Below are 112,490 nucleotides of genomic sequence, written 5' to 3'. Positions count from 1 at the left end.
CCAATTTTCCAAAACTACATAAGATATGCTTGGTGTAACAAATGGCTCCTTTGATTGGCAGGGGGTTACAAATTTGATCAATAATCCGTAAACAAAAAATTATTTTTTCACGAAGTTGTTACAGGTCTGTCCACGGGCAAGACGGCTGTTCTTACGTCGGTTTTTTGCCTTGTTTTTTTGCTGAAACTAAAATCCAGGCGCCCCAGGAAAATCCCCGACCAACCCACCTGATTCACAAGTGTTTCGTGGCCGGAGGCGTGCCGCACTACTTCCGGCTGGTCCAGGAACGTATGGGTGTGGCCGCCCAGGATCAGGTCGATGCCTTCCACCTGCCGGGCCAGTGTTACGTCGTCGATCTTGCCATCGTCATATTTGTAACCCAGGTGGGAAAGGCACACCACCAGGTTACACCCCTGGTTCTGGCGCAGTTCCTGTACCATTTCGCGGGCCGTGGCCAGCGGGTCCAGGTATACTGTTTCGCCGTAGTTGTTCTGGCTCACCAGCCCTGCCAACTCGATGCCCAGCCCAAACACGCCTATTTTTATACTTTGCTTCTCGAACACCTTGTAGGGCGCGAACCGGTTTTTGAGGATGGTTTTGCTGAAGTCGTAGTTGGCGCTCAGGAACGGGAACCGGGCGTGCGGCAGCATTTTCTCCAGCCCCTTCAGGCCGTTGTCGAAGTCGTGGTTACCCAGCGTGGCCGCGTCGTACTTCAGCTGGCTCATCAGTTTGTACTCCAGCTCTCCGCCAAAGAAGTTAAAGTAGGGCGTGCCCTGCCAAATATCGCCGCTGTCGAAGAGCAGTACGTTGGGCTCCTCTTTGCGGATCTGCTCTATCAACGTAGCGCGGCGGGCCATACCGCCCATGCCGCCATACTTTCTGCCGTCGTCCGGGAAGGGGTCGATGCGCGAGTGCTGGTCATTGGTGTGCAGGATGGTGAAGTTTATACGTTGCGCCGCCTCGGCCTGGAAGGGAATGCCCAGCAGACTGACACCAGCCGCCCCTACTGCTGTGGTTTTAAGAAAGTCTCTTCTTCTCATCTTCTAAAGTATACTTTAAGGGAGGATGGTGACACGCTTGCCTGTTTCGGCTGTCACCGGTTTTCCGGTCGCTGTGAGTTGGCGTATCTGCTGCAGGATGGCCTCGCGCAGCAGCAGGCCCAACTTTTCGGTTTGCACCGCCTCTTTCAGCATGTTCAGGTTATCGCCGCCGCCGGCCAGGTAATCAGAGGTCACCAAGGTATAAGTCCGGTTCGGGTCTAAGGGCTTCTCGTTGATTTTGATGTCCGTGGCCTTACCGTTTTGCACGGTATAGGTCGCGTTGCCGATGGGGGCATTTTTGCGTTCAGCGGCGTAGTCGAACAGCTGTTTCACCGTCTCCCCTCTCAGCGTCAGCACCACCAGCTCATTCTCGAAGGGCATCAGTTCAAACACATGGCCCGTGGTGATCTTTCCCTCCGGCAGCGGCACGCGCAGGCCACCGTTGGTTGTCAGGGACAGGTCGATGGGCTTTTTGTACAGCGGGGCCGCCTGCTCCAGCTGCAGGTCCACCACAAAGTTGCCCAGCGGCGACTCATACTCTCCTTTACTTAAAGCTACGGGCGCCGTGCCCACTACTTCAGACATCTTATTGACAACCTCTTCGCGATAAGGGGCAATCTGCGCCTCCATTTGCGGGTCCGGAGCAATGTTTTGGTCTACAGGCACATCGGTTTCGGCCAGCGAGGGCGAGGCTACCCAAGCGCGCTGGCAGCCGGCCACACTCAACGAGAGGGCCAACACAGCCAGGATTTTGGAAAAGTGGTTGTTCATTCGCTTAGTCAGTATCCGGCCCCAAAGGTACCAGCCTCCCAAACATGAACCAAGCGGCATAGGTTCGTGCCACATGGCTACCGCAAAAGCAGCAGGGCAAAAATTTTGTAAATATTCCAATATTATACTTACACATGTCGTTTATACTATGTACATTGTCCCTAAACCACCTAAACCTCTCTCCTATGAAAACCAAATTGTTACTCAGCTGCTTAGCATTCCTCCTGCTGCCCATGTTTGCGCAGGCTATTCATGTAATGAGTGGCCACATTAGCTACACTGTGGACGAACAGAATCCGCTAAAGTATAACTTCACACTCAAGCTTTATACTTCGGCCTGGTCCCAGGCGCATGACGTAACTGTGAACATGCACATGGGAGACGGCAACATAGTTGAAGTACCCTGGGCAAGCTACGTTCATTATAGCAGAAACTATCACACGCCTACTTTTCACTGGAGTTATACTTTTGGGCAGGAAGGGGATTACACGGTTGCCTGGATAGGTCCCGGTCGCAGCAGTCACATCGTAAACCTCCCGGAGCAATCAGACACCACCAGAACTTACATTTATACGGAAGTAAGGGCCAGAGCCCTCATGAGCAATAGACACTCTGTTAACCTTGCCGGAATGCCCGTTTTTGAGGCTTATGTGGGAGAGGCCATGACACAGAATTTCTTGGCATACGATGCAGATGGAGATAAGCTATTTTACACCTTGGTTGCCCCAAAAACTGCAACCTCAACAGGAGAGGTGGTCGCTGTTCCCGGCTACCAACACCCGGAAGGGCTGACCATTAACGAATATGGGGAACTCCGATGGGATAATCCTACTATACAAGGGCGGTATGAGACCTCCGTGCATATTACTGAGCAGCGAAATGGCATTGTAGTGGGTTCCACCGTAGTAGACATCACGCTACACGTGGGTGACCGGAGAGGGCAGCCGCAACTGACACTGCTAAATAAAGATCGACTAGAAGTCAGAGAAGACGGCTCCATTCAAACTTGGCCAAACCAGCCCCTAAAGTTTGAATATTACCTGCAAAGAAGTGCGGAGACAGAACAGCCCCTGTTTGCCAGATACTTTAGCGAAATAGATACGCTAAACCTTACGGAGGCGACCCTCACTGTGCGGGATACAGTGAATGGATTTGCGCTGACGCTCGCCTTTACCCCCACCCCCGCCATGGAACGTGCTTCCCCATACCTTATCGGCGTCCGGGGCCGTGGCACAGATTATCTAAACAGAGAACTTTGGCCCGATACCTACTGGGGTACTTACATAGAGGATGATTGGGATTTCGTCTACCTATACGTTGGCGAGCAGCAGCCCACCGCATCAGACGATGCGCTCAAAAAAGCCGGGTTTATACTTTACCCAAACCCTATAGCCGATCAGTTTATGGTAGAGGCCCCCGATATGCCGGGCATGTTTGTGCACCTGTACAACGCCACCGGTAAAAGGGCAGGCACCCTCAAACTGAAGCCAGGCAAGAACCATTTTGCTAAGCCCGCCTCGCTTTCCAGGGGTTTATACTTTTATACTATCTACAGCCGCTACAGGCCTGTGGGCAGCGGGAAACTGGTGGTGCGGTAGGGAGATCATCACCCACGCCTCGGACCTGGTGCAGCTGGTAAGCTACTACAACTCGCTCAAGTAAGTATAAACCCCGCAATGGCAGCTGTAACGGCTGCCATTGCTGCTTCTGCAAAGTATTAACTCCTGCCCGTTTCAGCTTCCCGGTTACTTTACGCCCCTATCTCCCGTACAACCTACCATGCTTCGGAAATGGAAAGAGCTTGTGCGCAAACTGAAAGAGGACATTTATACCCTATACCTCGCCTCCAAGGACCCGCGCATGCCCTTTGCCGCCAAGGTGATGGTGCTGATTACCGTGGCCTATGCCTTCAGCCCCATCGACCTGATTCCGGACTTTATCCCGCTGCTGGGCTACCTCGACGACCTGCTGCTGTTGCCGTTGGGCATCTGGCTCTCCATAAAGCTGATTCCGCCGCCGCTGCTGCACTATTACCGGCAAAAGGCCCGCGAGCGGATGCACGAGCGCCAGCCCAATTATGTCATGGCTGGCGTTATAGTTATACTTTGGCTGCTGCTCGGTTACTGGGCGTACCAGGCCTACCGGCAGCGGCTGGATTAAAGTATAGGGTTTTGCTGATATAGCACCCTGGCGGCCATACTTCGTAAAGTATAAAACTCTATCTTTACACCAAATTAGAATAAAAGCATGATGACTGACGAGCAGCAAAACCAACAGCGCCTGTTTGCCGAGTTCACCCCGGGCACAGCGGCTGATTGGGAGCAGAAAGCACGCAAGGACCTGCGCGACACGCCCCTGGAAAGCCTGACTTGGCACACCTACGAGGGCATCGATATAAAGCCATACTATACCCGGGAAGATATTGCCAACCTGCCTTTCACCAAACAGAAGCCCGGGGATTTCCCGTTTTTGCGCGGCAATAAAACCGGCGACAACAGCTGGCTGAATGTGCAGCAGGTGGAGGCGCATGGCAACGGCAGACATGCCATCGATAACGCCGCCGATGCGCTGCAGCGAGGCGCCGACGGGATTTACTTTGTGGTGCACCAGCAGGAGCTGTTCGACGTAGAGCACCTGGTTCGCAAAATAGACCTGGGCAAGTATAGCATCAGCTACGAGGTGAAGGAGCAACCGGATTGTTTCCTGCAACGGCTGTATACGGAGTTGGAGCGATGCAACGTGTCGCACCGCAACCTGAAAGGCTTTATCAACTTCGACCCTATCTCGGTCCAAAGCGACATAAATCACGAAGAGAGCAGGGACATTATAAAGATACTGGAGCTAACCAAGGATAGTCCGGACTTTTACGGCGTTACCGTCAATGGCACCAGCTTTAGCAGCATCGGGGCTTCCATAACCCAGGAGATTGCTTATGCATTAAGTGCCGCTGTGGCTTACCTCGACAGGCTAACGACGGCTGGTGAGCCGCTGGAGTCTGTGCTGCGCAACACCCAATTCGTGATGGCCTCGGGCACCAATTACTTTTTCGAAATAGCCAAGCTGCGTGCCCTGCGCCTGCTGTGGGCTGCCGTGGTAGAGGCCTACCAGGCAGCGCCGGCACTCGCCGCCAAGCTACGCATCCACAGCGTTACCTCCAGCTGGTACCAAACCACCCTGGACCCGCACGTGAACATGCTGCGCACCACCACCGAGGCCATGTCTGCCGTAATCGCCGGCTGTGACTCGCTTACCGTATCGCCTTTCGACAGCACATTTAAAGCTTCGGATGCGTTCTCGGAGCGCATTGCCCGCAATGTATCCATCATACTTAAGGAAGAGGCCTACCTGGACAAGGCCATAGACCCGGCCGCCGGATCATACTACCTGGAGTCGCTGACGAACGCGCTGGCGCAAAAGGCCTGGGACCTGTTTAAAGAGGTGGAAAGTATGGGTGGCTTTGAGGATGCTTACAAACAGGGATTTATACTTGGCTCCATCACCGATGTGAGCCGCCGCAAGTTCCGCAACATAGCCACCGGCCGCGATGTGCTGGTGGGCACCAACAAGTATCCGAACCCAAAAGAGAAAGTCTCCTTCGACCCGGAAGAGCTGATACAGAGTGCTGATTTCGACACCACCCGCGCCGCTTACCCTACCGAGGTCATGCGCATGGCCACTGAGCTGCATTTGCGCAAGCTAAACCGCCGCCCGAAGGCTATTGTAGCTCTAATCGGCAGTTCGGAGCAGCGCCAGGTAAACGCCTCTTTTGCACAGGAGTTCTTCACCTGCGCCGGTTTCGACACGAAGGTAGAGCAGTATGCTTCCGTTTCCGAGGCCTCGGACCGGTTGCTGCATGCCGCCGCCGACGTAGTGGCTGTTTCCACCTCAGAGGCTGCTTATGCCCGCGAGTTTAACCCGAAGCTGCGCCACCACGACGGCAAGCCGCTCGTGCTGCTGGCCGACGATCCCAAGCACCTGAAAGAGGAAATGATCGCCCATGGCTACGACGAGTTCCTGTTCGAGGACTGCGACGTAAGCAACATCATGCGGATTGTCCATCGGAAACTGCACGGGAATGACTAAGTGAGTTTTGACTGAGTGACAGAGTGAATCACTATGCGCACACGCTTACACCTGTACTCCGTTATAAATGTAAAAACTAAATGTAAAGAGGCGAATGAACTGGTGGGAATTGACTTTCTCTAGCACTCATTCGCTCCATCGAACCTAAACTATGCCCACGGCCACTATACATACTTCCTTTACCATGCCCAAAGGCGATGCCGTACGAGAAGTAAAGCAGGCGTTGGAAGGCCAGATTTCCGCGTGGAACAAAGGTGACCTAGAAACGGCCATGGCCTTTTACTGGAACTCGCCGCAGATGCTCTGGATCAGCAAAAACGGCACCGAAAAGGGTTACCAGGAAGTATACGAGATGTTTCTGCAAGACTTCCAGGACCGTCGCCAGATGGGCGTTTATACTTTCGAGCCGCTGCACATCGAGCAAGTATCCAACGAGGCCGTATACTTTGTTTTCCGCTGGAAGATTGAATTGGACGGCAAGCGGCTGATGGGCGGCGTATCATCGCAAGTATGGAAAAACATCGGCGGGCGCTGGGTTGTTACTTCAGAACACGCGAGTTAAAATAAATGAGTGAATGAGTGCTTGAGTGAATGAGCAAATTTTAAATCGCATTCACACATTCGCTCAATCACTCAAACAAAATTAAAAGAATGCAACTGAGTGACCTTACGTTCAGAACAGAACTGAAACCCGGTGACCTTGGCTACATCACGTACCGCCACGGTGCCATTTACAAAAACGAGTGCAACTATGGGCTGGAGTTTGAGAGCTACGTGGCCTACGGCCTCTACGAGTTCTACAGCCAGTACGACCCCGACAAAGACCGGATATGGCTGGCAGAGCACGAAGGCAAAATTGTAGGAACCATCTGTCTCACGCACCGGCCCGGAAACGCAGCCCAGCTGCGGTTCTTCTTACTGGAACCGGAGTACCGCGGTATCGGATTAGGCAAAAAGCTGATGGAACTGTACATGGCCTTCTACAGAGAGAAAGGTTATACTTCGTCCTACCTCTGGACCACCCATGAGCAGGAGCCGGCCATCGCCCTCTACGAGCGCTACGGGTTCAGGCTGACGGAGGAGAAGCCTTCCGAGGCTTTTGGTAAACCTTTGATAGAACAGCGCTTCGACTTGGTTACAGAACCCGGATTATCCGTAAGCTAAATATTATGACTGAATTTTGATGAGCGAATGAATTGATAATAGATTCACTCATTCACTCCATCACTCATTCAAAACGAAACACATGAAGCCTGATTTTTCGAAGATAGCTATAAGCAAAATAGCCGCCGCGGAGCACGGTCCGAAAGACCCGCAGCAGCCGAAGCCCTGGAAAACGCCGGAGCAGATAAAGGTGAAGAGCTTTTATACTGCAGAGGATGCCGCGCACTTTGAGCACACCGATTTTGCTGCTGGTCTGCCCCCTTACCTGCGCGGGCCCTACAGCACCATGTATGTGCAAAAACCCTGGACCATTCGCCAGTATGCCGGTTTCTCTACTGCCGAGGAATCCAACGCCTTCTACCGCCGCAACCTGGCCGGCGGGCAAAAAGGCCTTTCGGTAGCCTTTGACCTGGCCACGCACCGTGGCTACGACTCCGACCACCCCCGCGTAGTGGGTGATGTGGGCAAAGCCGGTGTAGCGATCGATTCGGTGGAGGACATGAAGATCCTCTTCGACCAGATCCCGCTCAGCGAGATGTCGGTTTCGATGACCATGAACGGGGCCGTGCTGCCCATCATGGCCTTTTACATTGTGGCCGCAGAAGAGCAAGGCGTGAAGCCGGAGCAACTGAGTGGCACCATCCAGAATGATATCCTGAAGGAGTTCATGGTGCGCAATACCTACATCTACCCGCCGGAGCCAAGTATGAAGATCATCGCCGACATCTTTGCCTATACTTCCCAGAAGATGCCACGCTTTAACTCCATTTCTATTTCGGGTTATCACATGCAGGAGGCCGGCGCTACTGCCGACCTGGAGCTGGCTTATACCTTGGCTGACGGCTTGGAGTACGTGCGCACCGGCTTGAAAGCAGGGATGGATATCGATGATTTCGCACCGCGTCTGTCTTTCTTCTGGGCCATTGGCATGAACCACTTCATGGAGATCGCCAAGATGCGCGCCGCGCGTATGCTTTGGGCAAAGCTGATTAAACAGTTTAACCCGAAGAACCCAAAATCGCTGGCGTTGCGCACCCACTGCCAGACTTCGGGCTGGAGCCTGACCGAGCAGGACCCGTTCAACAATGTAACGCGTACCTGCGTGGAGGCACTCGCTGCTGCACTGGGCGGCACACAAAGTTTACACACCAACGCCCTGGACGAAGCCATTGCCCTGCCTACCGACTTCTCGGCCCGCATTGCCCGTAATACGCAGATCTACCTGCAGCAGGAAACTAACATCAGCAAAGTGGTAGACCCCTGGGGCGGCTCCTACTATGTAGAGGCATTGACGCACGAACTGGCACATCGCGCCTGGGCATTGATTGAAGAAGTGGAAGAACTGGGCGGCATGGCCAAAGCTATTGAGACTGGTCTTCCAAAAATGCGCATCGAGGAAGCTGCTGCCCGCAAGCAGGCCCGCATCGACGCCGGCAAAGATATTATTGTGGGGGTGAACAAGTATAAACCAGAGCACGAGCAGGAAATCGAGATCCTCGACATCGACAACACCGCTGTACGAGAGTCGCAGTTGCGCCGCCTGGCTCATGTAAAAGAAACACGTAACGGAGCGGCTGTAGCAAAGGCATTAGAGGCCTTAACCGCAGCAGCACAATCCGGGCAGGAGAACCTTTTGGACCTGGCAGTTGAAGCCGCCAGACACCGCGCTACCTTAGGCGAAATTTCCGATGCCCTGGAGAAAGTATACGGCAGACATAAAGCAGTCATCAGAGCCATATCAGGAGTGTATTCAGCAGAAATAACCGACGACGAAAACTTCCAGCGCGCCAAAGCCCTGGCCGATCAGTTTGAGGGACTCGAAGGCCGCCGGCCACGCATCATGGTCGCCAAAATGGGCCAGGATGGCCACGACCGCGGCTCCAAAGTAATCGCCACTTCCTTCGCCGACCTCGGCTTCGACGTGGACATTGGGCCACTTTTCCAGACGCCTGCCGAAGTAGCCATGCAGGCCGCCGAAAACGACGTGCACGTAGTGGGCGTATCTTCGCTGGCAGCCGGCCACAAAACGCTGGTGCCGCAACTTATCGAAGAGCTCCGCCAGCTCGGCCGCGAAGATATTTTAGTCATCGTGGGCGGCGTGATTCCGGCCCAGGACTACGACTTCCTGTTTAAAGCCGGTGCTTCGGGTGTGTTCGGTCCGGGAACGATCATCTCCGTCGCAGCGCAGCACATTCTGGAGAAGCTAATGGAGCAAGTGAAGAGTTAGAGAGTTTGGGAGTTAAAAGTATAAATCCGCAGTTGATTTGGTTCAACTGCGGATTTAATATTTACGCTGCCGCCTATCATGAGCCGGCTGACCAAACATTTCTTAAACTTATTCTCAGCCTTCATTTTACATAAACTAAAAAGGCTCTCCTTGAAAATCAGGAGAGCCTTTTTAGTTTTTATTTAACGGCAAACTGAGCTACTATTTCTTAGCTCCCTATTTACATTCATAAGAATAAGTAGTCACATCTGGGTCATCAGAGCCCTCATATACTTTAGTGATTTTAACCGGGTACCCTTCGCTGTTGTACTCATAGGTAAAGGTACTCACGGAACCTCCGTTATCTTCCATAACTCCGTCGCCATCACTATCAATGAAATAAGACGCTGCTCTCTTGCCCGGATTATTCTTACTTAGCACTTCCTCATCAATCGTCAAAAGGCCTTTCACCACTGAATACGGATTAAGCTTGTCATCATAACCTGTGTAAACTGCGCTGCTCACTAAAACTCCGTCGTTGTAGCGATCTATCTTTTCAATATTGCCATTGCTGTCGTAAGTAATCTTGGAGGTGATATTTCTGCCTCCAAAGTAGTTATCTTCTGTGCTTGGGTAGGTAACAGTTATTTCTACTGCTCGTTTCTCAGCATCATACTTATAAGTTCTGGTAGTCAAAAGGTCTCCTTCGGCACTTCCTTCTATGTACTCGTAGTTTTTAGCAGAAATCTGTAGCCCGTTCTCATATTCATAAGTGGTATACTCATTCATTTTCCCATCTGTGTAGCTCTCCTGTCTTATTAATTGATGTTTACCATCATAAATATAAGTAGTAGTGTAAGTATTGGAGGTACCGTCACCATTACTCAAGGTCAGGCTTACCCCGCTGATGTTTCCTTGCTCATTGTATTTAAGCGTAACCGGTTCTTCTCCATCAAAAGCAAGGCTTGTCATTTTGCAGGCAATCTCCGTCTCTTCTACCGTAGGCTTCACCTCTTCCTTATCGTCCTTACATGATGTGAATGAAAGGGCAAAAACAGCGAGCATCATGAGTACACCAGTTGTAAATCTTTGTTTCATACGTTTGTTTTCAGATTAATTAATTTGATTGAAAATTTGTGCAAATATAGTAGATCACCTATAAAAACAAAGTACAACCATTTTAAATAATTCCACTACAATCTATTCAAAATATGCTATTATTCTCCTAAAACATTACTTCAACTAGAGCAAAAAAGGTGATAGAAATAGTTAGTAGATTAGGCAAGTAGACAAGGCCAGTATCTCCTACATCAGGTTTGTAAGCTGTCAGAATGATAAAAACAAACAATCCCCCCTCCCACTGGTTTATACCTGCAGAATGACGTACTTCACCCCATGAAATTAAAGCACATCCTCATTGCCCTCTCTGTTGTCCTTGTTGGCTGGTTCATTTATGATACCATGTCCTTACCCAGTGTAGATGACTTGGAAGGGAATTTTAAAGAAGTGGCCATGTACCGCAACGAGAATAACACCGGCCCTGTGGTCAGGATCTATGCGGTTACAGTGGACGACACGCTTTGGGAGCAGATGCAGACCTACGGAGACTACATGCCGCACACCAAGTATGGCAACACCAAAGTATACTTCTTCCTGAAAGATAGGCCAGTACCTACCGAGGTGTACCCTGGCGACACGAACTTTGAAGCACGATACCAAGAATTTGCTGTAGCCAGGTATGAAAAAGATGCCATGAGCCAGGTTTCGTTTGTGCGTTACCCGTTCGAGTAGTATACTTGCCGCCTTGCTTCTGTATTACGTATGAGTAATGAATCACTCATATATAAACAAAGCAGGATATGAAGTATACTTTTAGCACCTTAACTTTTAGCCTTCTGTTACTACTACCGTTTACCTTCGTTATACAGCCGCTGCGGGCACAGGAGTTGTACCGGCCGGAGCAGGACCTAGGCGAGCTGTTTGAGCAGGTACAGCTGCAGCATGTGTTCCCGGACTCCAAAACCTTTCCGGATGCCGTGCCGCTGGCGCCGCCTAAGCAGATCTTAGAGACCTATCAGCAACAGAAAAACCAGCAAGGCTTTAGCCTGGAGGCTTTTGTGAAGTCATATTTCCAGATGCCCACTCCACCGGACACCGGCTTCATTACCGACACCAGCCTTTCGGTAACACAGCATATCGAGCGCCTCTGGCCTGTACTTACCCGCGAGCCCGGTGCCGACGGCGGCTCCCTTATTCCGCTGCCGAAGAAGTACATTGTGCCGGGAGGGCGTTTCCGGGAGATCTATTACTGGGATAGCTTCTTTACCATGCTCGGCCTGCAGGCCAGCGGCGAAACGGAGCTCATCCAAAGTATGGTCGATAATTTCACGCACCTCATCAACACGGTTGGCCACATACCAAACGGAAACCGCACCTACTACCTCAGCCGCTCACAGCCGCCATTCTATGCGCTCATGCTGCGGGTGCTGACGCAGCAGAAAGGCCGTGAGGTGCTCAAAACCTATGCCCCTGCTCTGAGCAAGGAGTATGATTTCTGGATGGATGGCGCAGAGCAGCTGTCAACCGCTAACCCTTCGCACCGCCGCGTAGTGCGCATGCCGGATGGCAGTATCCTGAACCGCTACTGGGACGATGAACCGGAGCCGCGCCCCGAGTCATACCGCGAGGATGTGGAGCTGGCGCAGGAGTCGGGCAGAAGCCCGGAAGAAATATACCGCAACATTCGCGCAGCCGCCGAATCGGGCTGGGACTTTAGCAGCCGCTGGTTTGCCGATGCCCAGAACCTGAACACCATCCATACGACCGAGATCATCCCCGTAGACCTGAACGCACTGCTCTACCACGTGGAACTGACACTACAGGAGATGGCCGTGCTAAATGGCGACAGAGCCGAAGCCAGGGAATTTGAGCGCCGCGCCAAAGCACGCCGCGACGCCGTGCTAAAGTATAACTGGAGTGATGAGGCTGATTTCTTCTACGACTATGATTTCGTAAAAGGTGCCACCACCGATATTCCTTCGCTGGCCGCTGTATTCCCGCTGTACTTTTGCATGGCTAAAAAGAAGCAGGCAGCTGCGGTGGCGCAAAAACTGGAGGCAGACTTCCTGCACGCTGGTGGCCTGGTCTCTACCTTGCACCGCACCGGCCAGCAGTGGGACGCCCCAAACGGATGGGCCCCGCTGCAGTGGATGAGTATACAGGCGCTCCGCAACTATAAACACGACAGGCTGGCCGATACTGTAGCGCAACGTTGGGCAGAGCTGAACGTGACGGTATTCCGCAACACCGGCAAGCTTATGGAGAAGTATAACGTAACCGACATCAGCCTCCAGGCCGGCGGCGGCGAATACCCGAACCAAGACGGCTTCGGCTGGACGAACGGTGTACTGCTCAAGCTCTTCTCGCTGCACCCGCAACTGCTGGAGGCAGATCTAAAGGAGTTGGAACTGCAGCACTAAGACTATCATTAAACCTATGCTTGAGGAGGCGCAATAGTTTGCGCCTCTTTTCTTTTCACAAGTGTGCCTTATCACCAGATTTGATTGCCGAAAATCAAAAACATGGTTTAGGACGTACAATCTCAAAGAACTAAAGCTAGGAAACAATGTTGATCAAAAGTATAAAATACACTGCCGCGGTACTCTTCTCAGCTTCTTTGCTGCTTATCTCCTGCGGCGGCGAGCACGGCGGAAACACAGAAATGCCGCCCGAGTCTACAACCGGGGAAACACAGGAAACCGGGGCTCCGATTGATGGCGATAAACCCGGCACAGGCGCCGACTCAGCCACCATAAACGATGTGCTGGCCGGAGAGGAAGACACCGCCACAACAACGCAGTAATGAAATCTGAAGAAAAGGAAAAGCAGGGTAATACCTGCTTTTTTCGTTTATGGCAGGGGCTATGTTTTTGCTCCGACGAATTTCACTTGGCACTCCTTTTGTACTTTACACTGCCATAAAACGTTTACCTTTTGATATGATCAGACTCAGACAACTGGCAGCGGCCGCCATACTTACCCTCAGCAGCTTTGCCGCACTGGCGCAGGGCGAGCGCAACAACTGGTACTTCGGCAAAGGGGCCGGTATCATCTTTAAAGGCGATTCCGCCACTGCCACTAACAGCAGGCTTTTTACCGAAGAAGGCAGTGCCACAATCTCCGACGCGGCGGGCAACCTGCTCTTCTACACCAACGGCATCACCGTCTGGAACCGGGAGCATCGCGTGATGCCCAACGGCAACGGTCTGATGGGCGGCAAGTCCTCCACGCAGTCGGCCCTTATACTCCCCAAGCCCGGCAGCGAGAGCATCTACTATATCTTTACCACCGATATCCAGGCGCAATCCGATGGTCTGCGCTATACGGTGGTGGATATGACGAAGCAGGAAGGCAAGGGCGATATCACCTCGCGCAACAACTTCCTCATCGCCCCGGCCACCGAGAAACTGACAGCAGTGCGCCACAGCAACAACCGCGATTGGTGGGTAATAGCGCACCGCTGGAACAGCAACGGCTACATGGCCTTTCTGGTGAACAAGGATGGCGTGGAGACGAGGCCAATACTAAGTCTGGTGGGCACGGTACATGGCGGTGCTAACCGTAAGGCGATCGGCTACCTGAACGCCTCGCCGGATGGCACCAAACTGGCCTCTGCCCTGTGGGATGCCGACAGCAACTTTGAGATCCTGCACTTCGACCGTAGCACCGGTAAAGTATCCGATCCTATCCTGCTGAAGGGGTTTGAGGAAGCCTATGGTGTGGTCTTCTCGCCGGACGGCAGCAAACTGTATGGCACAGCAAATGGTGTGGGCGGTGGCAAGGCGCAGATCGTGCAGTTCGATCTGAAAGCGGGAGGAGCAGACGCCATAGCCAAGTCAGCGGTAGTGGTGGGCACCTCTAAAAGCCCGCGCATTGGGGCGCTGCAGGTGGGGCCGGACGGCAAGATCTACGTGGCCCGCCAGGACAACTCCTACCTCGGCGTGATCCAAAACCCGAATGCCAAAGGCGAGGCGGCCAACTATGTGGACGAGGGCTTTCACCTGGGCAAGCAGAAAAGCGACCTCGGACTGCCTAACTTTGCGCAGGGCTTAGGTAAGTAAAGTATAAATTTCAGCAAAAGGGCCGGCTTCTTTTCTCAGAAGCCGGCCCTTTTACTGAAAACCGGTTATTGCACTTCGGGACATTGCTCCCGCAGCACTTGGGTTGCTACAGCGGCCCTACTTTAAAGCGGAGAAAAGCGAAAGCAAGTGAGGCTCCCGGGTTTTCGTTGGATAGAGGGGCAGTGATATCGCGGGTGCTCAGGCCGAATTCGTAAACCGGCGTCACAAAGGTCACTCCGATAGGTAGGTTAACTTTCTCGCCCGCACCGGTCGACACGCCCGAACTTAGGCGCAGGAACCGCGTCGGCATCACATCTACTCCAAGTCCCACAAAATCCTGCGTCAGGTTGCCGGCTGCGTCATTCAGGGCATGCACGTAATCTACGCCAAGCTCCACATTACTGGCTACTTTCATGCCCGCTCCGAGCCGGAGGCGCGTGGGCAGCTTTGTTGTCAGTTCGTCCTGCGGAGTAAACTCCATAGCCGTATTCACAACCTGCTCTGCCATGTCGATCACGTGGTCAAACGTATAGCTGTCGCTGCTCTTAATGTCAGACAGCGCAAATCCTCTGTCCTCTCCCACAAACAGGTTCTCAGTCCAGCGCACCGAACCCATGTCCGTGACAGAGACGGCCACCTTCACATCTTTCGCTATGACTGCAGAAAGTCCAAAATCAAAACCATGCCCCTGTCCTACAGGTGTTAGCGCTTTCCCTGCTTCGGTGAGGGCTGATAGCGGATTCTCTATGTAGGATTCATTTCCTCTGGCCAGTGTAGGCGTAACCGAACCATGTGCTTTCACCTGCCCGTTTTGCACCTGAAATTCGCCCAGCGCCAGCCCACGAACGTAGCGGTATCCTACACCACCCGAAATGCTAACCCCTGGCAGGTTGATGAGCTGGCGACCGAAAGCAATGTTCCACTCCTGCAGCCACGACACCTTCAGCTTTGTTCCTTCGAAGACGTCGGAAACATACACCAGTTCATTCCCTGCCTCTTTCACGATAGGAGCATCCTGTCCTAAAAACAGAAGTTCGGAGAAGTTCTTGTTAAAACCGGCGTGCCCTAACATGCGCTGCCGGTTACTAATGGCAAAGCCTCCGAGCTTTGGCAGATTCACCGCAATGGCAAACGTACTCAGGTCTGCGCCCACATGCAGCACGTCATCCGAGGCGAACGCCTTGGCATAGTTTCTCCTTTTCGCTATGCCTAGCTCTCCTTCTGTAGCGGAACTGCTTCTGAAATCACGGATGATATCAGGCGTAAAGGCCCTTGAACTGACGCCTAACCCTCCTTCCAGAAAGGTAAAGGATAAAGTATGGCTACTGCGGCCGAGGTTGGCAGGATTGATTCCGATAGCCTGGTAATCATTGACAAAGGTGCTGGCAACACCTCCACGCCCTGTGGCTTCAGTACTGCTGTGCTCTGATTGTGCCAATACAGCAGTATGCATAGCCGTGCAGACAAGAGCCAGCAGCCAGGGTTTCCTCGTAAAAGGCAATCTCATTAAATTGGAAATATACAAATTCGGGATGATAAGAACTATACTTGCATGCCCAACTTAAAGTATAGCCTTTAGGTTCATGATCAGGTATAATTTTTTCCATGCCAACCACACCACAGAGCTACACGATGCATAGAAAGTATAGTTATTCATGCTTTTAGAGCCGTTGCGTCACTTTAACTGGCGGGGCAACCTTTAAATCTTAATTTTGTAAAAGAGTATGATTTGCGAACACCAAACCCCATCCCCTTGGCCAAACGATTTAGCTCCCAGAAATATGTTGAAGGCATTTTAGCTGGTGACCGCGTGATGCTGAGCCGCGCCATCACGCTGGTGGAAAGCCGCCTTGCCTCTGACCTGGAACTGGCACAAGAGGTCATCAGCCAGGTGCTGCCGCATGCCGGCAACTCCATTCGTATTGGCATAACCGGCGTGCCGGGCGTGGGAAAAAGCACGTTCATCGAGGCCTTCGGCAATTACCTGATCAAGGAGCAGGGAAAAAAGCTGGCCGTGCTGGCTATCGACCCCACCAGCCAGCGCTCCGGCGGCAGCATCCTCGGTGATAAAACCCGCATGGACTCCCTCTCCATCAATCCACAAGCCTTTATCCGCCCTTCGCCGGCAGGCAAGTCGCTGGGAGGCGTGAGCCGCAGCACCCGCGAGAGCATTCTGCTTTGCGAGGCGGCAGGCTTCGACGCTATTTTTGTGGAGACCGTGGGCGTAGGCCAATCCGAAACGGCGGTACATGCCATGGTAGACTTTTTCCTGCTGCTGATGCTGGCCGGCGCCGGCGACGAGCTACAGGGTATCAAACGCGGCATCATGGAGATGGCCGATGCCATTGCCATCACCAAGGCCGATGGGGAGAACGTTAGCAAAGCCAAAGGTGCCCGCGCCGAGTACCAGAGCGCTTTGCACCTCTACCCGGTGGCTGCCTCCGGCTGGATGCCCAAAGTGAGCACCTGTTCGGCCTTACAGAATACCGGTCTCGACACCATCTGGAAAACCATTGTCGAGTACCTGGCACTTACCAAGGGCAATGGCTTCTTCGAGAAAAAACGTCACGACCAGAACCTGCAGTGGATGTATGAGGCCATACGCCAGGGGCTGGAAGACAATTTTTATGCACATGGGCAGGTAAAGCAGCTGTTGCCAGGTATAGCCGAAGAGGTGAAGGCTGGCAGGAAATCGGCCTTCGCCGCGGCGGCCGAGCTGTTGCGGTTGGTATAGACAGCTCCTTGGTGCCTACAAAGCATAACCACTGAGGCAGGAATTTTGCAGTACAAGGTTCAACCACTCCCTCCCTCTCCCGAAGCAAGTTCGGGATCCGAGACTTGACTAAGGAGGGAAATTTTCACCTCCCTCCCACCCTCTCCTAAAAACAGGAAAGGGAGCTTACTTGCTCATATTAAAGTATGAGTTTTATAGCCGCCGGTATCGTGCGGACAGGTCGCGACCTGTCCCTACAAGTATAAACCCACCCCTGGCGTCCGCTCTTTCGGATTTGCAATTTGATTTAACACTTTGCCAGCTGTAGAACTGCGGCGAAAAACTAAAAGTCGGATTGCAAATCTTCATATTAAGTGCTTCGGGATTATAAATCCCGAAGAGCAACTAGTGATTCTCCAATTTAATTCTTAGACAAAGGGTTGTCTGTATTTACTTTCTGGTATTGTTTTGCCAGCTTTTCTCTGGCGGTGTTGACGGTAAAGCTCCAATGGATTTTAGATGCTTTTCTGTTACGCTTCTCACACCATATCAGCACCTCTTCTTCCAGTTCCTCCATGCTGCCAATCCTCCTGTTTAGGCACTCCCTGGCCAGCACCGAGAACTCTATCTCAGCCATGTTGAGCCAGCTTCCATGCTTTGGCGTGAAATGGAAGCAGAACTTGCGGGCCAGCTCCCTGGCGTCGGCAGCGGGCAGATTCTCGTAGAATGAGCCGTAGCTGTGGGTGTTAAGATTGTCCTGCACTAGTGCTACCTGCTCCACGTGCGCGTAATGCTCCTTTGCCAGCCACTCCATAAACTGGGCATAATCCTGCTTGGTGCGCCCCCCCTTACCTGCACGTACCGCTGCCCCGTGTCTATGTCATAGGCCAGCAGGATAACAGCCGTGCCCTTGCGCGCATACTCATAGTCCTGCCTGGCTTGCCTTCCTTCAGGGGCAACGGCTCCACCACGTCGTTCAGTAGCTGGCAGGGCCGCTCATCAAAGCATACCCTGGCCTTGCCTTCGCTGGGCTCCTGCCCGTAGAGCTCCAGCACATCCTCCATGTTGGCCAGGTACTAGCCATCTACCTGGCCGATGCACCACTGCTTCCTGAGCCAGGGCTTAAGCCTGCTTTTTTTAAAACCAGCCGCACCGTCTCATCATTGAGCTCGTAGCCCAGCTTCACCACCCTCTCGTTTATGAGCGAGACTGTCCAGCGGGAGTGGCCCCCTGGCACCTGACTGCAGGCGATGCGGGTGACAGCCGCCTCCACTTCGGGGGTTACTTTGCGCGGCTGGCCAGGCCGGGGCTTCTCCTCTACGGCATGAAGCCTGGTGGCCAGGTAACGGTCGTGGATATTGTACACCGTTGCCAGACTCACGCCTACCGCTTGGGCGATGTCTACATGCTTGTGCCCCTCGTGCAGCCTGAGCAGTATCTGCGCCCGTTTCACCTTGCGCACAGCGTGCTTGCCCTTGCTTACCAGACGCTTGAGCTCTGCCTCCTCTGCCGAACTTAACGCAATCTTTTCTTTTAGCTTGCCCATCTTGCCTCGTTCATGGTTTTAAGTAGAAGGCAAGAAATTCTGTTTTAGTTCTATGATATAATTTGGAGGAGCACTAGGAATTCTGTAGCACCGGGTCCAACCACCCCTGCCCCTCCTTAGCCAAGGAGGGGAGCTCTGTTCAAGCTCCGTCAGCGGTAGCTATCGAATCCGATCCCAGTCCTTGGGGTGAGCGCCTTCTATTGTTGCGGTGCTGAGCTTGCTCAGCAGCCCGGAGCGGCAGCGAGGAGCAGCTTCAATAGACAGCGCGATGCCAAAGGACGAGGCCTCCCGGCCATGAGGGAGCCAAAGTATACTATGAAACGAGCAGGTTGTAAAGCCGTGGATGAGCAGCAGCTAGTAAGTAAAGCTAGTTCCAAATTGTAGGAAGCAGCGGCTAATCAAGGCACAAGGGACACTTGCGCCAAGGAGGCTATAGGAGCAGCAAGTATAAAATCCTGCTAAAACAAAAGCAGCCGATCCATCACTGAACCGACTGCTCTTTATCAATAAGTAAGTCTTTTACCTGGCCTCCTCTAAAGTAACCTTGGCCCATTTGCAGATGCCGCCGAGCGGGGGATTAAACTTGTACACATTTACCTTCACGGACTGCACAAACGGGAACCGCTCATACACTTTATCGATGATGCGGTGGCCCAAGTGCTCCAGTAGGCGGGCTGGAGTCTTCATCTCCTCCAGCACCAGCGCATACAGCACCTCATAATTCACTGTTTCTCCCAGGTTATCGGATTCGGCGGCGCGGCGCAGGTCGGTGTTAATGATCAGGTCGATGCCATACTTGTTGCCGATCTTCTGCTCCTCGTCGTAAAACCCATGGAAGGCAAAGAACTCCATGCCCTCCAGCGCGATCTGCCCCATCCGCTGCTTAGCCTATCTCGTCGAAGAAAGAGCCTCCTGATGCCGGCTTAACGGCAGCGCCATTGGTAACAAAGGAGTTACGCGACGGCTCCGTCATCGGTGGCTGGATCTCCGGCTTGTCTGGCTGCACCGGCTGAATCTCCGGTACCGGCTGCTCAATGTCCGGGGCAGGCACACGGCCCGGGTAGTCTGGGGCTGGCTGCGGTATCTCCGGCGAAGGCACGTCAGGCACTGGAGTCGTTGGGTTTGGCACCTCCGGATGCGGCTGCGTTACGTCTGGCGCCGGGTCACCGATGGTGTCGTGGGTAGCGGCGGCGCTAGCCACAACTACGGGTGCATTAGAGGCCGTTGATTGCGGCAACTGGTATGTGGTGTTATCTGATGTCTTATCCATATCTTTCAGGTTTTTGAGCAACTCCGAAGGGCTAACCTCGGTATTGGCTGCTTTTGAAAGAATACTGTGTGTGCCGGCTTTAGGTTTTGCCTTGGCCTTCTCGGCGTTTTCCAGCGTCTCGCTAGCCAGGTGGCGCAGGTCACGCACCAGGTGGTCGAGGTAGCCTTCCATCTGGCGGCACTCCTGGTCGAGCGATTTCACGTGCTGCTGCATCTCGGCGATCACCCGCTCCGACTGGCGCTGGGCCTCCTCCAGCATCTGGCGGGCCTCGTTGCGGGCGCGGTTCATCATCTCGTCGGCCTTCAGGTCCGACTCGCGGGCCTGCAGCTCAGCCGATTTTTTGGCCTGCTCCAGTATGCTGTTCCCGGTGTCTTCGGCGGTTTTTAATGTCTTGTAGAGCGATGACTCCACCTCGCGCAGCTTCTGTGTTTCGCGATGCGCCGCGTCCAGCTTCATGCGCAGGTCCTTGTTCTCATCCTGCAGCTTTTCCCACTGCTGCGAGAGCGTCAGCAAAAATGCATTTACCTCATCCTTATCCAGTCCTCTAAATGCCTTTTCAAACGTCTTTTGCCTGATCTCTAACGGTGTAATCTTCATAACTCAAAAATTTATATCCCAAACCGAAATGGTGCGGTCATCGCTACACGAAACTAACTGATTCTGGTGAGCCGACCAAAATAATTTATTTACCGAGGTGCCGTGGCTCGCATGACGCACTTTATCAATCACTTTCAGCAACTTAAAGGTTTGCGCGTCCCACAGTTTTATGGATTTATCCATGCTGCAGGTGGCAAAATACTCGCCGCCCGGGCTGTAGGTAATGTGGTTGATGGTGTACATGTGCGCGATCAGGTATCCCCGCTCGGTATAATGCTGCTCTACTTCCCACACCCGCAGGTGCGCATCGCGGCCACCGCTCAAAAGCAGCTTGCCGTCGGGCGAGTAGGCCACTGTAAACACGGAGTTGGTATGCGCGGTCAGCTCATACTTCAGTTCCATATTTTCAGCGTCGAAAATACGGATCTTATGGTCGCTATAGCCCACGGCCAGCTCATGGCTATACTTGTTGTAGGCCAGGCTGCGCGCGCTTTTGTCGGCTTTCCGGATGATGGTCTGCAGCTCGAACGTCTCCGCATCCAGCACCGCCACGCCCCCGCTGCCCATACTTGCAAATATTTTGCCCGCCTCCGAAGTATGAAGTATATCGAAAATGGGCACCTTGGGCAGCGGCACCGACTTCAGTATTTGCTTGCTCTCTAGGTCGATCACCTGCACACCCTCCCGGTTCTGCCCGATGAGCAGCAGGTGGCGCTCCGGCAGGTAGCACAGCGCGTACACAGATGCGTTTACCCGCGCCACCAGGTCTCCGGTGTCGGGCGCCTGCATGTTCCAGGCCACCACCATGCCATCGCCGGCGGCCGAGAAGAACAGATGCTCCTCCGCTGCCTGCACCAATGTATACACACTGTCGCGGTGCCCGGTCAGGGTTGCCACCTTCTCAACTTGTACTTTGCTTGCCATGCCGCCTATCCTCTCGGGTGTTCTGTAATTTTAGCCTAAATTTACAACAAATACAGCTAAACAGCCGTGCCATACTTTAAAAACGCTGTAATCATACTTTATTGCTTATGCCGCTGCTATACATCAAACAACTGGACGGGCACACGAGACTGGGCCTCTGGGAGCTGACCGAGCCGGTGGAGGAACTGCGGGCCGCGCTGCCCGCTTATGTGGCTGTGGAGGAGGGCCTGGAGCAGGTGCACCCCAAGCGGCAGCGGGAGTGGCTGGCCAGCCGGGTGCTGGTGTACAGGTTGCTGCAGGAGTTTACCACACGCCCCATCCAGCTGCTGCGCAACCAGTACGGCAAGCCATACTTCCCCGACTCCCGCTTCCATGTATCTATTTCGCACTCGCCGCAGCTTGCCGCCGTTATACTTTCTGATGAGCACGAGGTTGGCATAGATATTGAACTGGTATCACCGAAGGCGCTGCGCGTGCAGGATAAGTTTTTGACCGATAATGAGAAGAGCCAAACGCTGGCAAGTGAGCAAAATACCTGCCTGTACTGGAGCGCCAAGGAAACGTTATACAAACTCTACAGTCGTAAGCAACTGATATTTAAGGAGAACCTGGCCATAGCGCCTACCGGGAGCCCAAATATGCTGCAAGGCCATGTGAATACTGAAAATTTTTCTAAATTGTACCGTATTAGCTTTGAGGTGGTGCAAAACCACATCCTCACCTACTGCATAGACAAGCAACCCGTTCCCACAGACTAAACACAGATAGACATGAAACAGTTATTCCCTTTACTCACATCCCTGCTGCTTTCGGTAGGCGTTTTTGCCCAATCCGGGGGATACAAAGTGGGTGATAAAGTGGCTGACTTCACGCTACAGGGCACCGACAACCAAAGCGTAACGCTAAGCGAAATGGCCGATGCCAAGACCGTAGTGCTGGTGTTCACCAACAACCAATGCCCGTATGCCAAGCTCTACGAAAGCCGCCTGGTAACGCTGGCCAGCAACTATGGTTCGAAGGGCGTGCAGTTTGTGTTCATCAACCCCGGCGCCGGCGATGCGGGCGAAACCCTGCAGGAGATGGCCAGCAGAAACTATAGCCCATACCTGGCAGACGAAGGGCAGAAGGTGAGCCGCCAGTTCGGTGCCACTAAAACTCCGGAGGTGTTCGTGCTGCACAACACGGACGGCGAGTTTACACTCAAGTATAAAGGGGCAATTGATGATAACCCACAGATGGAAAGCGGGGTGAAGAACTTCTACCTCCGCAGCGTGATTGACGAAATTCTGGCTAACCGCCCTGTTTCCGCCGGCGATAAGCGCGCCACGGGCTGTTTGATCAAGAAATACTAAACTTACTTTAGTAGTATAAGATATAAAGGCAGCGGCCGCTCTTATAGTAAGAGCGGCCGCTGCCTTTATACATTAAGATCAGATCCCGGCACCTTCATCCATCATAGCGTCCAGCAGTTTATTCACCTCGGTGGCTTTCTCCGGATCGTCCATCTTCTCGAACGAGAAGGCCAGGTTGCGGAGCGCGCGCTTCACGATGTCGATGTTGGCACAGGGCTCGTAGAAGATATCCACAGGGTTCAGGCTCAGCTGCAGAATGTAGTTATCGATGTCGGCTTTGCTGAGGATGAGGCCCTTGTTGTACACGTTGATGTAGAACTGCAGATCCCCTAGCTTATAGGTAAGTATAAACAGGTTGGGCAGGTTTACGCCGTATACCGGCATGTTCAGGCGTTGCGCCAGCGTCATGTAGATTACGCAGAGCGTAAGCGGGTTGCCCCGCTTGGTCTCCAGCACCAGGTGTAGCATAGAGTTGGCCGGCGAGTGAAAGTTCTTGGTATTGGCCGAAAAGCGCTTCTCCCGGAACAGCACGTTATTGAGCGACTTCACCTGGTCGTAGGGGTGCATCTCGTCCTTCATGTGCGTCCAGGCATCAAAGTACAGCTGGTCTATGGCTTTGTTGATGGCGGCGAAATCTACGTCCGGATACAAGTAGGAGTTCACCAGAAACATGCCCTCCAGCAGGTTCTCAGCCCCCTTGTTCTTCCAGTCCAGCAGGCGCTTGGTCAGCCCGTCGAACTGCAGGTTGTGTATCAGGTCTTCAATCTTCTTTTGCAGGTCTGTGCTCAGAGTTTCTTCCCACTCCTCCTCCAGAAACGGAATGATACCTTCGCCTAAATAAGCAATCTGCTTCTCCACATACGACGCCACCTCAAAATCGCTATCGTCCAGCAGCGAGATCAGCGCCTTAATTTCTCCTTTTGTCACTTCTCCTCCGTAATAAAAACTAAAATTACAGGAGCCCCCTTAAAGGGGCTGCCCGCAAAGTATAAATTTATAACACGTCTTCCGTTAGTTTTGATTCACCGCCGCGGTATAATCTCAGGTTTGGATCACGCCCACGTTGTAGGGCTTTTCGATAGGCGCATGGTTAGCCGCCTCGATGCCCATCGAGATGACCTTGCGCGTCTCCAGCGGGTCGATGATGCCGTCTATCCACAGGCGGGCAGCGGAATAGTAGGGTGAGAGCTCCTCGTTATACTTGTTGGTGATGCGCTCCAGCAGCTCCTTCTCCGCCTCCGGGCTTACCTCCTCCCCCTTCGCCTTCTTAGACGAGACCTCTATCTGCAGCAGCGTGTTGGCCGCTGCGGCACCACTCATCACGGCTAGCTGCGCCGTTGGCCAGGAGTAGATCAGGCGCGGGTCATAGGCCTTGCCGCACATGGCGTAGTTGCCGGCCCCGTAGCTGTTGCCAATCAGGATCGTAAACTTCGGCACCACCGAGTTGGCCATGGCGCTCACCATTTTGGCTCCGTCTTTGATAATGCCGCCGTGCTCCGACTTGCTGCCTACCATAAAACCAGACACGTCCTGCAGAAACACCAGCGGTATCTTCTTTTGGTTGCAGTTCATGATAAAGCGCGCGGCCTTGTCAGCAGAGTCGGAGTAGATAACGCCGCCCATCTGCATCTCGCCTTTCTTGCTCTTCACGATCTTGCGCTGGTTGGCCACAATGCCCACGGCCCAGCCGTCTATGCGGGCCAATCCACAGATCAGCGTCTGCCCGTAAAGCTCTTTGTAGGGCTCAAACTCCGAGTTATCCACCAGGCGCAGGATGATGTCCATCATGTCGTAAGGCTTCACGCGGTCGGATGGCAGCAGCCCGTAGATCTCTTTCTCATCCAGCCTTGGCGCGGCAGGCGCCACGCGGCTGAAGCCGGCCACCGGCTTGTCGCCCATCTTGTCAAAAATGTTGCGGATATGGTCCAGCGCCTCCTGGTCGTCTTTGCACTTGTAGTCGGTAACGCCTGATATCTCCGAGTGCGTGGTCGCGCCACCCAGCGTTTCGTTGTCTATACTTTCGCCGATAGCGGACTTCACTAAGTATGATCCGGCCAGGAAAACCGACCCGGTGCCCTCCACAATCAGGGCCTCGTCGCTCATGATAGGCAGGTAAGCGCCTCCTGCCACACAGCTGCCCATAATGGCGGCAATCTGCACGATGCCCATTGAGCTCATCACGGCGTTATTGCGGAAAATGCGGCCAAAGTGCTCCTTATCCGGGAAGATCTCATCCTGCATCGGCAGAAACACGCCGGCGCTATCCACCAGGTAAACGATGGGCAGTTTGTTCTCAATGGAGATTTCCTGGGCGCGCAGGTTCTTCTTGGCCGTAATCGGGAACCAGGCCCCCGCTTTTACGGTGGCATCGTTGGCCACCACCACGCACTGGCGGCCCTTAATGTAGCCAATGCCGGTAACCACGCCGCCGCTCGGGCAGCCACCCACCTCCTCATACATGCCGTCTCCGGCAAAAGCCCCGATCTCCAGGAACTCGCTGCCTTCATCCAGCAGGTAGTCTATACGCTCGCGGGCCGTCATTTTGCCTTTTTGGTGCTCCTTCTCGATGCGCTTCTCACCACCGCCCAGGTGTACTTTCTTCAGTCTACTATTCAGCTGGAAGACCAGCTGCTTCAGTGCGTCCTCGTTTTTGTTGAATTCGATATCCATCCAGGGTTAGGTTGATTAGTTTTCAGGAAAGTATAAAATGCGAAAATCCGCCCATAAAAGCGGATTCTACAAATATACAATTTTCACATGTAGCTTGCTTATTTATTGCCGGGTGTGTCCGCCTTCACATTATCCCCTTTAGGCACAGGCACATAAACCGTATCGGGCACGGTCCTGAACTCCTCCGGGTATTGATCCTGCAGCTCCTTCACCTCCTCCAGGGTGATCACACGGCCGGTCTCGTCTACTTTATACTTGTCTTTGCGGCCAAACACAGAGAAGCTGACGTAGCGTTTCGGATAGGCCTGTATATCGCGCAGCAGCAGGTTCAGTGCCTGCGTGGAGCGGTTCATGTTCTCATACAGCTGCTCGTCGTACATCAGCTTGCCCAAGGAGCCCTCGGTCGAGTTTAGCTGGGCTGCCGCAGCCTGCATCTCCTTTACTGCCTCATTGGCGTTGTTCACCAGTTGGTTAATCTCCACTTGCTTCAGGGTGTCGGTAATCTCAGCTATGTTCAGCGCCAGGCGGTCTATGTGGCGCTGCGTCGACTTCATGGAGTTGGTCAGATCGTTTATGTTGCCGGTGATCTGGTTGATGTTCTGTTGGTTGGCGCGCAGCAGATCGTTTACAGCTTTTGTGGAGGCTGCCGTATTGGCCAGGATATCCTGGATGTTGCCTTTTGCCTCCGCATCGAGCAGGCGGTTTATCCGTGCCAGCGTGGTATCCACCTTATCGATGATCGGTACTGTCTTGGTTGAGATCATCTCCGTGATGCTGCTTTGCGTGAATGGGATAAGCGTTTCGCCGCCCTCATACAGCGTGGAGCTGTTGCCTAAGTATAAGGTAATGGCTTTGCTTCCCAGGATGTCGGAGCTGCCGATGGCGGCAATGGTGGAATCTCCTACCTGCAACTCCTTCATCACCTCCAGTTCCACCCGGATTTTGTTATCCTGATCGGTCAGGAGCTTCATGTCGCGCACCGTTCCTACCGGTATACCATTCAGAAATATAGGATTAGAAGGCGTAAGTCCGTCTACGTTATTGTAAACAACATAGTACCGGCGATAGTCAGAGAACACGTCTGACCCTTTCAGGTACATGAACCCGAAGTATAGGATAACCAGTGCCGCAATTCCCAGCAGCGCAACTTTAAGTTCCTTTGATATTTTCACGTAGGGGTGTGCTTAGTTCATCGCCTCCATCTCTTGCTTATACTCCCGGAAGGCACGATATATACCTGATGCAATATACGATTGCCCGGTCTTATCGTTAAGAAATTTTTCTTCTGTAGGGTTGGTCAGGAAGCCGCACTCGATCAGCACGCTCGGCATATATGATTTCCAGAGGACCAGAAAGCCTGCCTGCTTCACACCGCGGCTTTTGCGGCCGGCACGGGTGCTGAACTCGCGTTCCACTTTTTCGGCGAAGCGAAGGCTGTTATCCATGTAGGCGCTCTGGTGCAGGGCAAACAAAATATGACTTTGCGGGGAGTTCGGGTCGAAGCCATTGTAATTGGCCTCATAGTTCTCCTCGTGCAGGATTACGGAGTTCTCACGCTTGGCGACCTCCAGGTTCCCGTTGGAAGTATGAAGCCCCATGGTATAGGTCTCGGTGCCGTAAGCAGTGGGCGGGCCCGCGTTCAGGTGGATGGATATGAAGAGGTCAGCGTTATTCTTGTTGGCTATGCCGGCGCGGTCTATCAGTTCCACAAACTTATCCTCAGTGCGGGTGTAAACAACTTTCACCCCAGGCACGTTCTTCTCTATCAGGGCACCTACCTGCTTGGCAATATCGAGCGCGACAATGGCCTCATGCGAGAATTTACCGTTGCACCCTACGTCTTTGCCGCCATGGCCGGCATCAATCACAACTGTGCGAACTTTGTACTCTTTCTTAAATTCAAGGGTGTTAGAGGAGCACAGCAAAAAAACAAAAGCCAGAATTGATACAGTAACAATATTTTTCACAACGCTCGTTAGTTAAAAGCTAAAACAATAACTTTGTACAAATTAAGTAAACTTTTAGGGAACTCTGAAGAAGTTGCGCCACTACATTTTTATTTTTTTACTACTGCTACAGTTCAGCTTGCTCCCCTCCCCGCCGGCCTTTGCCCAGGAGGTGACCGCCCCTGCTGTAGTACCACAAGACACCCCCACGATAGCTTCGCCAGATACGGCTCTCGTGGCCGGGCTGGACTCCCTGAACCTGGCCGCCCCGAAGGGTGATATCGCCACCACCATCAAATACTCTGCCAGAGACTCCATGCAGTTTGAGGTAGACAACAAGGTGGTGCACCTCTACGGCGAGGCCAAGATAAACTACGGCGACATGAACCTGGAGGCCGCCTACATCCAGATCAACTACGAAACCAACACCCTTACCGCTACCACCCTCCCCGACTCGACAGGCAAAGAAACCGGCACCCCGGTTTTTACGCAGGGCGCTGAGACTTACGCAGCCAAGCGCATTGCCTACAACTACAAAACCCGCAGGGGCCGCATATCTGAGGTAGTAACGCAGCAAGGCGAGGGATACATACACTCGGAGGTGGTTAAACGTAACGAAAACAACGAGTTTTTCGGCCTGCACAACAAGTATACCACCTGTAACCTGGAGCACCCCCACTTCTACATCAGTGCAGACAAGATAAAGGCCATCCCCAACGATAAGGTAATGGCCGGCCCCTTTAACCTCGTGATCGGCGACATACCCACGCCGCTGGGCTTCCTGTTCGGCCTCTTCCCTACGCCGAAGGCCAAGCGCGCCTCCGGCGTGATTGTGCCCAGCTACGGCGAGAACGCCCGGGGCTTCTACCTCAATAATGGCGGCTACTACTTTGCCTGGAACGAATACATGGGCACCAGGCTCACGGGTGATATCTACTCTTTGGGAGGATGGAACGCTGAGGCCAGCACCGATTATGTGAAACGCTACGCCTACCGCGGCAACTTCCGCTTCACGTATGATAACTTTAAGAATGACGAGGCGGACATCGAGCGATCCAGAACGACAGACAACCCTCTGAGCCAGCTGCCTTCATCCAGGCAGACCTTCTGGATCAACTGGAGCCACAGCCCCGTTACCAAGCCGGGCCGCGGCTCTTTCAGCGCCAGCGTGAATGCCGGTAGTGCCTTGCACCAGCGCATTAATTATAACAGCTCCGCGCAGTACCTGTCGCCAACTTTTAACTCGAATATTTCTTACCAGAAAACCATCCCCAACTCCCCTTTCAGTTATACTGTAAAGGCAAGCCAGGGGCAGAGCACCCAAACGGGGACGATGAACTTCGTGCTCCCGGACCTTAACTTCAGCATGTCGCAGGTATCCGTGTCCGAGCTGTTTTCTGATGCTCCCGCCACAAACAAGTGGTACGAGAAGTTCACGCTTTCTTACAACGTGCGGGCATCCAACACGATCTCGAACCTGCAGCCCGCCCGCACCCGCTCCGACTTTCCGCTGCTGGAGTCGGCCCCTGCCGATACGATTGACGTCGACTTTAACAACCTGCAGCGCCTGTGGGAGAGTGGGCAGAAACAGGCCGTGCACGCGTTCGGCATCGGCCTGGGCAACTACAAGATTGCCCGCTTCTTTAACTTCAGCCCCAGCGTGAACTACAGCGAAACCTGGCTCGATGAGAAGTATACGTTCAACTTCAACCCGGACTCGCAGCGCGTGGACATCGACACCACCAACTTTGGCCGCGTGTACCAGTACAGCGCCGGCGCTAACCTGAGCACTACTGTTTACGGCACGGTAAACTTTAAGCCCGGCGGCAAAGTGGAGGCTATCCGCCACCTGGTCAGACCTAGCATCAGCTACAACTTTCGTCCTGACTTTGCCGATGAGCGCTTCGGCTTTTACCAGCGCACCCTGGTCGGTGTGGACCCTAACTTAAACCAGGCCCAATACCGCGACCTGGGCCGTTTCAGGAGCGGCTTACCAGCCACCGGCCTCAGTTCCGCCCTTAACTTCAGCATCGATAACAGTATAGAAATGAAGGTGAGGGCCAAGAGTGACACAGCGGAGGTGAAGACGGAGAAAGTAAGTATAATCGATAACCTGCGCCTTTCCTCCGGCTACGACTTTGCCCGCGACTCGCTGAAGCTGGCAGATATCAGAATGTCCCTGAACACGAAGCTTTTCCGGTTCATCAACATGAACTTCAACGCGACACTGGACCCGTACCAGAAGAACGACAGCACAGGCCGGGACATTGACAGGTACTACTTTGATCTATCCAGAGGACGGTTGGGAAGAATCACGAATGCGGGCCTGAACCTGACAGCCAGCCTGAACCCGGAGGCCATACGCTCGGAGGCGCCGACGCCGGACAACCTGCCGTCGCTGGAGCGGGAGCCGTTCGACCCCTTGCTGCCGGAGTACGTGGACTTTAAGATTCCGTGGACGCTGAACCTGAACTATACCATGAGCTATAACCGCTCTTTCGGGCTGACAGGCCGTACGAACCTGACACAGACCGTGGGTATAGACGGTTCCCTGAACGTGACGGAGAAGTGGAAAGTAACCTACAACGCCACCTACGACATCTCGAACCAGAACATCTCCTACGCCAACGTGCAGATTTACCGCGACCTGCACTGCTGGGACATGAGCATCGGCTGGGTGCCATTCGGCCTCCAGCGCGGCTATAACCTAACAATAAACGCCCGCTCTGCCCTGCTGCAGGACCTGAAGCTGACCAAACGCAGCAGAACCGGATACAACTACTAAAACCAGGACGGCCACCAACAAAAGGTGGCTGTTTTTGTTTCTAGATTTTATAGCTTTACAATCTAAATCCACCAAGAGCCATGTCTGTACACAAAAACGATATAAAGAAAGTTACCACGCACCAGTTACAGAACATGAAGGAGCGTGGCGAGAAGATCTCCATGCTTACCGCCTACGATTACTCCATGGCCACTATCCTAGACGCCGCCGGGGTAGACGTGCTGTTGGTAGGCGACTCTGCCTCTAACGTAATGGCGGGCCACGAGACCACGCTGCCCATTACGCTGGACCAGATGATCTACCATGCCTCTTCCGTTATAAGAGGGGTGAGCAGGGCTTTTGTGGTGGTGGATCTGCCTTTCGGGTCATACCAGGGAAATTCTTCGGAGGCGCTGCGTTCCACGATCCGCATCATGAAGGAGTCCGGGGCGCATGGCATAAAGCTGGAGGGTGGCGCCGAGATAAAGGAATCTATTACGCGTATCCTTAGCGCGGGCGTGCCGGTGATGGGCCACCTGGGCCTTACGCCGCAGTCTATTTATAAGTTCGGCACCTATACTGTGCGCGCCAAAGAGGAGGCAGAGGCGCAGAAACTGATTGACGATGCGCTGCTGCTGCAGGAGCTAGGTTGTTTCTCTATCGTTCTGGAGAAGATCCCCTCAGAGTTGGCCAAGCGTGTAGCAGAGACGCTACAGATTCCGATCATCGGCATAGGCGCTGGCCCGCACGTGGATGGGCAGGTGCTGGTGGTGCACGACATGCTGGGCATCAATAAAGAGTTTAAGCCGCGCTTCCTGCGCCGCTATGCTGACCTGCACAGCATCATGACGGATGCGGTTCAGAACTATGTAAAGGATGTAAAGAGCAAGGACTTCCCGAGCGAGAAGGAAGCGTACTAAAGTTTAGGAGTTAAAGAGTTAGAAAGTTATGCTTTGACACATTTTTGAAGTATAGCCTTCCAGCTTTCTAACATATTTCCCTATCCGTATCTACACTTTATACTTATTCCTTCTTACTACTCCCTGACTTATACTTATGAGTATAGAAGTACTTTTTGAGGATAACCATGTGCTGGCGGTAAACAAGCCTGCGGGCCTGCTGGTGCATGGCGACGAGACAGGCGACGTAACGCTGGCCGACCTGGCGAAAGAGTACATCAGGGAGAAGTATAACAAGCCGGGTAATGTCTTTATAGGCGTGGTGCACCGCCTCGACAGGCCCGTGAGTGGTGTAGTGCTACTGGCCAAAACCTCCAAGGCCCTGGCGCGTCTGAACGAGCTCTTCCGCAGCAAGAAAACCACTAAAACCTATTGGGCTGTGGTCCAAAACCGCCCGCAGCAGGAGCAGGGCACCCTGGTGCACTGGCTCGTGAAAGACAGCTCCCGCAACATAACCAAAGCTTACGCCAAAGAGAACACCGCCGGCTCCCGCTCCGAGCTTAACTACAAACTACTGAGCACGCAACAGGGCAAGTTTCTGCTGGAGGTAAACCCCATCACCGGCAGACCACACCAGATACGGGTGCAGTTGTCTTCCATGCGCTGCCCTATACTAGGCGATCTAAAGTATGGCGCTTCCCAACCGCTTCCAGACAAAAGTATCGCCCTGCACGCCCGCCGGCTGCAGTTTACGCACCCCACGCTAAAGACACAGGTTACAGTAAGTGCCCCGCCCCCTGCCGCGCCCGTGTGGGCCCCGTTCAAGTAACCAAGGTTGCACTTAACGGAGCTATTTTGCCCCCGGATACGTTACCTGCTTATGACCAATCCGCAAACGGAAACATCAGAAACCGGGTTTAGGGAGCGAGAGTCCCTGGCAACCGTCTCAAGGCTACTACAGGCAGCCTTCATACTTAGTATCATCACTATTATCTACAACCTGGCTGAAGGGCTGGTATCAGTATACTTTGGCTTGGAGGATGACACCCTCTCCCTGTTAGGCTTCGGTTTGGACAGCTTTGTAGAGGTAATCTCAGGCGTGGGTATTGCGCACATGGTGTGGCGCATGCGGCAGCGCCCCTTGCAGCAACGCGACAGATTTGAGAGGCAGGCGCTGAAGATTACCGGAACCAGCTTTTTCCTGCTGGCAGCAAGCCTGATAGTCGGCAGCGCTTTAAAAGCCATACAGGGGGCGCAACCGGAAACTACGGTAGTAGGCATCATCGTTTCCCTCATTTCCATCTTTACCATGTTCTTTCTGATGCGGTATAAACTAGACGTTGGCAACAAACTGAACTCTGCCCCGATTATCGCGGACGCACATTGCACCAGGGCCTGCCTGCAGCTGTCGGTTATACTTCTGCTGGCCAGCGGCCTGTATGAGCTTTTCCATATCGGCTATGTTGACCTGATCGGCTCGGCGGGCATCGCGTATTTTGCCTACAAAGAGGGGAAAGAGGCCTGGGAGAAAGCCAAGACTTCAGACCTGAACAGCTCCTGCGACGATGGCTGTTGCTCCTAAGAGGCATACAGAAAAGATGATCTTCATCAGTTTCTGAACTTTTACCCCACCATTACTATTTTACTTTTAATTTCGTGTTGTAGCTTTGCGTATAGCAAGGCGTGTTTTTAAAGCGCGTTTACTGCCGCAGGAGAAGAATCAAATCACTTTATACCCGATACATTAATGGCCATACTTATCTTTTTTGTGGTGCACTGGTACCTGTCGCTTTTTGTGCAGACCTTTTACCTGCACCGCTACGCAGCACATAAAATGTTTACCATGAACCCGTTCTGGGAGAAAGCATTTTACCTGCTCACTTACATCGCGCAGGGCTCCTCGTTCCTGTCGCCGCGCGCTTACGCTATCCTGCACCGCATGCACCACGCCTTCTCCGATACGGAGCGCGACCCACACTCGCCGCACTTCTCCAACAACGCCTTCACGATGATGTGGAAGACTAAGGAGATTTACAACAACGTGCTCAACAACCGCGTGGAGCCGGAGCGCCGCTTCGAAGGCAACTACCCGGTGTGGCCGCTGCTGGAAAGAATCGGAGACTCTTACTTCTCCCGCATTGGCTGGGGTGTAGGTTATGTGCTGTTCTACATCGCCTTTGCCACGCAGTGGTGGATGTTCCTGTTGCTGCCGCTACACTTTTTGATGGGCCCGGTGCACGGCGCCATCGTGAACTGGAGCGGCCACAAGTATGGCTATCAGAACTTCGACAACAACGACAAATCCAGAAACTCACTTTTCTTTGACTTCCTGACGGGCGGCGAGTTGTTCCAAAACAACCACCACAAGCTGCCTAACCGCGTGAACTTCGGTGTGAAATGGTGGGAGGTGGACCCTACCTGGCCGGTGATCTGGACGCTCGACAAGCTAAGCATTATCAAGCTGAAGCCTGTGAAAGTAAAGGCTGCCAAGCCTCCAAGAGTAAAAGCCAACGCTTAATCATACTTGAAAGCCCTCCCACTGCGGAGGGCTTTTTTATGCTTGCTACTCCTCCTAGTAGAGGAATCGTCTGCAGAAGATTAACATCCCCCTATCCCCTTCAAAGGGGGACTTGGCTGAGGCTTCGTCAGCAGCGGCTATCGAACTGATCCCAGTCCTTGGGTTGAGCGCCTTCTATTGTTGCGGTGCTGAGCTTGCTCAGCAGCCCGGAGCGCCAGCGAGGAGCAGCTTCAATAGACAGCGCGATGCCCTTATCGAGGGCCCCTACCCCAGGACGAGCCCTCCCGGGCTGGAGGGAGCCAAAGCCAGAAATGAAACGAGCAGGTTGTAAGACTGCAGGATCAGCAGTGGTAGGTAAGTATAGTTTGTGTCCAGTTGCGGTAAGCAGCGGCTATGAAAGTATAGACCGGAAGGATAAATTCCGGCCAGTCGCTTTACAACCACACCAGTACAGAAGCGCACAAAGCAGCAAACCCCTGCTAAAAATGGCCAAAACAAGACTGCCTGTAAATCGCTATCTAGGCTTTATACTTATCACTGAGGCACAAGTCATTAATAAATAACAGAGGGCTATAGATAATCAGAAATTATTTCCCTAATTTTGCGGTTCTAAAAACTGGCGGACGGGTTCCGCCGACTGAAAAAACACATTTTAAAATGGCAGTAAAAATCAGACTGGCCCGCAGAGGCCGCAAGAAAGCCGCTATCTACGATATCGTAGTAGCAGACGCTCGAGCACCACGTGATGGTAAATTTATCGAGAAACTGGGTACTTACAACCCGAACACTGTTCCAGCCTTCATCGACTTCAACGAAGACAAGGCGTTCCAGTGGGTAATGAACGGTGCACAGCCAACTGACACCGTAAAAGCTATGCTTTCTTACAGAGGCATCCTGTTCAAGAAACACCTGCAGATCGGTGTTGCGAAAGGCGCCATCTCTCAGGAAACTGCTGATGCTCGTTTTAACGAGTGGAAAGAAACGAAAGAGGCTAAGATCGAGGAGAAACGCCAGAAGGTAGGTTCTGAGAAAGAAGCCAAGCGTGCAGCCGCTCTGGAGGCTGAGCGTAAAGTGAAAGAGGCTCGTGCAGAGGCTATCCGTCAGCGTGAGGCTGAGAAAGCTGCTGCGAACGCTCCTGCTGCAGAAGAGGCTACTGAAGCCCCTGCGGAAGGCGGTGAAGGCGAGTCTACTGAAGAGCAAGCATAATTTGGTGTGCCATGCATGTTGATGAATGCTTCCTATTAGGCTATATCGTCAAGACCCATGGCACCAAGGGGCAGGTGGTCGCGTTTTTTGACGTAGACTACCCCGAAGATTATGAAGATCTGGAATCAGTTTTCCTGGAGCAAAAGGGAAGACTGATTCCTTTTTTTATAACGACCATGGAGCCGGTGCAGAAAGGACGCTTCATTATCAAGTTCGAGGATGTGAACACCATCGAACAGGCCGAGGCGCTGCGCAACACCTCGCTTTACCTGCCGCTTGGAGAGTTACCTGAGTTGGAGGAAGGCCAGTTCTACTTCCACGACGTGATCGGTTATCAGGTGGTAGACGAGCAGCATGGGGCACTGGGTACTGTGAAGGAGTTCTACGACCTGCCGCAGCAGCAGCTGATGGTTATGGAGTACCTGGACCAGGAGATGCTGGTACCGGTGATGGATGAGATCTTCCTGCGTGCCGACCACGAAGCAAAGCAACTGCACGTGAGCCTGCCGGAAGGCCTGCTGGAAGTATACACGCAGCCATCCGGACCCGACGAAGCTGATGACTTTGACGCAGAGGACACTGAGGAGGAGAAAAAATAATGCGCTTCGACATCATCACGTGCCAGCCCGACCTGCTGGAAAGCCCCTTCAGCCATTCTATCCTGAAGCGGGCGCAGCAAAAAGGCCTGGTGGAGATCCACATCCACGACCTGCGCCAGTATGCCGTAAACAAGCATGGCCAGATTGATGACTATGCCTTTGGGGGCGGTGCCGGGATGGTGATGATGATCGAGCCGATTGACAAGTGCATCTCGGAACTGCAGGCCGCGCGAACGTATGATGCCATCATCTACATGACGCCGGACGGACAGACGCTGAACCAGGGCATTGTCAACCAGTTTTCGCTGCTGGAGAACGTGATCATACTTTGCGGCCACTACAAGGGTGTGGATGAGCGCGTACGGCAGCATTTCGTGACGCACGAGATCAGCATCGGGGACTATGTACTCTCCGGAGGGGAACTGGGTGCAGCCGTACTGGCAGACGCCATTATCCGCATCATTCCGGGTGTGCTGAACGACGAGACCTCGGCACTGACAGACTCTTTCCAGGATGGTTTGCTGGCCCCACCCGTGTATACCCGGCCCGCCGAGTACAAAGGCCTCACAGTGCCGGACATCCTGATGTCGGGCGACACACCAAGGATCGAGCAGTGGCGCTTTGAGCAAGCCGTGGAGCGCACCAAACAGCGCCGTCCCGACCTGCTAAGCGAGTAAGCAGAACCGGTGAAGGCCGGTCGGAAAAGAAACGAGGAGGGTCATAGGCAAAATTTTGCTGAGGTGGCCGCTAGAAACTATATTTTTTTTCTGCAAATGTTCTTATGTAATAAATATTTACATATCTTTGCAGTCCGAAATTTGAAGAAGATACTTTAAGAGAACATAGCCATCATGAGCGAACTAATTAAATTCATTGAGCAGGAATCTACTGACAAGCGCGCCTCTTTCCCAACTTTCCAGGCGGGTGATACTATAAACATTCACGTGAAAATCCGTGAGGGTAACAAAGAGCGTATTCAGCAGTTCCAGGGTGTTGTGATTCAGCGTAAGAACGTGAACACAAACGGAGAAACGTTCACTGTAAGAAAAGTATCTAACCAGATCGGCTTAGAGCGTATCTTCCCACTTCTTTCACCTTCCATCGAAAAAATCGAGCTGGTAAGAAGAGGTAAAGTAAGAAGAGCAAGACTGTACTACCTGAGAGGGCTTCAGGGCAAGGCGGCTCGTATCAAGGAAAGAAGATAAGAATACCTGTTTTCATAAGTTTTCCATAGTTTTTGCAAAAAGGAGCCGACGACCTCGGCTCCTTTTTTTGTGCCTATACTTCTACTTGGGCAGCCAGCCATACTTTACCCTGCCGCCGACGCTTCTTATATTTGCAGTGTAACCTCAAGCTTTTCCGCACCATGAAACGCCATACTTTATACTTGCTACCCTTGCTGCTGTTCCTGGCCTCCTGCAAAACCGACTACGCCGAGCTGCCCACCTACTCGGCAAACAAGCAACTGCAGGCTGTGGTGGAGACGCCCGCAGGAAATACCCGCAGGCTGGTGTATGACAGGGAGCAGCGGGAGTTTGTGCCGGACCTGAACGCGGGCCATGAGCGTGAGGTAGATTTCCTCCCCTACCCGGGCAACCTGGGCTTTATACCTTCCACGGAGATAGACAAAGATGGCAGAGGGCTGGAGGTATTGGTGCTGGCGGAGCGGCGGGAGCCGGGCACGGAGATGGAGGTGATTCCGGTAGGCCTGATACAGCTCGAAAACTACGGGGAGCTGCGCCACATCATTGTAGCCGTACCGTCGCGGCCAAGCGAGCGCAGGGTCGACGCCACCAGCTACGAGAGCCTGAGCAAGAATTACCCGGGCGCCAAGGCCATCCTTCAGATCTGGTTCTCGAACTACAACAAATCATCGAACACCAAGTTTGTAGGCTGGCGCGATGAGAAATTCGCCGAAAAGGAGATACAGCGCTGGATGAAGCTGTAGGTAGGTTTCTGCCCTGATTGTAGAGACGCGCCGTACTTTGCATCTCCTGCGGGTTATACTTATACTTCTGCTTTATACCTTGTCGGGCTGAATTCGAAAGTATGAAATTGATTTTAGAAGACATACCTCTTAAGCTATTTCTAAAGCTGTTTCAACCAGAAGACAAGGTTGAAGTGAAAGAGTTGGGTGACAGCTGGCACCCGAGCAGCGGTTTTGTGAATGAATCAATCTTAAGGGAGGTAAGAAAAATAAACCAAATCATTAACTATGAATATGACTTTAGGGGCTTGGTCTATTTCGAAGCATTAATTTCAGGAATAGAAGTAGTATATCAGGATGAACAGTATACATTGAAAGGCTCAAGGCAACAGCTTGAGAAGGTTATTAGCAGCATAAAAGCTTTAAATGGCAGCAGCGACTTTCCACAGTATAACTACAAGTTCATAACCCCTTAACTAAACATAGTTCATCAAGATTCATAGCTTATGCTACGGCTTTACCTTGCCCATACGATGCACAAGCCATAAAAAAGAGACGCAAGGTGTTGCGTCTCTACAAGTATAAATCCTTCCTTAGCTTAGGCGATTCGAATAATTACGGAATAGTAGCGATGTATACTAACTCCACCATATCGCCCTTAATATCAACCTCCCCCTCTTCAATCTCTATGCTAACTGTTAGCACTAATTCGTCTGCTGTCAGCTTAGAAACCTTAAACTTCACCTACTCGCCGAATTGCTCCATTACAATGGCATTGTCACTGATTTTATAAGAGGCGCTGCGCATTCTGCGCTTCTTGTGGGTATTGTAGCGAAAGGTGCTCTTATCTCTAAAATCTAATGTCGTAAATGGCTCTACGCTGTAAATGCCGCTTCCATCCGCGAACATGTGCGGGAGCCTGTTGAAGGTCTTATACTTCCATACTTTGTGCAGGGTAATCTCCTCTTCGTTTTCCATAACAATGGTTTCAGGTGCATCACTGATTGCTGATTGCCAGGGATTTTCCGGATGAGAAAATGAAGCAAGGAATAGCATTGTTAGGATTAGAAGAGAATGAGGCATCGCACAAACTTTTTAAGTTATCGCTTTTAGGAAAGTCAAAAAAGTATAACCCTACTACTTACCCACCTGCAGCAGCTTGGCCCGGACGGCATCTACGGCTTTCTCCATGTCCTGCACGCGCAGGCGGCTCAGCTCCTGCTTCTGCTGGTTCACCTGCACCTCCTGCTCCAGTTGCTTTAGCTCCTCGGCGTTGCGCACCAACTCGGCCTCCAGCTCCTTACGGCGCTGCTTGTTGCGCTCTATACTTAACTGTATGCTGTTGGCCTCCTTCACCACACGGTCCTGCTCTGCCTTGGTGGCCTTCAACACGTCCTCTGCGGCATTTATCTGCCGGAACACATCCTCGCGGTACAGTTTTTGGGCGAAGGCCCGCATGAATTTCTCTGCGGCGGCATATTCCTTGGGGGTGGCAGTCTTGTTCAGGTAATCAGTCCCCAGGTCCAGCGTCCACCACACGTTGCTGCCCATGGCATCGCTGCTTACCACCGAGTAAAGGCGCATGGGCTCCTTTGAGATAACCTCCAGCTTGGCTGCGTCTACTGTTATCACGCCCTTTGACACCTTTACCCGACCGGCCTCCTCGCCCAGGTAATCCTTCCAGGATCGCTCCACGGTTTTAGGGTCCAGCTGCACCGAGAGCTGCTGTCCGCGCCTTGCCACGCCCAGCACCTCCTGCTCCACCTCTTTTACCTGCACCGACTGCGCCTGGCAAACGCCGGCCACCAACATAAAAATGGCAAGTATACATCCTCTCATACGGCTCCTGTTTTTGTACTCCGATAGGTTTGATTGATACACGAAGTTAAAGAATAGGCGGCAGATGGGCGAAGGCAAAACGAATTAATTTAGAACCCTTTTGGTTTGGGATTAGGGCAAGCAACGCTAACTTTGCAAACTTATGGCACTCGCAGTCAGAAGTGATCGGGGATGGAGCCAAACTTTACCGACCAATAGCTGTTTAAAGCACTATGAGAGTAACCGTTTGCCGGAAGGAACACTTCAACGCCGCGCACAGGCTGCACAACCCCGCCTGGACGGAGGAGCAGAACAGCGCGGTTTTCGGACTGTGCAACAACCCCCACTACCATGGGCACAACTATGAGCTGATCGTGAAGCTGACGGGCCCTGTAGACCCCGAGACCGGGTATGTGTACGACATGAAGAAGCTGAGCGACCTGGTAAAGGAGGAGGTGATTAGCAAGTTTGACCACCGGAACCTGAACCTGGATACTGCCGAGTTCCGGGAGCTGAACCCAACCGCCGAGAACATAGCGGTAGTGATCTGGAACAAACTACGTGGCAAGATCAGCCCCGATTACGAATTAGCAGTACAACTGTATGAAACTGAAAGAAACTTTGTGGAATATAATGGATAACCACGACCTGGAGAACGAAGAGGCGATGGACGACCACGTGATGAGCTCTTTGGAGACGCCCATGCGCGCTGACGCGTTTGACCTTTCCGACGACGAGAAAATCACCATCATTGAGGGGCACTTCCGCGAGATCATGCACACGCTGGGCCTGGACCTGAAGGACGACAGCCTAAAGGGCACGCCGCACCGTGTGGCCAAGATGTACGTGAAGGAGATCTTCAGCGGCCTGCACCCGGACAATAAGCCGCACGCGCGCCGCTTCGAGAACAAGTATAAGTATAACAAAATGCTGGTGGAGCGCGACATTACGGTGTACTCCTCCTGCGAGCACCACTTTGTCCCGATTATTGGAAAGGCACACGTGGCCTATATCCCGAACGAGCACGTAATCGGGCTTTCTAAACTCAACCGCATTGTGCACTACTATGCCCGCCGCCCGCAGGTGCAGGAGCGCATGACCATGCAGATAGCCAACGAGTTGAAGCAGGCGCTGCAGACAGAGAACGTGGCCGTGCTGATAGAGGCCGACCACCTGTGCGTGATGAGCCGCGGTGTGAACGATGTGAGCAGCAGCACCATTACGGCGGAATACTCAGGCTTGTTTGAGCAGGAGCAATACCGCACGGAGTTTCTGGGCCACATCCGCACCAAACGTTAACCCCTGCCCCTGCTGGCACGCCTTCCAGCGCCGACTTCTTACATTCCAAAGTAATATAAGAAAACTTAAATATACCTAAGTTGCGTATAGGTGAACTTACTGTGCCAACAAACACAAGCTTATGCCAGGAAAAATACTCATAACAGGAGGCTCGGGATTAGTAGGGATGCGTTTATCGGAGCTGCTGATAGACCAGGGCTACGAGGTGGCGCACCTTAGCCGCGACCCCGACAAGGTATCTACCTACAAAACTTTTAAATGGGATGTAAAGGCAGGCCATATTGATGAGAGCGCCCTCACCTATGCCGACTACATCGTGAACCTGGCTGGCGCCAGCATCGCCGCTGAAAAGTGGACCGATGAGCGCAAGAAAGAGCTGCTGCACAGCCGCGTGGACAGTTTAAACCTGCTCCACAAGTGCCTGAGCCAGTCGGAGCACCACGTCAAAGGCTTCATTTCTGTGTCGGGTAAGGATATCTACGGCGACTCCGGGGACCAGTTAGTGTCTGAGGAGAGCACCTACGGCGATGATTTCCTGGCGGAAGTATGCAAGGCCTGGGAGGCAGCAGCCTGGCAGATGCGCGACCTGGGTCTGCGCACGGTTATCCTGCGGCTGGGCATCGTGCTGAGCATAAAGGGAGGCGCCCTGCCCCTGATGGCCCGGCCCGTGAAGATGATGGCGGGCGCTCCGCTTGGATCCGGCAAGCAGTACATGTCCTGGATTCATATTGATGACCTGTGCCGCCTGTTTATCCGCGCCATTGAGGACACGCAGTTTGAGGGGGTGTACAATGCCGTAGCGCCGCACCCGGTTACCAACAAAGAATTTACAAAAGAGCTGGCAGAGGCCATGAATAAGCCCCTGGTGCTGCCCAAGGTGCCTGCCTTTGCTATTAACCTGATGATGGGCGAGATGAGCGAGGTGGTGCTGGCCAGCCAGCGCGTAAGCGCCAACAAGGTGCTGCAGACCGGCTTCACGTTTGAGTATAACTACCTGGAGGATGCCTTGGATTCGTTTTATGAGGAAGAGGAAGACTAAAGAAACCATTCCATCAAAGAAGAAGGGCCGGCTATACTTTAGCCGGCCCTTCTTCTTTGATGCTTTGCAGGTGCTTTTAGTGCCATTGCTGACGGCAACACCCGCAGTTTATACTTTACAGAATATCCCCCACATTCAGCAGTTCCAGTATAGAGTCCATCTGCGTGGAGTCTGGCATGGTTTGCTTCGGCAGCACGGTGGTGCAGTTATACTTCTTGCTGATCTTTACGGTAGGCTTCGGGAAGCGGCCCATGGTATAGCCCAGGTCCTTGTCCTGGTAAATACGCTCCATGTATAGCCCAAACACCGGCAGCGCTGTTTTAGAGCCCTCGCCCAGCTGTGAGGTACGGAAGTGGATGCTGCGGTCCTCGCCGCCAACCCACACGCCCGTCACCAGGTCTTTGGTTACGCCCATAAACCAACCGTCAGAGTGGTTGGAGCTGGTACCGGTTTTGCCACCTATCTCATTGCCCTTCCAGAGGTCGTACTCCCACAGTGCCTGCGAGGTGCCGCCCGGCTCCTCCATGCCTCCCTTCAGCATGTGCATCATCAGGAAAGCGGTCTCCTCACTCAGCACTTTCTCCTGCTTGGGCGTGAACTGGTGCAGCAGGTTGCCGTTCTGGTCCTCGATGCGGGTGATGAACATCGGCTCGGTATGGAACCCGTAGTTGGGAAAAGTACTGTAGGCGCCTACCATCTCGAAGACAGACACGTCGCTTGGACCAAGGCCTATCGAGGGCACCGCCTGCAGCGGGCTCTTGATGCCCAGCTTGTGGGCGTACTTTACCACCGTTTCCCATCCTATCTTCTCAGTCAGCTGGGCCGTTACAGAGTTCACCGATTTGCCCATCCCCCGGCGAAGCGTCATCGGGGCGCCCGTATACTCCCAGTCGGCATTATTCGGCGACCAGCTTTTCTTCTCGCCCTTTTCCACGTAGTTGATGGTGACGCGCTGGTCCACGATCTTGTCGCAGGGCGAGTAACCGTTGTCTATAGCGGCCACATAAACGAACGGCTTGAAGGTGGAGCCCGGCTGGCGGCGCGCCTGTTTCACGTGGTCGTACTTAAAATACTTGTAGTTGATGCCCCCCACCCAGGCCTTGATGTGCCCTGAAAAGGGATCCATGGTCATCATGCCGCCATGCAGGAAGTGCTTGTAGTAAGCCAGCGAATCCAGCGGGCTCATCGTCACGGTCTTCTCCAGCGAGTCGTTGTCCCAGGTAAAGACCTTCATCTCGCGCGGGCGGTTCAGTTCCTTGTTTATCGCCTGTATATCGTCGCCGTACTTCTTTTGCAGGCGCTTATAATAGGCGGTGCGCTTGATGGTTGTCTCGATAAAGCCTGGTATCTCGCGGTTCTTCTCATCCACCCACGGGTTCTTGCCTTTCCAGTGGTTATCGAAGCGGCGCTGCAGCTTACGCATCTGCTCCTCCATGGCTGCCTCGGCGTGGGCCTGCATCCTGGAGTCGATGGTCGTGTATACTTTCAGCCCGTCGCGGTAGAGGTCGTAACCGTTGTCCTTGCACCACTCCTGCAGGTAATCGGCCACGGCTCCCCTGAAATAGGTCGCAGGGCCGTCGTAATGGTTCTCCACGTTGTAATCCAGCACCAGCGGCTCCTGGCTCAGCGAGTCTGCTTCGGTCTTATCCAGGTAGCCGTACTTTACCATCTGCCCCAGCACCACGTTGCGGCGGCGGGTGGCGTTTTCGGGGTTAAAGCGGGGGCTGTAGTAGGTCGGGGCCTTCAGCAGCCCCACCAGCACGGCGGCTTCTTCCATCTTCAGCTTCTCCGGTGAGGTGTTGAAGAAAGTCTTGGCCGCTACCTTTATACCAAAGGAGTTGGAGCCAAAGTCCACCGTGTTCAGGTACATCGTCAGGATCTCCTCTTTGGTGTAGCGTTGCTCCAGCTTAATGGCCGTAAGCCACTCCTTGGTTTTGGAGATCACGATGCTGAGTCCGGGAACGTGGCCCAGCACGCCTTTGGAGTCGTCGGTGCGGGTTTTGTAGAGGTTCTTGGCCAACTGCTGGGTAATAGTGCTCGCCCCGCGCGCCTCCCCCTGAAAGGTGCCGTACAACGCCGATACGATCGCCTCCGGGTCGATGCCGGCATGCTCATAAAAGCGGATATCCTCGGTGGCAAGCAGCGCCTGCACCAGTTGCGGCGACAGCTCTTTGTAGGTTACGGGGCTGCGGTTCTCCCGGAAGTACTTGCCGATCAGCTTGCCGTCGGAAGTATACAGCTCGGAGGCTTGGTCGGAGCGCGGGTTCTCCAGCCTGTCCAGGCTCGGGGATGCGCCAAACAGATACAGCACGTTGTGCTCCACGCTCAGCAGGTAGCCCACCACCACAGCAATCCCCAGGAAAAATATTTTCCAGGTAAAGCTTATTACCTTATGGGCTATGGATGATGATGTTTTAGGCTCTTGTACTTTCTCTTGCTCCTTCGGCATCTTTAGCAAATAGCGGCTGTTCCGGTTAAATTCCCAATCGCACTTAATACAAAACGATCACAAAGATACTTTTTGTACACAACTTCCAAGAAGTACACCCTGTATTACTTCGCAAATATTGTTAGAACAAGTATACTTTGACGTGTGCTGGCTATATTTGTTCCACAAGTCGCACCTAAGATCTTCACAAAAATGCAAGATACACTTCAACAGGCCTTTAACCAGACCATCGGGCTCCCACTCAACAAGACCACCCGCACCGAGAAAGTCGTATACTTCCACTTTGGCCACACCCACTACACCACGCCGCAGGGCCTGGTGCTGGATGTGGGTGAGATGACCCTTGCCGTTAACTGCCCCTGGGAGCTGCAACTGACTGACGGCGGCCTGATAAAGCAAAGCGAGATGTACATCCGCAAGCGCGAGGCGGGACTGCCAACCCCGGTTTGGGACTGGAAAAAGCCCGGCTCCAGCATGCTGGACCAGCGCCTGATGGAACTGGTGAACGACAACCCGAACCTGGTGGTGGAGCGCGCGGAGCAACAGGACAACGGGGGCCTGCTGTTATACTTCAGTGACGGCTCTACCCTCTCCGTGTTGCCGGAGCCGGAAAAACCTGCCGCAGAGTACTGGCAGTTCTTCAGCAACACCGGCGACGGGCTGCGGGTGGGCGCCGGCGAGCAGGGCCTGCTGTAATATTTTATACCTTGGCGCAAGTATAGCCCGGCTGCTTTTATACTTGCGCCTGTGTCATAACTTTCACAGATTAGGCTGTTCCTTAGGCAACAGGGTGCCTTCAGGTATAGTAGACAGTCCTCTTGAGGGGACTATAGGGGTGTTTACACCTGCAGATTCACCCGTTTTTGCGCAGACAAGCAGCCCCCTCCGTAGTTTTACCCCCCTGTGGTCCCCTCAAGGGGACAGTCTCTGCATGCTTCTATTACCTTACAGTCTTTGTTACCCTTTCCTGAAAAGTTATAGGATAGTATAAGACATCATACTTGCGCCCATACTTTTAGGCGCATGGAAAACCTTTGATGCTGCTCAGGAGTAACTCAGCAAAAAACAGCCCTTGAACATCCGCCTCCAACTTTTCGAGCTCGAAGACCAGCGCTGGTTCCCGCACGTTATCCGGCAGGGCATGCTCGACTTCCTGCGCTTTATGATTACGCGGCTGAATGCCTACGAAGCCGCGCTGCCGCTGCTGCAGGAACTGCTGGAGCGCACCCACCAGCGCCACATCACAGACCTTTGCTCCGGGGCAGGGGGCGGTATAGCCGCCATCCGGGAGCAGCTGAGCCAACGCATGGGCAACACCGTCCGCGTCACGCTCTCCGACCTTTACCCTAACCTCGACGCGTACCGATACCTGCAGGAGAGCGCAGACGGCGCCATCAGTTTTATACCTGAGCCCGTAGATGCCACGGCTGTGCCCCAAAGTATAAAAGGTGTGCGCACCATCTTCTCCTCCTTCCACCATTTTCCGCCGCACCTGGCCAAAGCTATCCTTCAGGACGCCGCCGACAAGCGCGCCGCCATCGGCATTTTTGAGGGGGCCAGGAAAAGCTGGCTGGAGCTGCTGCTACTGTGGTTGTTCTTCCCGTTGGTTATACTTCTGGTAACGCCCTTCATCCGGCCGTTCCGGCTCAGCAGGCTCTTTTTCACGTATATCCTACCACTTATACCATTGGGGATTATCTGGGACGGAACAGTGTCGCTGCTACGCATCTATACGCCGGAGCAGCTGCAGCGCATGGCATCAGAAGTACAAACAACAAACTATACCTGGCGCTCCGGCCGCACCGGTGCCGGCCCGGGAAAAGACGTGATATACCTGATCGGGTATCCGGAGGAATTTTGAATGAGTGACTACTGGAGTGTGCACTGCGGACAACAAACAACGATAAACGAACCTCGCAATTGAACAGCAAGTATAGCACTGCCCTGACGCTGATGCGCATCCCGTTTTCGGTATACCTGATGCCGATCTTCTGGTTTGCGCTGAGCACGCTGCCCCATGTGGAGGTATGGCGGGCGGTGGCGGTGTTCCTGGTGCTGCACGTGCTGGTATACCCCGCCAGCAACGGCTATAACTCTTACTACGACCGCGACGAGGGAAGTATAGGCGGCCTAAAAAGACCTCCCAAACCCAACCGGCAACTCATGCACCTGGTCCTGCTCTTTGATGTGCTGGCCATACTTTTCAGTTTGCTGCTCTCACCGCTGTTCGCCAGTTTGGTGGCGCTGTACCTGCTCATCTCCAAAGCCTATAGTTACGAGGGCATCCGCCTGAAGAAGTACCCGATCCTGAGCACAGTTGTAGTCACGTTTTTTCAAGGGGCGTTTACGTACGGGATGGTGCAGATAGGCACAGGGCTGCAGCTACAGCAAGTGCTGCAGCCGCCAAATGTTTGGTTTGCGCTGGTAAGCACGCTCTTCCTATGCGGCTCCTACCCCCTTACCCAGATCTACCAGCACGAGGAGGACAGCCGCCGCGGCGACCGCACCCTCAGCCTGCTGTTGGGTATCAACGGAACCTATCTGTTTGCCGCTGTCAGTTTGCTGGCGGGTACGGCGCTGCTGCTATGGTTATACTTCAGCACGGGGCAGGTAGGCAACATTTTCATCTTCCTGCTCTGCACCGCGCCTGTTTTATACTTTTTTGGCGGATGGGTATTGCGCGCGCAGCACGACCGCAGCGAGGTTAACTTTGAGAATACCATGCAGATGAACAAGCTCTCTTCTTTGTGCCTTAGTGGAGCTTTTGTGTTGATGTTACTAGCCCGGACATGGCCGACTTAAACCTGGTTCCGTAGTAGCGAATAACTACAAAGCACAACGCCCATGAAGTTCTTAGACGCCGTAGTGGCGGGCATAGCCGGCACCGCCGCCATGACTGCCTTTCTGTACCTGCTCTCGTTTGCCACGCACCGCGTGATGAAGGTGGTGCGCATCCTGGGCACTATGTTGCTGAACCGCACCCACCCCGATGGCAGCCTTTCAGAGCTCACCGGCACGAAAGTAGCGGGCACAATTGCACACTATGCCGCGGGAATTTTCTTTGCCGTGACTTACCTGGCGCTCTGGAATTCGGGCGTAGGTGTGCCCACAGCCTCCTGGGGACTGTTATTCGGGTTGGCGCACGGGCTGGTTGCGATGGTAATATGGTATTTCTTTTTCATGATGCACCCGCGCCCGCCGCTCATCACGCTCCGCAGCTACCTCACCTCCCTCATTTTTGCGCACATCCTCTTCGGTTTTGTCGCCACTTATACTTTTTACCTGCTGGCAAGGCCGGATTATAGTTTTTGGTGGTAGGCAGGGAGGAAGAATTATCTATTCTCTTTATCTAGTCTAAAGACCTCGCAGCGTGCGCAGCTCCTGCGAGTGTCTGGCGATAGTACCGGGGCTCCCCCCCTGCCCCTCCCCCAAAACAAGTCCGGGATCTGAGACTTGTCTAAGGGAGCCTGAAATTGCTTTAGCTAAAGTATAAGTTTCATAGTTGCTGTTCTCGCACGGACAGGTCGCGACCTGTCCCTACAGGTATAAACCCACCCCTAGCCCCTCCCGAGAGGGGAATTTAACCTCACCCCAGCCCTCTCCTAAGAACAGGAGAGGGAGTTCTGGTAACGATTACACCCCTGTAGTCCCCTCAAGGGGACAGTTGCAGAAGGCAGCGGCTATCGAATATGATCCCAGTCTTTGGGTTGAGCGCCTTGTGAGATCCGGTGCTCAACTTGTTGAGCAGCCGTAGCGCAGCGGAGGCAGGAGGGAACACAGCGCGATGCGGGAAGACGAGCCCTCCCGGGCTAGAGGGAGCCAAAGCCAGAAATGAAACAGTAGGCTTGTAAGTCTAGAGGATGAACGGACGCTAGAAAGTATAGCTTGTGTCAAAAACAGGAAGCAGCGGCTAGGAAAGTATAAGCTGGCAAGTATAAAGTATAGCAGTAAGTATAAAGTATGGCTTTTGAAGCCAGTCGAGTCACAGACCCGACGCCATGGTAGGATACAAGTCTTAAGACTTGCACCATAAATTAAGTAAAGGCACAAGCGGACGCTTGCGCCAGAAATAGCATACTGAAGTATGACCAAAACAAAACAGCCTGCCAAACACGAAGTCTGGCAGGCTGTCAGTGTATGTTAAGCTAACTCCTCTCTTTATCCGTTCATCGAGATCAGGAACTCTTCGTTGCTCTTGGTGCCCTTCATTCTTTCTTTCAGGAACTCCATGGCTTCGATCGAATTCATGTCGGACATGAACTTGCGCAGGATCCAGATACGGTTCAGTTCGTCGCGGTCCATGAGCAGGTCCTCGCGGCGCGTACCGGAAGCCGGAACGTCGATGGCCGGGTACACTCTGCGGTTGGCCAGTTTGCGGTCCAGCTGCAGTTCCATGTTACCGGTACCCTTGAATTCCTCAAAGATTACCTCATCCATCTTAGAACCTGTATCGATCAGGGCTGTGGCGATAATGGTAAGCGAGCCGCCGTTCTCTACGTTACGGGCAGCGCCGAAGAAGCGCTTCGGCTTGTGCAGTGCGTTGGCATCCACACCACCTGATAAGATCTTACCGGAAGAAGGAACCACCGTGTTATAGGCACGTGCCAGACGCGTGATGGAGTCCAGCAGGATCACCACGTCGTGGCCGCACTCTACCATGCGCTTGGCCTTGTCGAGAACAATGCTCGATACTTTGACGTGGCGCTCGGCCTGCTCGTCAAAGGTAGAGGCAATCACCTCTGCCTTTACGCTGCGGGCCATGTCAGTTACCTCCTCAGGGCGCTCGTCGATCAGCAGGATCATCAGGTATACTTCCGGGTGGTTTTCCGAAATAGCGTTGGCAATTTCCTTCAACAGCACGGTTTTACCTGTTTTCGGCTGTGCCACGATCATACCACGCTGGCCTTTACCGATAGGGGCAAACAAGTCCAGGATACGGGTGGATAGCTGGCTTGGGCGGGTTGTCAGTTTCAGGCGCTCCTCCGGGAAGAGTGGCGTCAGGTGCTGGAACGGGATACGGTCGCGGATCTCCTCGGTGGTACGTCCGTTCACGGTCTCCACTTTCAGCAGGGCGAAGTACTTCTCCCCTTCTTTCGGCGGACGGATCTGACCTTTCACGGTGTCACCCGTTTTGAGACCAAATAATTTGATCTGCGAAGGAGAAACGTAAATATCATCCGGGGAGGCCAGGTAGTTGTAGTGGGTAGAGCGCAGGAAGCCGTAGCCATCCTGCATCAGTTCCAGCACACCCTCGTTCAGGATGATACCATCAAACTCTTTAAAGTTATTGGTGTTGGCGGCATTCTGCTGACTGCTACGGCGCGTGTTATCGCTACGGTCGCTGCTGCGGTTGTCGCCACGGTTATCCCTGTTGTCGTTACCACGATTATCATTGCCGCGGTTATCGTTTCCACGATTATCGTTGCGGCTCTCTCTTTCTCCCCTGTTATCGTTGCCGCGGTTATCACGCGCCTCAGACCGGTTCTCACGGGTTTCGGTGCGGTTTTCACGCGCCTCCGTGCGGGTGTCGCGGGCGTCGGTGCGGTTCTCATCTCTGTTATTGTCGCGGCGAACGCGCTCGCGCTGCCCCTGGGCGCCGTGGTCTTTGGCAGGAGCCTCGGCTGGCACAGCAACCGGGGTTCTCTCTTCGCTTCTGGCAGCGGCTTGCATGCGGGGACGTTTTTCAGGCCTGGCAGGAGCCTCTTCCACTTCTACAGCAACTGCAACATCAGCAGACTCTTCACTACCAGCAGATTCGGCTTGTTTTACAGGATTGTATTTTTTTGAGATGGTTTCTGAAGGGGAAACGGCTTGCTGATCGAGTATCTTGTAAATGAGGTCTTGTTTGCTGAGCTTCTTAAAGTTCTTAACACCTAAGTGCTCAGCAATCTCTTTGAGCTCTGAAAGAAGCCTATCTTTCAATTCTTCAATTTTATACATAAATAATGGTATGGTAGTTAACTTAACTTGCCAGGTATCGCGGTGAGCGAACAAAGCGAGAGATTTTCGTTTATTTCAGGAAAAAGAATAGGTTGCGAAAGAGTCAGAGAGGCACGGGAACTATGGCCTTCTTCAAATGTACCGCAATGTTATTGCAATGCCTCTTAATTAACAAATATTACCGGTTGTTTTAGATAAAAAGTTTCAATTTTTGTTTAAAAGATTTCGTAAAAGCCGCTAAATAGTTAAAAAGCTCTATTTTTGTGTTTATACATTATACTTAATTATGCTACAGCTAACAGTTTTAAGAGAGCAGACCGAGCACGTAATTGCAGGCCTGAACAAGAAAAACTACAAAAACGCGGACCAGGAAGTTGCCGCTTTGCTGGAGCTCGACCAGCAGCGACGTCAGATCCAGAACGAGCACGATACACTTCAGAGCCGCGCCAACTCCCTCTCAAAGGAGATTGGCCTGCTGATGAAGAACGGGGAACGCGAAAAGGCCGAGGCCGCCAAAGCCGAAACCTCCGGACTGAAGCTGCAGACAAAATCCTTAGCTGAGCAACTCTCCTCTATAGAGGAGGAAATCCAGAAAGCCCTGTACAAGCTGCCGAACCTGCCGCACGAGAGCGTGCCGTTTGGCAAAAGTGCCGAAGACAACGAGGTAGTGCTGGAGCATGGCCAGATACCTAAGTTGCACGAAGGCGCGCAGCCGCACTGGGAACTAATTCAGAAGTACGATATCATTGACTTTGAGTTGGGTAATAAAGTTTCCGGGGCTGGTTTTCCGTTCTACAAGAAGCAGGGAGCACGCTTGCAGCGCGCGCTTATCAACTTTTTCCTGGATGAGGCCATGAAGGCCGGTTACATGGAGGTGCAGCCACCGATTGTGGTAAACGAGGCGTCTGGCTACGGCACAGGCCAGTTGCCCGACAAGGACGGCCAGATGTATCATGCCACGGCAGACAACCTGTACCTGATCCCTACAGCGGAGGTTCCTATTACGAACATGTACCGCGATGAAATTGTTCCGGTAGAGCAACTGCCCATCAAAAACACGGGCCATACACCATGCTTCCGCCGCGAGGCCGGCTCGTGGGGAGCCGATGTGCGTGGCCTGAACCGTTTGCACCAGTTCGACAAGGTGGAGATTGTGCAGGTAACGTTGCCAGAGAAATCGTATGAGGCGCTGGAGGAGATGAGCAGCTACATACAGGGACTGTTGCAGAAACTGGAGCTGCCTTACCGCGTGCTGCGCCTGTGCGGCGGCGACATGGGCTTCACTTCTGCCCTCACCTACGACATGGAAGTATACTCTGCCGCCCAGGGCCGCTGGCTGGAGGTAAGTTCCGCCTCAAACTTTGAGACTTACCAGGCCAACCGCCTGAAGCTGCGCTACAAAACGGAATCGGGCAAAACACAGCTGCTGCACACCTTAAACGGTAGCGCTCTGGCCCTGCCACGCATTGTAGCCGCCATACTGGAGAATAACCAGACACCGGATGGCATTAATATGCCAAAGGTGTTGCACTCCTACTTAGGGTTTGAGAAGATTTCTTAAGATTTGGAAATGAGAAGGTTTGGAGATATGAAGATGCTCCGAATCAAATAAAGCAAAAGCCGCTGGATGTATACTTCAGCGGCTTTTGCTTTAAGAAGCATTTTCAAATCTCCTACTCTTCCCCTCCGAACTGCTCCAGGTAAGCCTGGTACTGATTTTTGAGTTTATACTTCTTGATCAGGATTTTGGGCTCGTCGAAGTTCTCGGCCTTGAGCTCTTTGGTTTGCAGCAACTGCACCAGCGCCTGCTGCTCATCCTCAGTACCGTCTATACTTTCATAGTCATGCAGAAAGGCGGGAGTTAGCAGCAGCTTGTTCTTCTGTATCGCCACGTAGCCCACCGACATCAGTTTCTCCAGCCCCTGCTCCACTTCTTTCTGTGAGAGCACGGTACCGTCCAGGGCGTCGGCCATGAGCAGAACTTCAGGCAGCGGCGCACCACTTTCTTCACCGGATGCCAGAAGCAGCGCCTCCAGCAATTGCACATCCGTTCCCTGCCAGGTTAAGTTATATTTAGGCATAGTCTTATTTTCTCTTTAACTGATTTTCAGATCCTCAAACGATATATCCCGCATGCATTTAAAATGGCCTTTGGGGCACTTGCTGTAGCCGATTTTGGAGCAAGGGCGACAACTGAGGCCGTGCACTTCCAGCACTTTATACCTGGTCCGGAAGGGGTACATGCCAAACTCCGGAATGGTATTGCCCCACACACTGATAATCTCTTTCCGGAAAGCTGCCGCAATGTGCATCAGGCCTGTATCGTGGCTTACCACTTTCTCCGCTTGCCTCACCAACGAGGCCGAGCCGTTCAGGTTATACTTGCCGCAGGCGTTGAAGATCGTTGTCCGTTGCTTGTTGTTCGTTGATCGATTGTGGAAGTGCGCAGCGATTTCTTCGCCGGTGGCGGCATCCTCCTTACCTCCCAAAAGTATAACCGGCTGCTGCAGGCGGTCGCACAGCTCTATGATACGCTCCGTGGGCAGGCGCTTGGTGTAGTGCTGCGCCCCAATGGCAAAGGCTACGTAGCCGTTCTGAAATCCTTCCGGCAAGGTATGGACATCCACCTCATCCGGGGCAGGTATAAAGTAGTCCAGGCCACCGCCGTCGTCTTTCACACCCAGCGCAGCGGCAGCATCTAAATAGCGTTGCACAATGTGCACGTCAGGTAGGCGGTTTAGTTTGAAGTTCACCATCAGCCACTTCTCGTAGTTAAGCTTGTTGAAGCTGCGGTTTGGCTTGCCTAGTCTTGTTTTGATAATGCGCGTGCGCAGATTGTTGTGCAAATCTACCACATAGTCGAAGTTCTCGGCTTTCAGCTCCTGCACCAGGTCGCCCAACTTCTCGCCCAGCACATGCACTTTGTCCACGTACGGGTTGTTAGCAAGTATACTTTGGAAGGCTTTTTTGGTGACATAATGCACCTCCGCCCCCGGCACCTGCTGCTTGATGCAGCGGATAACAGGCGTGGTGAGCACGATATCGCCAATGGAGGAAAAACGTAGTATGAGGATTTTTGGCATGTTATACTTTAAGCAAACGCTGCCGCAAGTTTTCAACTTGTGGCTATACTTGAGGTAAGCTTTCAGCTTACGGGTTTTATAGACTACAGCAATTCTTTCGCAGGCTGAAAGCTTGAAGTAGGTTGACCTTTACCTACTTTATCTTCTCCTTCCGCTCCCTGAAATGCTTTTCCACTTCCTCCAATGGCTTGGCGTTGAAGGTCATCTCTTTCGTCAGGCCACCTTTCCGGCCAACCAGCACGCCATACTTCATGTCGTCGTAGCCGCTGGTGTGGTGGGCGTCGGGATTTATACTTAGCATCACGCCGCGTTCCAGCGCATACTGCACGTAGCGCCAGTCTAGATCTAAGCGCCACGGGTTGGAGTTTATCTCGATGATCACGTTGTTGGCCGCGCAGGCGTCGATCACCATTTTGTGGTTGATCGGGTAGCCTTCACGGCGCAGCAGCAGGCGGCCGGTGGGGTGGCCCAGCATGGTGGTATAAGGGTTTTCGATGGCTGTGATCAAACGCGCCGTAGCCCGTTGCTCATCCATGTTCAGGGTGCTGTGGATGCTGGCCACGATAAAGTCAAACGTCTTGAGGATGTCCGCGTCGTAGTCCAGCGAGCCGTCGCCCAGGATATCCGACTCAATACCTTTGAAGATCCTGAACGGGGCCAGTTTCTTGTTCAGCTCGTCGATCTCCTTTTGCTGGCGCAGCACATCGCCCTCGCGCAGGCCACCGGCGTAAGCGGCTGTCTTGCTGTGGTCCGAAATGCCCAGGTACTCGTAGCCCATGTCGCGGCAGTAGGTGGCCATCTGCTCCAGGGTATGGGCGCCATCGGAGTAAGTGCTGTGGTTGTGCAGGATGCCCTTGAGGTCGGAGAGCTCCAGCAGCTGGGGCAGCTTGTTTTGCAGCGCCAGTTCCAGCTCGTTCGTGCCTTCGCGCAATTCCGGCGCTACGTAAGCCATACCTGCCGATTTATAAATATCCGCTTCCGAGGCATAGCCCTGCTCGCGCACCACTGTCAGCAGGTTGGTGCTGCCCGTAAACAGCTGCGCCAGGTGCTCCACGCTCGAAGAAGTCAGCAGCAGTTCATTGGCAAAACGCTCTTCCGGCACCAGCTTCACCTCCACCGGCATGCCGCTTTCGGCCAGTGCACCGCGCCAGGCAAAGGGGCCGGAGTTTTTCTGGTCTTCCTGCAGCTCCGTTATACCTTGCAGTGCCTCATGTGCCTGCGCCGGGGCATCAGTGGCAAGTATAAACTGCAGCACGGTGATGATCTCCATGCGGCGGCGCATTTCTCCTGCCAGCTCTACCTGCGCCTCCGGCACGGCATTTTTTATACTTTGCAATAGCTGCTCGGCCACTAGCTCGGCCTCGGCGTACAATAATTTGCCCCGATTCTGCTGGGTAAAGAGCAGCGCCTGCTTGATGTTCTCCTGCGTTTTAGCGCCGAAGCCTTTTAGCTTGCTCACCTTGTCCAGTTCGCAGGCCTCCAGCAGCTCCTCCACCGTTTCGGCACCCAGCTCTTTCCAGAGGTTACGCACTTTCTTCGGGCCGATGCCTTTGATGCGCAGCATCTCCACCACGCCCGGCGGCGTTACCTGCAGCATCTGGTCGAGCTCGGCAAAGGTGCCTTTCTCGTTTATCTCCACAATCTTGGCCGCGATGCCCTTGCCAACGCCCTGTATACTTTCTAGCTGCGCCTGCGCCAGCGTTTCCAGCGGTTCCTCCACCAGTTCCAGCGCCCCCACCGCGTTGGTGTAGGAGCGAATCTTGAACGGATTCTCGTCGTGGAGCTCCATGAGCTCGGCTGCCAGCTTAAACTGTTTTATGATCTTCTTGTTTTCCAAAGCCTGCGTCTTGTCGGTGTGTTACAAAGATAGGAAAAGCGCCCGAACCTTGGTCCTTTCCGACGCCCGCCTTGCCCGCTGCATACTTTCTTTCGTAATAATCATCAGCCCTTGCCGTTAGCAACCAAGGGGCAGAATAGTTGTATGTTTATACTTACATATACCGCCATAATTCCCTACCTTAGCATATAAACCTGATTTATACTTATGAGATATACGTCTGTGCTTTGCCTGCTTTGCCTGCTATTTATGGCGGTAACGTGCAAGAAAAACGATAAAGTGGCTGCGCAGCTGGCCGGGAAAGTATGGCTGCACTCTTTTGAGGAAGACGAAGAGGGGCTATGGGTGTACCGGCCCAACACCTATGACTTTCCGCCGTCGCGGGGCCGCACCGGTTTCAGCATAGAGCCGGGAGGGGTATTCAAACGCTTCGAGATAGCCCCTACCGATGGCCTGCAGGAAGAGGAGGGCGAGTGGGAGCAGCTGCAGAAAGACCTGGTACAGGTACGCATGGCCGAGGGAAGCACCCCGCCCACCGAATACCGCATCCAGATCGTTTCTTTGAGCAATGACTTATTAAAAGTGAAGCGCATAGAATAAATCCTGAACGTTAACTATACTTTATAAGTATAAATTATACTTGCATAAATATAACTCCTTCGTTAACCCGCAAGTATACTCTTAGCCATAGAAAGGAGACTAAAGAAATCCCTGCCCTTATTTCTGCTCGCAGCTTTTGTTGCCCTGGTGATTCTGGCAACTTCATATTTTAAAAGAACACCATAACAAAAAAGCCCATGCTCAACTACGAGAAGCTATCCAAATCGACCCGAACCAGGACGGCCATGCTGCTGTTGCTGCTGTTCATGGTGCTCGCGGTAGCCGATCTTTTCATCAGTTTTTTCGGGGGGGTGGTGCTGGGCCTGCTGCTGGTGCAGTTCGAGATGGAGGTGCAGCGATTTTTCAGGCGCTCAGCAGGCTACAGCTCAAAAATTGCCGGGCTCCTAAAAACTTACTCCGACCTGAGCCCGGAACGTAAATTTCAGCTGAAGGCCGGCTTACAGGTCCTTGTTTTTATACTTATACTTGCCGACATGCTGGACGCTTTCTGGGGAGGCATGATCAGCGGAGTGCTGCTGGCGCTGCTCGCCGATGACCTTATCCGCTACCAGCGCCGGAAGCAAAAGGTCACGATCAAGAAGAATTAACTCCACCCATACGTCATACTTCTAGCCAAAGATGAAATCGTTTGAGAAACTGTCTAACAACACCAGAGGGCTGATCAGAGCTTTTCTGCTGCTGCTTTCCGTTAACACTCGGTTTATAAAGATGCAAGGCGGCTCTCTAACTCCCAAACTTTCTAACTCTCTAACTTTCTAACTCTTTTCACCCTTACACCAATGCAACACTGGTTAGTAAAATCAGAACCTGAAACCTATTCCTGGGCAAAGTTTGTGCAAGAGGGGCGCACCATGTGGGACGGCGTTCGCAATTACCAGGCCCGTAACAACATGCAGCAAATGCAACCCGGTGATCTCGTGCTGTTCTACCACAGCGTTTCCGAGAAGGCCATCGTGGGCATTGCCAAAGTGGATAAAGCCGCTTACCCGGACCCAACTGCCAAAGACGACAAAGGCAAGTGGGTGGTGGTAGACCTGGTACCCTTCCGCGACTTTAAGGACCCCGTTACTCTGGAGCAGATCAAAAAAGACGAGCGCCTGCAGGACATCGCGTTGCTGCGCCAGTCGCGCCTCTCGGTTATGCCGCTAAAGGCCGAGGAGTTCGACGTGCTGCTGGCACTGGGCAACTAAGCCGCAAAAACCAAGGCATAGAACAACGAATAGCAGCTATTTACAGTAAAATGAAATAGCTGCTATTTTTATACTTTTCCCTCACCGGATAGTATTAACCCCTTGTACGCTATGCCACACATCCGCCACCTGCTCGCCCTGCTGTTCTCGTTTATACTTGTGCCCCTGCTGGCGCAGGAGCTGCCCACACAGCCCGTGCGGCTGGAGCTGCCGCTCAAGGCCGAGGACGTGGACGTGGAGGTGATCGCCCTACCCGACAGCAGCCTGCTGGTGTACCACAAAACCAGCAACCTTTGGGAAACCGAGGCCTCCTTCCACTTCACCAAGTATAACAGCCAGCTGCAGGAGGTATGGACCGATACCGCCGCCCTCGCCCCCGACAACGACTACATCCGCTCTTATACGGTTGGCCCGCATACGTACCTGGTATATGGTGGGGATAACCTGCGCGATTATAACTTTGTGCGCCTGAGCCATAACACCGGTGATATCTGGCATAAAAAGTTTGAGATTGAGCAACTGGATCAGATCTATGAGTACAGGGTGCTTCAGGACAACTTCTTTCTCATCGGGCGCAACCGCAAAGACGGCAAGTCACTCCTGCTGCACCTGAACCCTAAAACCGCCGAGATAACGCCCTTGCCTTCTCTTTATGGCGATGAGTCTTCGTTCACGGACATGCTGGCCGACCACGGGCAAAACCAGCTGGATGTGGTGATCTCGGAGTCGAACGGGCGCATCTCAAGACTGCAGGTAAAGAGCTTTGACGCCAATGGGAAGCTGCTCAAGAGCTACTTCATACTTCAGAAGGAGGATAAGAGCCTGCTGAACGCCGAGGTGACCCCCGGCGACACGACCCGAAAACTGCTCATCGGCACCTACGGCACCCGCGACCTGCGCTACTCCCAGGGCTTCTTTGCCACCCTGATGGCTTCACAGGTGGTGGAGGGCAACTTTTACAGCATCCTCGAGCTTAACAATTTCCTCAAGTACATGAAGCCCCGCCGCGAGGAGCGCGCCCGCCGCCGCCAGGAACAGCGCCTGAGGTCCGGCCGTGGCTCAGGCCTGAACTACCGCCTGCTCCTCCACGACCTCATCGAAACCCCCTACGGCTACATACTGGCAGCAGAGGCATACTACCCACAGCACGGCAGCGAGCGCAACAGTATCCTAAGTATGACTCCGAGCAGCCTCAGGCCTTACAAGTTAGAGGATGGGTTTAAACGCAGCCACGCCGTAGCCCTGGGCTTCGATAAAAAAGGCCAGCTGCTCTGGGACAACGCCATGCCTTTAACAGGTATCACCACCTATTTCCTGCGGCACGTGGTGGAGGTGCAGCAGCTGGCCGACGGGCGCGTGGTGATGGCTTACCCCGAAGACACCAGGATCGTGTACCAGCTGATGGACGACAACCGCTACAACGAGGAAAAGACAGAACTGGAGCTGCTGCCCTTTGATGAAAACGAGAAGATACAGTTGGTCGAGTACCCCGGCCTGATCCGCTGGTACGGCAATAGCATGGCGGCCTTCGGATTCCAGCACATCAAAACGAAGGGAAAGGGCACCCGGCAGGCATTCTCCATCAATAAGATCACGTTTTAACTTTCTAACGCCCTAACGCTTTAACTCCCCAACTCTCTAACTTTTTTTACTCTTTAACTCTCTACCTTTCCAACTCCCCCAATCCTTTCTATATTTGCATTCAATTATCCCGGCTATGCAGAAAAGACTCATCGTAAACCACCAACTGCTCGATATCATGGTGATGCGCCTGTGCCACCAGCTCATTGAGAACCATGGCGACTTTTCTGATTCTGTGATCCTGGGCCTGCAGCCGCGCGGCAAGTATGTGGCGCAGCGCATCCAGAGCACCCTAAGCAGTATACTTGGCAAGCAAGTTCCTATCGGCCTTCTGGACACCACCTTTCACCGCGACGACTTCCGCCGACGCGACACGCCCATCACGGCCAACGCCACCAAGATTGATTTTTTGGTGGAGGGCAAAAACGTGATTTTGGTGGATGACGTGCTCTACACCGGCCGCTCGGTGCGCGCCGCTCTGGACGCGATGATTGCCTACGGCCGCCCGGCCAGCGTGGAGCTGCTGGTGCTTATAGATCGCCTCTACACGCGCCACCTGCCCATTCAGCCAACGTACGTGGGCCGCAAGGTGAACTCGCTGCTGAGCCAGCGGGTGCTGGTGGAGTGGAAGGGGCAGCAGGCCGAAGAAGACGCCATCTGGCTAATTACCAAAACCGACGAATAAACACTTACTCATACATGCAAGAGCTCAGCGTCCGGCACCTGTTAGGTATCAAAGACATCACCCCACAAGACATCCAGCTCATTTTTGAGACTGCCGATAATTTTAAGGATGTACTGAACAGGCCCATTAAGAAAGTGCCCTCGCTGCGCGACATCACCATCGCCAACGTATTTTTCGAGAACTCCACGCGCACGCGTCTCTCTTTTGAGCTGGCCGAAAAGCGCCTCTCTGCCGACGTGATCAACTTCAGCAGCAGCGGCAGCTCCGTAAAGAAAGGCGAAACCCTGCTCGATACGGTGAACAACATCCTGGCCATGAAGGTGGACATGATCGTGATGCGCCACTCCAGCCCCGGGGCACCGCACTTTTTGAGCAAGCACATCCCGGCCAACATCGTGAACGCCGGCGACGGCACCCACGAGCACCCCACCCAGGCTTTGCTGGATTCTTTCTCCATCCGGGAGCGCTTAGGCGAGGTGGCCGGCAAGAAGGTGGTGATCATCGGCGACATCCTGCACTCGCGGGTAGCGCTCTCCAACATTTTTGCGCTGCAGATGCAGGGCGCCGAGGTGATGGTATGCGGCCCGATCACGCTGCTGCCAAAGTATATCCAACAGCTGGGCGTGAAGGTGGAGACCAACGTGCGCAAGGCGCTGGAGTGGTGCGACGTGGCCAACGTGCTGCGCATACAGCTGGAGCGCCAGCAGATGAAGTACTTCCCCTCGCTGCGCGAGTATACTTTATACTACGGTATCGACAAAAAGCTGCTCGACAGCCTCAACAAGGAGATCGTGCTGATGCACCCGGGCCCGATAAACCGCGGCGTAGAACTCAGCTCCGATGCCGCCGACTCGCACCACTCCATCATACTTAACCAGGTGGAGAACGGCGTGGCCGTACGCATGGCCGTGCTGTACTTGCTTGCTCAGAAAGGGTAATGTGAAGTATAGACATGCTTAAAGTATAAACCCCGCTCTCACATAAGGGCGGGGTTTATACTTTAACTCTATAACTGTTTCAGAAGTATAAGCCTTCCCCCGCTGGCGCGAGTTTGCAACTCGTGTCCTACTATGATGTTGGCTTTTCGACCCGACTGGCTTGAAAAGCCATACTTGCTTCGGCTATACTTTTATACTTGTCTGAATCAGGATTTTGAGGATGAAGGGTTGAGCAGGATTTTAACTTTGGCTATACTTTATACTTCCCGCTGTTCCGGACATCCTTGTCCGGAACCAAAGCTTATGCGGATTTCCAAATCCGCATAAGCCATACTTTTATACTTGCTGCTATACTTTATACTTTGCTGGCGCAAGCGTCCGCTTATGCCTTCAATGTGCCGCTGCTTCCTTCCACTAGACACAAGCTATACTTTCTAGCTACCGCTGATCCTCTAGTTCCCACAAACCCATAGTTTCATTTCATACTTTGGCTCTTTCAAGCCCGAGAGGGCTCGTCCTCGGGCATCGCGCTGGGAGCTTTTCCTGCCCTCGTACCTTGGGCTGCCTCACTATCGTTCGGCACCGGAAAAACTCGCATAGGCGCTTAACCCAAGGACTGGGTATCATTTCTATAGCCGCTGCTATTTGTCATCTCAACCTTTGGGTGGGGATCTCTTTAGAATTAACGCAAAAAGCGCCGCAGGCTTTCGTCTGCGGCGCTTTTTGCGTTATTTATCAGTTGTCTTACTCCAGGTCTAATTGCATGTCTGGCGTGTTCATCTCGAAGCCTACCCTTCTGTTTCTGGCACGCTCTTTCTCCGTTCTGCGCTTAGACAGACGCTCGTTCACTTTAACGAGTGGCTGTGTTTCGCCGTAGCCTTTGGTTACCAGTCGGTCCGGATTCTGTACACCTTGCTGGATCAGATACTCCTTCACAGCCTCGGCTCTGCGCTCAGACAGCGCCTGGTTATACTCCTCAGAACCGATATGGTCCGCATGGCCTTTGATCAGCAGCACATGGTCTGGGTATTTCTGCAGGGCCATGGTGATGCTATCGAGCAGCTGCTTGTAGCTATCCTGCACTCTGGCTCTGTCGAACTCGAAGCGTACTTTCTCTTCGATCAGTTTCTTAGTAGCCTCATCCAGCTCAGGGCAGCCTTTGGTTTCAGCAGTACCTGCTGAGTTAGGGCAAGCGTCCTCGTTATCCGGAACACCGTCACCGTCAGAATCTACCGGGCAGCCATCTGGGCCAACCTGTACGCCGGCAGGAGTGTCAGGGCACTTATCCTGTGCGTCGGCAACGCCGTCGTTGTCAGAGTCTGGGCAACCGTTTGTAGCGGCAGTACCGGCCTCATCAGGGCACTGGTCGTTTTTGTCTGCAATGCCGTCACCGTCGCGGTCAGGGCAACCATTCAGGTTAGCCACGCCAGCCTCACTTGGGCACTCATCCTGGTAATCCGGTACACCGTCACCGTCTGTGTCAATAGGGCAACCGTTCTTGTCTACCTGCACACCAGTTGGGGTGTCAGGGCAGTCGTCGCGTCTGTCTGGCACGCCGTCGCCGTCAGTGTCTTTGGCCTTACCAAGGTTAAAGCCAAGGCCTACGTTGTGCATCAGGAACTGATCGTTATCGCCCACATCATAGCCGTCGATCTTATCCTGGCCGATGATCATGTAGTTTGTCTCCACAAAGGCACTAACGGCATCAGAGAAACGGAAACGGATACCCGCACCGGCTCTGCCAGCCATGGTGAAGAACTTATCGTCGTTATGAACGGCAGGACCGCCAGCCGGAGCAGTGGCATCGGTCTTAGCCCAGGCGCCACCACCCGCAACCTGCAGGTATGGACCAATAAAGGCATCTTCTTTCAGGATGGTACCATACATTTTAAGGCGCAGGCCCAGCATCGCGGTACCCATCTGTGCATCAAACTTACCACCATTATACAAGCCTTCACCAGCCTCCTCGGTGCTGCCGTACGTCAGGTGCAGACCTGCATCAAAAGACGGGCTCAGGTAACGGTTCAGCGATAGGCCTCCGCCCCATTCTAGGTCGCTAAAGCCATCATCGCCTGTGATATCGCCTTTATACTGTAAGGCGCTTCCGTATATTTGCAGGTTTGTCTTTTGATCAGAGCTTTGCGCAAATACATCCGGCCCTGCTATAAGCAGGAACACGAGTGCGAAAGCAAGTTTCTTAAATCTTGATAAATGTGTTTGCATGATTCTACAAAGTATATGTTGATATGACAATACGTGCATGTTTCGAAACGAGTTTATTTTGTGCAGAAAAATTTCTGCCCACCGCCCCTAGTTGAGGCAGCCGTCTGACATGCTTTTTCAGGAAAAGTAAATGTTCGCCCATAGGCTCTCATTTATCCGGGTTGAACATAACCCACTGTACACCACCATCTAAATTGCACAGGTTTCTGGCATCGTGGACTGGACAGTACGCATTTCTATACTTCAAACTGAAACCAACCCGCAAGGTTGTACAGTTGATTTTTTTTTGACTCAAGGGCCAAAAATATAGAGTAAGTACAGCAAAAAAGGCCGTCAGCTTCCACTTTTCTCCCTTAAGCTATCCGTACGTCTTAGTCTTGAGCCCCACCCCGCATCAGCCGCTCGATATCCTCTGCCTCCAAGGGTATATGCTGCATGAGGTCTTTTGGCCCGTTGTGCGTAACCAGGATATCGTTCTCCAGGCGTATGCCTATTCCCTCCTCCCGGATGTAGATGCCGGGCTCGCAGGTAAACACCATACCCTCCTGAAAGGGGCGAAACTTATTGGCCACATCGTGCACGTCCAGCCCCAGGTGGTGCGAGGTGCCGTGCATGAAGTACTTCTTATACAGTGGCCTCTCCGGGTCCTGGTTGCGCACGTCGCTCTCGTTCAGCAGCCCGAGCTTAATCAGCTCGTTCTCCATCACGGTGCCTACAAACTTGTGGTATTGGTCCAGGGTGTTGCCGGGCACCAGCATGTGCATGGCGGTTTTCATCACCGTCAGCACCGCCTCGTATACCTCGCGCTGCCTTTTGGTGAACCTGCCGTTTACCGGCACGGTGCGCGTCAGGTCGGCGGCATAGTTGGCGTACTCCGCCCCGAAGTCCATCAGCACCAGGTCGCCGTCATTGCACTCGCGGCTGTTGTCGGTGTAGTGCAGGATGCAGGCGTTCTCGCCGGAGGCAATTATTGGCTCGTAGGCTGGCCCTCTGGAGCGGTTGCGCAGGAACTCGTGGTATATCTCCGCCTCGATCTCATATTCCATCACACCCGGCTTAATAAAGCCCAGCAGCCTGCGGAAAGCTTTGTCGGTAATGTTGCAGGCCTGCTGTATCAACTCCACCTCCCGTACTGACTTTATAGCCCGAAGCTGATGCATAATGGGGGCGCTGCGTTCATACTTGTGCAGCGGGAACTGCTCCTTTACTTTTTTGATGAAGCGGGCGTCGCGGGTCTCTACTTCCACCACGGCGCGCAGGTGCTCGTTGGTGTTCAGATACAGGTGTTCGGCCTCGTAGATAAGCGTGTGCAGCACCTGCTCGAACTGGTGCGTCCAGTAAACGGTCGGGATACCCGATGTCTCCCGCGCCTGCTCCTTGGTCAGCTTATATCCTTCCCAGGTGAGGATATGGTCGTTGGTTTCGCGGATGAACAGGATCTCCTGCATGCGCTCGTCCTTGCTATCGGGGAAGAGCAAAAGTATACTTTCCTCCTGGTCCACGCCTGAGAGGTAAAACAGGTCGCTGTTCTGCCGGAAGGGCATGGTGCCGTCGGCGTTGGTGGGCATTACATCGTTGGAGTGAAATATGGCGATGGACGAAGGCTTGAGCTGCTTGACGAAGTTGTGGCGGTGATTGATAAACAGCTCCTGCCCGATTGGCTCGTATTTCATGTAGTTTTATTTTGTAGGGTTTAGCGGGTGCTTTATACATCTAATATAGTATAAAACTGCAGGTGGGGCAAGTATAGTGTGTGGCGGGGGTGAGTTTTGAATGAGCGAATGAGGGGGCTCTGATACTGAGAGTCCTGGCTACTTAAACGCAAAGCATTGTATTATTCCCACTCCCAAACCCTCTAACTCCTAAACTCTCTAACTCTCAACACCTCCAGCAGCTGCTCATTCCGGATCTCGCGGGCGCACTTAAAATGGCCTTGCGGGCAGGCCTTGTAGCCGTGCAGGCCGCAGGGGCGGCAGTAGAGTGGCTCTTCCCGCTCCACCACCTCGGCAAAATCGGCCAGCGGCCCAAAGCCGAAGCGCGGCACCGTGGAGCAGTAGATGGCGCAGGTAGGCGCGTTCAGGGCGGAGGCCAGGTGCATCGGGCCGGAATCGTTCACGTAGTTCAGCACCGCGTCGCGCATCAGGGCCGCCGACTGCAGCAGGTTCAGCTGTCCGCAGAGGTTCTCCACACGCTGGTTTATACTTTGGCCGATGATCTCCTCGCAGTGCTGCTTGTCGGCAGGCGAACCGAGCAGGTATACTTTATACTTTGGGTCGAGGCTGTTGATGAGCTGCACCCACTGCTCCTGCGGGTACTGCTTCGTAAACCACACCGAGGTGGGGGCCATGCAGATGAACGGCTCCTGCTTCAGCTGCTCTACCTTGGCAAAATCAACCTGGCTCGGGTACAGCTTCGGCTTGGCCGGGATGGCGTTGGTTATACTTTGGATGAGCATGTTATTGCGCTCCACCTCATGCGTACCCGACCGCACATCGTGCACGTAGCGGCGGGTGAACAGGCGCGAGAACGGGTTCTTCTCAAATCCCACCGTTTCCCTGGCACCAGATAAAGCGGTCAGCAAGCCGGTGGCGCCGAAGCGCTGCACGTTTACGACCAGATCATACTTCTCGGCACGGATATGCGAGAGCAGTCGCATCAGGCTTTTATACTTGCCTTCCTGCTTGTTCCAGACCAGCACCTGGCGCAGCAGCGGGTGATCCTTCAGCAGTCCCTCGTTGCCTTTACGCAGCAGGAAATCAAGTTGCGCCTCCGGGTAAAACGTATGCAGCTTCTCCACCAGCGCCGTGGCCAGCACCACGTCTCCCAGGAAAGCCGTTTGTATGATGAGTATTTTATTCATGCTACCGACAAAACTACACCAAACCGGCCTTACTTAAAAATGCAATACCCTGCCGCCGCTTTTAACTCAATAATCTGAATATTTCACTAAATCTATCGTTGCCTGCTTGTGAATGCACCGTGCATTCTTTAAGTTGGCAGACTTTGCTGTGCAGAATATAATTTTATGAACACACCCTTTACCGCGCTTTCCCTCCTTAAAAGTATAAAACAGTTCACAGTATTGCTGGCCCTGCCCCTGCTGCTGGCCGGTTGCGGCACCTCTGCCTACATGCCCAATGTGCCTAACGTGCCGATGTTTACCCAAAAGGGCGAACTGAGCGCCGGGGGCCACGTTACCCCGAAAGGCAACATCACGTTTAATACCGCCTATGCCGTGTCAGATCACTTTGCCGTGCTGCTGAACGGATCCATGCTGAGCACCGAGCGCCGCAAACGCGACATGCGCCACAACCTGCTGGAGGCAGCCGGTGGTTACTTTACCACGTTCGGCCCTGAGAACAACCGCATCCTGGAGATCTATGGCGGCATTGGGGGCGGCAGTTCCGAGCGCACCGAGAAAGAGGAAGACAAGGAAACCGGCGAAATGACCTACGAGCGCCACGACGCCAACTTCAGCAAATACTTTGTGCAGGTAAACTTTACCTCCAAGCGCAAAAAATCGCTGCGGCTGCTCAACCGGGAGTTCCCGCTGAACTACGGCACCGCCCTGCGCGCCAGCTACCTCAACATGCACGAGTATTCCTTAAACAACGTGCCGGGCCAGGAGGAGGACAATATTTTCCTGGAGCCGATCTTTTACACGCGCCTCACGCTTAACCCATCGGTGCAGCTGCAGTACACCAGCGGCACCACCATTGGCCTGAAAAACCGCGATACGCTTACAGCGGCTTATTCGGTATTTGCCGTGGGTTTTGTGATTAATGTGGGTGGGCTGGAGAAGAAGCGGTAAAGTTGGCTGCTGCTATACTTTATACTTCCCAGTCTCTTCTGGCGCAGGTCTTCAGACCTGTGTCCTACGATGGTGTTGAGGCTGTAATCCGAGTGGCTTGAAAAGCCATACTTCTTCTTGGGCTATACTTTTTATCTAAGCTATACTTTATACCCTTCGCTGCCGCGGGTTTGCAACCCATGCTTTCCTATTCGTTGGGTTTGCAACCCAACTGGCTCATAGAGCCATACTTCATACTTGGGCTATACTTCCATAGCTTCCGCTTCCTTCAGCTTGACACAAGCTATCCCTACTAGCTTCTGTTCATCCTCCAGACTTACAAGCCTACAGTTGCATTTATACTTTGGCTCCCTCCAGCCCGGGAGGCTCGTCCTTTGGCATCGCGCTGGTAGCTTTTCCTTTGCTCCTGACGTCGCAATGCCTCACTTCGTTCAGCACCGGAAAAACTCGCATAGGCGCTCAACCCAAGGACTGGGAATCGTTCGATAGCCTCCGCCAACAGAGCTTGAACCAAGTCCCCCTTCGAAGGGGGTAGGGGGATGATAATCGTATACTGAACAAGGAATAGGAACAGGTTCGATAGCTCCCGCCCTTACTGTCATCTCGACCTTTGGGAGAGATCTCTTTAGAATTACCGACAGATCTCCCTCCCCTGTTCTTAGGGGAGGGTTGGGGTGGGGTGAAAGCTCCACGCCTTTGCTAAGGAGGGGGCAGGGGTGGTTGGACCCGGCGTTGCAGAAACGCGGACAAGGATGTCCGCAGCAGGAGAAGTTCCGGACAAAGAAGTCCGGAACAGCAGAACTACTCCCTCTCCTGCCCTCAGGCCATAATGCTATTCGACAGGTATAGCTGGGCCTGTCCCTGCAGCATCCGCCATACTTTCCCCGTCTGCAATACATCCGCTATTCCCCCGGAAAATCCGGTACTTTTTCCGTACCTTTGCAGGCTAATTTTAGAACGGAATGCCTGATTATCATATTCATACTTTAGAGAACGGAATACGGGTTGTACACAAGCAGGTGCTGCACACCAAGATAGCCCACAGCGGCTTCGTGATGGACATCGGCAGCCGCGATGAGCTGCCGCAGGAGCAGGGCCTGGCCCACTTCTGGGAGCACATGGCCTTTAAAGGCACCCAAAAACGCAAGTCCTTCCACATCCTCAACCGCCTGGAGACAGTGGGCGGCGAGCTGAACGCTTACACCACCAAGGAGAAGATATGCTTCTACAGCTCCGTGCTGGACAAGCACTTCGAGAAGTCGTTTGAGCTGCTTACAGACATTACCTTCCACTCCATTTTTCCGGAGAAGGAGATTGAGAAGGAGCGCGGGGTGATCCTGGAGGAGATGTCGATGTATCTGGATACGCCGGAGGAGGCTATCGTGGATGAGTTTGACGCTGTGGTATTCGACGGGCATCCGCTGGGCAACAACATCCTGGGTACCAAAGAGAGTGTGTCGAGCTTCCAGAAAAAAGACTTCAGAGGCTTTATCGAACGCAACCTGAGCACCGATGCGCTGGTGTTTTGTTCGGTGAGCAACCTGCCTTTCGAGAAGGTGGTGAGGTTGGCCGAGAAGTACCTCAGCGGCATCCCAAGTATAAAAAAGCATCGAGCGCGGGGGCCTTTTACCAGCTATACCCCCAAGGCCGTCACCATCGAGAAACCGATCTCGCAGGCGCACTGCGTGATCGGCTGCCCTGCCTACGCCCTGGACGACGACCGCCGCATCCCGTTCTTTATGCTGAACAACCTGCTGGGCGGTCCGGGCATGAACTCGCGCCTGAACCTGGCCGTGCGCGAAAAGCACGGGTTGGTGTACACCATCGACTCCAACTACGCCACTTACGTCGATACCGGACTGTTGAGCATTTACTTTGGCACGGAGAAAAAGCAGCTGAAGCGCACCACCTCGCTGGTGATGAAGGAACTGAAGAAGCTTCGTGAAAAGCAACTGGGCTCGCTGCAGCTGCACACCGCCAAGGAGCAGCTGATGGGGCAGCTGGCCATGGCCGAGGAAAGTAACATGGGCCTGATGATGATGCTCGGCAAAAGTATACTGGACCAGGACAAGGCAGAGTCGCTCAACGAGATCTTCGACAAGATCAAAAGCATAGAAGCTAAGGATCTGCTGGACATCGCCAACGATGTGCTGCGTGAGGAGAATCTGAGCATTCTGAATTACGTGCCTAATTAATTGCTGATTGCTTATTGTTGATTGTTTGGGGTTCACCTGATATCATGCAGCCACTCCAAAACAGAAGCAGTATACAAAAGCAATTAACAATCATCAATTAACAATCAGACTATGGAATTTATAGACGAAGACCTGCTGCGCTACTCCGAAGAGCATACTTCGCCGGAGAGCGAGCTACTGCACAAGATAAACCGCCAGACGCACCTGAGCGTAATGCGGCCGCGCATGCTGTCGGGGCACCTGCAGGGGCGTTTGCTGGCTATGTACTCCAAAATGATACGGCCGAAGCAGATTCTGGAAATCGGCACCTACACCGGCTACTCGGCGCTGTGCATGGCAGAGGGCCTGCAGCCGGGCGGCACCCTGCACACCGTAGATATTAACGAGGAACTTGAGGAGCGTGTGCGTGGCTATTTCGCAGAATCGGGCTACGGCGAAAGTATAAAGTTCTACATTGGCAATGCGCTGGAGATCGTGCCCACCATTGAGGACGCATTCGACCTGGTGTTTATCGATGCCGACAAGATCAACTACGGCCGCTATTATGATATGGTGATAGACAAAGTGCGCCCCGGCGGCTACATTATTGCCGACAACGTGCTCTGGAGCGGCAAAGTGTTGGAGAAATACCGCAAAAAGCTGGACGAGGACACCAAGGCTGTGATGGACTTTAACCAGCACGTGCACCAGGACGAGCGGGTGGAGAGCATCCTGCTGCCCGTGCGCGACGGCCTGATGATTGCCCGAAAAAAATAAAATGATGAGGGGAGGCGCTGTTAGGGCCTCCCTTTTTTCTTCCCTCCTACCCTAACCTGCTATACTTCTGCAGCTTAAGCACCTGCCCTTTCTGCCGAAGAAAAATTCCTGCTTTTCTCCCCGAAAAAATAATGCAGGAACTTAGTGGGGCGTTTTAGAATACGAAGCTTTTTCCGTTAATTTTGCATTAGCTATATTCTATTCTGAACACATTAACATATAGACATTTATCTATAGTTAACTCAACAGGAAGTAGAGCCTCCGTATCATCACAGTTAATCAAACTTAAGCGTCTCTCGTCATGAGAAAATCCTTTGCCACGTTTCTTGCACTCCTGCTTTTGCCCCTGCTGGCACAGGCGCAAGGGGTAACCGTACCCCACAACATCTATTTTGCCGATATCCACCTGAAGCTCAACAACAGGGCGCAGGCCGAGATCCAGAAAAAGGTAGATGCCCTGCAGCGCAGCCAGCTATACTTCCAGATGAAGGTGGACCTGGCAGATGCCTATTTCCCCATTATTGAGCGTGTGTTTAAGGAAGAAGGCGTTCCGGACGATTACAAGTACCTGGCCCTGCAGGAAAGCGGCCTGATTGGCGATGCCGTGTCTACCTCCAACGCGGTGGGTTACTGGCAGTTTAAGCGCGAAGCCGCCCTGGACTTTAACCTGCGCATGGACCGCCATGTGGATGAGCGCCGCCATATTGTGGAGGCCAGCCGTGGCGCTGCCAAGTACTTTAAGCGCAGCAACAACTACTACAACAACTGGCTCAACTCGCTGCTCTCGTACTACCTGGGCTACACCGGCGCCAAAGCCTTTACCAAGCCATCCGACAACGGCGCCAGGCAAATGGACATTACCGAGAAGACAAATGATTACATCATAACCTTTTTAGCGCATAAGGTGGCCTATGATGCTTTTGTAGGCAAGGCCAACCCACCGGCCGTGTCGCTGCGCGAGCTGCGCGCCAACCCGGGCCAGAGCCTCTCAGAGATCGCCGTGGCCACCAAGACCGATTACAGCGAGCTGGAGAGGTATAACAAGTGGCTGCTGGGCAATTCCATCCCATCGGATAAGGATTACTACGTGATGATTCCGGTGCGCAACGGCAGCGACATGAACGTGGTGGCATCAACGAAGGAAACAACACCAACCCTGCCGCGCCAGGGCAACTCCGGCAAGGCCTCTGCCGCCATCGTGAAGCGCAATAACCTGAACGCGCTCGTGGCCCGCGAGAAAGACACGAAAGACAAACTGGCGCTGCAGGCAGGCATTTCTACCCGCAAGTTTCTGAAGTATAACGACATGCACAGCTTCGATAAAATTGAGGCTGGCACTGCGTATTATATCGAGCCGAAGCGCACTTCTGCCGACGCGGAGTTCCACGTGGTGCAGCCGGGTGAGACGATGCAGCTGATTTCGCAGCACTACGGCATGCGCCTGAGCTACCTGCTGTACAAGAACCGCATGAAGCGTAATGAGGTGCCGGTGCCGGGCCGTGTGCTGTGGCTGCAGAAACGCCGCCCCGCCCACACCCCAGTGGAAGTACGTGACCCGAACAGGCAGAAAACCGCATCAGCTCCCAAAGAGACCTATGAGCCGGTGGCCAGCACAGCCGAGCCTAAAAAAGAGAATTTCTTTACCCGTTTGCTAGACAAACTGAAAGGCAACCCACAGCCAGAGGAAGCTGAACAAGAAGCAGTAGTGGCAACCGCTCCTGTTGCCGAGGAAGCAGCGCCTGAAGAGGAAGCCTTTGAGGAAACAGTTTTAGTGGAAAAGGCACCTGCAGCAGCGGCTTCATCCCCTAAAACCCCGGCCACAGAAAAGCCTACGCTGTACCCGGGCGCAGCTAAAACCGAGGCAGCTAAAGCTAAAGAGGTTCCAGCTGAGGAAGAGGAACTGTTTTCTGAGCAGGAGCCGGAACTGGAGCCAGCCCCAGACATGGAGGTAGATCCGTTTGTGACAGAAGTGGCTAAGGAAGAGAAAGCTCCGGCGCCAGCAGCGACAGCTGCACCGGTAAAAAAGCCGGTCGCCGCTGCAAAGGAGCCTGCCCCGGCACAGCAACCAACATCTAACACCACCACGCACATCGTGAAACCGGGTGAAACGCTTTGGGGCATCTCCAGAATGTACGCCGTAAGTATTGATGACCTGGTAGCCTGGAACAACCTGGGCGACGCGCCGCTGAAACCGGGTCAGGAGCTACTTATAGTAGAGCCGCTGCAGCAACCGGCAGCCTCCCCGTTTACAGAGGATGCAGCAGAAACACCGGCCACCCTGCTCCCCACCAGCAGCGCCTACCACACGGTAGCAACCGGCGAAACGCTGTACCAGATTTCCCGAAAGTATAACGTGTCGGTAGACCAGCTGCGCCAGTGGAACACCCTGCAGGGCAGCAGCCTGAGCCTTGGCCAGGAACTGCGCGTAAAAGCTCCCGCTGCACCAGCTGCTGCGCCTGCAGCGACAGGCAACACCCCAACCGGCATTATTTACCACACCGTAGCTGCCGGCGAAAGCATGTACCAGATCTCCCGAAAGTATGATGTAACCATCAAGGATATCATGGAGTGGAACAACAAGCCGGACTTCGCGGTAAGCGCAGGCGAAAAGCTGGAGATCCGAAAGAAGTAGTTTTAGTTACTGGTTGTTAGTTATTAGGTGTTAGATATTAGCCGTTAGAAGGCTGGCACGAAGGGAGCAGCAACTACATTCCGGAGAGCATCTCATGAAAGTATAAAAGCTGGCCGCAAAGCCAGCTTTTATACTTTAGTCCAACAACTAATAACCAATAACCAACCTACCGTTCTTCCGGCGGCGCAGTCAGGTTAGAGGCGGTTTGCAGGCCGGTGGCGATCTCGGGCACGATGCCGAGGCGCTCATAAATAGGCTGCACCATTTTGCGCAGGCGCGGCCTTTGTACTGCAAAAGGAATGATACTGATCACACACAAAAAGCCACATCCCGCTAACGTATATCCTACGCCAACCATCTCCGCCACCGACCCTGCCAGCATACTCCCGATCGGGGCCATCCCCATAAAAGCGGTGGAATAAAGGCTCATCACGCGGCCTCGTTTGTCATCCTCCACCAAGGTCTGCAGCAGCGTGTTGCAGGAGGCCATCGTCACGATCATGCCAAAGCCGGAGAACAGCATGAGCACTAGTGAGAGCAGCAGCACTTTGGAGAAGGAGAAAGCGATCAGGGCCAACCCGAAAAGCGACATGGTAAACAAGAGGACCTTTCCCAAACCCACCACCGACTTCCGTTGCGCCAGGAACAAGGCCCCGCTCAGCGCCCCAAGGCCGGAAGCCCCCATTAGGTAGCCCAGCGTGTTGGCGCCGCCATGCAGGATGTCCCGGGCAAAAACGGGCAGCAGCACCGTAAATGGCATCCCGAACAGGCTCAGCAGCGCCACGATCATGATCAGCGAGCGGATAGGCGCAAACCCGAAGGCATACTGGAAACCATGCTGGAGCGACGCCCATACTTTGTGCTGCTGCGGCACCCGCTCAAAAGGTTTCAGGCGCATGAGCAGCAAGGACCCCAGCACTGCAATGTAACTGACGGCGTTGATCAGGATACACATCCCCTCGCCCACCGCTGCGATAAGCAGTCCGGCAATCGTTGGGCCTACCAGCCGGGCCATGTTGAACAAGGAGGAGTTCAGGGCGATGGCGTTGCTCAGGTCCTCGCGGCGATCCACCATCTGTACCACAAAGGCCTGCCGGGTCGATATATCAAAGCCGTTTATGATGCCCAGAAAGGCACTTAGCGCCAGTATATGCCAGATCTCAATGGTGTTGGTAAGCACCAGCGCCGCCAGCGTGGAGGCCTGCACCATGGAGAGCGTTTGCGTTACCAGCAGCACCTTGTGGCGGTTAAACTTATCGGCGAGCACGCCGGCAAAAGGACCAAGTATAAACGAGGGGATCTGGCTGGAGAAGGTAACGGCGCCGAGCAGGAAAACAGAGTCAGTAAGGCGATACACGAGCCAGCTAAGCGCGATCTGCTGCATCCAGGTACCGATAAGCGAAATCCCCTGCCCCACAAAAAAGAGCCTGTAGTTGCGATAGTGCAAGGCCCTGAACATCCCCCCTAACTTACCCGAACTTGCTGCTACTTCCATTTCTGATACTATTGCTACCTTCGTTCATGTACAAACTTTAGCTTACGGACCATGCCCCATCCAGAGTTTTAGAAATGCTGTAAGTATAACCCACGAAGCAAAACCAGGGCGTGCCTTGTTTAAGAGCTGTTAGCACCCAGGCCTGCCAATCCCTAAAACTAAAATTTGTATATTTAAGCCAAATTAACCACTAAACAAGTACATGACTGATATATTAAACAGAGTATATTTTCAGAATACAGTTCAAGATTATCTTATTGCCCTTGCCATTATCCTGCTGGGCTCCCTCCTGATTGCTATATTCAGGCGCTCCGTACTGCTCCGCATCCGGAAATGGGCTGAGAGGTCTACCTCCCATTTAGACGATTATATTGTACAAAGCCTCGCGAAGTTCGGTGTCCCGGTTTTGCACTTTTTCGTCCTATACATAGGTATAACCTCCCTCAATCTGACACCACGCCTGGCTGGTATCGTCACCATTGCCACCACAGTGGCGGTTACTTTCATGGTGATCCGGTTTATCACCTCTACCCTGATGCAGTTGGTCCGCACCTACTTCAGGCGCAAGCACCCGGACCGCAGCAGTGCCAATGAGATAGGTGCCATCAGCCTGATCCTTAATATTGTAGTTTGGTTCATTGGCATCGGCTTTCTGTTCGACAACATGGGCTACGACCTCACGGCTATTATTGCAGGTTTAGGTATAGGCGGCATTGCCGTGGCGCTGGCGGCTCAGAACATATTGGGCGACCTTTTCAACTACTTCGTCATCTTTCTGGACAGACCTTTCGAGGTAGGTGATTTTATTGCATTAGGCGATAAAAGTGGCACCATTGAGCATATCGGCGTGAAAACAACCCGAATCAAAAGCCTTACCGGAGAGCAGCTAATCGTCTCGAACAGCGACCTGACCAGTTCCCGCATCCACAATTACAAACGTATGGAGCGCCGCCGCATACAGTTTGGTATTGGAGTAACCTACGAAACACCTGCCGATAAGCTGGAGGCTATACCTTCAACTATCAAGGAGATTATAACAAACGAGAAACTAGCCGAATTTGACAGGGCACACTTTGCCTCCTACGGCGACTCGTCGCTTGATTTTGTGATCGTTTACTACGTGCTCACATCCGATTTTAATCAGTACATGGACACTCAGCAAAGTATAAACATGCAGCTGTTCAGAGAGTTTGAAAAACAGGGAATCGAGTTCGCCTATCCTACCCAAAAGTTATATGTGGTGAACGAGAAGCCAGAAGAGGTAAAGGAGCCTCAGCGTATGTTCTAGGCTAATATTTTAAGAGCCAGACAAAGCCAAAATAACACGACGCGGCGGGATTATTCCTGCCGCGTTTTTGTTTTAACCCGAGGCGGGATTTCGTTTGGGCAGCCGACCGATTTTCTGTAATTTTAACATCCCGAAAATGACCGTCAAGTATAGATTCTTTCTGATACAGAAGTCATTCTTAATTCATCATTCGTAATTCCTAATTCTTTATAAATGCCCGTTTTTTCGCATTTACATACCCATACGCAGTACTCGCTGCTCGACGGCCAGGCCAGCATCGGCGCGCTCATGAAAAAGGCGCAGGCCGATGGCATGCCCGCCGTTGCCATGACCGACCACGGAAACATGTTCGCCGCCTTCAACTTCGTGAACGAGGCCAACAAGTATAACGTGAAGCCGATCGTGGGCTGCGAGTTTTACCTGGTAAAAGACCGCCACCAGAAAACCTTTAGCAAAGAGGTAAAAGACGTGCGCCACCACCAGCTGCTGCTCGCCAAAGACCAGGAAGGCTACCAGAACCTGGCCAAGCTCTGCTCCATGTCCTATATCGAGGGTATCTACAGCAAGTGGCCACGTATCGATAAGGAGCTGCTTTTAAAGTATAGCAAAGGGCTGATTGCCACCAGCTGCTGTATTGGCGCTGAGGTACCGCAGGCCATCCTTTGGAAAACAGAAGAGGAAGCCGAGGAGATTTTTAAATGGTGGCTCGATGTGTTTGGCGAGGATTATTACATCGAGATCCAGCGCCACGGTTTGATGAACATTGACGGCACCGGAAAAAGCCAGGAAGACATCAACCAGGTACTGCTGAAATGGGCCAAAAAGTATAACGTAAAAGTTATCTGCACCAACGACTCGCACTATGTGGACCAGGAAGACTGGAACGCGCACGACATCCTGCTGTGCGTGAACACGGGTGAGGATCAGAGCACGCCGGTGGGTGACTTTCATACAAAATACTACCGCTTCCTGTCGGATGACCAGAAGGTGATCTACGATACGGTGGAGAACGTGCGCCAGAAGTATGGCCATCAGCCGGGCGTGCGCCAGATGCTGAACCGCATCGACGAGGCCGGACCAAAAACACGCTTTGGCTTCCCCAACGACCAGTTCTACTTCAAGACGCAGGCCGAAATGAACGAGCTGTTCAAGGACGTGCCGGAAGCCGTGGATAACACCAACGATATTGTAGACAAGATCACGCCGCCCAAACTCAAGCGCGACATCCTGCTGCCCAACTTCCCGATTCCGCCGGAGCATGCCGGTCCTGACGCGTACCTGCGCCACCTCACATACGAGGGGGCCAGAAAGCGCTACACCGACATCACCCCAGAAATTGAGGAACGCCTCGACTATGAACTCCGCATCGTAGAGACGATGGGTTTTGCCGGTTACTTTTTGATCGTGCAGGACTTCATCAACCGGGGCCGCGACATGGGCGTGTTTGTGGGACCGGGCCGTGGTTCGGCAGCCGGTTCTGCAGTAGCGTACTGCATCGGTATCACCAACATCGATCCGATCAAGTATAACCTGCTCTTCGAGCGCTTCCTGAACCCGGAGCGTGTGTCGATGCCCGATATTGATATTGACTTCGACGACGTGAACCGCCAGCGTGTAATCGACTACGTGGTGGACAAGTATGGCAAAACGCAGGTAGCCCAGATCATCACCTTTGGTACCATGGCGGCCAAATCGTCCATCAAAGACGTCGCGCGTTCTACCTCGCTGCCGCTTGCCGAAGCCAACGAGCTGGCCAAAATGGTACCGGACACCCCGGGTACCACTTTGGCCAAGGCTTTTATGGAGAACCTGGATCTGGCCGCCATCCGCGAAGGAGACGACCACCGCGCAGCCGTGCTGAAACTGGCCGAAAAGCTGGAAGGCTCGGTGCGCAACACCGGTATCCACGCGGCGGGTGTGATCATCGCCCCGGACGATATTACCAACTACATCCCGGTTTCTACTTCCAAAGATTCTGACCTGCTCGTAACGCAGTTTGACGGAAAGGTGATCGAGAGTGCAGGCATGTTGAAGATGGACTTTCTGGGCCTGAAAACCCTGACCATCATCAAAGATGCGCTGGAGCTCATCAAGAAGAACCACGGCGTGGAGATTGACATCGATACCATTCCGATTGACGACGAGAAGACGTACCAGCTTTACCAGCGCGGCGACACGATTGGTACGTTCCAGTTCGAGTCGGAAGGCATGCGCATGTACCTCAAAGACCTGCAGCCGACCAACATTGAAGATTTGATTGCCATGAACGCCCTTTACCGTCCGGGCCCGATGCAGTTCATTCCGAACTTCATTAACCGCAAGCATGGGCGCGAAGAGGTAGAGTATCCGCACGAGCTGCTGGAGCCGATCCTGAACTACTCCTACGGGATCATGGTATACCAGGAGCAGATCATGCAAACGGCCCAGATCCTAGCCGGTTACTCACTGGGTGGTGCCGACTTGCTGCGCCGCGCCATGGGTAAGAAGGACATGAAGAAGATGGCCGAGGAGCGTGAGAAATTCATCGCCGGAGCTGCCGAAATTCATAAGATCCCGGCCAAGAAAGCCTCTGAGGTATTCGACGTGATGGAGAAGTTCGCCCAGTACGGCTTTAACCGCTCCCACTCGGCTGCCTACTCCGTGGTAGCTTACCAGACAGGCTACCTGAAGGCCCACTACCCGGCCGAGTACATGGCCGCCGTGCTGACCAACAACATGAACGACATCAAAAAGGTGACGTTCTTTATTGAGGAAGCCCGCAAGCAAGGGGTCGCCGTATTGGGCCCGGATGTGAACGAATCGTTGCTCAAGTTCAACGTGAACGAGCAGGGCCAGATCCGTTTTGGTTTAGGTGCGATAAAAGGCACTGGTGAAGCTGCCGTAGATGCTATCATCTCGGAGCGTGAAAAAGGCCTGTACCAGGATATCTTCGACTTTGCCAAGCGCATCAACCTGCGTGCGGTAAATAAAAAGACGTTTGAAAGTATGGCTTTGGCCGGCTGCTTCGACTCCTGGGAGCTCTACCACCGCGCCCAACTGATCGAGATACCGGAAGGCGAAAGCATGAGCGTGCTGGAGAAGGCGGTGCGTTATGGCAACAGTTACCAGGCAGAGCAACAAGCGGCGCAGCAGTCGCTGTTTGGCGGAAGTGCCGCCGTAGCCGCTCCGCTTCCTAAAATTCCGGAAGTGCCGGTTTGGACGCAGGCCGAGATGCTTCGCCGCGAGAAAGAGGTAGTTGGTTTCTACATGTCGGGCCACCCGCTCGATCAGTTTAAACTGGAGATCGACTCATACTGCACCTGCCCGCTGGACAGGATTGAAGAGTATAAAAACCGCGACGTGAACGTAGCCGGCATGGTAACCGACGTGGTCATCCGCACAGCCAAGAACGGCAATCCCTTTGCCCTGTTTACTATTGAGGACTATGATACTTCCATGCAGATGGCGCTGTTCGGGGAGGATTACGTAAAATTCTCGCCTTACCTGAAGATGGGTTTATACTTGTTTATCCGGGGCAAAGTACAGCTGCGCTATAAAACCGAGGACCAGTGGGAACTGAAACCGCAGAACATTCAATTGTTGGGCGATGTGATGGACAAGATGGCACAAGGCGTGCAGCTCAACATTAACCTGCAACACTTCACGCCGAACCTGGCCGAGGCACTGGAAAACTCCATCGTAGCCAGCCCGGGCCAAAAGCGCCTGGAGATTACCTTGCACGTGCCGGAGGAGAAACTGGCGCTGCCAACTTACTCCCGCAAGTATAGAATCGACCCGAAGCTGTTTTTGACTTCGATAAAGGACTTGGGGCTGGGAGAGTGTAAACTGATTTAATTTGAAGGTTCAGGAATGAGGGGATTAGAAGATAGATTTGCTCACCTACTGAAAATATAAAAGAGGTGCACTACTTTGGGTGGTGCACCTCTTTTTGTTTCATGCTTTTGCTCTTTCGGACTTCCCAGTCCGAAAGCCGGCTGATGGGGATTTCCTAATCCCCATTTTTCTTGTTTACGCGGATTAGGAAATCCGCTTCAGCCCCCGTTTCGGATTAAGAAATCCGAAACAGCAAATGGAAATATTAGGTACAGCAACTTCATGGGACTCAAAAACAGAATGGCACCCGGTGGTTTATACTTTCTAACGATGACGGTAGTCGATTGGGTGGATGTTTTTACGAGGCCTGTTTACAAGCACATCATGGTGGATGCCCTGAGATTCTGCCAGGAGAAGAAAGGGTTGAAACTATACGCCTGGGTATTGATGAGCAATCACTTGCACCTGATTGCCGCTGCAGAGGAAGACAGAAGCTTATCAGACATTCTCCGCGATTTTAAACAGTTTACCAGCCGCAAAATTGTAGCCACGATACAGGAAGAACCAGAAAGCCGCAGGCAGTGGATGCTCCACCGCTTTGAGTTCAATGCGCACCTGAGCACCAAAGTACGGCATTATAAAGTATGGCAGGACGGCAATGAAGCAAAGGAGCTTTTAAGCAACTCCATCATAGATCAAAAGCTGGAGTATATTCATCTGAACCCGGTGCGGGCGGAATGGGTGGACGAGCCCGAGCATTACAGGTATAGCTCCGCTGCAAATTATGCTGATTTACCGGGTTTACTGGAAGTTGAGTGGCTGGACTGAAAACGTTATAGATTCTACTTAATGTTGTGTCGCCATCTCTCCCCCTCCTTTTTCCCACACCTCTTGTTCCTGAAACTTTTCTTAACAACATTTGTTTATACAAACATCAAGGTATCCCGGAGCAATTTGCGCCGTAAGTATAACAAACGCCGGCTTTAGGTGTTCTACTATCCCAGGTACGACAGCTTGTCAGGCGACCGAAGTTTGGTGCCGTATTTGCCAAACCTGTAATTGTTATTATATTTAACCATTGAAATAAACACAACAAAACGATAAAATTATGGCTAACAAGGCGATAGAAATCACAGACGCAAATTTTGATGAGATCATCAATTCAGATAAACCAGTGCTGGTAGACTTTTGGGCAGAGTGGTGCGGACCGTGCCGCATGGTAGGCCCGATCGTGGAAGAGCTGGCTGGCGAGTACGAAGGCAAGGCCGTTATCGGCAAAGTAGACGTAGACGCTAACCCTCAGACTTCTGCCAAGTTCGGCATCCGCAGCATCCCTACGCTGCTGGTGTTCAAGAACGGTGAGGTGGTAGACAAGCAGGTAGGCGCTGTGCCGAAAAATGTGCTGTCCCAGAAACTAGATGCTCAGATGGCGTAAGCTGTTTTCAGATAGACGTATAAAAACGGCCTCTCCTAAACCGGAGAGGCCGTTTTGTTTTTTGTTGTTACTTAACCGATACCTCCAGCCGCACCATCAGGTTCTGGTTAAACTCCTCTTCGCTGCCCTTGCCCTTTTCTACTGACCTCGCCTGGTCAACCTCAATCCAAACCGGATCATCCGTCAGGAAGCGGTACACATAAAACGGGCAGCTGTCGCACTCGTTTGTCATGCCCACGTAGGGGCCGCTATCATCCCTGGTGGCATGGGGCCAGCTTACAGCGGCAAAAACGCCCTCCTCCGGCAGCACAAGGTTGTATGTTGAGATGTCGATCCAATGCCAGTAGGTATTATTCCTGGGCCTGAAGGATACTGGATGCGGCAGCAGCGGCTTGCCCGGTAAGCCTGTGGAGTCCACGGCATACAGGTACACGTGCAGGCTATTTGGCTTACGGAACAGGTCGGGGAAAGAGCGCTTATGATAAATATAGACACCAATCCTATCTATAAACCCCTCCTGACCACTGGCCGGAATATGGTAAGCCGTCTGGTAATAGGGATAGTTCTTGCTTCCGCCGTGGCCGTAGTCAGCTTTTTTCATTTTGGTGCCCAGCACCGCCTTGCGCAGGTCGGGCCTTACCACCACCTCCTTCAGCCTCACATCCTGGGCGTAGCCGCCTACGCTTAGCAGCAGTAACAACAGTAACAGCCAGGTTGCCCTATATCTCATATGCCCGCATGGATTTACTTCGCACAAAGGAAGGGGATTATCCCCAAGCCTACTATCTTTAGTAACAGCTCAAAAGGGTTACTGTTTACTCCTCACCCTCATTTTTAAGTATAACGCTGATATTTCCGCTCCGCTCCAGGTAAGCGTGCTTAATGCGTTCTACGCCTCCGTGGCTGCCCGAACTCCGGACAGCTTCTTTCAGGTCGTTTTTCGTTATACTGTTCTCCTCCATTGTCTCTTTTTGTAACTCCCCATCCTTTACCAGCGTCTTAGAGGCACCTTTTATAAAGTCACTCACGTCGTAGCTGGTATGAAAAGCGAAAGAAGCCAACAGCTTGTGCAGCATAACCAGCACAAAGGCAGCAGCTAAGGTGGGCCAAAAAGGGGAATTGCCGGTTATGGCCCGGCTTAAAATGGAGCCAAAGATGATACCCAGCACAATATCGAAAGCTGAGCTTTTCCCGAAGATGCGATGGTTCCCGAGCCGGATAATCAGCAGGGCGGCAAAGAAAACCCAAACCGCCCTCGCAGACATCTGCCACCAGGTCAATGTGTCCTCATCAAGGCCGAAAATCAGATCAAAATACTCTTCCATACCCCTGCAAACGCACAGTTCCAGCAGAGGGTTCTACGGCCTTAGCTGGCGTCTTCGCAGCTGCTGAGGCTTTTATCCAAAGTATAAATCACCTCAAAGTTTTTCTCCACCTCCTGTATCTGGTGCTGCAGGCGTGCATTGTATTCCTGCACTTTGTCCAGCCGCTCCTCGGTCAACTCCCTTTTATTCAGGGCGTCGAGCATCTTGATGGATTTGCCCAACTCACCGTTCTTCTCGTGCATGCGGCTGACGTACTGGTCCAGGGTATCGTTGGTGGAGGCGGTGGCCATCTGCAAATTGCTCTCAATGCACAGCTGGCGCTTCAGGTATTTAAACACCGTTGCCTCTGCGCTCCGGTTAAGCTCCTCCTTCTTTTTCAGGGCCTGCTTCAGCTTAAAGCTGTCGTAGCGCTTGTTGTAGTCGGTAATGGCTTCACGCACTTTCTCACGGCAGCTCTGGCACTTGGTGGCGCCCGCCTTCTCTAACAGGGTGTTGCGCTGCGGCATGGTTTGGTCATTGGCCTCGGTGCTGCCCAGGTTTTGCACCTCCTTCATAAACACCTCGTTGTACTGTAGCTCCTCCAGCTTCTGGGTAAGGCGCACAATGGCCTCGCCCTCTACCGACGCTGTCAGAAACTCCTTCTTGGGCAGCTCGATGGCGTACAGCCTGGTTAAGGCAGCCTCGCGCTTCTCCGGCGTATTCCATGATTTAGGATCGTTTTCCAGCTCACGCAGCGTGTTCACCAGCAGCTTACCGTTCTTCAGGTTGTGGTCGCCCTCCAGGTATAGGTCAGCATTCACAAGTATGGATTCATACTCGGAGCGAAAGATGTTCTGGTAAGTGCTGTTCTTGGCAAACTCCTTCTCACGGGCGTCAAAGATCCCCTTCAGGCGCTTGTACTCCTGCACGATGCCGAACAGGTTTTTGGCGTTGATGTCGGCGCTGTTGTTGCGGTAGTTCAGGCGATAGGTGTTCAAGTTGTGCTTCATATCGGCAAACGAGCGCAGGAACTCCACGAACAGCTTCTCCTGGCGGAACGTTTCATCGTTTATCAGCTGCTGGTCGTAGGCGGCCTGTATCTTTAGCTTGCGCTTCTCTATCAGGTCCAGCGTTACCTCATCGCCGGTCAGCACGTCCATTTTATAGAGCGATTTATAGTTGGCCACGACCATAAACGGATAGTCTTTGTAGCCCGTCATCTCCTCCAGTTGGCGGCGGTCCAGCTTGTTGGGGTTCTTCTGCAGGTAGTCGGTTAGCTTCACGGTTTTAATGTCCACCTTCTTCACATCGCTTGGCACAAACACGTAAATGCGCACCGAGTGCAGGCGCGTGTCAAAATCCTGTCCCTCGTAGAGGCGGATGGTGGAGCTGAACTTATACTCTTTGCGGCTGGCCCTGGAGTTAAGCAGGTTCCCGAACTCCCCCACCAGCGAGAGCACCGCGGTGCTGGGCGAGGTAAGCTTGGAAATGGCCATCAGCTGGTTAGCCACCAGGTTAAATACCTGATCGCTTTGGCCGTTGGTAATGGCCTTGGCGTTGATGACGGCATCGATGTTGTTGGTGGCTGAGCCCAAGGGCATCTTATCGATGATGCGCACCACCTCCTGATGGTCGCTCACCTGGGTTTTGTAGTCGTTTTTATCCTGGTCGATGGCGAAATTGTAGAGCGGGTACACAATGTCGTCGTTGCCGAACACCTTCATGTTTTTCAGTTGCGCCGTGATCATGAGGTACTCCAGCACGTTGCCATACTTCTTCTTGGGCTTACGGGAGCCTGTCTCCAGCTCATTCAGCACACGCGTAAACTTGTTGCCGTTGTAGAGATAAATATCAGTGGAGAGGTACTGCCATTCATCCGAAAACTGAAAATCATCGTTGTAACTATAGCCCAAGCGGGTTTCAATGTTGCGTTGCGCAAAAACGGCCTGCTGGCACACCAGTAAAATAACTAAAGCTGAAATTATTCTTCTCATAAATTACGTTGCTGTGTCGTTAGGACTGTAGCTTTTACTGCACCAGCCCGGCTGAGACCACTAAACGCTAAAGGTTGAACTTAAGTGCATTAAAGATGCTAATAATAATGCTATAATCATAAAATAATATGAAATCGAAGATGAAGGCATACGTGCTGCTGGGTTTTATACTTTGCGTTGGAATTGCCTCCCCGCAAATTGCCTCGGCACAGTCTGACACCGCAGCCACGACAGAAAATAGCACCCTTAAACTGACCGAAGCCCAGAAAGTGGAGCACCTGATACAGCGGATTGCCAAGATGGAAGGGGCAACCTTTATCCGCAACGGCAGCGAGCATACCTGCCGCCAGGCTGCCGAGCACCTGGAGTCGAAGTGGGAAAAACACCGGGATAGTATAAAAACAGCCAAAGGCTTCGTAGAGGAGCTTGCCTCCCGCTCCGGCCTCACCGGACAGGATTATCTGATACGCTTTGCCGACGGCACCACCAAGACAACTAACGAGGTGCTGCTGGCAGAACTTAACCAGCTGGAGCAGTAGTAGTTACAGAACGCAACCTTCCTCTTATGCGTAAGGCAGAAGTATATAGCCACCACCGCCATGCTACAGCTACTCGAACAATCTAAGGACGACCTGGTCGCTTTCCGGATCTCCGGCAACGTGAACCGCAGCGACTATAACGTAATGCTGCCCCTGCTGCAGGAGCGTATCAACCAGCACGGCAAGATCAGGGTGTATGCCGAGGTGCAGGACGTGGCGGATTATACGCTGCGGGCGCTGTGGGAAGATATCAAATTCGACATCAAGCACGCCTCAGACTTCAGCAAGGTGGCTTTGGTGGGGGATAAGAAATGGATTGACTGGCTGACCATCATGGCCAAGCCTTTTACCAGTGCCGATGTAAAGTATTTTGACCACTCGCAGCGCCAGCTTGCCTGGGAGTGGATTAATGTGTGAGATAGAAAGTAGGATATAGCAAAAGGCCGGCAAGTATACTTTCCGGCCTTTTGTGTTTTTAGCAGTCAGCAACGACCTGAGGGTTATTGCTACTGTTATACTTATTAGGTCTGTCATAGTTCCTTAGCCGTTGCTTTCCGCAACTTCATACAAGCTATCCTTTCTAGCGACTGTTCATCCTCCAGACTTGCATAGCTATCGTTTCACCTCCTGCTTTGGTGCTCTCAGGCCCGAGAGGGCTCGTCCTCGGGCATCGCGCAGTGTACATTTCCTTTGCTTGACCTGCGGTCTCCGCAATTTCGCTGAAGCGAAACCGTAAATCTACAAGGCGCTCAACCCAAGGACTGGGTTCAGTTCGATAGCCACTGCTATTTGTCATCTCGACCTTTGGGAGAGATCTCTTTAGAATCCCCGCTAGATCTCTCGCCCTGCTCGAGATGACAACAAAGTATAGCAACAAGTACTGAATTCCCCTCTCGGGAGGGGCTGGGGGTGGGTTATACTTGTAGGGACAGGTCGCGACCTGTCCGCGCAATACCTTCAACAATGAAACTTGTACATCAGCCAAAGCAATTACAGGCTCCCATCTTTGGATAAGTCTCAGATCCCGGACTCGTGTCGGGAGAGGGGCAGGGGTGGTTGGAACCAGGAGTGGTTGATACAGTACCACTAAAAACTAAAAGGCCAGCGGAATTATCCGCTGGCCTTTGCTGCTAAACGTTATACTTTACTTAATCCTTGTAAATCGCTACCTCTGCCTTGCCGTTTTTAATGTAGCCACGGTACATGCCCGCAGAGTTGAAGGGCATGGCAATGTTGCCTTTCTTATCCAGCGCGATCACGCCGCCTTCGCCGCCGCGCTCCACCAGCTTCTTCATCACCACCTCATCGGCAGCTTTCTTTACAGAGTAACCTTTGTACTCCATCAGGGCAGCAATATCGTGGGCTACTACCGAGCGGATAAAGTACTCGCCGTGCCCGGTAGCTGACACAGCGCAGGTGTTGTTATCAGCATAGGTACCGGCTCCGATGATCGGGGCGTCCCCTACGCGCCCGTAGCGCTTGTTGGTCATCCCGCCGGTAGAAGTACCCGCTGCCAGGTTGCCGTAAGCATCTAGGGCCACAGCGCCAACTGTGCCAAACTTGTTGCCTTCGGTAAAGATGTTCTCGTTGCTGCTGGTGCCGCCGTCGTGGTCGAGCTGCGTTTTCTCCTTGTCCTTTATCTTCTGCAGCTGGTTGTAGCGCGTCTCGGTATGGAAGTAGGAAGGGTCCACCAGCTCAATGCCCTGCAGTTTGGCAAACTGCTCTGCGCCGCTGCCAATCATCATTACGTGCTCTGATTTCTCCATGACCGCACGAGCGGCCGTGATCGGGTTCTTAATGGTCGTTACGCTGGCCACAGAGCCCGCCATCAGCGTTTTGCCATCCATTACGGCGGCATCCATCTCGTTTTTGCCCTCGTTGGTGAATACGGCACCCTTGCCGGCGTTAAACAGCGGCGAGTTTTCCATGACGTGGATGGTAGCCTCCACGGCATCCATACTGGTGCCGCCTTTTTTCAGCACCTCATACCCTACTTGCAGTGCCTCGTTCAGCTTCTCGCGGTAGGCTTTCTCCTTCTCCGGGGTCATGTTCTGGCGGGTGATGGTGCCGGCGCCGCCGTGTATCACCAGGGTAATCTTACTATAGTCAGGCTTGCTTTGGGCCAGGCTCACGAAGCCGGCCAGCAGAAAGAGGCACAGAAAGTATAAACTCTTTTTCATGGTTAGGTTAAGATGAAGTATGGATTACGCGTTGATAAATATAGTGCATTTTGGCGTATCAGGCACAAAATTCTCATCTTGCAGGCTTACACACCCATTTATACTGATGGTTCTACTCCTGCTTCGGCACTGGCAAGCGTTTTTGCTCCTTTTTGTGCTCCCGTTTCTGCTGCAGCACGGCCTGCTTTGGCTGCTCGATGCCCTGCCTGTCCGCACGGGCCGCATTAGTGCCATGCTGCTGGATGCATTACCGGCTGCGGTGTACGTGCTGTGGCTTTGGCTGGTGGGGTGCTGGCTTTACCGTCGGCTGCCGCAACGTATAAAAATCACGCCGCTATACTTTCATCTGGGCAACCTGTACATCCTGCTTTACACGCTATTGTTTGTGTATACTTTGGCCGTGGTGCGCGATAATGTGGCCATGAGCACAGTGCCTTTTGGCATGCTCGCGCTACTGGTACCCCTGCACTTGCTTGCCACCTTCTGCTATCTGTATGCGGTATACTTTGCGGCCCGGTCGCTGGTTAGCGCGGAGCAGCAACGGGTGGTGCAGATGGGAGAATACGGGGGAGCTTTTTTCCTTTTTCTGCTACTGCCTGTGGGCATCTGGTTCCTGCAGCCCCGCCTGCGCAGGCTGTATCTTGCAGATTCTTAGCTGGATAGAAAATAGATTGGAAAAAATATAGCTATCATACAATATTATAAAGAATCTTGCGTTTTGAAGCAGAAACAAAGGGTAAATTATTGGTTTTAATAGAGTTTTCTTAGCTTGTAGACTTATCTTTTACCATATTTGCAAAGTATTCTCAAACATTATCCAAACAAACAACTATCACCCATGAAATCCAATTTCTTCAAAGCATCTCTTGCCCTGGTGATGTGCTCTACCATGATGGCATCTTGTGTGTCTTCTAAAAAGTACGAAGACCTGCAGGCAAGCAAGGAAGCCCAGGAGCGCGAGCTACAGGCATCAAAAGCTAAAGTTGACGAGCTGTCTAACTCTCTCAAAGAGCGTGAGCAGAAGCTAGCTGATCTGGAGCGCGCCATGAACGAGCAGAACAAGATCCTCGACAACCTGAGAAACGAAGTAAACACTGCCCTGAAAGGCTTTAACGAGAGCGACCTGAGCGTATCTGTTAAAGATGGCAAAGTATACGTTTCGATGTCGGACAAGCTGTTGTTTGCAACTGGTAGCACGAAAGTAAACTCTGGTGGCAAGAAGGCGATCGACCAGTTGGTAGACGTGCTGAAGAAGAACCAGCAAGTTGGTGTGATGGTAGAAGGCCATACGGATGACGTTTCTGTAATGAGCGGCATGCGCTACCTGACTGATAACTGGGACCTGAGTGTGCTGCGTGCCACTGAGATCACGCGTCTGATGACTGAGAAAGGCCTGTCTCCAGACAGAGTAACGCCAGCCGGACGTTCTTACTACATGCCAGTAGACGCAGGCCGTACTGCTGAGGCAAAAGCGAAGAACCGTCGTACGGAGATCATCCTGACGCCAGACTTCTCTGAGATCTATAAAATCCTGGGTATCAAAGCCTAGTTTTATACTTTAAGTTGATATAAAAGCGCCGGTAACCTCTGTGGTTACCGGCGCTTTTTTTGTGCTGGCGAAGTATGAATGGGGGCTAAAGTATGATTGTAAAGTACTGGAGATGCAAAGTATAAAATCAGCGTTTCTATGCCCACTTCAACAAACAAACTATACCTTAGCTCTCTTAGCTTCGCCGATGGCCCGGAACAGTTCTCCTGCACTTTGGGAGCCGATAAGCAGCGGGCTTCGGTTGTAGAAGTATAGCTTCACGCCCTCGTTACCCGACATGTTGTAGGCCTTGCCTTTAAAGCCCCACCGGATGCCCCAGCCGCCGTAGTCGCCGATGGGGTTATAGGTTACCCGCTCGTAATCGCGCACCAGGTGCAACGGAATTTTTACGGGCTTGATGTGAAAAGGCCAGAAGCGTACCAGTACCTCCCCCGGCTGCACCTCCGTGGTAAGCGACATACGACTGAAAAAGTATGGCAGCCCCAGCCCCACCAGCACAAAAAGTATACTTAGCTGCACATCAGACACCGGCCTGTTGCCATACTTCCCGCCCAGCAGCACCTGGTACACAAAGCCCACCCAGAAAATAGCCGCCACGCCCAGCACCACCACCCACAGCCAAAACTGCCTGAACCGCTGTCGCTCCCGGTAAAGTATGATCTGTTCTTCTGCCATTTTTAGACTAAAGATCTTTGGACAAAAGACAATGGACTTCTATGTATGATATGTATATACGCGTAGCACCAAGACAAACAGATACATCAAAAAAGAAGGCCACTTGCTGGCTTCTCGAGCTGCCCACTTTCAAGACAATCCTTTGTCCTTTGTCTTAACGTCTTTTGTCAGTAAAGCTACCCAATCGCCTGCTCCAAGTCCGCGATCAGGTCTTCGGCGTCCTCCACGCCCACACTCAGGCGCATCAGCGTATCGCTCAGGCCAGCCTTCATACGGTCTTCGCGCGGAATGCTGGCGTGTGTCATGGTAGCCGGGTGGCCGCACAGCGACTCCACGCCGCCCAAAGACTCGGCCAGGGCAAACAACCTCAGGTTCTCCAGCACGCGCATCGCATCGTTCACATTATCGCCCTTCAGCTCAAACGACACCATGCCGCCAAAGTCGCGCATCTGCTGCTGGGCCACCTCGTGGTTCGGGTGTTCGGCAAAGCCGGGCCAGTATACTTTGCTTACCTTCGGATGGCCTTTCAGGTACTCGGCCACCTGACGGCCGTTCTGGCAGTGGCGCTCCATGCGCAGGTGCAGCGTCTTGAGGCCACGCAGCACCAGGAAGCAGTCCTGTGGGCCCGGCGTGGCGCCGCAGGAGTTCTGGATAAAGGCCAGGCGCTCTCGCAGCTCATCATCGTTTACCACAATCGCCCCCATCACTACGTCCGAGTGGCCGCCCATGTACTTGGTCAGCGAGTGCATCACAATGTCGGCCCCCATATCGAGCGGGGTTTGCAGGTAGGGTGTAGCGAAGGTGTTATCAGCCACCAGCAGCAGGTTATGCTTCTTGCACAGCTCACCGTAGGCTTTTACGTCGATGATGTTGAGCAGCGGGTTGGTAGGTGTCTCCACCCAGATCATTTTGGTGTTCCCGTTGATCAGCTTTTCCACATTCTCCACGTTTTGCATGTTAGTGAAGTGGAACTTAAGGCCGTAGTTCTGGAAGATCTTGGTGAAGATGCGGTAGCTGCCGCCGTATAGGTCGTTGGTCGAGACCACCTCATCGCCAGGCTTCAACAGTTTCATGATGGCATCCGTCGCCGCCATACCCGAGGAGAAGGCTAGGCCGTGCGTGCCGTTCTCCAGGGCCGCCAGCGCGTTCTGCAGCTGGGTGCGGGTGGGGTTGTGCGTGCGGGAGTATTCGTAGCCCTTGTGGTCGCCTGGTGAGCGCTGCACATAAGTGGATGTCTGGTAAATCGGCGTCATGATGGCGCCCGTAGATGGGTCTGGCTCTACGCCAGCATGTATAGCTTTTGTTCCGAACTTCATAGTTTATACTTTATCCTAATGAGTAATTATTTTCTCCTCCCACAGGTACCCAAAGTATGCGGGAGCGGTATCTGCAAGTTAGAAAACTACGCGCGAAGTATAAAGGCACGCCAAAGGCAAGCGATTTATACTTTCAAAGCCGCCAAAATCTTTTGTCCTTTGTCTTTCGTCTACATTCAGACAAAACAAAGTATACTTGCCTCATGAAGTCACTCCCCCTGCTGCGCACCTTTATACGCGAAAATGCCTCTACGTTTGTTTCCATGCTGCTGCTGGTAGTGGTGCCGGTGGTGGTAAGCTCTACTGTGGCGGTGGTGCTGTATAACTACGAGGACCTGCTGCAGGGGCTGTCGGTGTGGGAGATGCTACTATACTTTGCCGCCATCTCCATAACGATGGCGCTAGCGCTTACGCCTACCACCTTTATCGCCCTGATCAGTGGCTTTTATATAGGCTGGAGCGGCTTTGCGGGCATTGTGGTATCGTATGGCATCGCAGCGCTTATCGGCTACAGCATTGCCCAGCTGGTGGACCACGGTAAGATGATGAGTTTTTTGAACCGCTTCGACAAGGCACGTGCCCTGATGCAGGAGCTGCGCAGCGAGAGCTGGAGCCTTATTTTCCTGACGCGCATTTCGCCGGTGCTGCCCTTCGCCCTGATGAACTTTGTGCTCTCGCTGCTGCAGATAGACAAGCGCAAGTTCTTCCTGGCAAGTATAGTGGGGATGCTGCCGCGCACCCTCTTTTTCTTTTGGGTAGGTACCCAAGCCCGCGACGTAGTGCAGGCGCTGCAGAACCCCGACAGCGGCCGCGGCGGCCAGATACTGATGGTGGCCTTAATTGTGATTTCTATCGGAGGGCTTTACTTCCTGTTCGACAGGGCCTTAAAGCGCGCCCTGCGGAAAGCAGCCGCTAAAAGTGAATAATTTTTTGACACGGCTCTTGCGTATAAAGAAAAAACGCTGTTACTTTGCATCACAATAACGGAATGGTCTCGTAGCTCAACTGGATAGAGCATCTGACTACGAATCAGAAGGTTAGGGGTTCGACTCCCTTCGTGACCACTTGAAAATCAGCCACTTACGAGTAAAATCGGCAAGTGGCTTTTTTTATGTACATACAATTTGCATACATTTTGCCTCTCTAGCTCTCAGACCCTCGTTAGCTCGAATTTCATATCTTACTCGTAAAGATCGACATTTGAAGCCACTGTGACTGCGTACTTGATCCTATCATCCTTCTTGTGCGCCACGATCCCCCTTCACCTCCTTACCGTTCGCAAGATTGGCCTTCATCCACACCATGTGACGAATCAGTGCCTCCACTTGCTGTGAATGTAATTCTTGTTCTCTGCATAAGTAGCTTTCTACTCAAGGCATCAATCGCTTCGGCCACCACATCTGCCATACTGTAGGCCTTTCAGTCCGAAGGTCTGATTGCCTTTATCTTCATATCAAGATACATGCTATTTAAGGGAAGTAAAAGGAAAACAAATTCATTAAAATTTAGGTATATAGTAGGCTAGTTATACTTGCTTAATTAACGGCAGTATACCACATCACTTTTACATTGTCTATTCCCTACCTTGGTTTATAACAAGGGTGAGCAATCCTGGTAATTAAAAAGCAACAAAGGAATGAAGCAATGAAAGAAAGAATTGGTTTAACAGATTTCTTAACTTTAGTGGAGGAGGAGGCATTTGATAAATTTGAAATCCTCGATTATATTGAAGAAGTCACAAACAACCATCAGCCTCACAGGCTTAAAGCACTTCTAGACGAGGTAGATATTCACATCTGTATCCGCAGAGATGAACTAGAATTCGAGTACCGAGACAAAATCAATGCAGCGTTACACCAATGCAGTCTGCAGGGAAAGGAGCCTCCATACCAAGTCCTGTCCCTTCCTGGTAATGAACCGAAAGAGATAGTTCATAAGGACAGGCTTTTAAATGGAGCTATCTCAATGAAACTTTACCCATTGTATGAGCTAAAACGAGATATTATCTCCATATCGAAAGCTTCCATGTTCAAAGCGACTCTTGAGCAGGGTCAAACGCTACAGGAACTACGACCGCAACAAAAACTATCGCAGCCAGACCTAGCATCCGCCTCAAATAGAGAGTTCGGTTTTTACTACCACCTAACAGAGGATGGGAAAAAGGTGTACCCCATCGTGAAAGAGCTATACTCAACAGTAAAACAAAAAAAAGAGTATGCTATCATGCTTGTTGTGTTGAATGAGCTAGGGTATTTAATGAATAAGCATTTTACCAATAAGGAGCAGCTAACTAATGCACTAAAAACTACCTTTGGGAAGATTATCGGTAGCAGACAGAACCTTTTTACTTATGTAGAAAGATATAGTGACGCACCTGGACCGGCTGAACTTGAAGAACTTAAACGCCACAAACAAAGACTACTCGATGCTATAAACAAGGCATCTCAACAATCATTTGCAAATAATACGTAAGTAAATCGCAAATACCACAGAAAGACTCCTTTATACATTTGCTCTGGAACAAATGATAGAGGCGTATGATGGAAAATCCTTTTGCTATTATTGAGAAGCGCATAGACCGCATCGAGTCTATCCTGCTGGACATTCAGGAACGACTGGACAAAACCGATAGTACCCAGTCAACTGGAGATTTCTTAACAGTAGATGAGGCTGCCGCATACCTCAACGTATCAAAGTCAGCCATCTATGAAAAAACCAGCTCCAGATCAATACCTCACCTTAAAAAAGGCAAGCGGCTATACTTCGTCAAACAGGAGCTGGCGGATTGGCTCAAAGCTTCACGCCAGAGGACCATTGCTGAAATAGAGGCTGAACCAGCATCCATTATGGTTGTCAGCAAAAGCAGAAGGGCATCATGAGCTTAACGGGTCATGTACAGCTGAGTATTCCACCGAGAGGCTGTACTTAGCCCATCACTCAACCTGTACAAATTAACTCTGGCAGTTGAACGACACAAAACGATCATCCTGCACATTACAACAACTTCAATTAGGATCGATTAATAGAACAACTTTGAGAGGCGGAGGGAATTTGACTAACCCAAATAAGGTTTCATTTAACCTAATGGACTGCAATTCTTCGCACGCTTCTCAACTAATTATTTGAACTTAAGAGAAGGAGGCTAGAATGGAGAAGTCTAAAATTTTTCAGTACGGTAGCAGTTCCATCACCTTTAGGCTAGATGGTGAGTTAATGGTGAATGCCACAGAAATGGCAAAGCCATTCCCCAAGAAAAGAGTGCATGACTTCATTAGGAGCAAACAAACTGCTGCCTACATAAATGAGCTTCAAAGCGAAACGGGAATTCCCGTTTTGGTTGTAAACCGTGGCAGTTCTAACTCTGGCACATGGATGCATAAATTGCTAGCACTTAAATTTGCAGCTTGGTTATCACCCAAATTCGAAGTTTGGGTTTATAAAAGGATAGAGGAAATTATCATAAATAATTTTCACTCGACTAGCAGGAACCTATCCAACTTATCTCCTGCCCTTACTAAGAAGGGGCCAATTTATAATGTAACTACGATTGGCAAAATGCTTTTCCCTAGCCTGAGCGGAGAAAAGCTAAATCAGTTTCTAAAAGAACAAGGAATTCAATATAGAACCGATCAAGGTGTGTGGCAGCTGACGGAGAAATATCAAGACATGGGATTTGCTGAGCTAGCCCCAGTAATTAGACCTGATAGGGATGGGGAAGAAAGAGTTGTCAACTTCCACCTTAAATGGACAGAGGAAGGATATAAGTTTATCATGGACTTGTACACTAAAGCAAACACTGAGGCCACGCTCAGACGCCTATCCACTCCTGAGCGAGAGGCAGGAGCATATACTATGGTGGCATAGTAACTCTCTTAAAAGTTAGATCCTATGAGGCTTTCTGTATAAAAGCAGAAAGCCTTTTCTTTTAACTTAGCAATAGCATCGGAATACTATGTAATCTGGCAGTGAGGAACAGGAGCAAAAGACACAGCCACGGTGTCAGCTTTTCCTGTGGGCTCATGTAAGCGCCAAGGACCAACATTATGAGGATAGGTATAAGGCCCGAATTTAGCTGTAGCAACATGATGCTGCTGCGCCTTATGCACACCGCCTCCACAACAAACCGCTTGTCTAGCAGACTCATGCCTATGGAAGTGTACACCCCACGCACCCGCAAAAAAATCATTCCCCGCACTAACCTTCCGCACCCTTTTTTTCCTATACTGTACCGAAAGGCAAGAGGAGTTTGTTGGATTCTCTCAGCTTTAGGCTAAACATCCAACATGTTCATGTGTATCTGTCCATAGTCTCTGTTCCGCATGAACATTAACCCGTGGCTAGAAGTGCTCAGAGCCACAGCCGAGAACAAAGCGAAAGCGGCGAGCAAGGTGCGCAACAACCGATAGACGGCGCAACGATTCGCAAACCTTGGGATTTTTGGTTGTTTGTCCCTGGGTGCGTGTGGAAACCTCAGAAATGTTTCCCCGACAGTTCCCCATCCCTAAGGGAGAACTGTGTGTGTATTCCTAGAAATGTCCCCCTGTTATAGGGACGAAAAGGTACGTTGAAAGACGTGTTGTGACTATAGAGGTGAGTTTTAAGTGACGGGACTTAGGTAAGGTATATTTGATAGTATTGTGGATTTTGTAGCGTACGTGTGTTGAGGTTTATTGGAGCTAAGTGATGTGGTATTGACGGTTGAGTACTGGCTTGTGCTATAGGGATAAGAGCGAGAATAGACAACGCGAGATGGAGCGATTAGAAACATGACGTGGAGTTGCGGGTAGATGTGGTGCAGTATGTAGGCTAATGACTTGAGAAGGAAGAAGCGAGAGCGTGTAACGAGAGAACATTAAAACTTTGTTATAACCTTTAATCTTGACGGAAATGAGAGCATTTTATTCGGTGAGAGAGTTTAGAGCAGAACTAAAGAGCAGGGGAATCAACGTGACGGAGAAAGCGATCCGCCACTATATTGAAAGGGGCACGTTGAAGGCGCAGAAGGACGTACTCAGGCCGAGCCGTTGGCTCATCCCGTCCTCCGAGTTGGACAGGGTGGCCCCTTCGGCACAGCAGGCTGCTTGAGCTGACCCTGAAACCTTAAAAGCGGGCAGGTATCATATGTGCTCTTAAGGGCTTGAGCGGGTACCCCGGTCATTATTTTCTCAAGGGAGGGGGCACAGTTTAGGCTGCTTACTGTACCAAGCGGATAGGACATCGACAGACAGTCCTGCATTCAGGCGCGCCTCAATTCTGTCGGTGGTCAGCTTCACGCTCACCTGTCCATATAGGGCTGCCAATTGACGATGAGCACTTTCTCGTCCTCCAGCAGCAGGTAGCCATAGACGTGTAGGTGTTGCCGCCCTTGGTGCGGTAGAGGTGCGTGAAGTGGCGGAAGTCGAAGCTGGAAGTTTCCAGTGCCTTTCGCATCACAGTTGTCTTACCCTACGGGCTTGCCTGCTGGAGGATGACCTGTTCTTTCTCAGGGCAGCGTTGATAGAGCGCATTAACTGCTCGCCCTCATCTTTGCTGTGGTTGCCGGCCGCCGCCCGACACTGTTCGGAGCAGAACTCCTACCTGCTCCGCGACCAGGCCGAGCCGAGCAGTGGGCGCAGATATGGCGCGAGGTGGAGAATCGTTCAATCATCATGGGGGCAGCAGCATAAGAAAGGAGGGAGACATGAAAGCGAAATACAAGGACGAGGTCATTCAAAAGTACGTCAAGCTCATCGGGGACATCCAGGACGCCACGGACTGCATGAGCGGCGCAACCTCCCAGCAACTGAAGGCCATCTGCGAGAAGCACGGCGTGTCCAGGCTCTCCTTCCAGCACATCGTCGACCACAACCTGGACGTGCGGGAGGTCGGCAAAAAGAAGGTGTATGTCTGGAGCGCGTTCAACCGCAACCTAACCTACCGGAACATCGCCGAGCGCAGCATCGACGCGCAGCGCACCGCCACCAGGAAGAGCAGAGCCGCCAAGAAGCAGGCCCTCCAGCTCTTGGAGGCATCCAAGCAGCCCGTGACCGTGCCGATGGTCGTGTCCCAGCCTGAGCCGGTGAGCCTGCCCAGCTACAGCGAGATGATCGAGAGCCTGCGGGGCAGGGTTGCCGAGAAGCGGGCCGAGCAGCAGCAGGAGCTCGAGTCCTGCGCGCACTACGAGGCGATCATGCGCCAGACCAGGGCAAGGGCGGAGGCCGCCGGCCAGGAGATCGAGCGCCTGGAGGACATCATCGGCAAGCTAGAGGAGATAGCCGCCATCCAGGGGAAGGAGGAGTACAGGCTGGCTGCCTGACGGGGGCACCTTGGAGAACAAAGGAAAAGGGCCGGGGAATGGATCCCCGGCCCTTTCTTGTTTATCCCTAAAGACCACTACATCATCTTGCAGGGCAACACATGAAGCTAACATTATAACAGACAGTTGAGTTTTTACTTAGGTAAGACGATGTAGGTGTCTCCCAAGTTAAAAGGAGCGGTCTTATTTTTCACTGCATCCACATCTATGCACAGGTTATGGTGGAGGTGGCGGAAGACATAGCAGTTTACGCTCAGTTCCTGAAAGTACAGGCACAGCTCGTCAAGCTTTCCTAAACAATCCTCTTCCACACCTACTTCGGTGTAGGTGCTATCTATAAATGACTCAATGGCAGCTAATTGCGGAAAAGCAGCCTTATGGATGGCTGCAGTGGCTAACAGCTTAGCGATAATGGTATCGTACCGTTGTCTGGTGCCCCTCATTTCTGACAGTTGTTCTACTATGTGTGTCATGCGAATAGCATTACATCGACTCGAAGCCCACACAAATACAAGCTATGGTACAGGCTGTCTCAAAATTATTCAGTTAATGCGCCTCACCTGCCGTGATGGTAAAATTAACTATAGGTAAAGCGCATGTCCTAAAGGGACAAAAACCTTTAGGCAATCGTTCACATACCGGCAAAGATTTAGTGAGGTACACGCTCCTGCCTGTAAGATGATGTGAAAGCTGTACAAACCAGAAGACTAAGTTGTGCCTATTTGTGCGGCAGGCAGGCGGATCTGCGCGGCTTGGCGTCGGTGATGCTGCAGGTGCCTTTGAGAAAGCTCTCGAGCACCACCTCCACCTTGTACGTCTGGCTGGTGAAGGTCAGCTCCAGGCCCTGGTAACCGAGGCCGATCTCAAAGTCATGCGGCCCCTCCATGACCTCCAGGGCCAGCTCCATCACCTCGGGGTAGTAAAATTCGGCGTCCTCGCCGTTGCGGTAAAAGGGGGAGTGCAGGTACATGCCGCAAAGGTAAGAAAGAACAGCGACAGGGCTGCCAAAGCGGGAATTCCCGTTTCGGGCCCTGGTCAGCTGGAAAGGTGCGGCAACACCTCCCTGGCACGCTCCAGGTCCCCCTCGCCCATGGCCAGCACGGACTCCAGCACCGCGATCAGGTGCGTGTAGGTGGAGCGCCCCTGCTCATGCTCCGGGCTCTGGTCCTGGTAGCTGGCCAGCTTCCGCCGGAAATCCTCCAGCATCTCCCGCGCCTCCTCCAGGCCCCGCTCCATCCTCGGCAGGTCCAGCGGCCCTGCCGGATCCCCTGTGGCGGGGAAATCGTCTTCGTCTCTTGCAATCCACATCATGACCGAAATATAAGAAAGTCCCCTGGGAAAGCAAGCCCGCCCGGCATACGCCTAAAAGCTAAAACGGGGGCCGTAGCCCAGCCCTCTCCCGCCATGCCAGACGCAAAAAGGAGCGTTTACTTAAGCTTCCTACTACCTGCTTATTTTATCCTTTGTATCAGCAAGATAGTTGCATTGGATTCGCAAAGAGGGGAAAGAGACGAGCTAGAAGTCAGAACTGTGGGCAACACTCTTCTGTGGATTCAAACTTGTTTAATAATCATTAGCCGCGTTATAACGCGAATATATCCGTTTATAAGCGGGTAAAGTGAATCTATTCGGATAGACAAATTGCACTGCAAAGTCAGAAAATGCCTTTCTGACGCAGCTATTTCTAGCTGGCTGTCCCCCTTTTTACAAAGCTTTATAGCCTATACTTGGTTGAAGATGTAAGACTTTGGCTCTTTTACGCTGTGAATTGATGAATTAATGAGCCTAATTCCTCTAAAATTTAAGTAGGAGGTGCTCGACCTCTACATAAAAGTGTTTATATTGTATCAGCAAAATATTACAGCGGCAACACGAAAAACTGCCTAAGCAGCTTTAAAAACTTAAAAAAGAGCATGCTAGACCGCTTCCGTACATAGTGCAGATAAACGTATAGACTTCCGTATATCCAGTAGTTATATGCAACCTTAAATATAAAAATGAAAAAAACAGTTTTTGAAATTCCTAAAATGGATTGCCCCTCCGAAGAGAATCTAATCAGAATGAAGCTTGATGGAATTTTGGAAATAAAGAATCTGGAATTTGACCTCTCCAACCGGAAATTAACTGTTTACCACACGGACAAATTAGAACAAATTGAAAACTCTATACTAGAATTGAACCTAGGCGGGAAACGGCTTCAAACCGAGCAGTCGGACAAGTCGGAATTTGAAGAGCAAGCAAACCAGCGGAAGTTGCTGTGGATTGTTCTGGCAATAAACTTCGCCTTTTTCATTGTTGAGATAATTTTTGGGTTAATATCCAAGTCAATGGGATTAGTGGCGGACAGTCTGGACATGTTGGCCGACTCATTGGTATATGGGATTAGCCTGTTTGCCGTTGGCGGTACGTTGGCAAGAAAAAAGAAAACCGCGAAGACAGCCGGATACTTCCAGCTAACATTGGCAGTCATCGGATTTATGGAAGTAGTCAGAAGGTTCATAGGTGCTGAAAAATTGCCCGACTTCTCAACCATGATTATAGTCTCAATTCTGGCTCTTACCGCAAATGTGATTTGCCTGTACTTGCTCCAGAAGTCAAAAAGCAAAGAAGCCCACATGCAGGCAAGCATGATATTCACTTCAAATGACGTCATTATAAATGCCGGAGTAATCTTGGCCGGACTTTTGGTAATGTGGCTCGGTTCAGGTTTGCCCGACCTGGTTATTGGAGCAATTGTTTTTGTCATTGTGATTCAAGGCGCAATGAGAATCTTAAAACTTGGAAAATAAAAAAGGCTGCATATAACATTGCATAAAAATCATGCTTCGGCCGACGGCCTAGCACGTTGTTTACACGAGACCGTTGTAGCACATTTATAATTAATGAAAAGAAGGGGATTAAGAAGGTACTTTAGGAACTTAAAAAATCAGACACTACCAGAGTTTATAGACTTTAGCGGTTCAGAGCAGTCTTGGTTTGACTTCTTTCACCTGCACATTGACAATATTGGCTTAGGCAATAGGTCGTGGAAGGCACGAAAGCAGCACTTGGATGCACTTTTTGATTTGGCAGGAATGGTAGAAACCAAACTGCAGCACTATCCTAAGGATTACCAATACTGGATTGAAATAGATGAAAAGGATAGTGTGGAAGATGCTATCTACATTCATACTCAAAATCCGAACGGAAGTACTTTCCCATTTAGACTCAATTTTGACAATGAAGCAGAAGTAAGAAATCCAGTCCTTCTTGAGTACCTAAAGATAAAAGAATACCAGATTGAGAAAAAGAAGCTTATTGACGCTGATGGTAAGATAGGTATAACCTACTTCCTCTATAAAGGTGGAATCGGAACACAGATAAAATAAAACATGCTACAACACGGCACAGGCTCCATACTCGGCTACGCCTCGTTCGTAGCCTGTCCTAAACGTTGGCGGTAAATTCAGATTATAAAACAAAGGAGAAGTTATAACTCTAACGTGATCATAGAAGGGTGGACTAAAAGTTCAAATGATTTATGACTGATGCTACACTTTATATTTTGATTGGTAGCTTAATTATTGCAATAGGCTCTTTGATAGTGTATTCAAGTCTAAAGACTGTGGTAACTAAAAGAGAAAATCCTTTTAGTAGAAGTGCAAAGTATCAGTTCACAATTTTAGGTATTGGTCTTATTGTGATTGGCTTAGTAACAATTGGAGCAAATATTTAAGAAAATCTATCCGCCAACAAGGTGCAGCTTTAACCCTTGCTACGCTTCGGGCTTCGGCTGCACGAGTACCGTTAGGCGGTATCCAAATTATAAATGAAAACAATATTCTTCATCTTTCTGCTCATTCTCTCTGCTGGCTATGCCCATGGTCAGGAGATAATCCACTTGAATATTGACAGCATAGCAGAAGCTCAATCCAAACACTTAATAACTGAGAAAAAAGCTGAACAGGTGCTAATTTATGAGAGCGGCTGCCTTGGCTGTGAATTTCTCCGAGAAGTTGACTGTAATTGTGAAGACAGCGGTAGTGACATTTACCTTATTTGGGCGGAAGGGGGAAAATATTTTACAAAGAGAATAGGTTGCTGTATTGAAGATGTAGTGAAGGAGTTTAGCAATCCTACATTATTCAAAGAGATACTCAGCAACAAGAGTAAAATCTTTGGCTCACAATTTAAAACCGAATATGAAGAAATTCATCATGGTTTCGAGAAGTTGACACTTGTCTCTGCCGATAGGAAGCAGGAAATATATATAGAAGATTTTCTTTTTGCTAAAGACAATAAGTACAGAGAGCACAACCTGAAACAGCCAGCCAAAGTCTACACTGATAAGCTAAGTAAGGAATTTAAAAAGAAGTGAAAAAGGAAGTCGCCTAACAAAGTGCAGCGCTTAGGCTCAGCAACGCTTCGCCCATCAGCTGCACAAGACGTTATACCAACACAACTAAACTGGCATCTGAGCCTGCTTTTAGCTAACAAGTAAAACGCCAATCGAGTGGATGGCTGACAGCCAATTGACTGCCAGTGCACCCCTCACACCACAGTACATACGGGTCGCGTATACGGCGGTTGGTTAAGGATAGCACGGCCGCTCTTTGTACCAACCATGCCCTCGCCCTAGTTTGGGATAATGCTGGCAAACTCTGACGTTTGAACCTCCTTATCGGATTTCGGGCGACTTAAGGTTCGGCCCTTCATCACCATGTGAGACCTCCGCAGCGCTTACGGCTCGTTTCCAGGTGAGTACTATGGCCTCTACTGACTTCTCCCCAAGTGCGCGACCGGAGGAGGCCTCCCTGGAATGAGCACCTTCTGCAAAAAGCTAAAACGGGGCCGGGGCCGGGAACGGAAAATTGCCTTCGTAAAAACCCTAAAAACGGATCCGAAAGGACAGGGGGGGGTACCGGAGCCGCCCCTCTCACGCCATGCCAGCCGCAAAAGGGCCAAAAAGGGGCGTTTGGAGCGGTCGCCAGCTTGCGCGATGGAAGCATCGTCCAGCACCCGGAAATGCGATCAGCGGGCCGGGAAAGGGCCGGAAAGGTCGAAATGGGGCGGGTTTTATACGTGGCCATACCGCCAGGACAGGGTGGCCCCCTGTTTTTTTTTTGCGCATGGGGGGGTACTTACAGCTAAGTAGTTCCTCCAAACCAGGTTCTACTGTAGTTTCCTGAAACGTGCCCTTGACCAATCGTGCTTACATAAAGAACCTTAAGGATTTGTCGTATAAAGGGTAATTTAGGATATTTAGCTATGGAAATAAAACTCATCCGCAACGAAGAAGATTACAAGGACGCACTTAGGCAAATCAAAGCACTGTGGAACGCTGTGCCTGGCACACCTGACTGGGACAGGCTGGAGATCCTTTCCATGCTCGTCAGCAGGTACGAGGAAGAGCATTATCCCATCGATGAACCTGACCCGATTGAGTACATCAGAGTCCGCATGGAGGAGCTAGGGCTCCGTCACGAGGACTTGGTGCCCTATATAGGCAGCAAGGAAAGCGTCACGGAGGTGCTTGATGGAAAACGCCCACTGTCTCTGGAGATAATCCGCAACTTGCACCGTGGGCTGGGTTTTTCCTTGGAGACGCTTATTGCCGAGCCTTCTGGACTAGGCTTTAAGACTGAACCACAGCCCCAACCTCTAAAGCTAGATGACCCTATCGCAATAAAAGGAATCGAGGTATTCGAGGATGAGGACGATTTTCAGAAGTGGCTCAACACCAGGAACACAGCCTTGGGGAATGTGAAACCTGTTGACTGGCTGGACACCCCGGAAAGAAGAAAGCAGGTGTTAAACGTGCTGGTGTGCCTCGAGCACGGGATGTACTCCTGACAGCCCCTACCTTCCAGTACTAATGGTTGCCTTCACTGGAAGGAAAGAGTTCCTTTAGCATGCCAGCGCCTTCTTTACCCGCTGCACGGTGCTCACCCCCACCCCGCAGAGTTTGGCCGTCTCCCGGATGGACTGCCCCGCCCTAAGATAGCGGACTACCTTCGGGTGCGACCTGACAATATCCTTGGTACTTCCCTGCGGCCTGCCCAGCACTTTGCCTTTGCGCCTAGCCTCCTCCAGCCCCGACTTCACCCGCTCGATCAACGTGATGCGCTCCATGCGTCCGATGTCTGCCAGGATGGTGAGCAGGAACTGGGCCATGGCATTTACCGTGCCGTCAGGGTTGAGCGTCTCAATATTATAGTTCTTCACCACTACACTCACCTGGAGCGCGTGCAGGGCTTCCAGAGTAGCCAGCACCTGCGCCGTGTCCCGGCCTAGCCTGGTCACCTCGTGTACCAGTACCTTGTTGATCTTCCTGCCCTCTGCCAGTCTGAGCAGGCGCTGTATGCCCTTGCGCTCTGAATTCTTTTTAACCCCTGATACGGCTTCGGTGATCAGTTCTATGACCTGGTAGCCCTGTGAGGCGGCATACTCCGTGAGCTCTGTCACCTGCCTGTCGTAGCTCTGGTCTGCCTTGGACACCCTAACCAATATAGCAACTCTGTTCATAACTGTCCTCTTGGTGTTGACGTGAGAAGTTTTGGAGATAGGGCTAATATAACAAAAGTATTCAAATTAACTAATGATTACTTGAATACAATTTTCCCTGTACAGGAGCAACCGCAGGAGAGCGTGAGATGGGCATGCTTCCGGATACCTTTTTTTGAATACACTCCTGCCTTATACAGAAGGTAAAGAGCTAAGCAGGGGTTTGCCGCACATAACGATAAGGCTACAATTAAACCCACACAAGTGCCTTATTAAAGCAGGGATTAGAGGCTGATTAATCTTCCCGAGCACAATACTCTATTGTTCCCAAGGAAAGTCGGATGTATCGTTATGCGATTCTGTTGGCAGCTGCTATGCAAGTGCTCTGATAACAGCTTCTTCCCAGCGCCTCTAGCGTCTTTCTTGCTGTCGAGCCCATTTTCCCTCATCTGTGTCTATTCAATAGAGCACTCCTCTTCTCCCCTTCCAACCATCGGACGGTACCATTCCTAAAAACAGTTTTCATCCATTTATTTACACGTGGGATCAATGATTCCTACAGTACAAAGGTTTATTAAATATTGTTAATAGGTAATATGTTATAAAAGACCGTAGGGGTAGAGATGGGCCGTACAAGAGCGAGCATCCAATAGGTGGTGCAAACTCTACAGGATAAACGGGATACGTATGTAGGTACCATAGTTTGGTAGCCATCTTTTATAAAAGATCATTTATTAACTGGACAAGTGTACGCCCCCACTGTTAGCTCCCGAAAAACTCTTCTCAATATCTACATCATCTAAAAAGATCTATATATACACCTAAACATTATACAGTTTTCTGTACCTTGTACTCTAGTTTTAACTACGAGTACAAGATTACATGGCCAAGAAGAATACCCCTGCCGCTGCACCCAAGGCAGATATAGATTTTGAAAACGAACTCTGGAATGCTGCCAACGAACTGCGCGGCGCTGTAGCCGAGAACCAGTACAAAGACTATGTGCTGTCGCTACTGTTTTTAAAGCACCTTTCCGAGCGATTTGAGATACGCAAGCAGGAGCTGCAGCTATCGTTTGCAGACCCGCAAAGCGACTACTATAACATAGAACAGCACCAGCAGACCGAGGTGCTGGAAGACGAACTGGAGTACCAGGTAAAGAACGTGTACCGTTTGCCAAAAGAAGCTACCTGGACCTACCTGCGCGAGAACGCCGAGCAGGACGACATCAAGGTGAAAGTGGACCAGGCCTTTGTGCTGATCGACGAGATTTTGAGCAAGCGCAACCCCGACTACAAAGGCGTGCTGGAGCCGATTTTCGTGAAAAGCCAGCTCTCCCCTACGCAGGTGGCCGGGCTCATCAACCTGTTCTCCAAAGAGAATTTCTCCGAGATCAACAACCCCGAATCCGACATCTACGGCCGCGTGTATGAGTACTACATCGGCAAGTTTGCCATGGCCGAAGGCTCCGGTGCGGGGCAGTTCTTTACGCCAGGCTCGGTGGTGCGTTTGCTCGTGGAGATGCTGGAGCCGCTCAAAGGCCGCATCATGGACCTGGCCTGTGGCTCGGGTGGTATGTTTGTGCAGAGCCTGAAGTTCCTGCAGGCGCACGGCGGCGACAAAAACGACATCTCCATTTACGGGCAGGAGCGCTACGAAGGCACGCTACGCCTCTGCAAAATGAACCTGCTGCTACGCAACCTCTCCTTTGACGTGAAGCTGGGCGACTCGTTGCTGCAGGACCGCTTCCCTGACCTGAAGGCCGACTACGCCCTCATGAACCCGCCGTTCAACATCAGCAACTGGCACCCGGAATTATTGCCTGACAACGACCCGAGACTTTTCGGTTCTAAAGACACCTTTACCACACCTGGCAACGCCAACTACATGTGGTTCCAGACGCTGTGGCACCACCTCTCGGAGCGCGGCACGGCAGGCGTGGTGATGGCCAATGGCGCTATGACCACCGGAAGCGCCGGCGAAAAGAATGTACGCGAGCACATGATTCAGCAAGGTATGGTAGACTGCATTGTGCAGATGCCTGACAAGCTGTTCCTGACCACCGGCATACCGGCCTGTATCTTTATTCTGAGCAAGAACCGCGATGGCCGCGACGGCGAGCACCGTGAGCGCAAAAACGATATCCTCTTTATTGATGCCCGCAAACTGGGTACTATGGCCAGCCGCCGCCTGCGTGTGTTCGAGAATGCCGACGTGGCCCGCATTGCCGACACCTACCATACCTGGCGCAACCTGGGCGGCAGCTACACCGACACCGAAGGCTTCTGCAAGGCCGCTACCTTAGCCGAAGTAGCCGCCAATAATTACGTGCTCTCACCGGGCCGCTACGTGGGCTCCGAGGTTGAGGAAGATGACGGCGTGCCGTTTGATGAGAAAATGAAGCTGCTGACTACCGAACTGGCTGCTCAGCTTGAGGAAAGCGCCCTGCTGGAGAAGCTGATTCGGGAGAATCTGGAGGGGATTGGGTTTAGTATTTGATTTTACTTATTGAACAAAAATTAAGATGAACAGAAATATACTCCTTACCAGTATACAGCAATCTTTAGCGAGATTTAAGGCTGAAATAGAAATTGCGACTGCTAATAGTGAGTATAATCTTCACTTACACTCCGAGAATGTTCTTATCCCTTTACTCAATGAAGTGTTTGATGTAAATCTCTTAAATGGCAACTACGAAGAGAAGAATTTGTCTGCTGTAGACTTAGTTGATTATAAGAACCGAATTGCCTTTCAAGTAACATCTACTTCATCAATTACAAAAATTAAGAATACAATTCAGCAATTTATTAAAGATAAGAGATATGAGCAGTTTGATATGCTTTATTTCTTCATCTTAACTGAAAAGCAGAATTCCTATAACTCGGACTCTATTGACACCTTGATAAACAGTCACTTTTCATTTGATGCTGATGAGCATATAATTGACAACATCAGCTTCTATAAAAGGATACAGAAGATAAATAATGTTGAAAAGATAAGAAGAATTGAGAAAAGCTTAAGTAGTGAATTCACTGATGAAAAAATAGATCAAAGAAAAGAACAACTTCAGTACTTTGATATTCAAAAATTACAGTCGGAGAAAGTATACTTTAACTTTTTAGAACTTTCCATACCAAGTACTATCTACTACTCAGATTTAGATATAGATACTAAGCTGCTAAAAGCGAGGATAACTAATAGAAGAAAAAAGGGATTAGGAAGAAAATCTCGACACATCAGTGATAGAGATTTAGTTAAAGAAGCTATTAATAGCTATGATAAAGATGGGAACAAGTACTGCCAAGACTGGATAGTTTCAGAAAATAAATTATTTACTTTCAGAAACTTAGGAGATGATACAGAAATATTATCTAAGCTTGTTACTAATCAAGTTGAGGAAATAGATAGCAATGAGTTTTATGAGTTGAACGAAGATTACAAAAAGCGATTTGTTAGTCTTCTAAATTTCTCTCTAAGAGAAAGATTTGCAGAAAAGAAATTTGAGTGGGTTGAAAAGGAAGAATTATATAGATATAAAGCTGGTAAATTAGCTAAATCGGTAAAAATTGAATGGACTAAAGATAAAAAGAAATCAGAGAGGCAAGTAATATATGAGCGATGGGACAAAGATAAAAACCATATAATTTGCTTTAGACATCTGGCTTTTACTACATCTCTTAGAAACTTTGAAGGTAAGTGGTATTTAGCTATAAGACCAACGTGGAGCTTTACAAGTGACGGTTATAAGAGAAGCCGCTTTTCAGAGGATTACTTAACCGGGATCAAACGATTAGAGGCAAATAAATCAGTTTTCTCAGATTTTAAATTTATAGGTACTCACCTTTCTGAGACTAAAAATGAAAATACTTTATTCTCAACATTAACTACACCATATAGTTTAATAATTCATTCTCCAGTTTTTGCTAAGTTCAATCCAGTTATAAACGACGAAGATTGGAAGCCAATTCGAGAAAAAAAATCAGATGACAATCAATTAGAAGTTTGGGAATGAACTTAAGATATATTAAAGAACCTCTATTAGAATTTGGTAGAGGTGGGAGATTTGAATGTCCGCGTCAGGGTATCTATAACTTTGCACCTTACGATATAGATAAACAAGTAAGACCTGAGAAAATTAATGTCGGAATAATTGGCAGAAGCGACAGCGTTGATGAAGTTTTAGATTGGTTAAAAAATTGTAGAGATAAAGTTGTTGCACCAGTTCAACGGCAGGCAAAACACCCAAAACTTTATCCTAATTTTTGTGGATTTAATAAGGATAATGGCTTTTATTCAGAATTAGCCTTTGATGAAACTTATACAAAAAAAATCAATAATTCTGACTTTGATAAGATTATTAAAGAGTATAATAATTTAGAAGATAGGATTACTGAAGTTGCTGATTTGTACCTTAGCCATATTAAGTTTTTATCTAAGAATAAAAGACCTGATGTGATCATATGTGTTCTTCCTGAGAAGCTTGTTCCTTTATTAAATCAACAGGTAGACTTAAAAAAGGATTCAGAAGATATTTTAGATGATTTACAAGATTCTTTAGAGGATGAGGGCAATAGCGAAAGAGAGCAGAATTTCAGAAGCCTTCTGAAGGCGAAATCTATGCAATATAATGTACCTATCCAGATTATTAGAGATAGGATAACCAAGCCAAGCGGTGAAATGCAGGATCCATCAACCATTGCATGGAACATTTTCACAGCACTCTATTATAAAGCATCAGGTATACCATGGGCTATGGTAAAGTCGTCTAATATCGTTTGTTATGCAGGAATAGGTTTTTATAAAAGTAGGGATAGACAAACAACACAAACAAGTGTAGCACAAATATTTAACGAGCTTGGTAAAGGAGTAATTTTAAGAGGTGGAGAAGTAACTATTAAAAGAAATGATAGAACACCTCATTTAACTGAGTCACAAGCCTACGAAATTTTAGACAATGCTCTTACGGAATATAAAGAAGCTATAGGTACTATTCCGCCTCAAAGGCTTGTGTTACATAAGACATCAAATTTCAATGATGCTGAAATTGCTGGGTTTGAGGCTGCTGCAATAAATAAACATGGTGTTGGAGCTTTAGATTTGGTAACAATAAATGAAAGATCTGGGATTAGGCTCTTTCGTGAAAATGATTATCCTGTTTTGAGAGGAACACATTTGAGGCTTAGTAAGGAAAATCATGTACTATATACGAGAGGATCTGTACCATTTTATGAAACATATACAGGGCAATACATCCCGAATCCTATTGAGATTAGGCTATTTAGACATGATGAAAACCCTGATATTATATGTGATGAGATTTTAGCTTTAACTAAAATGAATTGGAATAATACTCAGTTCGATAGAAGACTACCAATTACAATTGAATGTGCAAGAAACGTTGGAGCAATTTTGAAGTACATGAATGATAGCGATCCTATGCAGTTAAAGTATAGCTTCTATATGTAAGAGGTTGGTCCCCAGAATACAATATCAATTTAAGGCAGGAACTATAAATGACCAACTGGAATACCTATAAACTAGAAGAAGTAATCTCCGACTTCATAGATTATCGAGGCAAAACACCACCAAAGGTTTCTTCTGGTATACCTTTGATTACAGCTAAAGTAGTTAAGAGCGGTTCTATCAATGAGCCTAACGAATTTGTGCCAGAAGCTATCTATGATAAGTGGATGACTCGCGGTATACCTGAGTATGGAGATGTTCTTCTAACTACTGAAGCTCCCCTTGGTGAAGTTGCACAGCTTAAATTCAAGCATAAAGTTGTAGTTGGTCAGCGATTGATTACGCTACGTGGTAAGAATGATATACTTGATAATACTTACCTAAAGTATAGCCTGCAGACAAAAGAAATGCAGGCTCGCATGGAAGCTGTTGCTACTGGTACAACGGTTATAGGTATAAAATCAGCTGAACTAAGAAAAGTAGAGATTGATTTACCCGATCTCCCCTCCCAATACCGCATAGCCGAAATCTTATCTGCGCTGGATGACAAAATAGAGCTGAACCGCCGCATGAACCAAACGCTGGAGCAAATGGCGCAAACGCTCTTCCGGCAGTATTTTGTGGATGGAATTGATGAAGATAATCTGCCGGAGGGATGGCGTGAAGGAAAGCTGGGCGATATAGTTGATGTTAAGGGCGGCACTACTCCAAGTACAAAACAGCCTGAATTCTGGAATGGAAGTATAAACTGGACTTCGCCTAAAGATTTATCATCTGTAAGATTTCCTGTTTTACTCGATACAGAAAAGAAAATCACAGAAGCCGGACTAAAGAAAATCAGCTCTGGTTTACTACCTGTTGGCACTTTGCTTCTTTCATCAAGAGCGCCAATTGGATACCTTGCTATTACGCAAATACCTGTTGCTATCAATCAGGGGTACATTGCCATACTTTGCGAGAAGGGATACTCAAACTACTTCATGCTTTTCTGGCTAAAAGAGAACATGAGTACGATCATCCAAAATGCAAACGGCTCTACCTTCCTTGAAATCAGCAAATCGGTTTTCAAAAGTATAGATTTAAGTATACCTCCTGTTGAGTTAGTTGAGGAATTTGACGCTAAAGTAGATGCGCTATTCCAGAAGTTGGTGTTAAACGAAAAGGAAAGTATAAAACTTACCCAACTCCGCGACACGCTCCTTCCCAAACTCATGTCGGGAGAAATTGATGTAATGCAAATCAAACCGGAAGAGCTGCATGAGCCAGTACTTAGCTGAAGAAGCCATTGAGCAAGCGGCCATTGCCTGGCTGCGCGAACTGGAGCCCTATACCTACCAACACGGGTCCGAGATAAAGCGCGACCTGAGCAAAGCCGTGCTCGAAGACGTGTTTGGGGCATTTCTGCAGCGCCGCTACCCGCAGGTGCCACTAAAGGTGCTGGCCGAGCTGAAGCAGGAGTTCCTCTACAACTCTGGCACCGACCTGCACCAGCGCAACCACGCCTTCCACCTCAAGCTCAGCAAAGGCATCAGCAAAACCTGGAAAGACGATACGGGCAGACAACACTTCGGACACTTCTACCCTATCGCCTACGACGACATATCGCAGAACGAATTTCTGGTCGTCAACCAGTTCACCATCATCGGCAAAAGCAAGCGCATTCCCGACCTCATCATTTTCGTGAACGGCCTGCCGTTGGTGCTTTTCGAATTCAAAAACCTGTTTAACCAGGACGCCACCGTAGAAGCCGCCTACAACCAGGTGCAGCACTATACCTACCAGATTCCGCAGCTCTTCGAGTACAATGCCTTAACTATAGTTAGCGACGGCCAGACCACCCTGCACGGCATGTACAGCAGCGGTCTGGAGTGGTTCGCCGCCTGGAAAAGTATAGACGGCCGAGAGGTAGTCGGCAACGACTTCGCGCTGGAAACCCTCATCAAAGGCCTGCTCGTGCCCGGGCGCCTTTTGCAATACGTGCGCCACTATATCTTCCACGAGCCCGACAAGGGCCAGCTGATCAAGAAAGGCGCCAAGTACCACCAGTTCTTCGGCATACAGTATGCCCTGCAGGAAACGCTCAAGTCGGTGAAGCCCTACGGCGACGGACGCATTGGCGTGGTATGGCACACCACCCGCTCTGGCAAAAGCATTACCATGGCCATTTACACCGGTATTCTGCGCCAGCTGCCCGAGCTGAAGAACCCGACCATTGTAGTACAGGTAGACCGCTTCGACCTCAACCGCCAGCTCTTCGACGATTTCGTGGCCGCCAAAGACTTGGTAGGCGATGTACGTATAGCCAACACCACCGACGAGCTGCGCAGCCTGCTCAGCGGCGATAGCGGCGGCGTGGTGTTCAGCACCGTGCAGAAGTTTAACCTGAAAGACACCGCCACCGGCCGCGAGCTGGAGCACCCCGTCCTCAGTACCCGCGACAACATCATCGTAATTGCCGACGAGTGCCACCGCACACAGTACGGTCTGGTGCAGGGCTTTGCCAACAACCTGCGCCGCGCACTGCCGCAGGCCAGTTTCATCGGCTTCACCGGCACGCCCGTCGACAGCAAAGACGCCGACACCGTAGCCGTGTTCGGCGACATCATCCATACCTACGACATCCGCCAGGCCACCGAAGACAAAGCCGTGGTGCCGATCTACTACGAGCCGCGCCTGGCCAAACTACACCTGGGCAACGAGCAACTTGAAGAAGAAGCCGAAGAGATAACCGGCGGTCTGGAAGAGCACGAGAAGAACCGCATTTTGTGGGCCGCCATGGAAGATGCAGCCGGTGCCAAAGAGCGCGTAGAAGCCATCGCCCGCGACATCCTGCAGCACTATACCTCACGTGAGAAGAGCCTGAGCGGCAAAGCGATGATCGTGTGCATGAGCCGCCGCAATTGCATGAAGCTCTACGACGCCCTCTCCGCCCTGGAAGGCTGCCCCGAAGTAGCCGTGATCATGACCACCAACATCGCCAAAGATCCTGTTGCCTGGAACCCGCATGTGCGCAGCAAAGAGCAGATGGAAGGTATCAAAGCCCGCTTCAAAGACCCGGATGATCCACTAAAACTTGTGATCGTGCGCGACATGTGGCTCACCGGCTTCGACAACCCCGCCATGCACACCTTGTATGTCGACAAAGTAATGAGCGGCCACAACCTGATACAAGCCGTCAACCGCGTCGCCACCGTCTTCCGCGACAAACCCAGCGGCCTGATAGTAGACTACATCGGTATCGGCGACAAGCTGCGCGATGCGACGAAGAAGTATACCTCCGCAGGCGGCGAAGGCAAAGTGACTTTTGATATTGAAGAGGCATATTCGCTCACGCAGGAAGTAATTCACCTCTTGCAGGAAGTGATGCCGGAAGACTTTAACTATATCACCTGGCCTGCCCTGGCTGGTTCGGACAAAATCAAGTTGGTCAGCCAGGCCACAAACTATGTGGTATCAGAGGATGAGCGGTGCAAAGCCTTTATGCTGAACGAGAAGAAGCTCAGCAGCCTCGCTCCTATTGTCAAGAGCCACGCCAGCATCAACGACATTGCCTTAGACCTAATCTTCTTCCAACACGTTGGTGCAGCGGTACGGAAGGTAAAGTACCCAAGCACTAACATCAAAAAATCGCAGGGCCAGATTAAGGACCTGATCCATCGCTCTATTGAGAGCGAGGACGTGGTGGATGTGTTTCAGATGGCGGGAATTGAGCGTTTCGACATCTCCATCATCAACGACGATTTCCTGGCTACGGCTAAAGAGCAGAAGACTGGCAACGAATTGAAACTAGAACTTCTGCGCCAGATCATGAATGATGAAATAAAAGTGCGCTCCATGAAGAACCTGGTCAAGTATAGGAAGCTGAAAGAGGAAGTGGAACGCATCATCTCCGACTACCACAACCACTTCTTTGACAGCTTGGTAGCCATGGAAAAGCTGCGCGAAGTAGCCAGGCATATCCAGGAAGAGGACGAACGCCGCAACCAACTGGGGCTTACTGAAGAGGAAGAAGCCTTCTACGAGATCCTGGCCAAACACCCCAACGCCGTGCAAGACTTCGACCTGATAAAAGAGCTGGTGCAGAAGATACTGGCCGAAGTAAAGAAAAGCGCCTCACAGCCCGACTGGTACAAGAAGGACGATACCAAAGCTCAGCTACAGCTAGCCGTGAAAAAGGTGCTGCGCTTTAAGGTAAAAGCCGAGCTGCAGGAGATACTGGATGAGGTGATGGAACAGGCTGAAGCCAGGTACAAGGAGTACAATATGAGTGTGGCGTAGTTAACAATCTTTCTAGCCCATAAACGCCACAAAATTTAAGCAACCCTCCCTTCGGAGTGCCCAAAAGGTACTTTACCCAAGCTTGTAGAAATCTTCCAGTTGCCCCCTTCCCAGTGCGCTTAGACGTTATCCGTTTTCCCTGATGGCAAGTTTAGCCTTTCTCATTACTTAATTGAGAACAGTAAAATTTTCCTGCAAAAAACATGCAAATAAATCGCAAATAATCCGGCTTGCCTCCTTATTAACTTTGTGTCGTACCAAATGAGAGAGGCGTATGACAAACGAATTCTTAGTAGTTATCGGAAACCGTGTTAACCAGTTTACTATGAATAACTGGTCACAAGCAACAAACGACTTTCCAGCTACAGGCCAAGCAGATACCCATTGGTTTCCCCTAAGGCCGCTACTTTTGCTAAGACCAGCACAGGCTCCTCCCACTCCAACAAATTAGCCAAAGGTCGAGCAACATCTATAGCCGAGATTGAAGCTGAATTCTCAATGCCCGTGTGCGTTTCATCAGCTAATGGCTGCCTGTTTTTAACTCACAGGAATTGACTCCAATCGGGTATGGGTAATAAAAATTTACTACCAGACAAAGTCATTAATTTATCATTCAAACAAAAGAAAGGAGGATAATATGAGTGAACTTATTGTGCGCCAGGATGATACCAACGAGTTTGGAATTAGTGTAAGTAATACATACGGTGAAATCCCATTTTACATGGTCGACGAGGATATGGTACAGGCCTGTCTCATGGAGCGTAGTTTTGAACATAAAAAAATCCGTGACTTCATGAAGAAAGAACATGTCAAGGAATTCATGGAAGAGCTGAGCAAAGAGGTATCAAGCCCAGTCATGATTAAGAAACATTGGGGCATTGTGTCTGACACTTGGATGCACAAGATACTGGCATTAAAATACGTCGCATGGCTGAACCCAAGTTTCGAACTATGGGTGTACAAGCAAGTGG

General features: G+C 51.7%; 101 protein-coding genes, 1 tRNA gene and 1 pseudogene (1 of these 103 running past the window's edge). 68 read left to right on the top strand and 35 right to left on the bottom strand.

The window, feature by feature from the left end:
• Positions 1 to 107: 107 nt before the first annotated feature.
• Together OH144_RS21170 and OH144_RS21165 are read right to left on the bottom strand one after the other, a co-directional pair.
• The gene (locus OH144_RS21170) at positions 108 to 1,040 is read right to left on the bottom strand and encodes a bifunctional metallophosphatase/5'-nucleotidase (RefSeq protein ID WP_266204240.1); all 933 of its coding nucleotides are present in this window, start codon (positions 1,038 to 1,040) and stop codon (positions 108 to 110) included.
• A gap of 15 nt (positions 1,041 to 1,055) precedes the next feature.
• Entirely contained in the window at positions 1,056 to 1,811 is a 756-nt protein-coding gene (locus tag OH144_RS21165; protein WP_266204239.1) for a 5'-nucleotidase C-terminal domain-containing protein, read from the bottom strand.
• 185 nt (positions 1,812 to 1,996) lie between these two features.
• On the opposite strand from OH144_RS21165, the gene OH144_RS21160 reads away from it, so the two are divergent.
• From OH144_RS21160 to scpA, 6 genes are all read left to right on the top strand, one after another.
• Positions 1,997 to 3,409 (top strand): T9SS type A sorting domain-containing protein, encoded by a 1,413-nt coding sequence (locus OH144_RS21160; RefSeq protein ID WP_266204238.1) that lies wholly within the window; start codon positions 1,997 to 1,999, stop codon positions 3,407 to 3,409.
• Positions 3,410 to 3,590: 181 nt separating this feature from the next.
• Positions 3,591 to 3,971 (top strand): YkvA family protein, encoded by a 381-nt coding sequence (locus tag OH144_RS21155; RefSeq protein ID WP_266204237.1) that lies wholly within the window; start codon positions 3,591 to 3,593, stop codon positions 3,969 to 3,971.
• A gap of 87 nt (positions 3,972 to 4,058) precedes the next feature.
• Complete coding sequence (locus tag OH144_RS21150; RefSeq protein WP_266204236.1) at positions 4,059 to 5,894, top strand: methylmalonyl-CoA mutase family protein; 1,836 nt, start codon at positions 4,059 to 4,061, stop codon at positions 5,892 to 5,894.
• A gap of 151 nt (positions 5,895 to 6,045) precedes the next feature.
• Complete coding sequence (locus tag OH144_RS21145) at positions 6,046 to 6,456, top strand: YybH family protein (protein WP_266204235.1); 411 nt, start codon at positions 6,046 to 6,048, stop codon at positions 6,454 to 6,456.
• Between the two features lie 89 nt (positions 6,457 to 6,545).
• The gene (locus OH144_RS21140; protein WP_266204234.1) at positions 6,546 to 7,058 is read left to right on the top strand and encodes a GNAT family N-acetyltransferase; all 513 of its coding nucleotides are present in this window, start codon (positions 6,546 to 6,548) and stop codon (positions 7,056 to 7,058) included.
• Positions 7,059 to 7,140: 82 nt separating this feature from the next.
• Entirely contained in the window at positions 7,141 to 9,285 is a 2,145-nt protein-coding gene (gene scpA, locus OH144_RS21135; RefSeq protein ID WP_266204233.1) for a methylmalonyl-CoA mutase, read from the top strand.
• A gap of 216 nt (positions 9,286 to 9,501) precedes the next feature.
• Here the strand turns inward: scpA and OH144_RS21130 are convergent, their stop codons facing one another.
• The gene (locus OH144_RS21130) at positions 9,502 to 10,362 is read right to left on the bottom strand and encodes a hypothetical protein (protein ID WP_266204232.1); all 861 of its coding nucleotides are present in this window, start codon (positions 10,360 to 10,362) and stop codon (positions 9,502 to 9,504) included.
• 297 nt (positions 10,363 to 10,659) lie between these two features.
• Here OH144_RS21130 and OH144_RS21125 point away from each other — a divergent pair, with 297 nt between their 5' ends.
• The 4 genes from OH144_RS21125 to OH144_RS21110 all read left to right on the top strand — a co-directional run bounded on the left by OH144_RS21125 (position 10,660) and on the right by OH144_RS21110 (position 14,384).
• Complete coding sequence (locus OH144_RS21125) at positions 10,660 to 11,055, top strand: hypothetical protein (protein ID WP_266204231.1); 396 nt, start codon at positions 10,660 to 10,662, stop codon at positions 11,053 to 11,055.
• A gap of 68 nt (positions 11,056 to 11,123) precedes the next feature.
• Positions 11,124 to 12,743 carry an alpha,alpha-trehalase TreF gene (treF, locus tag OH144_RS21120; protein ID WP_266204230.1) on the top strand — a complete coding sequence of 540 codons (1,620 nt, stop codon included), beginning with the start codon at positions 11,124 to 11,126 and terminating at the stop codon, positions 12,741 to 12,743.
• A 146-nt stretch (positions 12,744 to 12,889) separates the two neighbouring features.
• On the top strand, positions 12,890 to 13,126 hold the full coding sequence (locus tag OH144_RS21115) for a hypothetical protein (RefSeq protein ID WP_266204229.1): 237 nt from the start codon (positions 12,890 to 12,892) through the stop codon (positions 13,124 to 13,126).
• A gap of 136 nt (positions 13,127 to 13,262) precedes the next feature.
• The gene (locus OH144_RS21110; RefSeq protein WP_266204228.1) at positions 13,263 to 14,384 is read left to right on the top strand and encodes an NHL repeat-containing protein; all 1,122 of its coding nucleotides are present in this window, start codon (positions 13,263 to 13,265) and stop codon (positions 14,382 to 14,384) included.
• 106 nt (positions 14,385 to 14,490) lie between these two features.
• On the opposite strand, the gene OH144_RS21105 is transcribed toward OH144_RS21110, so the two are convergent.
• Positions 14,491 to 15,837, bottom strand: a complete 1,347-nt coding sequence (locus tag OH144_RS21105) for a DUF5723 family protein (RefSeq protein ID WP_266204227.1) — start codon at positions 15,835 to 15,837, stop codon at positions 14,491 to 14,493.
• Positions 15,838 to 16,137: 300 nt separating this feature from the next.
• Here OH144_RS21105 and meaB point away from each other — a divergent pair, with 300 nt between their 5' ends.
• Complete coding sequence (meaB, locus tag OH144_RS21100) at positions 16,138 to 17,118, top strand: methylmalonyl Co-A mutase-associated GTPase MeaB (protein WP_266204226.1); 981 nt, start codon at positions 16,138 to 16,140, stop codon at positions 17,116 to 17,118.
• Between the two features lie 400 nt (positions 17,119 to 17,518).
• On the opposite strand, the pseudogene OH144_RS21095 reads toward meaB, so the two are convergent.
• The 6 genes and pseudogenes from OH144_RS21095 to OH144_RS21070 form a co-directional block, all read right to left on the bottom strand.
• Positions 17,519 to 17,935: pseudogene (locus OH144_RS21095) on the bottom strand (transposase); the annotation flags it as partial.
• A 37-nt stretch (positions 17,936 to 17,972) separates the two neighbouring features.
• Positions 17,973 to 18,161 carry a hypothetical protein gene (locus tag OH144_RS21090; protein WP_266204225.1) on the bottom strand — a complete coding sequence of 63 codons (189 nt, stop codon included), beginning with the start codon at positions 18,159 to 18,161 and terminating at the stop codon, positions 17,973 to 17,975.
• Between the two features lie 20 nt (positions 18,162 to 18,181).
• Complete coding sequence (locus OH144_RS21085; protein WP_266204224.1) at positions 18,182 to 18,643, bottom strand: helix-turn-helix domain-containing protein; 462 nt, start codon at positions 18,641 to 18,643, stop codon at positions 18,182 to 18,184.
• Between the two features lie 519 nt (positions 18,644 to 19,162).
• A complete protein-coding gene (gene folB, locus OH144_RS21080; protein WP_266204223.1) occupies positions 19,163 to 19,519 on the bottom strand; it encodes a dihydroneopterin aldolase in 357 nt (118 codons plus the stop codon).
• A gap of 7 nt (positions 19,520 to 19,526) precedes the next feature.
• Positions 19,527 to 20,510 carry a DivIVA domain-containing protein gene (locus tag OH144_RS21075; RefSeq protein WP_266204222.1) on the bottom strand — a complete coding sequence of 328 codons (984 nt, stop codon included), beginning with the start codon at positions 20,508 to 20,510 and terminating at the stop codon, positions 19,527 to 19,529.
• A gap of 3 nt (positions 20,511 to 20,513) precedes the next feature.
• Positions 20,514 to 21,434 (bottom strand): WD40 repeat domain-containing protein, encoded by a 921-nt coding sequence (locus tag OH144_RS21070; protein WP_266204221.1) that lies wholly within the window; start codon positions 21,432 to 21,434, stop codon positions 20,514 to 20,516.
• 107 nt (positions 21,435 to 21,541) lie between these two features.
• On the opposite strand from OH144_RS21070, the gene OH144_RS21065 reads away from it, so the two are divergent.
• Together OH144_RS21065 and OH144_RS21060 are read left to right on the top strand one after the other, a co-directional pair.
• The gene (locus tag OH144_RS21065; protein WP_266204220.1) at positions 21,542 to 22,192 is read left to right on the top strand and encodes a 4'-phosphopantetheinyl transferase family protein; all 651 of its coding nucleotides are present in this window, start codon (positions 21,542 to 21,544) and stop codon (positions 22,190 to 22,192) included.
• 12 nt (positions 22,193 to 22,204) lie between these two features.
• Positions 22,205 to 22,786 carry a thioredoxin family protein gene (locus tag OH144_RS21060; RefSeq protein ID WP_266204219.1) on the top strand — a complete coding sequence of 194 codons (582 nt, stop codon included), beginning with the start codon at positions 22,205 to 22,207 and terminating at the stop codon, positions 22,784 to 22,786.
• A gap of 78 nt (positions 22,787 to 22,864) precedes the next feature.
• On the opposite strand, the gene OH144_RS21055 is transcribed toward OH144_RS21060, so the two are convergent.
• The 4 genes from OH144_RS21055 to OH144_RS21040 form a co-directional block, all read right to left on the bottom strand.
• The gene (locus OH144_RS21055) at positions 22,865 to 23,713 is read right to left on the bottom strand and encodes a transglutaminase-like domain-containing protein (RefSeq protein WP_266204218.1); all 849 of its coding nucleotides are present in this window, start codon (positions 23,711 to 23,713) and stop codon (positions 22,865 to 22,867) included.
• A 114-nt stretch (positions 23,714 to 23,827) separates the two neighbouring features.
• Positions 23,828 to 25,456 carry an acyl-CoA carboxylase subunit beta gene (locus OH144_RS21050; protein ID WP_266204217.1) on the bottom strand — a complete coding sequence of 543 codons (1,629 nt, stop codon included), beginning with the start codon at positions 25,454 to 25,456 and terminating at the stop codon, positions 23,828 to 23,830.
• A gap of 98 nt (positions 25,457 to 25,554) precedes the next feature.
• Positions 25,555 to 26,628 (bottom strand): MlaD family protein, encoded by a 1,074-nt coding sequence (locus OH144_RS21045; RefSeq protein ID WP_266204216.1) that lies wholly within the window; start codon positions 26,626 to 26,628, stop codon positions 25,555 to 25,557.
• Between the two features lie 12 nt (positions 26,629 to 26,640).
• On the bottom strand, positions 26,641 to 27,423 hold the full coding sequence (locus OH144_RS21040) for an N-acetylmuramoyl-L-alanine amidase family protein (protein WP_266204215.1): 783 nt from the start codon (positions 27,421 to 27,423) through the stop codon (positions 26,641 to 26,643).
• 73 nt (positions 27,424 to 27,496) lie between these two features.
• Here OH144_RS21040 and OH144_RS21035 point away from each other — a divergent pair, with 73 nt between their 5' ends.
• The 11 genes from OH144_RS21035 (at position 27,497) to OH144_RS20985 (ending at position 37,791) form a co-directional block, all read left to right on the top strand.
• A complete protein-coding gene (locus OH144_RS21035; RefSeq protein WP_266204214.1) occupies positions 27,497 to 30,187 on the top strand; it encodes a putative LPS assembly protein LptD in 2,691 nt (896 codons plus the stop codon).
• 80 nt (positions 30,188 to 30,267) lie between these two features.
• Complete coding sequence (gene panB / locus OH144_RS21030; protein WP_266204213.1) at positions 30,268 to 31,086, top strand: 3-methyl-2-oxobutanoate hydroxymethyltransferase; 819 nt, start codon at positions 30,268 to 30,270, stop codon at positions 31,084 to 31,086.
• A 136-nt stretch (positions 31,087 to 31,222) separates the two neighbouring features.
• Complete coding sequence (locus OH144_RS21025; protein WP_266204212.1) at positions 31,223 to 31,894, top strand: RluA family pseudouridine synthase; 672 nt, start codon at positions 31,223 to 31,225, stop codon at positions 31,892 to 31,894.
• Positions 31,895 to 31,945: 51 nt separating this feature from the next.
• The gene (locus tag OH144_RS21020; RefSeq protein WP_266204211.1) at positions 31,946 to 32,647 is read left to right on the top strand and encodes a cation transporter; all 702 of its coding nucleotides are present in this window, start codon (positions 31,946 to 31,948) and stop codon (positions 32,645 to 32,647) included.
• A gap of 165 nt (positions 32,648 to 32,812) precedes the next feature.
• The gene (locus tag OH144_RS21015; protein ID WP_266204210.1) at positions 32,813 to 33,583 is read left to right on the top strand and encodes an acyl-CoA desaturase; all 771 of its coding nucleotides are present in this window, start codon (positions 32,813 to 32,815) and stop codon (positions 33,581 to 33,583) included.
• 657 nt (positions 33,584 to 34,240) lie between these two features.
• A complete protein-coding gene (locus OH144_RS21010; RefSeq protein WP_266204209.1) occupies positions 34,241 to 34,789 on the top strand; it encodes a 30S ribosomal protein S16 in 549 nt (182 codons plus the stop codon).
• An 11-nt stretch (positions 34,790 to 34,800) separates the two neighbouring features.
• A complete protein-coding gene (rimM, locus tag OH144_RS21005; protein ID WP_266204208.1) occupies positions 34,801 to 35,388 on the top strand; it encodes a ribosome maturation factor RimM in 588 nt (195 codons plus the stop codon).
• Entirely contained in the window at positions 35,388 to 36,065 is a 678-nt protein-coding gene (trmD, locus tag OH144_RS21000; RefSeq protein WP_266204207.1) for a tRNA (guanosine(37)-N1)-methyltransferase TrmD, read from the top strand. Before rimM ends, trmD begins: the two co-directional genes overlap by 1 nt.
• A gap of 174 nt (positions 36,066 to 36,239) precedes the next feature.
• Positions 36,240 to 36,593 (top strand): 50S ribosomal protein L19, encoded by a 354-nt coding sequence (gene rplS, locus OH144_RS20995; RefSeq protein WP_073854155.1) that lies wholly within the window; start codon positions 36,240 to 36,242, stop codon positions 36,591 to 36,593.
• A 161-nt stretch (positions 36,594 to 36,754) separates the two neighbouring features.
• Positions 36,755 to 37,336 carry an inorganic diphosphatase gene (locus OH144_RS20990; RefSeq protein WP_266204206.1) on the top strand — a complete coding sequence of 194 codons (582 nt, stop codon included), beginning with the start codon at positions 36,755 to 36,757 and terminating at the stop codon, positions 37,334 to 37,336.
• Positions 37,337 to 37,437: 101 nt separating this feature from the next.
• Positions 37,438 to 37,791 carry a hypothetical protein gene (locus OH144_RS20985; protein WP_266204205.1) on the top strand — a complete coding sequence of 118 codons (354 nt, stop codon included), beginning with the start codon at positions 37,438 to 37,440 and terminating at the stop codon, positions 37,789 to 37,791.
• 268 nt (positions 37,792 to 38,059) lie between these two features.
• On the opposite strand, the gene OH144_RS20980 is transcribed toward OH144_RS20985, so the two are convergent.
• Positions 38,060 to 38,293: a hypothetical protein gene (locus OH144_RS20980; protein WP_266204204.1), complete on the bottom strand. Its 234-nt coding sequence runs from the start codon at positions 38,291 to 38,293 to the stop codon at positions 38,060 to 38,062.
• A gap of 159 nt (positions 38,294 to 38,452) precedes the next feature.
• Complete coding sequence (locus OH144_RS20975; RefSeq protein ID WP_266204203.1) at positions 38,453 to 39,154, bottom strand: DNA repair ATPase; 702 nt, start codon at positions 39,152 to 39,154, stop codon at positions 38,453 to 38,455.
• A 212-nt stretch (positions 39,155 to 39,366) separates the two neighbouring features.
• Here OH144_RS20975 and OH144_RS20970 point away from each other — a divergent pair, with 212 nt between their 5' ends.
• The 3 genes from OH144_RS20970 to OH144_RS20960 all read left to right on the top strand — a co-directional run bounded on the left by OH144_RS20970 (position 39,367) and on the right by OH144_RS20960 (position 41,471).
• Entirely contained in the window at positions 39,367 to 39,774 is a 408-nt protein-coding gene (locus OH144_RS20970) for a 6-pyruvoyl trahydropterin synthase family protein (RefSeq protein ID WP_266204202.1), read from the top strand.
• Positions 39,737 to 40,432 carry a GTP cyclohydrolase I FolE gene (gene folE, locus OH144_RS20965; protein ID WP_266204201.1) on the top strand — a complete coding sequence of 232 codons (696 nt, stop codon included), beginning with the start codon at positions 39,737 to 39,739 and terminating at the stop codon, positions 40,430 to 40,432. The genes OH144_RS20970 and folE overlap by 38 nt, the downstream gene beginning before the upstream one ends.
• Positions 40,433 to 40,553: 121 nt before the next feature.
• Positions 40,554 to 41,471, top strand: coding sequence for a TIGR01777 family oxidoreductase (locus OH144_RS20960; RefSeq protein ID WP_266204200.1), 918 nt, complete (start codon positions 40,554 to 40,556; stop codon positions 41,469 to 41,471).
• Positions 41,472 to 41,586: 115 nt separating this feature from the next.
• Here the strand turns inward: OH144_RS20960 and OH144_RS20955 are convergent, their stop codons facing one another.
• Positions 41,587 to 43,920: a penicillin-binding protein 1A gene (locus tag OH144_RS20955; RefSeq protein ID WP_266204199.1), complete on the bottom strand. Its 2,334-nt coding sequence runs from the start codon at positions 43,918 to 43,920 to the stop codon at positions 41,587 to 41,589.
• Between the two features lie 192 nt (positions 43,921 to 44,112).
• Between OH144_RS20955 and OH144_RS20950 the strand changes: the two genes are divergently transcribed.
• The 4 genes from OH144_RS20950 (at position 44,113) to OH144_RS20935 (ending at position 47,238) form a co-directional block, all read left to right on the top strand.
• Positions 44,113 to 44,616 (top strand): hypothetical protein, encoded by a 504-nt coding sequence (locus tag OH144_RS20950; protein WP_266204198.1) that lies wholly within the window; start codon positions 44,113 to 44,115, stop codon positions 44,614 to 44,616.
• A 376-nt stretch (positions 44,617 to 44,992) separates the two neighbouring features.
• Positions 44,993 to 45,781 carry a class I SAM-dependent methyltransferase gene (locus OH144_RS20945; protein ID WP_266204197.1) on the top strand — a complete coding sequence of 263 codons (789 nt, stop codon included), beginning with the start codon at positions 44,993 to 44,995 and terminating at the stop codon, positions 45,779 to 45,781.
• A gap of 59 nt (positions 45,782 to 45,840) precedes the next feature.
• Positions 45,841 to 46,722 carry a UbiA family prenyltransferase gene (locus tag OH144_RS20940; RefSeq protein WP_266204196.1) on the top strand — a complete coding sequence of 294 codons (882 nt, stop codon included), beginning with the start codon at positions 45,841 to 45,843 and terminating at the stop codon, positions 46,720 to 46,722.
• A 42-nt stretch (positions 46,723 to 46,764) separates the two neighbouring features.
• Complete coding sequence (locus OH144_RS20935) at positions 46,765 to 47,238, top strand: hypothetical protein (protein WP_266204195.1); 474 nt, start codon at positions 46,765 to 46,767, stop codon at positions 47,236 to 47,238.
• An 840-nt stretch (positions 47,239 to 48,078) separates the two neighbouring features.
• On the opposite strand, the gene rho is transcribed toward OH144_RS20935, so the two are convergent.
• On the bottom strand, positions 48,079 to 49,860 hold the full coding sequence (gene rho, locus OH144_RS20930) for a transcription termination factor Rho (RefSeq protein ID WP_266204194.1): 1,782 nt from the start codon (positions 49,858 to 49,860) through the stop codon (positions 48,079 to 48,081).
• Positions 49,861 to 50,146: 286 nt separating this feature from the next.
• Here rho and serS point away from each other — a divergent pair, with 286 nt between their 5' ends.
• A complete protein-coding gene (gene serS / locus OH144_RS20925; protein WP_266204193.1) occupies positions 50,147 to 51,421 on the top strand; it encodes a serine--tRNA ligase in 1,275 nt (424 codons plus the stop codon).
• A 112-nt stretch (positions 51,422 to 51,533) separates the two neighbouring features.
• On the opposite strand, the gene OH144_RS20920 is transcribed toward serS, so the two are convergent.
• The 3 genes from OH144_RS20920 to polX all read right to left on the bottom strand — a co-directional run bounded on the left by OH144_RS20920 (position 51,534) and on the right by polX (position 54,780).
• A complete protein-coding gene (locus OH144_RS20920; RefSeq protein WP_266204192.1) occupies positions 51,534 to 51,941 on the bottom strand; it encodes a hypothetical protein in 408 nt (135 codons plus the stop codon).
• A gap of 15 nt (positions 51,942 to 51,956) precedes the next feature.
• Complete coding sequence (locus OH144_RS20915) at positions 51,957 to 52,943, bottom strand: glycosyltransferase family 9 protein (RefSeq protein ID WP_266204191.1); 987 nt, start codon at positions 52,941 to 52,943, stop codon at positions 51,957 to 51,959.
• A 133-nt stretch (positions 52,944 to 53,076) separates the two neighbouring features.
• Positions 53,077 to 54,780 carry a DNA polymerase/3'-5' exonuclease PolX gene (gene polX, locus OH144_RS20910; protein WP_266204190.1) on the bottom strand — a complete coding sequence of 568 codons (1,704 nt, stop codon included), beginning with the start codon at positions 54,778 to 54,780 and terminating at the stop codon, positions 53,077 to 53,079.
• Between the two features lie 207 nt (positions 54,781 to 54,987).
• On the opposite strand from polX, the gene OH144_RS20905 reads away from it, so the two are divergent.
• The 6 genes from OH144_RS20905 to OH144_RS20880 all read left to right on the top strand — a co-directional run bounded on the left by OH144_RS20905 (position 54,988) and on the right by OH144_RS20880 (position 59,795).
• Positions 54,988 to 55,380, top strand: coding sequence for a hypothetical protein (locus tag OH144_RS20905; protein WP_266204189.1), 393 nt, complete (start codon positions 54,988 to 54,990; stop codon positions 55,378 to 55,380).
• A gap of 197 nt (positions 55,381 to 55,577) precedes the next feature.
• Positions 55,578 to 55,988 carry a hypothetical protein gene (locus tag OH144_RS20900; protein WP_266204188.1) on the top strand — a complete coding sequence of 137 codons (411 nt, stop codon included), beginning with the start codon at positions 55,578 to 55,580 and terminating at the stop codon, positions 55,986 to 55,988.
• A gap of 192 nt (positions 55,989 to 56,180) precedes the next feature.
• Positions 56,181 to 56,591 (top strand): EVE domain-containing protein, encoded by a 411-nt coding sequence (locus tag OH144_RS20895; RefSeq protein WP_266204187.1) that lies wholly within the window; start codon positions 56,181 to 56,183, stop codon positions 56,589 to 56,591.
• A gap of 111 nt (positions 56,592 to 56,702) precedes the next feature.
• Entirely contained in the window at positions 56,703 to 58,193 is a 1,491-nt protein-coding gene (locus OH144_RS20890) for a hypothetical protein (protein ID WP_266204186.1), read from the top strand.
• A gap of 115 nt (positions 58,194 to 58,308) precedes the next feature.
• Positions 58,309 to 58,857, top strand: coding sequence for a bifunctional pyr operon transcriptional regulator/uracil phosphoribosyltransferase PyrR (pyrR, locus tag OH144_RS20885; protein WP_266204185.1), 549 nt, complete (start codon positions 58,309 to 58,311; stop codon positions 58,855 to 58,857).
• A gap of 14 nt (positions 58,858 to 58,871) precedes the next feature.
• Entirely contained in the window at positions 58,872 to 59,795 is a 924-nt protein-coding gene (locus OH144_RS20880) for an aspartate carbamoyltransferase catalytic subunit (RefSeq protein ID WP_266204184.1), read from the top strand.
• A 744-nt stretch (positions 59,796 to 60,539) separates the two neighbouring features.
• On the opposite strand, the gene OH144_RS21550 is transcribed toward OH144_RS20880, so the two are convergent.
• The 3 genes from OH144_RS21550 to OH144_RS20855 all read right to left on the bottom strand — a co-directional run bounded on the left by OH144_RS21550 (position 60,540) and on the right by OH144_RS20855 (position 64,878).
• Entirely contained in the window at positions 60,540 to 62,018 is a 1,479-nt protein-coding gene (locus tag OH144_RS21550) for an OmpA family protein (RefSeq protein ID WP_323134755.1), read from the bottom strand.
• Between the two features lie 371 nt (positions 62,019 to 62,389).
• Entirely contained in the window at positions 62,390 to 63,691 is a 1,302-nt protein-coding gene (locus OH144_RS20860; RefSeq protein ID WP_266204183.1) for an aminopeptidase P N-terminal domain-containing protein, read from the bottom strand.
• Between the two features lie 182 nt (positions 63,692 to 63,873).
• Positions 63,874 to 64,878, bottom strand: coding sequence for a glycosyltransferase family 9 protein (locus tag OH144_RS20855; protein WP_266204182.1), 1,005 nt, complete (start codon positions 64,876 to 64,878; stop codon positions 63,874 to 63,876).
• A 165-nt stretch (positions 64,879 to 65,043) separates the two neighbouring features.
• On the opposite strand from OH144_RS20855, the gene OH144_RS20850 reads away from it, so the two are divergent.
• The 4 genes from OH144_RS20850 to OH144_RS20835 all read left to right on the top strand — a co-directional run bounded on the left by OH144_RS20850 (position 65,044) and on the right by OH144_RS20835 (position 71,412).
• The gene (locus tag OH144_RS20850; protein ID WP_266204181.1) at positions 65,044 to 65,829 is read left to right on the top strand and encodes a hypothetical protein; all 786 of its coding nucleotides are present in this window, start codon (positions 65,044 to 65,046) and stop codon (positions 65,827 to 65,829) included.
• 962 nt (positions 65,830 to 66,791) lie between these two features.
• The gene (locus tag OH144_RS20845) at positions 66,792 to 68,024 is read left to right on the top strand and encodes a M16 family metallopeptidase (RefSeq protein ID WP_266204180.1); all 1,233 of its coding nucleotides are present in this window, start codon (positions 66,792 to 66,794) and stop codon (positions 68,022 to 68,024) included.
• A gap of 111 nt (positions 68,025 to 68,135) precedes the next feature.
• Entirely contained in the window at positions 68,136 to 68,780 is a 645-nt protein-coding gene (locus tag OH144_RS20840) for an O-methyltransferase (protein WP_266204179.1), read from the top strand.
• A gap of 301 nt (positions 68,781 to 69,081) precedes the next feature.
• On the top strand, positions 69,082 to 71,412 hold the full coding sequence (locus tag OH144_RS20835; protein WP_266204178.1) for a LysM peptidoglycan-binding domain-containing protein: 2,331 nt from the start codon (positions 69,082 to 69,084) through the stop codon (positions 71,410 to 71,412).
• A gap of 166 nt (positions 71,413 to 71,578) precedes the next feature.
• Here the strand turns inward: OH144_RS20835 and OH144_RS20830 are convergent, their stop codons facing one another.
• Positions 71,579 to 72,907 (bottom strand): MFS transporter, encoded by a 1,329-nt coding sequence (locus tag OH144_RS20830; RefSeq protein WP_266204177.1) that lies wholly within the window; start codon positions 72,905 to 72,907, stop codon positions 71,579 to 71,581.
• A gap of 202 nt (positions 72,908 to 73,109) precedes the next feature.
• On the opposite strand from OH144_RS20830, the gene OH144_RS20825 reads away from it, so the two are divergent.
• The 4 genes from OH144_RS20825 (at position 73,110) to trxA (ending at position 79,443) form a co-directional block, all read left to right on the top strand.
• Complete coding sequence (locus OH144_RS20825) at positions 73,110 to 74,195, top strand: mechanosensitive ion channel family protein (protein ID WP_266204176.1); 1,086 nt, start codon at positions 73,110 to 73,112, stop codon at positions 74,193 to 74,195.
• Positions 74,196 to 74,408: 213 nt separating this feature from the next.
• On the top strand, positions 74,409 to 78,029 hold the full coding sequence (gene dnaE, locus OH144_RS20820; RefSeq protein ID WP_266204175.1) for a DNA polymerase III subunit alpha: 3,621 nt from the start codon (positions 74,409 to 74,411) through the stop codon (positions 78,027 to 78,029).
• A 261-nt stretch (positions 78,030 to 78,290) separates the two neighbouring features.
• Complete coding sequence (locus OH144_RS20815; protein ID WP_266204174.1) at positions 78,291 to 78,836, top strand: REP-associated tyrosine transposase; 546 nt, start codon at positions 78,291 to 78,293, stop codon at positions 78,834 to 78,836.
• Between the two features lie 280 nt (positions 78,837 to 79,116).
• Positions 79,117 to 79,443 (top strand): thioredoxin, encoded by a 327-nt coding sequence (gene trxA, locus OH144_RS20810; RefSeq protein WP_114783039.1) that lies wholly within the window; start codon positions 79,117 to 79,119, stop codon positions 79,441 to 79,443.
• Between the two features lie 67 nt (positions 79,444 to 79,510).
• Here trxA and OH144_RS20805 read toward each other — a convergent pair whose 3' ends face one another.
• The 3 genes from OH144_RS20805 to OH144_RS20795 all read right to left on the bottom strand — a co-directional run bounded on the left by OH144_RS20805 (position 79,511) and on the right by OH144_RS20795 (position 82,741).
• Positions 79,511 to 80,173 (bottom strand): hypothetical protein, encoded by a 663-nt coding sequence (locus tag OH144_RS20805; protein WP_266204173.1) that lies wholly within the window; start codon positions 80,171 to 80,173, stop codon positions 79,511 to 79,513.
• An 85-nt stretch (positions 80,174 to 80,258) separates the two neighbouring features.
• Positions 80,259 to 80,768, bottom strand: a complete 510-nt coding sequence (locus tag OH144_RS20800) for a DUF421 domain-containing protein (protein ID WP_266204172.1) — start codon at positions 80,766 to 80,768, stop codon at positions 80,259 to 80,261.
• A 41-nt stretch (positions 80,769 to 80,809) separates the two neighbouring features.
• Positions 80,810 to 82,741 (bottom strand): hypothetical protein, encoded by a 1,932-nt coding sequence (locus OH144_RS20795; protein ID WP_266204171.1) that lies wholly within the window; start codon positions 82,739 to 82,741, stop codon positions 80,810 to 80,812.
• A 128-nt stretch (positions 82,742 to 82,869) separates the two neighbouring features.
• On the opposite strand from OH144_RS20795, the gene OH144_RS20790 reads away from it, so the two are divergent.
• Positions 82,870 to 83,280 carry a DUF5329 family protein gene (locus tag OH144_RS20790; protein ID WP_266204170.1) on the top strand — a complete coding sequence of 137 codons (411 nt, stop codon included), beginning with the start codon at positions 82,870 to 82,872 and terminating at the stop codon, positions 83,278 to 83,280.
• A gap of 60 nt (positions 83,281 to 83,340) precedes the next feature.
• Positions 83,341 to 83,697: a SpoIIAA family protein gene (locus tag OH144_RS20785; RefSeq protein WP_266204169.1), complete on the top strand. Its 357-nt coding sequence runs from the start codon at positions 83,341 to 83,343 to the stop codon at positions 83,695 to 83,697.
• A 731-nt stretch (positions 83,698 to 84,428) separates the two neighbouring features.
• Here the strand turns inward: OH144_RS20785 and OH144_RS20780 are convergent.
• Positions 84,429 to 85,460 carry an isoaspartyl peptidase/L-asparaginase family protein gene (locus OH144_RS20780; RefSeq protein WP_266204168.1) on the bottom strand — a complete coding sequence of 344 codons (1,032 nt, stop codon included), beginning with the start codon at positions 85,458 to 85,460 and terminating at the stop codon, positions 84,429 to 84,431.
• Between the two features lie 106 nt (positions 85,461 to 85,566).
• Here OH144_RS20780 and OH144_RS20775 point away from each other — a divergent pair, with 106 nt between their 5' ends.
• Together OH144_RS20775 and OH144_RS20770 are read left to right on the top strand one after the other, a co-directional pair.
• Positions 85,567 to 86,115 (top strand): hypothetical protein, encoded by a 549-nt coding sequence (locus tag OH144_RS20775; RefSeq protein ID WP_266204167.1) that lies wholly within the window; start codon positions 85,567 to 85,569, stop codon positions 86,113 to 86,115.
• A gap of 183 nt (positions 86,116 to 86,298) precedes the next feature.
• On the top strand, positions 86,299 to 87,009 hold the full coding sequence (locus tag OH144_RS20770; protein ID WP_266204166.1) for an OmpA/MotB family protein: 711 nt from the start codon (positions 86,299 to 86,301) through the stop codon (positions 87,007 to 87,009).
• A 159-nt stretch (positions 87,010 to 87,168) separates the two neighbouring features.
• Here the strand turns inward: OH144_RS20770 and OH144_RS20765 are convergent, their stop codons facing one another.
• Together OH144_RS20765 and OH144_RS20760 are read right to left on the bottom strand one after the other, a co-directional pair.
• A complete protein-coding gene (locus OH144_RS20765) occupies positions 87,169 to 87,684 on the bottom strand; it encodes a DUF6141 family protein (RefSeq protein ID WP_266204165.1) in 516 nt (171 codons plus the stop codon).
• 176 nt (positions 87,685 to 87,860) lie between these two features.
• Positions 87,861 to 89,000, bottom strand: a complete 1,140-nt coding sequence (locus tag OH144_RS20760; RefSeq protein ID WP_266204164.1) for a cystathionine gamma-synthase — start codon at positions 88,998 to 89,000, stop codon at positions 87,861 to 87,863.
• Positions 89,001 to 89,203: 203 nt separating this feature from the next.
• On the opposite strand from OH144_RS20760, the gene OH144_RS20755 reads away from it, so the two are divergent.
• The 7 genes from OH144_RS20755 to OH144_RS20725 all read left to right on the top strand — a co-directional run bounded on the left by OH144_RS20755 (position 89,204) and on the right by OH144_RS20725 (position 95,295).
• Positions 89,204 to 89,926 carry a TVP38/TMEM64 family protein gene (locus tag OH144_RS20755; RefSeq protein WP_266204163.1) on the top strand — a complete coding sequence of 241 codons (723 nt, stop codon included), beginning with the start codon at positions 89,204 to 89,206 and terminating at the stop codon, positions 89,924 to 89,926.
• 64 nt (positions 89,927 to 89,990) lie between these two features.
• Positions 89,991 to 90,064 (top strand) — tRNA-Arg (locus tag OH144_RS20750).
• A 580-nt stretch (positions 90,065 to 90,644) separates the two neighbouring features.
• On the top strand, positions 90,645 to 91,472 hold the full coding sequence (locus tag OH144_RS20745; protein WP_266204162.1) for a hypothetical protein: 828 nt from the start codon (positions 90,645 to 90,647) through the stop codon (positions 91,470 to 91,472).
• Positions 91,473 to 91,537: 65 nt separating this feature from the next.
• A complete protein-coding gene (locus OH144_RS20740) occupies positions 91,538 to 91,879 on the top strand; it encodes a helix-turn-helix domain-containing protein (protein ID WP_266204161.1) in 342 nt (113 codons plus the stop codon).
• A gap of 268 nt (positions 91,880 to 92,147) precedes the next feature.
• Positions 92,148 to 92,864, top strand: a complete 717-nt coding sequence (locus tag OH144_RS20735) for a KilA-N domain-containing protein (protein ID WP_266204160.1) — start codon at positions 92,148 to 92,150, stop codon at positions 92,862 to 92,864.
• A 1,023-nt stretch (positions 92,865 to 93,887) separates the two neighbouring features.
• Entirely contained in the window at positions 93,888 to 94,085 is a 198-nt protein-coding gene (locus OH144_RS20730) for a hypothetical protein (protein WP_266204159.1), read from the top strand.
• Between the two features lie 595 nt (positions 94,086 to 94,680).
• Positions 94,681 to 95,295 (top strand): hypothetical protein, encoded by a 615-nt coding sequence (locus OH144_RS20725; RefSeq protein WP_266204158.1) that lies wholly within the window; start codon positions 94,681 to 94,683, stop codon positions 95,293 to 95,295.
• 134 nt (positions 95,296 to 95,429) lie between these two features.
• Here OH144_RS20725 and OH144_RS20720 read toward each other — a convergent pair whose 3' ends face one another.
• The 3 genes from OH144_RS20720 to OH144_RS20710 all read right to left on the bottom strand — a co-directional run bounded on the left by OH144_RS20720 (position 95,430) and on the right by OH144_RS20710 (position 96,606).
• On the bottom strand, positions 95,430 to 95,768 hold the full coding sequence (locus OH144_RS20720) for a hypothetical protein (RefSeq protein WP_266204157.1): 339 nt from the start codon (positions 95,766 to 95,768) through the stop codon (positions 95,430 to 95,432).
• A 245-nt stretch (positions 95,769 to 96,013) separates the two neighbouring features.
• Entirely contained in the window at positions 96,014 to 96,265 is a 252-nt protein-coding gene (locus tag OH144_RS20715) for a hypothetical protein (protein ID WP_266204156.1), read from the bottom strand.
• A 65-nt stretch (positions 96,266 to 96,330) separates the two neighbouring features.
• Positions 96,331 to 96,606, bottom strand: a complete 276-nt coding sequence (locus OH144_RS20710; RefSeq protein WP_266204155.1) for a hypothetical protein — start codon at positions 96,604 to 96,606, stop codon at positions 96,331 to 96,333.
• Between the two features lie 686 nt (positions 96,607 to 97,292).
• Between OH144_RS20710 and OH144_RS20705 the strand changes: the two genes are divergently transcribed.
• From OH144_RS20705 to OH144_RS20685, 5 genes are all read left to right on the top strand, one after another.
• Positions 97,293 to 98,084, top strand: a complete 792-nt coding sequence (locus tag OH144_RS20705; RefSeq protein WP_266204154.1) for a cation transporter — start codon at positions 97,293 to 97,295, stop codon at positions 98,082 to 98,084.
• Positions 98,085 to 98,177: 93 nt separating this feature from the next.
• A complete protein-coding gene (locus OH144_RS20700; protein ID WP_266204153.1) occupies positions 98,178 to 98,663 on the top strand; it encodes a hypothetical protein in 486 nt (161 codons plus the stop codon).
• Between the two features lie 152 nt (positions 98,664 to 98,815).
• Entirely contained in the window at positions 98,816 to 99,010 is a 195-nt protein-coding gene (locus OH144_RS20695) for a hypothetical protein (RefSeq protein WP_266204152.1), read from the top strand.
• 93 nt (positions 99,011 to 99,103) lie between these two features.
• Positions 99,104 to 99,652, top strand: coding sequence for a hypothetical protein (locus OH144_RS20690; protein WP_266204151.1), 549 nt, complete (start codon positions 99,104 to 99,106; stop codon positions 99,650 to 99,652).
• An 890-nt stretch (positions 99,653 to 100,542) separates the two neighbouring features.
• The gene (locus OH144_RS20685; RefSeq protein ID WP_266204150.1) at positions 100,543 to 101,127 is read left to right on the top strand and encodes an antitoxin Xre/MbcA/ParS toxin-binding domain-containing protein; all 585 of its coding nucleotides are present in this window, start codon (positions 100,543 to 100,545) and stop codon (positions 101,125 to 101,127) included.
• Between the two features lie 54 nt (positions 101,128 to 101,181).
• On the opposite strand, the gene OH144_RS20680 is transcribed toward OH144_RS20685, so the two are convergent.
• The gene (locus OH144_RS20680) at positions 101,182 to 101,799 is read right to left on the bottom strand and encodes a recombinase family protein (RefSeq protein WP_266204149.1); all 618 of its coding nucleotides are present in this window, start codon (positions 101,797 to 101,799) and stop codon (positions 101,182 to 101,184) included.
• Between the two features lie 861 nt (positions 101,800 to 102,660).
• Between OH144_RS20680 and OH144_RS20675 the strand changes: the two genes are divergently transcribed.
• From OH144_RS20675 to OH144_RS20650, 6 genes are all read left to right on the top strand, one after another.
• Positions 102,661 to 104,277, top strand: coding sequence for a type I restriction-modification system subunit M (locus OH144_RS20675; RefSeq protein ID WP_266204148.1), 1,617 nt, complete (start codon positions 102,661 to 102,663; stop codon positions 104,275 to 104,277).
• A gap of 25 nt (positions 104,278 to 104,302) precedes the next feature.
• Complete coding sequence (locus OH144_RS20670; RefSeq protein WP_266204147.1) at positions 104,303 to 105,790, top strand: SMEK domain-containing protein; 1,488 nt, start codon at positions 104,303 to 104,305, stop codon at positions 105,788 to 105,790.
• Positions 105,787 to 107,244, top strand: coding sequence for an argonaute/piwi family protein (locus OH144_RS20665; protein WP_266204146.1), 1,458 nt, complete (start codon positions 105,787 to 105,789; stop codon positions 107,242 to 107,244). The genes OH144_RS20670 and OH144_RS20665 overlap by 4 nt, the downstream gene beginning before the upstream one ends.
• A gap of 47 nt (positions 107,245 to 107,291) precedes the next feature.
• Positions 107,292 to 108,518 carry a restriction endonuclease subunit S gene (locus OH144_RS20660; RefSeq protein ID WP_266204145.1) on the top strand — a complete coding sequence of 409 codons (1,227 nt, stop codon included), beginning with the start codon at positions 107,292 to 107,294 and terminating at the stop codon, positions 108,516 to 108,518.
• Positions 108,499 to 111,519 (top strand): type I restriction endonuclease subunit R, encoded by a 3,021-nt coding sequence (locus OH144_RS20655; protein ID WP_266204144.1) that lies wholly within the window; start codon positions 108,499 to 108,501, stop codon positions 111,517 to 111,519. The genes OH144_RS20660 and OH144_RS20655 overlap by 20 nt, the downstream gene beginning before the upstream one ends.
• Before the next feature lie 637 nt (positions 111,520 to 112,156).
• A protein-coding gene (locus OH144_RS20650; RefSeq protein ID WP_266204143.1) for a KilA-N domain-containing protein crosses the window boundary here: on the top strand, positions 112,157 to 112,490 show its 5' portion. Its footprint extends 68 nt past the window's final position; the window shows 334 of its 402 coding nt (coding positions 1-334); it begins with the start codon at positions 112,157 to 112,159; its stop codon lies off the right edge, out of view.

Source organism: Pontibacter kalidii (assembly GCF_026278245.1).
Taxonomy (GTDB): domain Bacteria; phylum Bacteroidota; class Bacteroidia; order Cytophagales; family Hymenobacteraceae; genus Pontibacter; species Pontibacter kalidii.
This window is presented reverse-complemented; position numbering and strand designations above follow the sequence as displayed.

What these genes read in the sequence shown, in the direction of transcription:
- OH144_RS21060 (WP_266204219.1), top strand. Translation starts at nt 22,205, where the DNA reads ATGAAACAGTTATTCCCTTTACTCACATCCCTGCTGCTTTCGGTAGGC.
- OH144_RS20680 (WP_266204149.1), bottom strand. Translation starts at nt 101,799, where the DNA reads ATGAACAGAGTTGCTATATTGGTTAGGGTGTCCAAGGCAGACCAGAGC.
- OH144_RS21130 (WP_266204232.1), bottom strand. Translation starts at nt 10,362, where the DNA reads ATGAAACAAAGATTTACAACTGGTGTACTCATGATGCTCGCTGTTTTT.
- pyrR (WP_266204185.1), top strand. Translation starts at nt 58,309, where the DNA reads ATGCAGAAAAGACTCATCGTAAACCACCAACTGCTCGATATCATGGTG.
- OH144_RS20825 (WP_266204176.1), top strand. Translation starts at nt 73,110, where the DNA reads ATGACTGATATATTAAACAGAGTATATTTTCAGAATACAGTTCAAGAT.
- rimM (WP_266204208.1), top strand. Translation starts at nt 34,801, where the DNA reads ATGCATGTTGATGAATGCTTCCTATTAGGCTATATCGTCAAGACCCAT.
- OH144_RS20745 (WP_266204162.1), top strand. Translation starts at nt 90,645, where the DNA reads ATGAAAGAAAGAATTGGTTTAACAGATTTCTTAACTTTAGTGGAGGAG.
- OH144_RS21070 (WP_266204221.1), bottom strand. Translation starts at nt 21,434, where the DNA reads ATGGCAAGCAAAGTACAAGTTGAGAAGGTGGCAACCCTGACCGGGCAC.
- OH144_RS20980 (WP_266204204.1), bottom strand. Translation starts at nt 38,293, where the DNA reads ATGGAAAACGAAGAGGAGATTACCCTGCACAAAGTATGGAAGTATAAG.
- rplS (WP_073854155.1), top strand. Translation starts at nt 36,240, where the DNA reads ATGAGCGAACTAATTAAATTCATTGAGCAGGAATCTACTGACAAGCGC.
- OH144_RS20655 (WP_266204144.1), top strand. Translation starts at nt 108,499, where the DNA reads ATGAGCCAGTACTTAGCTGAAGAAGCCATTGAGCAAGCGGCCATTGCC.
- OH144_RS20960 (WP_266204200.1), top strand. Translation starts at nt 40,554, where the DNA reads ATGCCAGGAAAAATACTCATAACAGGAGGCTCGGGATTAGTAGGGATG.
- OH144_RS20890 (WP_266204186.1), top strand. Translation starts at nt 56,703, where the DNA reads ATGCCACACATCCGCCACCTGCTCGCCCTGCTGTTCTCGTTTATACTT.
- OH144_RS20775 (WP_266204167.1), top strand. Translation starts at nt 85,567, where the DNA reads ATGGTTCTACTCCTGCTTCGGCACTGGCAAGCGTTTTTGCTCCTTTTT.
- scpA (WP_266204233.1), top strand. Translation starts at nt 7,141, where the DNA reads ATGAAGCCTGATTTTTCGAAGATAGCTATAAGCAAAATAGCCGCCGCG.
- OH144_RS20830 (WP_266204177.1), bottom strand. Translation starts at nt 72,907, where the DNA reads ATGGAAGTAGCAGCAAGTTCGGGTAAGTTAGGGGGGATGTTCAGGGCC.
- treF (WP_266204230.1), top strand. Translation starts at nt 11,124, where the DNA reads ATGAAGTATACTTTTAGCACCTTAACTTTTAGCCTTCTGTTACTACTA.
- folE (WP_266204201.1), top strand. Translation starts at nt 39,737, where the DNA reads ATGAAACTGAAAGAAACTTTGTGGAATATAATGGATAACCACGACCTG.
- folB (WP_266204223.1), bottom strand. Translation starts at nt 19,519, where the DNA reads ATGGGGCAGATCGCGCTGGAGGGCATGGAGTTCTTTGCCTTCCATGGG.
- OH144_RS20920 (WP_266204192.1), bottom strand. Translation starts at nt 51,941, where the DNA reads ATGCCTAAATATAACTTAACCTGGCAGGGAACGGATGTGCAATTGCTG.
- OH144_RS21165 (WP_266204239.1), bottom strand. Translation starts at nt 1,811, where the DNA reads ATGAACAACCACTTTTCCAAAATCCTGGCTGTGTTGGCCCTCTCGTTG.
- OH144_RS20785 (WP_266204169.1), top strand. Translation starts at nt 83,341, where the DNA reads ATGCTACAGCTACTCGAACAATCTAAGGACGACCTGGTCGCTTTCCGG.
- OH144_RS20670 (WP_266204147.1), top strand. Translation starts at nt 104,303, where the DNA reads ATGAACAGAAATATACTCCTTACCAGTATACAGCAATCTTTAGCGAGA.
- OH144_RS20800 (WP_266204172.1), bottom strand. Translation starts at nt 80,768, where the DNA reads ATGGAAGAGTATTTTGATCTGATTTTCGGCCTTGATGAGGACACATTG.
- OH144_RS20795 (WP_266204171.1), bottom strand. Translation starts at nt 82,741, where the DNA reads ATGAGAAGAATAATTTCAGCTTTAGTTATTTTACTGGTGTGCCAGCAG.
- OH144_RS20900 (WP_266204188.1), top strand. Translation starts at nt 55,578, where the DNA reads ATGCTCAACTACGAGAAGCTATCCAAATCGACCCGAACCAGGACGGCC.
- OH144_RS20935 (WP_266204195.1), top strand. Translation starts at nt 46,765, where the DNA reads ATGAAGTTCTTAGACGCCGTAGTGGCGGGCATAGCCGGCACCGCCGCC.
- OH144_RS21140 (WP_266204234.1), top strand. Translation starts at nt 6,546, where the DNA reads ATGCAACTGAGTGACCTTACGTTCAGAACAGAACTGAAACCCGGTGAC.
- OH144_RS21065 (WP_266204220.1), top strand. Translation starts at nt 21,542, where the DNA reads ATGCCGCTGCTATACATCAAACAACTGGACGGGCACACGAGACTGGGC.
- OH144_RS20850 (WP_266204181.1), top strand. Translation starts at nt 65,044, where the DNA reads ATGAACACACCCTTTACCGCGCTTTCCCTCCTTAAAAGTATAAAACAG.
- OH144_RS20840 (WP_266204179.1), top strand. Translation starts at nt 68,136, where the DNA reads ATGGAATTTATAGACGAAGACCTGCTGCGCTACTCCGAAGAGCATACT.
- OH144_RS20695 (WP_266204152.1), top strand. Translation starts at nt 98,816, where the DNA reads ATGACTGATGCTACACTTTATATTTTGATTGGTAGCTTAATTATTGCA.
- OH144_RS20975 (WP_266204203.1), bottom strand. Translation starts at nt 39,154, where the DNA reads ATGAGAGGATGTATACTTGCCATTTTTATGTTGGTGGCCGGCGTTTGC.
- OH144_RS20765 (WP_266204165.1), bottom strand. Translation starts at nt 87,684, where the DNA reads ATGGCAGAAGAACAGATCATACTTTACCGGGAGCGACAGCGGTTCAGG.
- OH144_RS20860 (WP_266204183.1), bottom strand. Translation starts at nt 63,691, where the DNA reads ATGAAATACGAGCCAATCGGGCAGGAGCTGTTTATCAATCACCGCCAC.
- OH144_RS21170 (WP_266204240.1), bottom strand. Translation starts at nt 1,040, where the DNA reads ATGAGAAGAAGAGACTTTCTTAAAACCACAGCAGTAGGGGCGGCTGGT.
- dnaE (WP_266204175.1), top strand. Translation starts at nt 74,409, where the DNA reads ATGCCCGTTTTTTCGCATTTACATACCCATACGCAGTACTCGCTGCTC.
- OH144_RS20895 (WP_266204187.1), top strand. Translation starts at nt 56,181, where the DNA reads ATGCAACACTGGTTAGTAAAATCAGAACCTGAAACCTATTCCTGGGCA.
- OH144_RS20985 (WP_266204205.1), top strand. Translation starts at nt 37,438, where the DNA reads ATGAAATTGATTTTAGAAGACATACCTCTTAAGCTATTTCTAAAGCTG.
- serS (WP_266204193.1), top strand. Translation starts at nt 50,147, where the DNA reads ATGCTACAGCTAACAGTTTTAAGAGAGCAGACCGAGCACGTAATTGCA.
- OH144_RS20970 (WP_266204202.1), top strand. Translation starts at nt 39,367, where the DNA reads ATGAGAGTAACCGTTTGCCGGAAGGAACACTTCAACGCCGCGCACAGG.
- OH144_RS21020 (WP_266204211.1), top strand. Translation starts at nt 31,946, where the DNA reads ATGACCAATCCGCAAACGGAAACATCAGAAACCGGGTTTAGGGAGCGA.
- OH144_RS21150 (WP_266204236.1), top strand. Translation starts at nt 4,059, where the DNA reads ATGATGACTGACGAGCAGCAAAACCAACAGCGCCTGTTTGCCGAGTTC.
- OH144_RS20660 (WP_266204145.1), top strand. Translation starts at nt 107,292, where the DNA reads ATGACCAACTGGAATACCTATAAACTAGAAGAAGTAATCTCCGACTTC.
- OH144_RS20915 (WP_266204191.1), bottom strand. Translation starts at nt 52,943, where the DNA reads ATGCCAAAAATCCTCATACTACGTTTTTCCTCCATTGGCGATATCGTG.
- OH144_RS20725 (WP_266204158.1), top strand. Translation starts at nt 94,681, where the DNA reads ATGAAAGCGAAATACAAGGACGAGGTCATTCAAAAGTACGTCAAGCTC.
- OH144_RS21145 (WP_266204235.1), top strand. Translation starts at nt 6,046, where the DNA reads ATGCCCACGGCCACTATACATACTTCCTTTACCATGCCCAAAGGCGAT.
- OH144_RS20665 (WP_266204146.1), top strand. Translation starts at nt 105,787, where the DNA reads ATGAACTTAAGATATATTAAAGAACCTCTATTAGAATTTGGTAGAGGT.
- OH144_RS20790 (WP_266204170.1), top strand. Translation starts at nt 82,870, where the DNA reads ATGAAATCGAAGATGAAGGCATACGTGCTGCTGGGTTTTATACTTTGC.
- trmD (WP_266204207.1), top strand. Translation starts at nt 35,388, where the DNA reads ATGCGCTTCGACATCATCACGTGCCAGCCCGACCTGCTGGAAAGCCCC.
- OH144_RS20685 (WP_266204150.1), top strand. Translation starts at nt 100,543, where the DNA reads ATGGAAATAAAACTCATCCGCAACGAAGAAGATTACAAGGACGCACTT.
- OH144_RS20905 (WP_266204189.1), top strand. Translation starts at nt 54,988, where the DNA reads ATGAGATATACGTCTGTGCTTTGCCTGCTTTGCCTGCTATTTATGGCG.
- OH144_RS20755 (WP_266204163.1), top strand. Translation starts at nt 89,204, where the DNA reads ATGAAGTCACTCCCCCTGCTGCGCACCTTTATACGCGAAAATGCCTCT.
- trxA (WP_114783039.1), top strand. Translation starts at nt 79,117, where the DNA reads ATGGCTAACAAGGCGATAGAAATCACAGACGCAAATTTTGATGAGATC.
- OH144_RS21160 (WP_266204238.1), top strand. Translation starts at nt 1,997, where the DNA reads ATGAAAACCAAATTGTTACTCAGCTGCTTAGCATTCCTCCTGCTGCCC.
- OH144_RS20815 (WP_266204174.1), top strand. Translation starts at nt 78,291, where the DNA reads ATGGGACTCAAAAACAGAATGGCACCCGGTGGTTTATACTTTCTAACG.
- OH144_RS20990 (WP_266204206.1), top strand. Translation starts at nt 36,755, where the DNA reads ATGAAACGCCATACTTTATACTTGCTACCCTTGCTGCTGTTCCTGGCC.
- OH144_RS20740 (WP_266204161.1), top strand. Translation starts at nt 91,538, where the DNA reads ATGATGGAAAATCCTTTTGCTATTATTGAGAAGCGCATAGACCGCATC.
- OH144_RS21075 (WP_266204222.1), bottom strand. Translation starts at nt 20,510, where the DNA reads ATGAAGATTACACCGTTAGAGATCAGGCAAAAGACGTTTGAAAAGGCA.
- rho (WP_266204194.1), bottom strand. Translation starts at nt 49,860, where the DNA reads ATGTATAAAATTGAAGAATTGAAAGATAGGCTTCTTTCAGAGCTCAAA.
- OH144_RS20715 (WP_266204156.1), bottom strand. Translation starts at nt 96,265, where the DNA reads ATGTACCTGCACTCCCCCTTTTACCGCAACGGCGAGGACGCCGAATTT.
- OH144_RS21010 (WP_266204209.1), top strand. Translation starts at nt 34,241, where the DNA reads ATGGCAGTAAAAATCAGACTGGCCCGCAGAGGCCGCAAGAAAGCCGCT.
- OH144_RS21090 (WP_266204225.1), bottom strand. Translation starts at nt 18,161, where the DNA reads ATGGAGGATGTGCTGGAGCTCTACGGGCAGGAGCCCAGCGAAGGCAAG.
- OH144_RS20835 (WP_266204178.1), top strand. Translation starts at nt 69,082, where the DNA reads ATGAGAAAATCCTTTGCCACGTTTCTTGCACTCCTGCTTTTGCCCCTG.
- OH144_RS20700 (WP_266204153.1), top strand. Translation starts at nt 98,178, where the DNA reads ATGAAAAGAAGGGGATTAAGAAGGTACTTTAGGAACTTAAAAAATCAG.
- OH144_RS21115 (WP_266204229.1), top strand. Translation starts at nt 12,890, where the DNA reads ATGTTGATCAAAAGTATAAAATACACTGCCGCGGTACTCTTCTCAGCT.
- OH144_RS20780 (WP_266204168.1), bottom strand. Translation starts at nt 85,460, where the DNA reads ATGAAAAAGAGTTTATACTTTCTGTGCCTCTTTCTGCTGGCCGGCTTC.
- OH144_RS20735 (WP_266204160.1), top strand. Translation starts at nt 92,148, where the DNA reads ATGGAGAAGTCTAAAATTTTTCAGTACGGTAGCAGTTCCATCACCTTT.
- OH144_RS20730 (WP_266204159.1), top strand. Translation starts at nt 93,888, where the DNA reads ATGAGAGCATTTTATTCGGTGAGAGAGTTTAGAGCAGAACTAAAGAGC.
- OH144_RS21550 (WP_323134755.1), bottom strand. Translation starts at nt 62,018, where the DNA reads ATGCAAACACATTTATCAAGATTTAAGAAACTTGCTTTCGCACTCGTG.
- OH144_RS20675 (WP_266204148.1), top strand. Translation starts at nt 102,661, where the DNA reads ATGGCCAAGAAGAATACCCCTGCCGCTGCACCCAAGGCAGATATAGAT.
- OH144_RS21110 (WP_266204228.1), top strand. Translation starts at nt 13,263, where the DNA reads ATGATCAGACTCAGACAACTGGCAGCGGCCGCCATACTTACCCTCAGC.
- OH144_RS20955 (WP_266204199.1), bottom strand. Translation starts at nt 43,920, where the DNA reads ATGCCGAAGGAGCAAGAGAAAGTACAAGAGCCTAAAACATCATCATCC.
- OH144_RS20855 (WP_266204182.1), bottom strand. Translation starts at nt 64,878, where the DNA reads ATGAATAAAATACTCATCATACAAACGGCTTTCCTGGGAGACGTGGTG.
- OH144_RS20770 (WP_266204166.1), top strand. Translation starts at nt 86,299, where the DNA reads ATGAAATCCAATTTCTTCAAAGCATCTCTTGCCCTGGTGATGTGCTCT.
- OH144_RS21105 (WP_266204227.1), bottom strand. Translation starts at nt 15,837, where the DNA reads ATGCATACTGCTGTATTGGCACAATCAGAGCACAGCAGTACTGAAGCC.
- OH144_RS21050 (WP_266204217.1), bottom strand. Translation starts at nt 25,456, where the DNA reads ATGGATATCGAATTCAACAAAAACGAGGACGCACTGAAGCAGCTGGTC.
- OH144_RS21025 (WP_266204212.1), top strand. Translation starts at nt 31,223, where the DNA reads ATGAGTATAGAAGTACTTTTTGAGGATAACCATGTGCTGGCGGTAAAC.
- OH144_RS21015 (WP_266204210.1), top strand. Translation starts at nt 32,813, where the DNA reads ATGGCCATACTTATCTTTTTTGTGGTGCACTGGTACCTGTCGCTTTTT.
- OH144_RS20760 (WP_266204164.1), bottom strand. Translation starts at nt 89,000, where the DNA reads ATGAAGTTCGGAACAAAAGCTATACATGCTGGCGTAGAGCCAGACCCA.
- OH144_RS20705 (WP_266204154.1), top strand. Translation starts at nt 97,293, where the DNA reads ATGAAAAAAACAGTTTTTGAAATTCCTAAAATGGATTGCCCCTCCGAA.
- OH144_RS20880 (WP_266204184.1), top strand. Translation starts at nt 58,872, where the DNA reads ATGCAAGAGCTCAGCGTCCGGCACCTGTTAGGTATCAAAGACATCACC.
- OH144_RS20710 (WP_266204155.1), bottom strand. Translation starts at nt 96,606, where the DNA reads ATGATGTGGATTGCAAGAGACGAAGACGATTTCCCCGCCACAGGGGAT.
- OH144_RS21125 (WP_266204231.1), top strand. Translation starts at nt 10,660, where the DNA reads ATGAAATTAAAGCACATCCTCATTGCCCTCTCTGTTGTCCTTGTTGGC.
- OH144_RS20950 (WP_266204198.1), top strand. Translation starts at nt 44,113, where the DNA reads ATGCAAGATACACTTCAACAGGCCTTTAACCAGACCATCGGGCTCCCA.
- OH144_RS20690 (WP_266204151.1), top strand. Translation starts at nt 99,104, where the DNA reads ATGAAAACAATATTCTTCATCTTTCTGCTCATTCTCTCTGCTGGCTAT.
- panB (WP_266204213.1), top strand. Translation starts at nt 30,268, where the DNA reads ATGTCTGTACACAAAAACGATATAAAGAAAGTTACCACGCACCAGTTA.
- OH144_RS21155 (WP_266204237.1), top strand. Translation starts at nt 3,591, where the DNA reads ATGCTTCGGAAATGGAAAGAGCTTGTGCGCAAACTGAAAGAGGACATT.
- OH144_RS20845 (WP_266204180.1), top strand. Translation starts at nt 66,792, where the DNA reads ATGCCTGATTATCATATTCATACTTTAGAGAACGGAATACGGGTTGTA.
- OH144_RS20720 (WP_266204157.1), bottom strand. Translation starts at nt 95,768, where the DNA reads ATGACACACATAGTAGAACAACTGTCAGAAATGAGGGGCACCAGACAA.
- OH144_RS21085 (WP_266204224.1), bottom strand. Translation starts at nt 18,643, where the DNA reads ATGGGCAAGCTAAAAGAAAAGATTGCGTTAAGTTCGGCAGAGGAGGCA.
- OH144_RS20805 (WP_266204173.1), bottom strand. Translation starts at nt 80,173, where the DNA reads ATGAGATATAGGGCAACCTGGCTGTTACTGTTGTTACTGCTGCTAAGC.